The following is a 115,343-nucleotide window of genomic DNA, read 5'->3' on the forward strand; positions in this document are numbered from 1 at the left end:
CCTGGGCGGTGGTGCGCCCGCTGCTGCCCTGATCCGCCCGGCCGGGGCCGCTCAGGTGGCGACGACGGCCGAATCGTCCTCCACCCGGGCTCCGGGCAGTCGATGGCGGGCCGCGATCAGTGCGGCGTCCACATCACGGGTGCCGGTGGAGACGCAGAGGGTGTAGGCGATGTCGTCCATCCGCTGCCGCACATCGCTGCCGCCTTGTTCGGCGTGCAGCATCCGGAGGGTCTCGTACTGCCCGATGAGCCGGTGGAGCACGACGGGGTGGGCCATCAGCACGGAAGTGGTCCTTCCTGTCGACAGGGGTGGTGCGTTCGGTACGGGGGCGGTGCGGGAGCCCGTGTGCCGGGCGCCGCCCTTCCTCGCCACGGCTCGCGTACCCCGGTGGGGAGTCGGTATGCCGGGCTGATCACCGAGCTGCTCATGACCCCTGCGGTTCCGGCCATCCGGCCTCGCCGCTCTTGACTCGTGATTATGCCCGGCACCATAGTTACTCACTGGTAGATGCGGAAACGCCACGAAGGGACAGGGGCCGGCTGATGACGGAGTACGACGCGGACAACGCACCCGTGGTGACGGAGGAGTTGCGCGGCCATGTCCTGCTGATAGGACTGAACCGCCCGGACAAGCGCAACGCGTGCAACCTGGAGATGCTCCAGGCCCTGGCCCGCGCCTACCAGCGGCTCGAGGACGACCCGGAGGCATGGGTCGGTGTGCTCTTCGCCCACGGTGACCACTTCACCGCCGGACTGGACCTGGCGGACGTGGCGCCCCGGATCGCCGAAGGCGCCGAGTTCCTCACGGACGGCGACGGGGTCGACCCGTGGGGGCTGGTCGGCCGGGACCGCACCAAGCCGGTGGTCGCGGCCGTCCAGGGGCGCTGCCTCACCCTCGGGATCGAACTGCTGCTGGCGTCCGACATCCGGATCGCCGCCGCGGACACCCGCTTCTCCCAACTCGAGGTGCAGCGCGGCATCTACCCGTTCGGCGGGGCCACCATCCGCTTCCCGCAGGACGCCGGATGGGGCAACGCGATGCGCTGGCTGCTGACCGGGGACGAGTTCGACGCCGCGGAGGCACTGCGGATCGGACTGGTCCAGGAGGTCGTGGACCCCGGTGCCCAGCGGGACCGCGCGGTGGAGCTGGCCGAGCACATCGCCCGCCGCGCCGCCCCGCTGGCCGTGCGGGCGACGCTGGCCTCGGCCCGCCGGGCCCGGGTCGAGGGCCATCGGCCCGCCGCCGAGCGGCTCACCAAGGATGTGGTCGACCTGTTCCGCACCGCGGACGCCGCCGAGGGGGTCGCGTCGTTCCTGGAGCGCAGGCAGGCGGAGTTCCAGGGACGTTGACCGTGGGCGCCGCCGGGAGCCGTTCCCGGCGGCACCTGTGGGTCCCCACGCGGGCGGTCAGCGCACCAGCACCCCCGGGTTGAGCACACCGCGGGGGTCGAGGGCGCGTTTGGCCGCGTCGAGGGCGAGCGCGAACGGCTCGGGCCGCTGGCGGTCGTAACCCGGGCGGTGGTCACGCCCGACGGCGTGGTGATGGGTGATGGTGGCGCCATGGGCGTCCAGCACCTCGCAGGCCACCTGTTTGATGTCGTCCCACATCGCCACTTCCGAACCGGGGCGCCCCGCCGCGATCACCGTGATGTAGGGGGCGGGTCCATCGGGATAGACGTGGGTGAACCGGCAGGTGATCCTGGCGGGTGTACCGGTGACCTTCGCCACCGCGGCACCGACCTCACGGTGGATCGCCTCGTACAGCTCCGGCGCCCGGTCCCAGGTGCACGCGGTCTCGAACGTCTCCACGATCGCGCCCATCCGCGCCAGCCCGTCCCGGATGTAGGGCATCCGCAGGAAGGCCGACCGCCACGCCGCCACCGAGTCATCGGCGCCGCCCTCGCTCCGCCGGGCGGTGCCGCCGTGCGCGCGGGCCGTCTCCAGGGCTGTCTCCAGAGGGCCGTCCACGGGGTGGTGCGCCGATTCGAAGCCGAGGACGAGCACACTGCGTCCGCCCGGATCCGCTCCGGACAGCTCGGCCTCCCCCGGATCCAGCAGCCGGCAGTTGGCGGGGTGCAGTCCGGACTGGGCCAACTGCCGTACGCATTCCATGGCTCGGCCGAAGTCCTCGAAGGTGACGGACGCGGACGCCTTGTGGCGCGGCGGGGCCTGGAGGCGCATCCACGCCTCGGTGATGACGCCGAGGGTGCCCTCGGAGCCGAGGAAGAGCCCGTCCGGCGAGGGGCCGGCGCCCGATCCCGGGAGCCGCCGTGAGGTGCTGATACCGACGGGGGTGACCACCCGCAGCGACTCGGTGAAGTCGTCGATGCGGGTGTGCAGGGTGGCGTAGTGTCCACCGGCGCGGGTGGCCAGCCAGCCGCCGAGGGTGGAGAACTCGAAGCTCTGCGGATAGTGCCGCAGCGTCAGGTCATGGGCGCGCAGCTGCTCTTCGAGGACCGGCCCGAGGGCGCCCGCCTGGATGCGCGCCGCGCGGCTGACCGGGTCGACCTCCAGGACCCGGTTCATCCGGGTCAGGTCCAGGGACAGCACGGCGGGGTGGTCCTCGCCCCGGTACTCCACCCCGCCGACGACGGAGCTTCCGCCGCCGAAGGGGATGACCGCGATCCTTTCCCCGCAGGCCCAGTCGAGGAGGTCGGCCACATCCCCTTCCGCCTCGGGGAACGCCACCAGGTCGGGTGCCCGGCCCGGCCGGCCGCGCAGCGCCCGGACGACATCGCGGTACGCCTTGCCCATGGTGTGCGCCACGCGGTCGGCGGGGTCGGCGGACACGATCCCGGCGAGCGCGGCGGGGGCGGTGAGCCGGGGTGCGGGCGGTGCCACATCGGCGAGGGCGGGTACCGGGAGCGGCACCGCCGAGGTGCCGGGCACCAGCGCACCGAGGTCCATGCATTCGGCGTCGGTGAGGGCCTCCTGCTCCCAGCCCCAGCCCCACCATGATCTGGTCTTCATGGACGCGCCTCCCAGGAATTTACCCATCGGTATATTACCTCAAGGTAAGATCGGGCCATGGCGAGCACAAGAGGGCGGCCGGCGCGGGGATCGACGGCGGAGGGCACGGCCCCCGCCAAGGCGGGTTCCAAGGGCGTGCCCCGGCACCGGCGGGAGGAGCAGATCCTCGCCGCCGCGATCGAGGAGTTCGGTACCCGTGGCTACGCACAGGTCTCGATGGCGGACCTCGCCGGTGTCATCGGGGTGACCAAACCCCTGCTCTACCAGTACTTCGGCTCCAAGGACGGTCTCTATCTGGCCGCCCTGCGGCGTATCGGCGACCGGCTGAGCACGGCCATCGCGGAGGCGATGGACGGTGCCACCACCCCGGACACCCCGGTGGCGGTGCTGCGCGCCGTCTTCGAGGCCCTGGAGGGGCAGCGCCAGGGGTGGTTCCTGCTGTACGACCCCACGCTCCCGGACACCGGGGAACCGGCGGAGACCGCGCACCGTTACCGCGCGGCCATCGACGGTATGGCGGCGCGCGGTACGGAGGACCTGCTGAACACCCGGGGGTTCGACGACCCCCGGGACGCGGCCGCCCTCAAGCACGTGTGGACCGGGGTGGTCAGCTCCCTGGTGGTCTGGTGGACCCGTCACCCCGGTGAATCGGCCCGGGACATGGCGGAGCGGTGCGAGCGGCTGTTCCTGGCGGCGCTCGGCGCGGGCCGCGCGGCGGAGCGGAACTCCTAGGGTGTGTCCGCCGCGCCGTCCGCGGACCCCGGCAGCCGCACCCGGAAGACCGTGTGGCCCGGGTGGCTGACGAGGTCCACCCGGCCACCGTGGGCGGTGGTCACGGCATGGGTGATGGCCAGGCCCAGACCGGTGCCGCCGCCGGTGCGGGCCCGCCCGTCACCGGCCCGTACGAAACGGTCGAAGACGGTGGCCTGCTGGGCGGGCGGCACACCGGGGCCGTCGTCCTCCACCACGAACTCCACCCCGTCGTCCCGGTACACCAGACGTACGGTCACCGTGGTGCCCGCCGGGGTGTGAGTGCGGGCGTTGGCCAGCAGATTGGTCAGTACCTGCTGGAGTCCGCGGCCGTCCCCGCTCACCACCACGGGCTCCTCGGGGAGTTCGAGCACCCAGCGGTGGTCCGGTCCGGCGGCTCGGGCGTCGCTGACCGCGTCCAGCACCAGCCGGGTCAGATCCACCGGTTCCGCGGCGAGCGGGCGGCCCGCGTCAAGACGGGCGAGCAGCAGCAGGTCATCGACCAGCTCGCCCATCCGCACCGATTCGCAGCGGACCCGGTCCAGCGCGTGGCGCACCTTGTCCGGCATGGGATCGGGGTGGCGCAGGGCCAGTTCGGCATGGCCGCGGATGGAGGCCACCGGGGTGCGGAGCTCATGGCTGGCGTCCGCGGCGAACCGGCGCAGCCGTTCCTCGCTGGCGTGTCGGCGGGCGAGGGCGTCCTCCACGTGCTGGAGCATCCGGTTGAACGCCGAGCCGACCTTGCCGACCTCGGTGCGCGGATCGGTGTCCGGTACCCGCTGGGTCACCGCCACCTCACCGCCCGCCAGCGGCAGCCGGGCCACCCCGGAGGCGGTGGCCGCCACCCGGCGCAGCGGGCGGAGCGAGAGCCGGACGCCCACGGCGCCGGCCACCCCGGTGGCCAGCAGTGCGGCGCCGAACACCACGGCCTCGACCAGGCGCAGCCGGTCGACGGTGTCCTCCACCGGCGCCAGCGGCAGTCCGGTGATCAGCACATCGCCCCTGCCGTGGGTCGCCATCACCCGGTATTCGCGCAGGGAGGACAGGGTGACGCTGTGGCCGCGCCCGTCCACCGGTACGCCGGCCAGGGTGCGCCGGTCGGTGCCGGTGAGCGGTACGGAGGTCTCGGTGCGTTCGCGGACGACGGCGGCCTGGGTCACCGTTCCGTTCAGGACGCAGGCGCCGAAGGTGCCCGCGGCCTGGCCGCGGGTGTCCGGGCCGGCGGGGTCGTCGGAGCCGGAGCGGCCGGAACCGGAACGGTCCGGGGTGAGATCGCTCCGCGCCGCCACCGGGACGGGGTTCAGACTGGCGGGGAAGTGGCCGCCCACGGTGTTCAGCTGCTGGTCCAGGCGTTGCAGCAGAAACCCCTCGAGGGCGGCGGAGGTGGCGATCCCGACCGCGACGCACGCCACCGCCAGCAGGGCCACCACTCCCGCGGTGAGCCGGGCGCGCAGACTGCGCGGGACCAGGGCGGAGGGGACTCTCATCGCGGGTCCGGCCCGTGCTCGGGGCGGGCGTCGGACCGGGGATCCGGTTTGAGGACGTAGCCGACCCCGCGCACGGTGTGGATCAGCGGACTGCGACCGGCGTCGATCTTCTTGCGCAGATAGCTGATGTAGAGCTCGACCACATGTGCCTGGCCGCCGAAGTCATAGCTCCACACCCGGTCGAGGATCTGGGCCTTGCTGAGCACCCGCCGCGGGTTGCGCAGCAGGAACCGCAGCAGCTCGAACTCGGTGGGCGTCAGGTCCACCACCTGTCCGCCGCGCGACACCTCGCAGGCGTCCTCGTCCATCACCAGGTCCCCGAAGGTCAGCAGCTGCGCGGAGTGCGTGGCGCGGGTCATGCCCGCCCGGCGCAGCAGCCCGCGCAGCCGGGCGAGCACCTCTTCGAGGCTGAAGGGTTTGGTCACGTAGTCGTCGCCGCCCGCGGTGATCCCGGCGATCCGGTCCTCCACCGCGTCCCGAGCGGTCAGGAACAGCACACAGACACCGGGGGACTCGGCGCGCAGCCGCCGCAGCACCTGGAGGCCGTCGATGTCGGGGAGCATCACATCGAGCACCACCGCGTCGGGGCGGAAGTCACGAGCGGCGATGAGCGCGTCCTCGCCGCTGCCCGCGGTGCGCACCTGCCAGCCCTCGTAGCGCAGCACATCGGACAGGATGCCGGCCAGATCGGGTTCGTCGTCCACGACCAGCACCCGCACCGGGGTGCCGTCGGTGCGGTGCAGTCCGGCCGGTGCCGCCGAGGGGGTGTCGAGATTCTCCATGGTGCCCGCAGTCTCCCGTGCCAACCTCTGTGTTTCCTCTGAATCCGGCGTCCCGAGCATGCCAGGGCCCGTTCTCAGAGGAAACCCAGAGGAACGGTTGCCACGGTGTCCGCCACCGGTGGTGCCGCGGTCCGCAGCCGCGCCCCACCGGTGTCGTGTCCGCCCGTGGAGGGAGATCACCGTGACCGCCATCGAGCACACCGGCCGCAGCCGCCGGCTGCCGCGTTCCACACCGCCCCCGGTCAGCCGCGGGCTGCCCCCGGCAGTGGTGCTGGCCCTGATCCACGCGGGGGCCGCCGCCGTTCTCGTCCTGTGGTGGCGGAACACCCCCGCGGTCGTCGGTCTGGACGGCTGGCTGACCGGTGCGGGGCGGCTCACCGGACTGCTGGCCGGTTACGCGTGTGCCGTGCTGCTCGCGCTGATGGCGCGGATACCGGCACTGGACCGGGGGGTGGGCAGCGACCGGCTGGCGCGGTGGCACGCGATGGGCGGCCGGTACACGGTCTTCCTGGCCCTGGCGCACACCATGCTGATCATCTGGGGCTATGCGGTGGTGTCCCGCACGGACGTGCTCGACCAGACCACCACCCTGGTGTTCCACTACGAGGACATGCTGATGGCCACGGCCGGGATGGTGCTGCTGGTGGCCACCGGAGTGGTCTCCGCCCGTGCCGCGCGCCGCCGGCTGAGCTATGAGACCTGGCACTACCTGCACTTCTGCACCTATCTCGCGGTCTTCCTCGCCTTCTTCCACCAGTTGTCCAACGGTTCGGACTTCCTCGGCTCATCAGCGGCGCGCACCGCCTGGTACAGCCTCTACCTCGGGGTGGCCGCCCTGCTGCTGTGGTTCCGCTTCATCACCCCGGTCCGGCGGGCGCTGCGCCACCGGCTGCGGGTGGCCGAGATCCATCCGGAGGCCCCGGGCGTGGTGTCGGTGTACCTCACCGGTGAGCGGCTCGGCGCGCTGGGCGCGCGGCCCGGCCAGTTCTTCCGCTGGCGCTTCCTGGCGCGGGGCATGTGGTGGACGGCCAATCCCTTCTCCCTCTCCGCGCCGCCCGACTCCCGCCACTTGCGCATCACGGTCAAGGAGGCCGGGGGCCACTCCCGCGCGGTGGCCCGGCTGCGGCCCGGCACCCGGGTGTGGGCGGAGGGCCCCTACGGAGGGTTCACGGCCGCCCGGGCCCGTGGTGAGCGGACCCTGCTCCTGGCGGGCGGGGTGGGCATCACCCCGCTGCGCACCCTTTTCGAGACGCTGCCCGGCGAGGTGGTGCTCGTGTACTTCGCCCGCAGCCCCGAACACCTCGCGCTGCGCCGTGAGCTCGACGACATCGCCGCCGCGCGCGGTGCCCGGGTGCACTACGCCGTCGGCGCCCCCGGTGGCCAGGCGCCGCCGCTGACGACGGAGGCGCTGGCCGCGCTGGTGCCCCAACTGGCCTCCCACGACGCCTTCGTGTGCGGACCGCCGGGGATGACGGCGGCCGCCGTGCGGGCCCTGCGGGGCGCCGGGGTGCCCCGGCGCCGTATCCACCACGAGTCGTTCGCCTTCTGACCCGCGCCGCCCCACCGCCGTACCCGTACCCGAAGTCGAGGAGCCACTGCCATGAAGCGTCCCGTCCTGGTCACCGCCACCACCGTGCTGGGGCTGTTCCTGGTGCTGTACGCGAAGCCGCACCAGGAGCCCGATCGGCCCGCCCCCGCCGCCGCGCCCTCGTCGCGCCCGTCCGCCGACGGCTCCGCCGGCACCTCCACCGGTGCGTCACCGGACGCGGTGTCCGGCCGCTTCACCGGTGACGTCGTCGAGACCCGGCGGGGCCCGGTGCAGGTCCGGATCACCCTGGCGAAGTCCAGGCTCACCGAGGTGGACGTTCTGGAAGGCGTCCATGACGAGGGCCCCAGCGCCCAGGCCGTCCCGCAGCTCACCCAGCGGGCGCTGGACGCCCAGAGCGCGGACATCGACGCCGTCTCGGGGGCCACCTACACCAGCCAGGGCTATATCTCCTCCCTCCAGAGCGCCCTGGACCGGGCCGATGTCTGAACGCCACCGGCTGCGCCACGCCGAGGAGGTCATGGGGACGGTGTTCTCCTTCGACATCCGTGACCCGGCCACCCCCGCGATCGAGAGCGCCCTCGGTGACGCCGTGTGCTGGCTGCACCGGGTGGACGCGATCTTCTCCACGTACCGGCCCGGCAGCCAGATCAGCCGGCTGGCGAGGGGGGAGCTGACGGTCGCGGAGTGCGACGCCGAGGTGGCCGAGGTGCTGAGGCTGTGCCGCGGTGTCGGCCACCGCAGCGGCGGGGCGTTCACCGCTTCGCCGGGCGGACGGCTCGATCCGTCGGGGATGGTGAAGGGGTGGGCGACCGAGCGCGCCTCCCGGATCCTGTACGCGGCCGGGTCCCGCCACCATCTGGTCAACGGCGGCGGTGACATCCAGGCGCGCGGTGGTTCCGCCCCCGGCCGCCCCTGGCGGTGCGGGATCGCCGACCCGTGGCGTGGTGGTGAGGTGGCGGCCGTGGTGTCGGGCCGGGACCTGGCCGTCGCCACCTCCGGTACCGCCGAACGCGGTCACCACATCCTCGATCCCGCGACCGGCGAACCGCCCACCGCCCTGGTCTCGATCACCCTGGTCGGTCGTCATCTGACCGAGGTGGACGCCCTGGCCACCGCCGCGTTCGTCAAGGGGGAGCGGGCCCGTGACTGGGTGGCGTCCCTGCCGGGTGTCGAGGCGTTCGCACAGACCGCGGACGGCCGCACCTGGTGGACACCGGGATTCGCCGCGCTGTGCGGGACCGTCAGCGACCGGGCGGGGGCGGCTCGGTGAGCCGCCGGATCTCCTCGGCGTCGTAGCCGAGCGCGGAGAGCACCTCGTGGTTGTGCTCACCGAGCAGCGGTGGCGCGGTGCGCACCGGCGGCCGCACACCGCGGTAGCTCACCGGGAACCCCACCTGGTCCAGCGTCCCGACGACGGGGTGCGCCACCTGCTGGACGATGCCGAGCGCGGCGGTCTGCTCGGAGCCGTAGACCTCGTCGAGCGTCCGGATCGGGGTGACGGGGACACCGCCCGCCTTGAGGGTGGCGCACCAGTGCTCCACGGTCCCGCCGCGCAGGGTCGTCTCCAGCGCGGCGTTGAGCTCGGCGCGGTGGACCACCCGGTCCCGGTTGGTGCTGAACCGGGGGTCGTCCCCGAGGTCGGGGCGGTTGATCAGGGCGCAGAGGCGTTGCCACAGCGCGTCGTTGCCGACGGCGATGACGAAGTGGCCGTCCGACGCCGGATACGCCTGGTAGGGCACCAGGCTCGGATGCCCCGAACCCAGCCGGGTCGGGGTCTCCCCGGTGGCGAAGTAGCTGGTGGCCCAGTTGATGTGCAGGGCCAGCTGGGATTCGTACAGCGAGGTGGTGAGGTACTGGCCGTGGCCGGTCCGGGCGCGTTCGACGAGGGCCGAGACCACCCCGATGGTGCCGAACAGCGCGGCCCCCAGGTCGCCCATCGCGTATCCGGCCTTGACCGGTGGCCCCTGGGGTTCACCGGTCAGGGACATCAGCCCGGCGGCGGCCTGCGCGACCATGTCGTAGCCCGGTTCGGAGCGCAGCGGGCCGGTCTCGCCGAACGCGGAGATGTGCAGCACCACCAGCCGCGGATGGGCCTCGCTGAGCCGGTCGTAGCGGAACTCCTCCTGGAGGGTGCTCCCGGGGCGGAAGTTCTCCACGACGACATCGGCGTCGGCGATCAGCCGGTGGGCCGCCTCCTTCCCGGCCGGGGACTTCAGATCGAGCGTCACCGAGCGTTTGCCGCGGTTGGCGGCCAGGTAGTACGCCGCGTCGGGACCGTTGAAGGGCGGGCCCCACCGCCGGGTGGGATCGCCGCCGTCCGGGTGCTCGACCTTGATGACATCGGCACCGAGATCGGCCAGCGACATGGTCACGTACGGTCCGGCCAGGATCTTGGACAGGTCGACCACGCGGATTCCCGCGAGCGGGGCCGCGCCATGGGGTGCGGGGCTGGTCATGGGCCACCTTCGGTACGGGTCGGACACGGGCTGTCGGGTGCGGCAAGGGTACGAGCCCGGCGGCCCGTACGGCCTCCCTCCCGCCCCGGAAGCGCCATCAGCGGAACGTGACCGCCGGGGACCCTCCGTGCTCTCTTTCGGCATGTGGCGGAAGAGCGCAGACTGGATCGGGAGGGCCCCTCTTCGAGGGCGACCAGGTCACTGCGTTTCACGAGCGCGGAGGGACGACCGGTGCCAGCAGACCGGCAGAGCGACGAAGCGGGGCGAGGGCCGCTCTGGTCGGAGCCGGGCACCCTGCTGGAGCGGGTGGCGGTGGCCGTCTTCGCCGTGGATGAGTCCGACCGCGTCTGCTATTGGGGACCGGGCGCGCAGGACCTCTTCGGCTACCGCTCCCAGGAGGCGCTGTCGCAGCCCGGCGAGATGCTCTTCGCCGGTCCGTCCGACAGGGCGGCCGGATCGTGGACCCGGCTGGTGGAGCGGGGCCGTACCGAGGGTTACTGGCGCGGCCGGGTGCGCGCCCGCCATCGGGACGGCAGCTCCCTCGACGCCGCGTTCCGGGTCTTCCCGGTGGCCGGGGTGGGCGGCCGGGTGGTGGTCCTCGCCCTGGGCAGCAGGGGCGATGAACTGGACCGGGTGAAGACCAACCTGGCCTTCCTCGACGTGCTCTTCCAGAGCTGCCCCATCGGTCTGGTGATGTTCGACGAGGACCTGCGCTACGCCCATGTCAACCAGACCCTCGCCGATATGGACGGACTCCCCGTCGAAGCCCATCTGGGGCGCCATGTCGACGAGGTCGTGATCGCCTCGGACAACGGCGAGTACGCGGCCATGCTGAGCGCCGTGGCCGAGGTGGGACGGCCGATCGTGGGCACACTGGTGGGAGTGCGTACCAAAGGGCACCCGGACACCGACCAGGTGTGGTCGGTGTCCCTCTTCCCGCTCTCGCGCCCCGGCGGCATCCGTTTCTTCGGGGTGGGCGGGGTGATGGTCGATGTGACCGACCGGGAACAGGCCCTGGTCGAGGCGTCCGCCGCCCGTCAGCGGCTGGCCCTGCTGGACCGGGCGGCCGCCCGGATCGGCACCACCCTGGACACCAGGATCACCGGGCAGGAGGTCGTCGACGTCACCGTCCCGGACTTCTGCGACGGCGCGGTGGTGGAGGTGATGCGATCCCCGGAGGAAGGGCTGGACTTCGACCCGGACCGGCCCCTGGTCACCCGGCGGATCGCCGCCGAGACCATCCTGCCGCCGCCCGCCACCGAACTGGTCGGCGGGCTCGACGTGGTGACGTATCCGACCGGTTCGATCATCCACGAGGTGCTGCGCACGGGACGGCCGACGCTGGCCAGGGTGGACGACGACTTCCTGAACCGCACCGTGCTCACCGAGGAGCGGGCCCGGCTGCTGAACGACAGCGGTCTGTCCAGTCTGCTCTTCGCGCCCCTCATCGCCCGCAAGACCGTCCAGGGCATCGCCGTCTTCGGGCGGTCCTCGTCCCGGCCGGGCTTCACCGAGCAGGACCGCGGCCTGGCCGGGGAGCTGGCCTCGCGAGCCGCGCTGTGCCTGGACAACGCCCGGCTGTACAACCAGGAGCGCGATATCGCGCTCCGGCTCCAGCGCGCGCTGCTGCCCAACTCCCTGGCGAACAGCCCGTATGTGCACATCGCCCATCGCTATCTGCCCGGCGGGCGCATCACCGAGGTGGGCGGCGACTGGTACGACGTGATCGGGCTGCCCGCCCACCGCGTCGCCCTGGTGGTGGGCGACGTCATGGGGCACGGCATCCCCGCCGCCACCGCCATGGGGCGGCTGCGCATCACCGCCAGCGCACTGGCCCGCCACGATCCCGAACCCAGTGAACTCCTCGCCGAACTCGACCAGTTCGCCCGGGAGTCCAACATCGAACTGGCCACCTGTCTGTACGCCGTCTACGACCCCACCACCGGACATCTGCGCCTCGCCAGCGCAGGACACCCACCACCCCTGGTGCTGCGTCCTGACCACCGGGTCGACCTGCTGGACGAGGTGCTGGGCGTGCCGCTGGGCATCGGCGGCTGCCGCTTCCGCACCGCCGACGCCGAACTGCCCGCGGACTCCGTCTTCGTGCTGTACACCGACGGGCTGATCGAGGGCCGCACCCACGACGTCGGGAAGGGGCTCGACGCGCTCCGCTCCGAGGTGCACCTGGCCCCCGACGGGCTGGAGGCCGCCGCCGACCGCATCCTGGACCACATGGTGCCCGGGGACCCGGCCGACGACACCGTCCTGGTCCTGGCCCGGGTGCACCGGACGCCCCGGCGCGCGGACCCGATGGCCCGGCGCTGGCCGCGTTTGCGGACCCCGCACCGCCTGTCGCACCGCACCTCGCACTGAGCGCGGCTGCGGTACAGTGACAGCGTCCTGTTGTCTCCGATAGAGGTGGACGTTGCGCATCTGAGGTCCGCGATCACCGCGCGGTACGGCACCCGCCGTACGCCCGTCACCCCGCGGCCGGTTTCTCCGGCCCCGTGACCATCCGCGTGGATCCGACCTCGGTGCCCCAGCCGTCCCTCGACCTTCGCAGGGCAGCGCCCCTCCCACGGCTCGGCCGCCGCGTGGTGCTCGCACACCAAGCCCCCTTTCCGCGCTGACGACTGCGAGAACCACATGGCCCACACCACCGTGCCCGGCGCCTCCGTGACCTGCTCCGCACTGAGCTTCCAGTGGCCCGACGGCACCCCCGTCTTCGACGGACTCTCCCTGACCATCGGCCGTGGCCGCACCGGCCTGGCCGGCAGCAACGGCACCGGCAAATCCACCCTGCTGAGGCTGTTCGCCGGGCGGCTGCGTCCCGCCCGGGGGACGGTGACCGTCGGCGGCACCCTGGCGTACCTCCCGCAGAACCTCACCCTCGACACCGCGCTCCGGGTCGACCAGGCCCTCGGTATCGCCCGGCGGCGCGCCGCGCTGCGCGCCATCGAGGCCGGGGAGGTGGACGAGACACACTTCGACACCCTCGGCGACGACTGGGACGTCGAGGAACGCGCCCTCGCCACCCTGGGCTCCCTCGGGCTCGACGGCATCGGACTCGACCGTGCCGTCGGGGAGATGTCCGGCGGGGAGACCGTTCTGCTGCGCCTGGCCGCACTGCTGCTGGAGCGCCCCGATGTGCTGCTGCTCGACGAACCCACCAACAACCTCGACCTGTTCGCGCGCCGCCGCCTCTACGAGGCCGTGGACTCCTGGCGCTCCGGAGTGCTGGTCGTGGTCAGCCACGACCGCGAACTGCTGGAGCGGGTGGACCGGGTGGCCGAACTCCGCTCCGGCGCGGTGAGCTGGTACGGCGGCGGCTGGTCCGCCTACCAGGAGGCCGTGGCCACCCAGCAGGAGGCGGCCGCCCGCACCCTGCGGGCCGCCGAGGCCGACGTCCGACGCCAGAAGCGCGAACTGGAGGAGACCCACATCAAACTGGCCCGCCGGCAGCGTCAGAGCAAGAAGCTGGACGCCCAGCGCAGGGCACCGAGGATCGTCGCCGGAGAACGCAAGCGGTCCGCCCAGGAGTCCGGCGACAAGCTCCGCGGACTCCACGAGGGCCGGCTCGAGGAGGCGCGTGAACGCCGGGAGGAGGCCGCGGACGCCATCCGCGACGACGCCGAGATCCGGGTGTCCCTGCCGCACACCGCCGTACCCGCGGGGCGCACCGTGCTGAGCCTGGACGGACTGCGTCCCCGCCACGGCAGACTGCGTGAAGGCACCCTCCGGGTGCACGGCCCCGAGCGTATCGCGCTGGTCGGCCGCAACGGAGCGGGCAAGACCACCCTGCTGCGCACCCTGACCGGCGAACTCGCCCCGCTGTCCGGCGAGGCAAGGGCATGGGTGCCGCTGCGCTTCCTGCCCCAGCGCCTCGATGTGCTCGACGGGGAACTGAGCGTGGCGGCCAATGTGGCCCGGGCCGCGCCCGGGGTGACGGACCAGCACATCCGCGCGCAGCTGGCGCGGTTCCTGTTCAAGGGGGCGCGGGGGGAACAGCGGGCGGCCACCCTCTCCGGCGGGGAGCGCTTCCGCGCCGCCCTCGCGGCCACCATGCTCGCCGCCCCGGCCCCCCAGCTGCTGATGCTGGACGAACCCACCAACAACCTGGACACGTCCGCCGTCCACCAGCTGACCGGCGCGCTCGACTCCTATCAGGGCGCCCTGCTCATCGCCTCGCACGACCTGCCGTTCCTGCGCTCGATCGGCATCACCCGCTGGCTGCTCCTCGGGGAGGAACTCCAGGACACCAGCGCGGAGGAGGTGGAGGAACTGCTCGCGGCGCCGGGTACGGCCTAGGTCCGCCGGACGGCCACCACGGCGGCATCGTCGCCGAGGTGGCCGTCGATGTGGGCGGTGAGGTCCTCGCGCAGCCGGCGCACCACCGCGTCGGGACGGCGCTGGGCCCAGCCGGTGGCCCGTTCGGCCAGCGGGTAGAAGACGCCCTCGGCGTCGCGGGCCTCGACCACCCCGTCGGTGTAGAGCAGCAGTTGCTCACCGCGTTCGAAGGGGAACGTCTCGGTCTGGTAGTCGGACGTCCCATTGAGTCCGCCCAGCCCCAGCGGCAGGTGGTGGGCGCCGGGGTGGAGCGTGCTGACACCGCCCCGGCCGAGCCGCAGGGCCGGGGGATGGCCGCAGCTGATGATGTGGACGACCGGCTCCTCGTCGGGGATGTCCAGCAGCATGGCGGTGGCGAAGGACTCCTCGGTGTCGGTGTCGTCCCGGGTCCGCCACTGCGTGCTGTCCCAGCGCATCGCGCCGTCCAGGTGGACGGCGAGGTTGCGCAGGGTGGCCTGGCGGTGGGCGGCCGCGCGGAAGGCGCCCAGCAGCAGCGCGGCGTGGCTGATCGAGGCCAGTCCCTTGCCCCGGACGTCCGCGATCAGCAGCCGGGTGCTGTGCGAGGTGCGGGCCGCCGCGTACAGATCGCCGCCCATCTCGGCCTCCGCCTCGGCGGGCAGATAGAGGTGTGCGATCTCCAGCGGGCCGCTGCGGGTCGGCAGCGGGCGCAGCAGGACGTGCTGGGCGGCCTCCGCCACCGAGGTCATCCGGTGCAGTTTCCGCTCCCGGCGGTCCCGGACCAGGCAGAACCCCACGAGCAGGGCGGACACCAGGAGCAGCGCGCCGATCTGCGCCTGGATGTTGGCGGTGTCCAGCACCCCCCGCTCCACTCCGATCGCCACCTGGGTGACCACCGCGAGGGCCCCGATCAGGGCGGTCAGCCGGGCACCGGCGAAGGCCACGGTGATCGCGGGTGCCGCGACCAGCAGCGGGCCGAGGTGGATGTGGGACGGCGACAGGATGTCCACCACGAACACCACGGCGATCAGCCCGAGCGGCAGCACCACCGTCGTACAGCCCGGCTGCCAGGAACGGCGGAGGGAGGTCAGCGGCCGGAGGGGCATGACTCCAGCATGCCCGCCCGGCCCGCACCGCGTCGTACGGCTCGGCGACCGGGACCGTCAGCGCACCGGGAAGGTGAACCAGTGCAGCCCCACGAAGGGCGGGTGGCCGGTGGCGTCCGAGGAGAACCGGAGGTAGACGGTGTGCACCCCCGTGGTGCGGGTGATGTTCGTCGGGACCGTACGCCACGCGGTCCGGCCGCCGGTGGTGTCCACCGTGAAGGTGCCGATGGGGGTGCTGGAGGGGGTGTCGAGGTGGACGGCGACCAGCCCGCTCACCCCGTTCGCGGCGTCGGAGGCGACCCGGGCCCGGAACTGGCTCGACCCGTCGCCGAAGTCCACGTCGTCGTAGCGCAGATACGCGCCGTCGGCCAGCTGGGCGACCTGGCGGCCGCCTCCTCCGGAGCCGGTGTCCCCCGTGGCCGGGCCGACCTCCGCGTCGCCCAGGGAGGCCGCGTCGAAGGTGTCCGCCGCGATGACCGAGGTGGCGGAGACGGTGTCCGGTACGGGCCGGGCGGGGGCCGTGGTGTGCCGGGCGCGGGTCGCCGGGGCGGTGGGTCCGGACGTGGCGGAGCCCTCGGACGGTCCGGACGTCGGGATGGAGTCCCGGGCGGGCCCCGAGGGGGACACCTCGCCGGTGGCGGGCGGGGTGAGGGGCGCGGGGGTGTCCCGTCGCGCACCGGAGTCCGTAGTGGTGCCGGGGGACACCAGCAGCACGGCGACCGTGGCCACCACGGCGGAGGTCGTCAGGGTCGCGGCCAGCGCCCGTGTCACGGGGATCCGCCGGGCGGACACACCACCGAGACCGTCCCTGCCCCGCGGGGTGTCAGGGCCGGCCGGGGGAGTGGCGGGGCCGGTGCCGTCCCCCGTTCCGGGGGCGTCGGTGAGGCGCACGGTGGCCGGCCGGGCGGCGGGGACACCGGTGGCGGCTTCGGTGGCCTCCTGCCCGCCGGGGGCAGGACGGGAGGCGAGATAGGCGAGCCCGCCCCACGGCAGCAGTCCTTCGGCGAGCACCTGCGCCGGGCGCTCGCCCAGCCCGACCAGCACGTTCAGCACCCGGGAACACTGGGGGCAGCTGGCCAGATGGCCTTCCAGGTCGCCGCTGCGGTGCACCCCGGCGCGGCGCGCCGCCGCGTCCAGCAGACCGCAGAACCGCCCGCAGTCGTCCTCCGCCGCCTGGGCCGCGTAGGCCCAGAAGTACGCGTCGCGGTAGGACCGCAGCGCACGTCTGCGCAGGGAGGGCAGTCGTTCCGGCTCCACCCCCAGCAGCAGTGCCGTCGGCGCGCCGGTCTCCCCGTCGACGGCCGTGTGCCACAGGACGGCCTGGGTGCGGCCAGGGAGGTTGCGGAAACCGCGCAGCATCAGCGACCGGTTCTCCAGCAGCCGTGCGGTGGGCACCGGGTCGGACAAGGCCGCGAGCGAGGTGTCCAGCCAGGCCGCGAAGTCCGGTGCCACATCGGTGCGGCGACGGGTGGCGGCCCAGGCGGCGGCCGTGCGGTAGCCCAGGATCAGCAGGTGGTGGCGCCACGCCTCGCGCGGCTCCCGGGAGGTCCGCACGGTGTGCCGGGCCTGTTCGAAGACCTCGTCGCTCAGTTCCTCGGCTACGAGGCGGTCGCGGCAGCAGATGCGGGCGTAGGACCGGACGGCAGCGAGGTGGCGGCGCCGGAACTCCTCGGCCGCCTCCTCCTCCGCCGCCGCCGGTGCGAGGGAGGGCGGGGCATCGGGTGTGTCGGTGGTGTCCCCCGAGGGGCGGCCACCGGCGATCAGCCGTATGAGATCGGCGTCGGACCGGGGGCTGCCGGTGGGGCGTACCGATGGTTCACAAGCGTCGAGCTGCGACACGTCTCCGACTCCCTCGTCCGGGCGGGCCCGATTCCCCGGTGTACCGCACTCCGGGCCGCGCTGGCCTGGGGAAGTTAGCAGAGCGGATCGGTGGTCAAAAAGACTTCGGAACAGGCTTACGGCGCACGCGAGTTGGTGTGCGCCCCCTCGTGCGCCGTAGGTCTGGACCACACGAGGAACCGTGGTGGTGTCCGGTGGCGGTGCGGGGCGGTGTCAGTAGCCGCGGCGCACGTTGTCGGCGGTGGCGGCGTCGCGCCGCTCGGCCCGGCGCTGCCGTTCCACGGCCAGCTCGCCCAGCGCGTCGTCCACGGCCGTGAGCACGGTGGCCGTCGCCACGTCGTCCACCCGTGTCACGGTGGGCGAGCCGGGTCCGGCCGGGTCGTCGATCCCGACCGCCGCGGCGAGCGTCGCGAGGACGGGTTCGTCCGAGCGCAGCCGGTGCTCCGCGCGACGGCGGGCGGCGGAGTCGACGAGCACCAGCTCGTCGGTGTGGAAGAGCACCCATCGGCGGTGCCGCTCCCGGACCGCGTCCCCGTCCGCCTCCAGCGTGCCCAGATACGCCTCCGGCAGCCCGCGGCCCCTGCGCCACAGCCATGCGCCGACCGGTTCGTACGGCGGTTCCCGGGTGAGGGAGGCGGCGGCCTGGTCCAGCATCCGGTCCGCCAGGGGCAGCGGCGGGCCCGGCACGATGCGCTCGCCGTCCAGCCCGATGGCCCGGGCGTCCAGGAGATCGATGGCCTCGGCGCCCGCCAGCGCGAGCGACAGGTCGCCGCGGTCGACGGACTGGCTGGACGCCATGTCCATGGCCATGATCAGCAGGTCCCGTGGTGTGGTCATGGACGGCTCCCCGGCACCGGCCGCCCACCGCGGGGGGCGGCCGGACGGACGGTGGCGTGCGGACGCTCGGCCATGTGTCCAGCGTGCGACCGTGGCCGTGGCCGCGCAAACCACGGACCGGACACGGCCCGCTCGCCTCCTGGCCGCGCCGGTCAGACCAGGGCCTCGACCTCCAGGAAGCGCCGGCCGCGCGGCCCCCGGTACTCCAGTGCCTCCCAGCCCAGCCGCCCCAGGACCGCGGCGCACTCCCGCAGCGCCTCCTGCGCGGCGTACCCCGCGCCGCTGCCGGGCGGGCCCAGCCATGCGACCCGCACCACCCCCGGCCGGTCGGCCGCGCTCACCCGGTAGCCGGTCGCGACGCGGTGGCCGTCGGCGTCGACCGCCGACGGACGCACGCCGGCGGCCTCCAGGGCGAGCGACACCGCGCGCACCGGCTGGTTCCGCTCCCACACGGCAGGTACCGCTCCGGGCTCGGCGGAACCGGTGTTCATCAACCGCCGGATCTGCAGCAGCCCTTCGAACGCGGTCCGTACCGCAGCTTCCCGGCCGTCCTCGTCCCGGGCCCGTCCGTCGCCGGTGGCCACGTCGAAACCGTCGGACGGACGGCCGGTGTCGTCCACGCCTCCCACCCCGTCATCCTGTCAGAAGCGCGCCCCCGTGGCCGAGGGCCGTGACCGGCGCCCGAGGAGCGCATCTCCGGGGCACCATCGGCTGATTACCGATGGAACAGACGGATGTGGCCGTTATGCCCTCGGGGACTCCTGAATGTCGCTACTGTGAGCCGCATGGATGCCGGGAACGAGCACCCCGACGACGAATGGCCGCTCCCTCCTTCCTGGATGTGGGGCTGCGGGGAGTGCATCGAGCTGTACAAGGCGATGAAGCTGGCTCCCGAGGTCGTGGAGGCGGCGCTGGAGGAATTCGGGCCGGGGGTGGACTGCGATCCCAGCGACAGTGTGGTGACCACCCAGATCCGGCTGGCCCGGCATATCGCCGTGGAGCACGAGGAATTCCTCCCCGAAGCCGACGAGTCGTGTGAGAAGTGCATGTCCGACCTGCGACGGCGCCTTCCGGAGCTGCTGGTCCTCGAGCACCGGGCGCGCCATGTCTTCGCGCCACCACGCATCGTCGGCCTGCTCTGACACCCGTGGGGCGGTGCGGTGGCCCGCTGATGGGGCGTCATCGGCGGTGGACCCGGGCGACACGTCCACCGCCGTACCTCCGTACCGGCCGCGCATAGGGAACAGTGGAGCCGCGGTGCCGGGGGCGAGAGCCCCGGGGCGCCGTGGTCCAGGGCCCTTGTGCGCGGAAGGAGGCGCCGCCGTGCGGGACGGGGACATCGACGGGGACATCGTCATCGTGGGCGCGGGCGCGGCCGGGCTCTCGCTCGCGTACCGGCTGTGCGCGGAACCACGGGACACGCCTTCGCCCCAGGTCACCCTGGTCGACGCCCCGCCCGGTCCGCTGCGCCCGCCCGAGCGCACCTGGTGCTACTGGGAACCGCCCGGCGGTGAGTTCGACGAGGTGCTCACCGCGTCCTGGGAGCGGCTCCGGGTGCGTGGCCCCGGTGGCGAGACGGTGGAGGGACGGCCGGCCGGACTGCGCTACAAGATGCTCCGATCCGGTGACTTCGAGGCGTTCGTGGCCCGGCGCACCGAGCGGTGTGCCGGATTCCGGCGGGTGGCGGCCGCCGTGCACGCCGTCACCGACGCACCGGGCGGCGCCGAGGTACGGGGGGCGGGCCCCGAGGGCGAGCCCGTCGTACTGCGGGCCCGCTGGGCGTTCGACTCCCGGCCGCCCCGGCCGCTGCCACCGGCCCGCACCACACTCCTCCAGCACTTCCGCGGCTGGTTCGTCCGCACCCCGCTGCCCCGCTTCGACCCGGCGGTGGCGGACCTCATGGACTTCCGCACCCCACAGCCGCCGCGCGGACTGTCCTTCGGCTACGTCCTGCCGTTCGGCCCGTGCGAAGCGCTCGTGGAGTACACCGAGTTCTCCCCGGCCGTCCTCGGCGACACCGGGTACGACCGCGCGCTCACCCACTACGCACGGCAGGTGCTCGGCCTGGACCGCTTCGAGGTGACCGCCGTCGAGCAGGGGGTCATCCCGATGACCGACGCACGCTTCCCCCGGCGGGTCGGCGCAGCGGTGTTCCGCATCGGCACCGCCGGCGGCGCCACCCGTCCCTCCACCGGCTACACCTTCGCCACCGTGCAACGGCAGAGCCGGGCGGTTGCGGAGGCGTGGCGGCGCGGGCTGCCCCCGGTGCCGCCCCGGCCCCATCGTCCGCGGGCGCGGGCGATGGACGCGGTACTGCTGCGGGCCCTGGCGGCCGGACGGGTGGACGGCGCGGCGTTCTTCACCGGACTGTTCCGGCAGGTGCCGATGGAACGGCTGCTGCGCTTCCTCGACGGACGGACCCGGGCGGCCGAGGACTTCGCCATCGGGCTGCGCACACCCGTGCCCGCCATGCTGCGCACCGTCGCCGAACTGCCCTGGCTGCGACGCCACACCCCGGCCCCCGTGGAGGCGGTATGACACCACATCGCACACCGGTCCTGCTGCGCGACGCGGAACTGGCCGCCGCGTTCGACCGCGCGGCGTCCGGCTACGACCGGCTGGTCGCCCTCAATCCCGGCTACCACGGCCATCTGCGCCGCTCCGCCCGGCGCCTGGGACTGCCCGCGCACGGCGCCGGGCTGCGGCTGCTCGACCTCGGCTGCGGTACCGGGGCCTCCACCGCCGCACTGCTCAGGGCCGCGCCCGAGGCGGAGATCGTGGCCGTGGACGCCTCGGTGGGCATGCTGGAGCGGGCCACCGCCAAGCGCTGGCCGTCCCGGGTCCGCTTCGTGCACACCCCGGCCGAGCGGCTCTCCGCCACCTGGGGCACGGGGTCGTTCGACGCGGTCTTCGCCGCCTATCTGTTCCGCAACGTCACCGATCCGGACGCGCTGCTCGGCACCGTCCGCGCGCTGCTCGTGCCGCACGGTCGGCTGGCGGTGCACGACTACCTGCTCAGTGGCAACCCCCTGCACCGGGCGGTGTGGACCGCGGTGTGCCGCGCCATCGTCCAGCCCGCCGGAACCCTCACCGGGGACCGGGCCCTCTACCGCCACCTCCGCCGCAGCGTCGAGGAGTTCGACACCGCGGACGCCTTCCGTGAACGGATGCGGCGGGCCGGCTTCGACCAGGTCAGGGTGGTGCCGATGCCCGGCTGGCAGACCGGGGTGGTGCACACCGTCGTGGGCGGCGCGGCCACCGGCGTACCCGGCCACCGGACCACCTGGTGACCGCCGTGGGACGGCGCGGCGCGGTCGACGGCGCCGCACCGCGCCGGGGCCGCGACCGCCGCGCCCGGGTGCTGCCGCCGCCGGCGGGACGGCCCCGGATCACCGGGGACGCGCCGAGCGTGGCGGTGGCCGGTGGCGGTGTGGCCGGACTCGCCGCCGCCACCTGCCTGGCCGAACGCGGTGTCCGCGTCACGCTGTACGAGCGGGAGGCACACCTCGGCGGACGGCTCGCGGGCTGGCCGGTACGGCTGGACGACGGCTCACAGGTCACCATGAGCCGCGGCTTCCACGCCTTCTTCCGGCAGTACTACAACCTCCGCGGACTGCTGCGGCGGACCGACCCCGGACTGCGGACGCTCACCGGACTGCCGGACTACCCGCTGCGGCACAGCCGCGGGACGTACGACAGCTTCGCGAGGGTGCCCCGCACCCCACCGCTGAGCGCCCTGGGCTTCGTGGCGCTGAGCCCCAGCTTCGGTGTGCGGGACCTGCTGCGGATGCGTCCGGCCGCCGCGCTGCCGCTGCTGGACGTCCGTGTGCCGGAGGTGTACGAGCGGCTGGACGGCATCAGCGCACGGGACTTCCTGACCCGGATCCGCTTCCCCGAGGCCGCGCGGCATCTGGCGTTCGAGGTGTTCTCGCGCAGCTTCTTCGCCGATCCCGGTGAACTCTCCGCCGCCGAGCTGGCGTTGATGTTCCACATCTACTTCCTCGGCTCCGCGGAGGGACTGCTCTTCGATGTGCCCCGGGAGCCGTTCCCGCAGTCCCTGTGGGAACCGCTGGGCCGCTATCTGACCGGCCACGGCGTACGGCTGCGGACGGGGAGCCCGGTGGAGCGCCTGGAGCCGGAACCCGGCGGCGGGGTACGGCTCACCGCGGACGGCGTCACCCGGCACCATGACGCGGCCGTACTGGCACTGGACACCGACGGGCTGCGCCGGGTGGTGGCGGACTCACCGCGGCTGGGCACCGTACGGTGGCGGGCCGGGATCGAACGGCTGCGCACGGCACCGCCGTTCCTGGTGTCCCGGCTGTGGCTGGACCGTCCGGTGCGCGCCGACCGCCCCGGTTTCCTCGGCACCAGCGGCTACGGCGCGCTGGACAACGTCAGTGTGCTGGAGCGCTGGGAGGGCGAGGCGGCCCGGTGGGCCGCCCGCACCGGCGGTTCGGTGGTCGAACTGCACGCCTACGCCGTCGCCCCGGACCTCGACCGCGAGGCCGGACAGACGGCGCTGATCGCCCAGTTGCACCGGCTCTACCCGGAGACGCGGGAGGCGCGGATCGTCGCGCGGCGCCATGAGTGGCGGGCGGACTGCCCGCTGTTCCCGGTCGGCGGGTTCGGCGGCCGCCCCACGGTGCGCACCCCCGATCCCTCCGTCGTGCTGGCGGGGGATCTGGTGCGCACCGCCCTGCCGGTGGCGCTGATGGAACGCGCGGCGACCACCGGTTTCCTCGCCGCGAACGCGCTGCTGGAGCGGTGGGGCGTCCGGGGACAGACGCTGTGGACGGTGCCGCCGAAGGGCCGTTCGGCGGCGCTGCGCGCGCTGGCCGGGCTGGGCGGCGGCTGACGGGCGGAAGCGCGCCGGGTGATCAGCCCGGGAACCTGCCCGCGCTGCGCAGAGCCCAGCGCCGCTCCGCGTACGCCAGGTCGTCACGCCACAGCCGGGCGGCCGCCGCGCGGATCAGCGGGCGCAGCGCCGGGGCGGCGGCGCGCGCCATGCCGAACCCCGGCCGGTCCGACACCGCGACCACCGCCTCGATCACCGCCGTACGGGGCCGCCCCGCCGCGTCCGGGGTCAGGGGCGTGGCATGGGTTTCGACCACGGACCCCTTTCCCTCGCCCGCCACGATGCGCATCACGACGGTCCGCGGACCGGGCGCGGTGAACTCCGCCCGGACCGGGACGGTGGCCCGTCCCGCCACTTTGAACGCGACCTCCACCAGGAAGGCGTCGCCGTCCGGGGCCGCGGTGTCGTCCCCGGCGGGTGCCTTCACCACCGTCAGATCGACGAACGAGTACGGGTGGAGCCACGCGCCGTGCCATGGATCGAGCCGGTTGGCCACCACGTCCTGCGGTTCACAGCGGCCGACACCGGTGTACACGGCGCTCACCGCGCGGACCGGATCGGGCCGGACCGGGACGGCCGGCCGCTCCAGGGGGCGTTCACCACCGGCCCGGTCCAGCCGTACCCAGACCAGCACCCCGTCGTCGTACGCGGGGAAGGGCTCCCAGCCCGCGAACGGCCCGCCGTCCAGGGCGAGTCCGTGCCAGCGGCAGATCAGGGTGCCGCAGCGCACCGGGCTGTCCCTGAGCGGGGCGCCGAGGTGCGGACACGCCCCGGGCCCGGCACGAAGCGCCCCGTCGGTGCCCCGCCACACCACCACCTCGACACCCGCGACGGTGCGGCCGAACGGCCGCCCCGGCCGGACGTCCCGCGAGGCGGCCAGGACGAACCAGTTGCCGCCGGGCCGGGCCCGTGCGCGGGCCAGCGCGTCGGCGATGAGCGCGGGACGGGCCTCGCGCCAGGTGGGCGGCTGCCGTTCCCACGGCACGGAACCGCGGCGCAGCCGCAGGGCGTACCGGCCGCGCCGGGCATGGAGGAAGGTCATACGGCGCCCTCCCGCGCGAAGGCGCCGCGGTGTGCCCGTACGGGGCCGGACACCTCATCGGCTTCCGGTCCCCGGGCCCTGCCGGTGCGGGCCCGGAGCCGCGCGGCCGCGACCCGGCCCAGACCGTCCACCGCCACCGCGGCACGGCGGCGGCGCGGCACGGCCGAACGCCGGTGCACCACGCGGTAGTCGTCCGCCGCGATGGCGTCCAGGATGCCGCCGTAGAGCACACAGGCCGTACGGATGCACGGCCGGGACACCGGATCGAGTATGGCCAGCCCGGGCGCCGCCTCGCGGTACACCCCGAGGGTGAGCCCGGCCGCGGCCCGCAGTGCGGCCACGATCCGCCGGTCGTGGACCCCGGTGGCGCGGCTCCACTCCAGCAGCTCCCGGTCCACCCCGTGCGCCGCCAGAAGGTCACGGGGCAGATAGACCCGGCCGCGCTCCAGATCCTCGCCCACGTCCCGCAGGAAGTTGGTGAGCTGGAAGGCGACACCCAGGGCGGCGGCGTGCGGAGCGGCCTCCGCGCGCGGGACGACGGTGCCGAGCACGGGGAGCATCTGCAATCCGATGACGGCCGCGGAGCCGTGCATATAGGTACGCAGGTCGTCATAGGTGGCGTAGTCGGTGACCTCCAGATCGCTGCGCATGGAGGCCATGAAATCGGTGAAGTGGCCATGGTCGATGCCGTACACGGCGGCGGTGTGCGCCAGGGCCCGGACCACCGGATCGTCACTGGTGCCGGTGCGCAGCCCGGTGGTCAGCCGGGTCCGGAGCGCGTCGAGCGCCGCGCCGCGCTCGGCCGGACCGTCCCGGCTCACCAGGTCGTCCACGATGTCATCGGCCCAGCGGGCGAAACCGTACAGGGCGTGCACCGCGGGCCGGCGGGCCACCGGCAGCAGCCGGGTGGCCAGGAAGTACGTCTTGCCGTGGCGTGCGTTGAGCGCCCGGCAGCGGGTGTACGCGGCGCGCAGCGCCGGGTCGGTGACACCCGCCGCGTCCAGCTCCCGGGCGGTCATGCGCCGCCGCCTCTCCCGGCTGGGTCCGCCCCGGTCAGCGCGGGGGGCCGGGCGGTGGCGCGGGACGGCGGCCGTCCGGCGGCGGAGGGATGTCCGGTGATCCGCAGCGCGGCCAGCTTTCCGGAGAGCAGCACCGTCGGCACCCCGACACCGGGTGTGGTGCCACATCCGGCCAGGACCGCGTTCGCCACTCCGCGCACCAGGTTGCGCGGCCGGAACGGGCCGGTCTGCGCGAAGGTGTGCGCGGCGGAGAACGGAGTGCCCGCCGCATGCCCCTCGGCCGTCCAGTCGGCCGGGGTGACCAGGCACTCCTCCTCGATGGCTGCACCGATCCCGGTCAGCCCGCGGCGCTCCAGTTCGGTCAGCAGACCATCCCGGTAGCGGGGCGCCAGCTCCCGCCACGCCCGCGGACCGGGCCCGGTCTCGGTGTTGGGGCACGGCGCGAGGATGTAGTGCAGATGGCGGCCGGGCGGGGCGAGACCGGGATCGTGGGTGGTCGGGCGGGTGATCAGCAGGGACGGATCGGTCATCGTCCGCCCCGTGCGGGTGATTTCGTCGAAGGTGCCGCGCCACGCGGCACCGAAGGAGAGGGTGTGGTGCGCCAGATCGGGCCAGGTGCGGTCGGTGCCCGCGTGCAGCACCACCGCCGACGGGGCGTGGCGCAGCCGCAGCGGGCGGCGTGGCCGCCGCCCCAACAGCCCGTAGGACACCGGCAGATCGGGGGTGAGGACCACCGCGTCACAGGGGATGCGGCCCTGGTCGGTCAGGACGGCGGTCACGCGGTCCCCGGTGCGCTCCAGCCGGGTGACCCGGTGGTGGTAGCGCAGTTCGGCACCCGCGTCGGCGGCGGAGTCGGCCAGCGCGGTCGGCAGGGCGTGCACACCGCCGCGCGGGAAGTACACCCCGGCCACCGTGTCCATGTACGCGATGACCGCGTACGCGGCCAGTGCCCGCGCGGGCGGCACCCCGACGTAGAGCGCCTGGAAGCTGAACACCCGGCGCACCCGCTCGTCTTGGAGGAAGCGGCCGAGCCGCGCGTCGAGCCGTCCGAAACCGCCGAGGGCGGCGAGCCGGGCCAGATCGGGGTGGAGGAGCTGCCAGGGGGAGTCGTAGTTGGTGTCGATGAAACGGCGCATCTGGACCGCGTAGAGCCGCTCCAGCCACGTCCGCAGCCGCCGGTAGCCCCGTGCCTCGCGGGCGCCCGCGAACCGGCGGACCTCCGCCTCCATGGCGTCGGCGCCGGTGTGGACATCGAGGTGCTCACCGTCGGCGAAACGGGCGCGGTAGGCCGGGTGCAGCCCGATCAGCTCCAGCCGGTCGGCGAGCCGGTCGCCGACGGCGGCGAGCGCCTCCTCGATCAGGTGCGGCATGGTCAGCACGGTCGGGCCGGTGTCCATCCGGTAGCCGCCGCGTTCGGTGCGCCCGGCCCGTCCGCCGGGCAGGGCCGCCCGTTCCACCACGGTCACCCGGCGTCCGGCGCCCAGCAGATGGAGGGTGGCCGCGAGCCCCGACAGACCCGCACCGACCACCACGACGTGGTCGGTGCGTCCGCCGACGGTCCTCATCGGCCGCCGCCTCCGGGCGCGGCCACCTCCGCGTCCACGACGGTGGCCGGACTCCGTTCTCCCGCGCTGCGGCGCATGGCGCTTCCTCTCTGAGCGGCCCGGTGGCGGCAGCCGCCCCGGGCGGTCCGCCACATCCGACACCTCCGACGGGCGCACCGTCCGGCGCGCCGTCGCATCAGGAGGGGTGCCCGCTCAGCGGGTGTCCGTGTCGCCCCGGCACTCCTTCGGCCCAACCGGTGTGGTGTTCCGCCACGCCTGGGCGTAGGCCGCCGCGGCCGAACGGGGGTCCTCGGCCGCGCACACCCCGGAGACCACGGCGGCTCCCGCCGCCCCGGCGGTCCGCAGCCGCGGCAGGTCGGCGGGGGTGACTCCGCCGATGGCGACGGCGGGCAGCGGACCGAGCCGGACCAGCCGCGCGAAGCCGTCGTGGCCGAGGGCGGGCGGCGCGTCGGTCTTGGTACGGGTGGCGCGCAGGGCGCCGATGCCCAGGTGGTCGACGCGTGCGGGCTCCCCGGCCGCCGCCCGCACCTCCTCGGGTGTGGCCGTGCTCAGCCCGAGCACCGCCTCCTGGCCGATCAACTCCCGTACGGCGGCGACGGGCAGGTCCGACTGGCCCACGTGGACACCCGTCACCCGGGCCCCGGCGGCCCGTGCGGCCAGGAACACGTCCACGCGGTCGTTGACCATCAGCGCCACCGGCTCGGGGAGGACGGCCGCCACCTCCAGTACCGTGCGCAGGAAGTCCCCGCCGTCCGCGTCCTTCTCCCGTACCTGCACCGCGGTGACACCCCCGGCCACGGCACGGGCCACGGTGTCGGCCACGCTCCGGCCGCGGGCCGCGCACTGGGCGGTGTCGGTGACCAGATACACCGACAGATCCACCGGCGGCGCCCCGGCGGACGGCCCCGTCCCGGCGGACGGATTCCGGGAGGTACTCATGAGATCGCCGCCCGCGCGGTGAGCTCCGACGGCTCCAGCGCGGCCAGGGCGTCCAGGAACGCCACCGCGAAGCTCCCCGGGCCGGACGCCTCCGGGGCGGCACGCTCGGCGGCCACGGTGTACGCGGCCACCGCAGCCACGGTGGTGGCGAACCGGTCCCCGTCCACCGCCGCGAACGCCGCCATGACCGCGCCCAGCGCACAGCCGCCGCCGGTCACCCGGGTCAGCAGCGCGTCCCCGTTGGCGATCCGGGCGTGCCGGGTGCCGTCGGTGACCACGTCCACCGGACCGGACACCGCGACCACTCCACCGGTGGCGCGGGCCAGTTCCCCGGCGGCCCGCCGGGCGGCCTCCACCTCGTGCGCGGAGTCCACCCCGCGGCCGCCGTCACCGCCGTCCGCCAAGGCGATGATCTCGGAGGCGTTGCCCCGGATCACGGTGGGCCGCAGCTCCAGCAGCCGCCGCGCCAGTCCGGTGCGCACCGGCAGTGCGCCGACGGCCACCGGATCCAGCACCCACGGGGTCCCGGCCGCTCCGGCCGCCCGCGCCGCCTCGGTCATGGCGGTGCGCTGCTCGGCGTGCGGGGTACCCAGGTTGACCAGCACCCCCGAGGCGACCCCGGCGAACGGACCGGCCTCCCCGGGGATGTCCACCATGGCAGGGGAGGCACCGAGGGCCAGCAGCGCGTTCGCGGTGAAACCGGTGACGACCGCGTTGGTCAGACACTGCACCAGCGGGGTGGTCTCCCGCACCCGGGCGAGGGCGTGCGCGGCGAAGGCGGTGTGCTCGGGGACGGCGGAAGGGGCCATGGGGGAACGCTCCGGAAACGGGGTCGGGACGGGGCGGCGCAGGCTCACTCCGGTATCGGGCCGGGGTGGCGGGAGGCCGGGGCGGGCGCGTGGCGGCGCAGTCTGAGCGGTGCGTAGACCAGAAGTGCCGCGAGGAAGGCCGTGTAGTAGGCGAGGTCGGCGCCGTGCAGCGCCTCGGCCACCGGACCCGTGTACAGGGTGGTGTCCATGAACGGTACCGCCGCGGCGAAGGCGGCGGCGAAGGCCAGGACCGCGGGCCACCAGGGCTGCGGCCGGGCGTTCTCGGTGGCCAGGTCGACGGGGGTACCACCGCGGGTCCGCGCCCGGGCGAACCAGTCGACGCTCACCACGGCGACGAAGCCGGGGATCCAGTAGCCGACGAACAGCAGCACGTTCTGGAAGCGGGCGGTGGTGTCCGCGGCGTGCATCCACAGCACCAGCGGGAAGCCGAGTACGGCGGCGAGGGCGGCCGCGAGCGGACGCGGGATCCGCACCCCGACGGTCTGCAGGGCCAGTGAGCCGCTGTAGTCGTTCATGGCGTTGCTGCACAGCGCGGCCAGCGCCACGGCCAGCAGTCCGAGCGCGCCCGGTGTGCCACCGCCCAGCGCCTCGTCCACGCCCCGGGCCGTCTGGTCGGTGAGCACCGAGGCGCCCCACAGTCCCAGCGCCTGCACCGCCACGAAGGAGAGGGTGACGCCGAGGAGGGTGCACCAGAACATCCGCGCCCGTGAGGTGGCGCGCGGCAGATAGCGGCTGAAGTCACTGGCGTACGGCGCCCACGACAGTGCGAGACTCAGGGCGATCGTGCTGGTCAGGACGAACGCACCGGCGCGGTCGGCGCCCTGGGCGGCACCGGTGGTGGCCGGGTCCGCACTGTCCGCCAGCTTCACCGCGAGCGCGAGGAAGGCGGCGGCGAGCACGAACGTCATCACCGTCTGCATCCGGTGGATGGCCTCGTAGCCCAGCACCCCGAGCGCTCCCTGGGCGGCCATCATCACCAGCACACCCAGCCAGAACGGCCAGCCGCACAGCCGGGCCAGCGCGTCACCGCCGAACAGGCCGATGAGCGCGTCCCAGGCGACCGAGGAGAGCCACTGGAGGACACCGGGCACCGCGACGGCCCGGCCGAAGGCCAGCCGTGCCAGCGGCAGCTGTCCGGCCCCGGTCTGGCTCCCCCAGGTCCCCAGATACGCGGTGGGCAGGGCGCCCAGGAGCGTGCCCAGCACCACCGCGGTGAGCGCGGTGGCGAAGTCCAGGCCCAGGGCGATACCGACGGTGCCGGTGAACACACCGGTCATGGTCAGGTTCGGGGCGAACCACACGGTGAACAGGCGTCCCGGCCCGCCGTAGCGGTGGGTCTCGGGCACGGGCGCGATACCGCGGGCCTCGACCCGCAGATCGCCGGGTGCGGCGGGCATCCGTCCGTCGTGGACGGAGACGGGGCCGGATACGGCCGGCTCGCCGGGGGCATGCGGCAGTGACATGGGTGACATCCCTCCGCCAGTGCTAACTGGTTCAGGTTCGACGGGTGTGATCTCAGCCCCCGCAGGGGCACCCCGTGTCCGGTAAGGCGGGCCCAGCGGAACCCCTCACCCGGCGGCCCCCGTCCGGAGGCCGCACGTCAGCGGTCCGCCGCCGCCCGGTACGGCGGCGCGTCAGCCGCACTGCCAGGTGAACATCGCCCGGTCGAAACGGCCCGCGGCGAGGTCCTCGGGACGGATCAGCCAGTACAGGACACCGTCGTCGGCCCACATCATCCCGGTGTCCTCGTCGGAGTCGAACTGGGCCAGCAGCACCCATCGCGCCGCCTCCTCCTCGACGCGCGGATCGTCCCAGTCGACGTCGTCGCCCAGCACCGCCTTGGCCACCGTGATCTCCACGGCGCCCTGGACGCACTGGGCGTGCCCGCCGATCTGGTGCGCGGCGCCGCTCTGGTGGTCCCACAGCGCCTCCATGAAGGCGTCATCGCGCACCGGATGGCCGTAACGCTCCCTGACGGACAGCGCGCCGAGCCCGAACTCCCGGCTCAGTACGGTCGATTCGGAGTCCGGGGGGCTCGGCGCCACCCGGACGGTCAGGGGTACGGCCGGGTAAGGGGTGAGCCCCTCGGGAGCGGGCCGCTCGGGGAAACCGTCGGTCCCGGGCGGCAGATGCAGCAGCCGCGCACCCGCCCAGGTGTCCGGATCACAGGTGTCCACCACCGCCTCGCACTCCTCGTCCTCGAGGTAGAAGAAGGCCAGGCTGCCCTCGGGGCGCAGCGGAATGTCCAGTTCGTCCACGGGCAGCGCGGCACAGTCGACCACGGCCACGAACGACAGCGGACCGTAGCCTTCCCAGACGGGCCACTCGACGTCCTCGGGCAGCCGGGGCAGACCGCCGAGCCGGCCGACCACCGGATCGCCCGGACCGGCCGCCACCAGGTGTGCGGCGGGGCGCAGCAGTCCCGTCCAGCGGTCGGCCAGCTCCGGGGACAGATGGGTGCGGGCCAGCGTGCGCAGGGCGTCGGGCGCGGTGTTCTCCTGGGTGTCCATGCGCACCATGGTGACCGGGGACACCGACAGACCCGCACCGGCTCCTGGAAAAGATCTGCGAACCGCGCACCGGACTTGGTACGTTCTGGATCAGCGGGCGGCTCTCAGGTGTGCTTCCTTCTCACTCGATTACTACGACAACGAGCGCACCGAACTTCCGCCCGCTCCAAGGCTTCACGCCGCGCCCGCCCCGACCGGCGGGCGCGGCTGTTTTTCCGACGGCGGTGGCCGTCGGACAAGGGGGATCCAGCATGACCACCACCACCCGGACCACAGGTGCCCGGACCGGACTCCGCAGCGTCGCCGAGGTGCTGCTCACCCGGCGGGGCGCGGTGTACCTGCCCGCCCGCGACGGCTCCGGACCGGTGTCCCCGGACGTCCTCGCCGGCGTGACCCTGCTCGAGGCCGACCTCCTCGACCGCGGCTATGTGCTGTCCGCGCCGCTGCGCGAGGCCCTGACCGCGGGCGGACCGACGGCGATGGCCGTCACCGGACGCACCCTGCTCGCCGATATCGACCGGGCGCTGGGGGCCGACCGCGAGCACACCCCGCTCTTCCGGAAGTTCCCCGACTCCACGCCGTACGACACCACGGTGTTCTACGTGGAGCGGGTGCTGGCCCTGCTGACACAGCACCCGCGGCAGCCGTGCGTCCTGTGCGAAGGCGAGGGCACCGTCCACGCCGTCTCGCCGTGTGCGCATCTGGTGTGCCGCCGGTGCTTCGACGGATCGGACTTCGCCGCCTGCCCGATCTGCCACCGCGCCCTCTCCGCCGACGATCCGTTCCTGCTCCCGGCCCCGCCGCGGGCCGAAGCCGGACGCCACCGCGCGCTGCCCGAGCGGCTGCGCGTCCTGGCCCTCGGCGGCGATCTGGCGGACCGCCGGCGCGCCGTCCGCGAGGAGACCGGCCGGCTGCTGGGCCGTACCGCCGCGCTGTCCCCGCAGGACGCCGATGACCTGGAGGCGCTGCTCGAGGTCTGCGGCCGGGCGGACCTGGACTGGCTGCCCGCCGCGCTGCCCGGACGCGAGACCAAGGCGCGGGTCCTGGCGTGGCTGCTGCGCGCGCCCGGGACGCGCGCAGCGGTGCTGCCCGAGGTGGCGGCCCGGCTGGACACCGCCACCGACATCCTGCGGCTGCTCATCGTGTGGTCCGGCGGTGACCCGGGTCTGGTGGAGGTGCCGCGGCTGGCGCCGGTGCCGCGGCCGGTGCGCCGGGCCCTGCTGGGCGCGCTGGACGCGCTCGACCCCGCCCTCGCCGTGGCCGATATGCGGCGCCACCGCGCGCTGTGGATCCCCGCGGCCCACGCGCTGCACCCCTTCGAGTACGCGGGCCGCTTCCCGCGCGCCGCGCTCGCGGTGGCGGCCCTGCGGAACACCCGGCTGTCCGACGACCGGTTCGGCGACGCCCTGCGTACCGCCGCCGAGCCCCTGACCGCGGTCGACACCGGCGGCGACCGGCCGCGGGTGCGCACCTGGGGCGGGCGGGTGGAGACCGCGCTCGCCGAGGGTGACCACCGCCGTGCCACCGCACTGCTCACCCAGCGCCCCGGCGAACTGCTGCGCCGTCTGGACCACCTGCTGCGGCTGGCCGGTGAGGACACCGGACCGGTGCTGTCCGCGCTGCCCACGGCGGCCACCCGGGTGTCGCCCGCGGTGCTGCTGTCCGCGCTCGGCGCGCTGCGCTCCCGGCGGCAGCCCACCGGCGAGCGGGTGTTCTTCCCCAAGGGTCCCCAGGCCAAGGCGTATCTGGCCGACGACGAGCGGGACATACCGGCCGGCCACGCGGTCGAGGCGGCCATCACCGCGCTGACCGAGGAGGTGCTGCGCCGCGCCGCCGCCCTCGGCCCGCTCGACGTGGCCGTGGTCGACGCCGATCTGGACGGCATCGTGGCGCCGTTCGCGGAGCGGACCGCCTCGCGGGCCCTGGTGACCCTGCCGCGCGGCAGCGAGCGTCCCCTCACCCCCGGCCGCACGCTGCGGCTGTTCCTGCACTGGATGGAGAGCGAGGAGTCCGGCCGGACCGATCTGGACCTGTCGCTCGCGCTGTTCAACGGGGCGTGGGAGCACGTCGGCACCTGCGACTACACCCGACTCCGCCACAGCGGTGCCGTCCACTCCGGGGACCGCACCAGCGCCCCGGCCCCGGACGGCGCCTCGGAGTTCCTCGACCTGGATCTGGACGAGCTGGAGCGGGCGGGTGTGCGCTACGCCGTCGCCGCGGTGTTCTCCTACAACGCCGTGCCGTTCGACGAACTGCCCGAGGCGTTCGCCGGTTTCATGGTGCGCGACGAGCCGGGCGACAAGGGGCCGGTCTTCGACCCCCGCGCCGTCGAGCAGCGCTTCGACCTGACGTCCCCCGCCGGCAGTTCGGTACCGCTGGTGCTGGACATCCCCGGGCGCACGATGCGGTGGCTCGACGTGGTCCAGGGCCTGTCCGGCACCGGTCACGCCGTCCACCGGCACGTCCAGGTGCTGGCCGCCCTCGGCAGGAGCCTGACCGGTCTGTTCACCTCGGGTGCCCGGGTCGAGCTCGGTGAACTCGCCGTCTGGCAGACCGCGGCCCGTGCCACCACCGTGCTGCTGCGCCACACCGACGGTTCGGTCACTCCGTACCGCCGCCGTGCGGGTGAGGACGTCCTCGCCTTCGCGGGACGTATCGGCGCACCGGACCACGACCCGTCGGCCGGTGACATCGGTCAGGATCCCTCCAGGATCGGCGCGGCGTTCCTCGTCCGCGGGGACGTCCCGCTGCCCGCCGGCTGCCCGGTGTACGCACTGCACCCGGCGGGGCTGGACGCGGCGGCGGTGCGCCTGCTCACCGCCTCCGATGTGGTCAACTCCCTTGCGCACAGCGGCCCGACGGCCGACTGAGCGCCGGCGGCCCCGGGCGGGGCGCGTCGCCGCGCCCCGCCCGAAGTCATGAGCTTCGTCGTACTCATGCGCCCTATGTCCATTCCGGGGGAATTCCCGGCCTTTCGGTGGGGCAACGGCCCGAGGGTGCAGTTGTCATAACGCACACCGATCGGCGGGATGGGCGGAATTCAGTCGCGATATCGGCTCCCCGTCGCACATGTCGCATTCCCGATCTGTGCGGGATGAGGAATTCGAGTACAGGTCGTCCAGTCTTCAAGCGATCGGCACACCTATTCCACAGATGGCCTGAGCACCGCCTGTGCCGGGTCGTGGATCCGGGGCCCGGATGGGGGCTTCGCCCGTGATCGCGGGGATGTCCGGCGAGGTCAGCCCGGGTGTGCAGGGCGAGCGTGACGACGGTGTGAAGAAAGGCCGGTCACCGCGTGGGCGGATGTGTGTTCCCCGTGATCGGAACGTGGCGGAATGCACGGTTCCGCGCGATGTCTGATTCGCAGCCCACTGTGCGGGCGTGGTTACATCCTTTCGCGCTGAGGCGTTCTCAGGATCCCGGACCCCGGAATCCTGTGGTTGTTCTGCGGGGGCCGAGTCATTCGGCAACCGCGGGCCGCTGAAAGCTCATTTCGAGATTATTTATCCAAGGGAGACGCAATAATGAACAACGCACCCAAGGTCGCGACCCAGGAGATCTCCGACGCTGAGCTGGACAACGTGGCCGGCGGGCTGGGTGCCACGGTCACCGACACCCTCGGCACCGTCGACGCCGTCACCGCCCCGGTCACCGGCGTGGTCGGCACCGCCACCGGCACGGTGGACGGCCTCACCGGCCTGAACACCACCGGCATCGTCGGCACCGTCGGTGCCCTCTGAGGCGACCCTCACCCCCTGAGGCGATCTCACCTCTGAGGCGACCTCACCTCGCCTCACGGTGCCGCCGAGCGCGGCACCTCCGGTCGGACGGCGCCGCCGTACGACCGGCCCCGTGCCCCGGGCCCGCCTGGTCCGGGGCATTCGGCGGTCCACCGGTGCCCTGCCGGCGGACCGCCGCGGCGCCACCACGCGAAGCCGCGCACTCCATCCGTTCCCGCGGTTGAGGACAGACTCTCGTGCAGTTCCGCCAGCAGGCCCTTTCCAAAGCGCAGTCGGCAGAGGACATCGATCTGCCGGTGCGCTACGCCCGCCCGCAAGGGTGGCTCGCCCTGGCGGTCACACTCGTCGTCATGGCCGCGGCCGCCGTCTGGTCCGTGACCGGCACGGTGTCCAGCACCCTGGCCGCGCCCGGCATCCTCACCCATGGACAGGGCAGTTACATCCTCCAGAGCCCGGTGGCCGGACAGGTCACCGCCGTGCTCGCCAAGGAGGGCAGCACCCTGCGCGCGGGCGCTCCGCTGCTGAAGATCCGCACCCCGCGCGGCGACAGCGTGGTGCGCACCCTCGCCGCGGGACGGCTCACCACCCTGGTGGTCTCGATCGGCTCCGTCCTCACCACCGGAGCCGACGTCGCCTCCGTCGAACGGGTCCGCCGCTCCGGCGACCCGCTGACCGCCACCCTCTACGTACCGGCGGAACGCGCCGCGTCGGTGCCGGTCGGCGCGGCCGTCGACCTCGGGGTGCAGTCGGTGCCGACCCAGACCTACGGCGTGCTGCGCGGCCATGTCCGGGCCGTCGGCCGCACCGCCCAGTCACGTCAGCAGATCGGTTCGCACCTCGGCAGCGAACAACTCGGCGAGGAGTTCTCCCGGCACGGCCCGCCGGTCGCGGTGCTGGTCCGGCTGGACCGCTCGGCCACCACCCGTTCCGGCTACCGCTGGTCCTCCCCGAAGGGCCCGCCCTTCACCCCCGACTCCATGACCCTGGCCACCGGTACGGTCCACCTCGCCGACCGGCACCCGATCGAATGGCTGCTCCCGTGACCCCCACCCACGACGGCGGGCCGCCCCGCCCGGCACCCGCCGGAAGCAGCGGACGCCGCCGCCCCGAGCCCGCCCGGGGGCGGCGGCGCGCCCCACGGCGCGCGGCCGGGCCCGCGCGGCCCCGGCGCCGTACGGTACGCACCCCCACCGTGCTCCAGATGGAGGCGCTGGAGTGCGGGGCCGCCTCGCTCGCCATGGTGCTCGCACACTACGGACGCCATGTACCGCTGGAGGAGCTGCGGATCGCCTGCGGTGTCTCCCGGGACGGCTCGCGCGCGAGCAATCTGCTGCGGGCCGCGCGCAGTTACGGGCTGAGCGCCAAGGGCATGCAGATGGAACCGGAGAGCCTGGCCGAGGTGCGGGCACCGGCCATCCTCTTCTGGGAGTTCAACCACTACGTCGTCTACGACGGCACGGGGCGCCGGTTCGGCAAGCGCGGGGTGTACATCAACGACCCCGACAAGGGACGCCGGTTCGTCCCCACCGAGGAGTTCGACACCAGCTTCACCGGCGTGGTCCTGGTCCTCGAACCCGAGGCGTCCTTCCGCCGCGGCGGCCGCCGCCCCGGAGTGCTGGGCGCCCTGCCCGCCCGGATGCGGGGCACCACCGGAACCCTGCTGGCCTCCCTGCTCGCCAGTCTGCTGCTGGTCGTGGTGGGCGCCGCCGTCCCCGCGCTCAGCCGCACCTTCATCGACACCTTCCTGATCGGCGGCGAGACCTCCGCCCTGGGGCCGCTGTTCACCTCCATGGCCGTCGCGGTACTGCTGACCGCCGTGCTCACCGGAGTGCAACAGGCCAATCTGCTGCGCGGCCGGATCATCTCCTCCACCCTCAGCAGCGCCCGGTTCCTGCGCCATCTGCTGCGGCTGCCCGTCACGTTCTTCGCCCAGCGCAGTCCCGCCGACCTCGTCCAGCGGCTGCGCTCCAACGACACCGTGGCGGAAACACTCGCCCGTGACCTGGCCGCCGCCGCGGTCGACGGGATCGTCGTGGTGCTCTACGCGCTGCTGCTGTGGACCTACGACCCCCAGCTCACCCTGGTCGGCGTGGGACTGGCGCTGCTCAACGTGGTCGCCATGCGCGTCGTGATCCGGCTGCGCGCCACCCGCACCCAGAAACTGCGGGCCGACACCGCCCGGCTGACCACCACCTCCTACACCGGCCTCCAGCTCATCGAGACGATGAAGGCCACCGGCGGTGAGAACGGATACTTCCGCCGCTGGGCCGGCCAGCACGCCATCACCCTCGAGGAACAGCAGCGGCTGGGCGTACCGAGTGCCGTCCTGGCCGTGGTGGCGCCCACCCTCGCCACCCTCAACAGCGCGCTCATCCTGTGGATCGGCGGACTGCGCGCCGTCGAGGGTCATGTGTCGGTCGGTCTGCTGGTGGCCTTCCAGGCGCTGGTGGCCCGTTTCACCGCACCCATCACCCGGCTCAACGGTGTGGCCGGGCGCATCCAGGACTTCTCCGCGGACGTGGCCCGGCTGAAGGACGTCGAGAACTTCCCGCTGGACAGCCTCTACACACGTGACCAGCCGGAGCCCGACACCCGCCGGCTCACCGGCCATGTCACGCTGGAGGACGTCACCTTCGGCTACAACCCGCTGGACGAACCCCTGCTGCGCGGTATCTCCCTGTCGGTCGGACCCGGTCGCCAGGTGGCGCTGGTCGGCGGCTCCGGCAGCGGTAAGTCCACCGTCTCCCGGCTGGTCTCCGGCCTCTACAGCCCGTGGGAGGGGAGCATCCGCATCGACGGGCAGCGGCTGGAGGACATCCCCCGCGGCGCGCTCGCCGCCTCGGTGTCCTTCGTCGACCAGGACGTGTTCCTCTTCGAGGGAACCGTGCGTGACAACGTGGCGCTGTGGGACCCCTCCATACCGGACGAGGCGGTGGTGGCGGCCCTGAAGGACGCCGCGCTCTGGGACGATGTCGTCGCCCGCCGCCCCGAGGGCATCCACGGCCGGGTGGAGCAGGACGGCCGCAACTTCTCCGGTGGCCAGCGGCAGCGTCTCGAGATCGCCCGCGCCCTGGTCCGCCGCCCCAGTGTGCTGGTGCTGGACGAGGTCACCAGCGCCCTGGACGCGCGCACCGAACGCACCGTCATGGACAGTCTGCGCCGCCGCGGCTGTGCGTGCGTGGTGATCGCCCACCGGCTCAGCACCGTGCGCGACAGCGACGAGATCCTCGTCCTGGACCGGGGCACCGTCGTCGAACGCGGCCGCCACGAGGACCTCGCCGCGGCGCAGGGGCCGTACGCGCGGCTGATGAAGGAGCACTGAGATGACCTCCGCCCATCCGGCCGCCGCCGTGGCCGCGGACGGCGGCGACGCGGTGGTCCAGGCGCTGGGCGCGCTCGGCACCCCCGTCGACCGCACCGGACTGCGCAGCCTCCCGCTGGAGGGACCGCAGGTGCTCTGGCTCGTCACCGGCGGTGCCCTGGACCTGTTCGCGGTCGACGCCGCCGAGGAGGGACACTGGCACTTCCTCGGACGGCTGGAGCCGGGCGCGGCGCTCCCGGGCCCGGTCGAGGGCCCGCGCCACACCCTGGTCGGCAGGCCCTCGCAGGACTGCGCCGTGCGCCGGATCCCGCTGCGCGAGCTGTACCGGCCGGAGAGTTACGACGCGTACGCCACCGGCTGGACGGACGAACCGTACGGCGATGTCCCGCCCACCCCGCTGGAACACGCGGTGGCGCTCGGGGTCAGCCGCAGCCTGGGTGTGCTGTTCCAGGCCCCGCTGGACGGTGGTGGCCCCGCGGGCGAGGGCGAGGCGGCCGACGAGGACCTGCTCTGGCTCCCGGTACCCCCCGGCAGCGTCCGCTACGGCGCCGAGTACAGCGCCCAGGCCGCCGGGGACCTGCTGGTCGACGGTGCGCTGTGGCAGCGGATGGTCAATCAGCAGTACCGTCTCGGCACCGCCGTGGACCGCTGGATCGAGGCGCTGGAGCGGACCCACGCCGATCGCACGGCAGCCGGGATCCGGGCCGGTGAGGCGGTCCGCTCCCGCGCCGACCAGGCGCTGATCGCCTCCATCGGAAGTCCGCGGCAGGCGGCGAGGGCGGCGGAGGACACCAGCGACGACACCGTCCACGCGGTGTGCCGCACGGTGGCCGGGGCCGCCGGGATCACCCTGGCCGACCGGCCGCGGGGCGCCACCGCCGAGGACGACCGCACCAGCCCGGTGGAGCGTATCGCCGTGGCCTCCCGGATCCGCACCCGCGCCGTCCGGCTGGAGGGCGCGTGGTGGCGTGAGGACGCCGGACCGCTCGTGGGCTACCGCGCGCTGTCCGGCGCCCCGGTGGCACTGCTGTGGCGCCGGGGCCGCTACGAGGCGGTCAACCCGGCCTCGGGGCTGCGGCTGCGGATCGGCGAGGGCAACGCCGATGAGTTCGAACCGCGCGCCGTGATGTTCTACCGCCCGCTGCCCGACCGTCCGATGACGGCGTGGCGGCTGCTGCGGTTCACCGCCCGCGGGGTGGCGCCCGATCTGCGCAACCTCGTGGTCGGCGGACTGGTGACGGTGGTGCTGGGCGCCCTGGTGCCGGTGGCCACCGGCCAGGTGCTCGGCGGTTTCGTCCCCCGGGCGGAGAAGAGCCCCATCGTCCAGATCTCCCTGGCGCTGATGGTGGCGAGCGTGGTCTCGGCCGCCTTCATGCTGCTCCAGAACCTGACCCTGCTGCGTCTGGAGGGGCGGCTGGAGAGCACGCTCCAGCCCGCGGTGTGGGACCGGCTGCTGCGGCTGCCGACCCGGTTCTTCGCCCAACGCTCCACGGGGGAACTGGCCAGCGCGGCGATGGGCATCAGCGCCATGCGCAGGGTGCTGTCCGGTACGGCGCCGGTGGTCCTCCAGGCGGGCACCGTCGGAGCCGTGAACCTCGGCCTGCTGATGTACTTCAGCGCCGATCTGGCGCTCGCCGTGCTGGCCATGCTGGTGGTCATCTCCGCGGTGTTCCTCGGTATGGGCCTGTGGCAGGTGCGCTGGCAGCGGCGACTGGTGGAGAGCGAGAACAAGCTCAACAACCAGGCGTTCCAGACCCTGCGCGGACTGCCCAAACTACGGGTGGCCGCGGCGGAGAACTTCGCGTACGCGGCCTGGGCCCGCGGATTCGCCCACTCCCGCGAACTCCACCAGCGCACCGGCCGGATCAAGAACCTCACCCAGGTGCTCGACGCGGTCTACCTCCCGCTGTGTGCGCTCATCGTGTTCATGCTGCTGGCCGGACCGGCGCGGGGGAGCATGTCGGCGGGGGCGTTCCTGACCTTCAACACCTCGGTCACCATGCTGCTCACCTCGGTCACCCAGCTGACCAACGCCCTGGTCTCGGTGGTGGCCGTGCTGCCGATGTTCGAGCAGGTCAAACCGATCCTGGACGAGCCGCCCGAGGTACGCGGCGGAAGCGCCCAGCCGGGGACGCTCACCGGGGACCTGCGCGCCCGCAACCTCACCTTCCGCTACGCCGACGACGGTCCGCTGGTCCTCGACGATGTCTCGCTGGAGATCCGGCCCGGGGAGTTCGTGGCCGTCGTCGGCCCCAGCGGATGCGGCAAGTCCACCTTGCTGCGACTGCTCATCGGCTTCGAACGGCCGGTGTCCGGCAGCGTGCTCTACGACGGTCAGGACCTCGCCGCCCTGGACCAGGCCGCCGTACGCCGCCAGTGCGGGGTGGTCCTCCAGAACGCCCAGCCCCTCAACGGCACCGTGCTCGACTGCATCCGCGGCGCCGAGCCGTACACCCCCGAGGAGGCGATGGCCGCCGCCGAGCTGGCGGGTCTGGCCGAGGACATCCGCCGGATGCCCATGGGGCTGCACACCATGATCTCCGGCAGCGGCGCCATCTCCGGTGGCCAGCGGCAGCGGTTGATGATCGCCCAGGCGCTGATCCGCCGTCCACGCGTCCTCTTCTTCGACGAGGCCACCAGCGCCCTGGACAACGAGACCCAGCGCGTGGTCATCGACAGCACCCGCGCTCTCCGGGCCAGCCGCCTGGTCATCGCACACCGGCTGTCGACCGTCATGGACGCCGACCGGGTGCTGGTGATGGAGGACGGGCGGATCGTCGAACAGGGCGCCCCCGCCGAGCTGATGGCGACCCCGGGCGGCAAACTGTACGAGCTGGTGCGGCGGCAGATGAGCTGACCGACACCTCAGCCGTACGCCGCGGAACACAACTGCCGCAGCGCCTCCTGTGTCACCGGGTCGTCGGGCACATGGGCCATGACCTGGTGGTCCGCCGCGCCGACCACCGCCAGGGTCACCGGCCGCAGCCGCAGATCACCGACGACCGGGTGGTGGTAGTGGCGCAGCGGGGGCGGCGGAGCGATGGCCTCCAGGCGCCCGTACCAGTGGGCCGCATGCGGATCGGCCATCAACTCGCGCAGCAGCGCGACGATCCTGGGGTCGCCGGGACCGGCCGCGGCCCGCTCCTGGAACGCGGCCAGCAGGGCGCGGGCCTCCCGCTCCCAATCGGCCATCAGGAGCCGGGAGGGCGGCCACCGGAACAACAGCCAGAGCAGATTGCGCTGTTCCGGCAGCAGCCACGCGGGGTCGGTGAACAGCGCCGCGTAGCCGTCGTTCCACGCCAGCAGGTCCCAGTGCCGGTCCACCACGGCGGCCGGATGCGGTGCCATCGCCCTCACCAGGGTCAACAGCTCGCGCGATGCCCAGCCGGGCGCGGGGCCGGGCGTCACGCACTCGTCCACACCACGACAGTACGAGCGTGATCCACGAGCCGTTCAGTGTCGTGCGGGGGTTGTCCGGAACGCCGTGCGGCGGAGGCCGAACGGCGCTGTCGTGGCGTCAGGCGCGAGGCTGTTGCTGGGTGGCGCAGTGGATGCCGCCACCGCCCTCGGCCACCGCCGGGATGTCCACCTGTACCACCTTCCGTCCCGGGTGGAGGTCCCCGATGACGGAGGCGGCCCGGCGGTCGGCCCCGCGGTCGCCGAACCGGGGCACGATCACCCCGCCGTTGACGACGTAGTAGTTGGCGTAGCAGCCGAGGAAGTCCCTGCCGCGCCGGCCGATCACGGTCCGGTCCGGTTCGGGCAGGTCGACCACCTCCAGCCGACGGCCGCGGGCGTCGGTGGACTCCTCCAGCACACTCCGGGCCTGGTCGTACACCCGGCTCCACACGCTCGGCCCGTCGTCCGTCCGCGGACGGCTGAGCAGCACCACTCCGTCCCCGGCGAACCGCGCCAGGGCGTCGACGTGGCAGTCGGTGATGTCCTTCCCCTTCACTCCCTTGAACCAGATGACCTTGCTGACGCCCAGCAGTTCCTTCAGCCGTGCCTCGATCCGGTCCCGGCTCAGACCGGGGTTGCGGTTGTCGTTGACCAGGGAGCTCTCGGTGGCCATCAGGGTGCCGTGGCCGTCCACCTCCAGCGCGCCGCCCTCCCCGGTCAGCCGGGCATCGAGGCGGGCGCCCCCGGCGTGGGCGGAGACGGAACGGGCGACCCGGGCGTCCCGCGGATGCCGCTGTTTGCCGCCCCAGCCGTTGAAGCGCAGATCGATGCCCTCCAGCCCCTTCCGTCCGGTGACGAAGGTGGGGCCGCTGTCGCGTATCCACAGGTCGTCCACGGGGACCGGGATCACCTCCACGCCCGCCCCGCACGCCCGGCGGGCCGCCTTCGCCTCCCCGGGCGCGGCGAGCAGGGTGACCGGCTCGAACCCGGCGACCGCCCGCGCGATCCCGGCGATGTCGCGCTGGACGTCCTCGGCCATGTCCGCCCAGTCCGAGTCCAGCGGTGGCCAGGCCAGGTAGGTGCGGCGGTGCCGCGCGGTCTCGGCAGGCATCCGCCGTCCGGCAGGTGTCCGCGCGGGGTCCGTCGCGGACACGTCCGCACGTCCCCCGGTCGTGGCGGGCTTGCCCGAGCCCTGTGAGCAGGCGGCCGCCGCGGCACCGGCCAGCACCGCCGCGGCTCCGCCGCGCAGCACGGTCCGGCGCTTCGATCCGCTCATGGTCTGCCTCCGCGTTCGTCCGGTTCGAATTCCTGACTGAAATTTCAGTCAGGATGCGACGGTAACATGGGCACGCGAGAGAGCACCGAGAGAGCACCCGAGAGAGAGTGAGCGACCATGGCCGGCCGCCGCACCGCCATCCTGGAAGCCGCCGCCCGATCCATCGCCCAGCGCGGGATCCGGGGGCTGCGCGTCGAGGAGCTGGCCGAGGAGGCCGGAGTGTCGACCTCGCTGATCTACTACCACTTCCAGGACCGCTCGGGCCTGCTGGCCAGCACCCTGGAGTTCATCAACACCCGGGCCGAGCGCTACACCGACCCCGCCGCCGATCCGGACACCGACCCCCGCGGCCACCTGGAGCAGATGCTGCTGCTCGAGCTCCAGGACGAACCGGTGGTCGTCGAGAACAGCACCGCCTGGGGCGAGTTGCGCGCCACCGCCGTGTTCCAGCCCGAACTGCGCCGACAGCTGCGCACCAGCACCGACCGCTGGACGGACTACGCGAGCGATCTCATCCAGAGCTGCCAGCGGCGGGGCACGGTTCCGCCCGAGGTGTCCGCCCAGGACGCGGCCGACCGCCTCACCGCGCTGGTCGAGGGGCTCAGCAAGCGGTGGCTCAGCGGCTCGCTGACCCTGGAGCGCGCCCGCGATCTGCTGCGCGGCGCCATCGCGGTGGAACTCGGCCCCTGACCCCGGCTCCGCGGCCGTCCGCTCCATACCGGAATGACGGTCCCTGCCGCTATGTTGAGCGCCATGCAGCCACCACAGTCCGACCCCGTGCCCGTTGCGACGACCGTGCCGGTGTCACCGCCCCGCCGCCCCCTCGGGCCCCTGCTCGCCGCGGTCGTGGCCGGGCTGGTACTCGGCGGCGGGGGAGTGGGCGCCGTCTGGGCCCTCTCCGGCGGTGACGGGGACACCGCCGGCCGCGGTCCGGCGGCCGACGCCCGGGACGCCTGCGCGGCGCTCGACGGATTCGACGAGACGGAGTACGGCACCAAGGGCAAGAAGGGCGAGGTCGCCATCAACCGCTACTACGCCGCGAACACCCTCGCCACCGCGGCCGCCGCGGGGGACAAGCGCTACAAGCCGCTCGCCGACGCGATACGCGACTCGCAGTACCGCCTCGCCGACGAGCTCGACTTCACCGCCACGGTGATGAAGGAACTCAACAAGGCCCGTGGTCTCTGCGACGACCTGTAGCCGTACCGCCCGCGCCGCCCGCCCCGGCCGTCACGGCTTCCGGCCGACCCCGCCGAACATCGCCACCTCGTCGGGCTCCTCCCCGGAGGTGTCCTCCAGCCGCCACCGCGAGCACGAGACCACGCCCGGTTCCAGCAGCTCCGTACCGTCGAAGAACCGGGCGACCCGGTCCGGGGTGCGCTGGGTCAGCTTCGGGATGCCGTTCTCGTTCCAGAACGCCACCGCCTCGTCCACATCCGGCATCGAGGGGCTGGAGATGGTGTGGGACAGCACCAGATGGCTGCCGGAGGGCAGGGCGTCCACCAGGCGGCGGACGAGGGCGTAGGGATCCTCCTCGTCACCGATGAAGATCACCACACCGAGCAGCATCAACGCGATCGGCTGGTCGAAGTCCAGGGTCTTCCGGGCGCGTTCGAGGATGGTGTCGACGTCCCGCAGATCGGCGTCGAGATAGTCGGTGACTCCCGCGGGGGTGCTGGTCAGCAGGGTGCGCGCATGGGCCAGCACCAGCGGGTCGTTGTCCACGTAGACGACCCGGGAGTCCGGTGCGATCCGCTGCGCGACCTGATGGGTGTTGTCGGCGGTGGGCAAACCGGTGCCGATGTCCAGGAACTGACGGATCCCCCGCTCGGCGGTCAGATGACGCACCGCGCGGCCCAGGAAGGCCCGGTCGGCCAGGGCGTAGTCACCGATCCCCGGGTGCAGCCGCCGGATCTGATCGCCCGCCTGCTGGTCGACGACGTAGTAGTCCTTCCCGCCCAGCCAGTAGTTCCAGATCCTGGCGGTGTGCGGTTTGGTGGTGTCGATCCGGCCGGACACCCGTGCGGCGGAGTCGTAGGTAGCCTCGTAGTCGGTCACGCCCGCGCCTCTCTCAAAAAGCGTCGCTGATACAGCCGTTGCGCCCCCGCACTGTGCACAATCTAGACGATCCGCCGTGATCAGTCCGTGGGAAGGGCCTGTTCGCACCAGATGACCTTGCCGGTCGCGGTGTGCCGGGTGCCCCAGCGCTGGGTGAGCCGCGCGACCAGCAGCAGACCCCGGCCGCCCTCGTCGAGCACCTGCGCCCGGCGGGCGTGCGGGGCGGTGCTGCTGGCGTCGGACACCTCGCAGATCAGCTCGCGATCCAGGATCAGACGCAGCCGGATGGGCGGGGCGCCGTACCGGAGGGCATTGGTGACCAGCTCGCTGACGACCAGTTCGGTGATCACCGCCGTCTCCGTCAGCTCCCGTTCGGTCAGCCAGCGCACCGCGTCCGCACGCACCTCGGCCACCGCGGCCGGATCGGGGGAGACGTCCCAGACCCCGACCCGGTCCGGGTCCAGCCTCCGCAACCGGGCCAGCAGCAGCGCCGCGTCATCGCCGTGGCGGTCCGGGAGCAGCGTGCCGACGACCCGGTCGCACAGCGCGTCCAGCCCCTCGGCGGGCAGCGTGAGGGCGTGGCGGAGCGCGTCCAGCCCGCCGTCCGTACCGCCGCCGCGCACCAGCCCGTCGGTGTAGAACGCGAGCAGGCTCCCCCGCGGCAGTTCCACGTCCAGCGACTCGAACGGCAGCCCGCCCAGCCCCAGCGGTGGCCCGGCGGGCAGATCGAGGAAGGTCGCCGGGCCGTCCGGCGGAACCACCGCGGGGGCCGGATGACCCGCGCGCGCCAGGCTGCACCGGCCCGACACCGGGTCGTAGACGGCGTAGAGACAGGTGGCGCCGAAATCACCCGGTGTGGCCTCGTCCGACTCCAGCTCCGTCTCGTCGTCCCCCCGCGCCACCAGGTCGTCCAGCTGGGTCAGCAACTCCTCCGGTGTCAGATCGACTTCGGCGAGGGTGCGCAGCGCGGTGCGCAGCCGGCCCATCGTCGCCGAGGCCTTGAGCCCGTGGCCGACCACATCGCCCACCACCAGCGCCACCCGCGCCCCGGACAGCGGGATCACATCGAACCAGTCGCCGCCGATCCCGGACCGGGCCGCCGCCGGGAGGTAGCGGCTGGCCACCTCGGCCGCGGACTGCTCCGGGAGCCCCTGCGGCAGCAGACTGCGCTGCAACTCCAGGGCCGAGGCGCGCTCGTGGGTGTAGCGGCGGGCGTTGTCCAGGCACACCGCCGCCCGGGCCACCAGTTCCTCGGCCAGGGAGAGATCCTCGGTGTCGAACGCCTCGGGGGTGACGGAGCGGACGAAGTCCACCACGCCCAGCGTGGTGCCGCGGGCGATCACCGGGACCACCAGCCATGAGTGGAACCCGTACTCGACCGCCTTGGCGAACCGTTCGGGATCCTCCTGCGTCGCCCACGAGCGCAATTCCTCGTCCATCATCCGGTGCAGCTCCGAGCGCCCGGCCGCCAGCGCCCGGGCATGCGGGGAGTGCACGGAGTAGAACGCCACCTCACCCACCTCGCTCACCGCCTCCGGCGCGCCCTCGCGCACGGACTCGTTCGCCACCCGCCGCAGCACCGCCCCGGTGACCGGCCCCGGCGGCGGCTCCTCACCCCTGAGCAACGACTCCACCAGGTTGACGCTGACGAAATCGGCGAGCCGCGGGACCGCCAGCTCGGCCAGCTCCTGTCCGGTGCGCATCACATCGAGGGTGCTGCCGATCCGCGTACTGGCCTCGTTCAGCAGCGCCAGCCGTTCCCGGCTGCGATGCTGCTCGGTGACATCGCGCGAGGTGGCGCACAGACCCACGATCCGGCCCTCACGGTCGCGGAGCGGGGAGGCGGAGACGGCGAAGAAGTGGTCGTGCTCCGGATCGGCCCGGGTGCGCCCCTGGAACAGGTAGTCCTCCTCCGCGCGTCCCGTCTCCAGCGCCCGGCGCATCCGCGCCTCCCACTCCGCGCTGCCGGGCCCGGTCACCGCGGCCGAGAGCCCGCGTCCGCGCCGCTGCTCGGCCCGGACCCCGACGATGCGCTCCATGGCCGGGTTCTGCCGGACGAACCGCAGATCAGTGTCGTAGACGGCCAGGGCGACCGGGGAACTGGTCAGCATCCAGTCCGACAGCGCCTCGTCACCGGGCTCCGCCGGCCCCCCGGCCGAGGGATCCTCCGTCACCAGCCACAACGGTCCGTGACCGCCCCCCGCCGACAGCCGGTGCGCGTGGACACCGACCGTCAGCCGATGGCCCTCGCGGTGGCGGAGCACGACCTCACCACGCCACCGAGAGCCCGCGTCCCGCCACGGCGGAGCCGTGTCCAGCAGCTCGGTCACCGGGCGCCCGACGGCCTGCGCGGGGTCATGGCCGAGCAGCCGGGTGGCGGCCTCGCCCCAGGCCGTCACCTCGCCCTGTGCGTCGATCGTCATCAGCGGGCCGCCCGGGTCCGCACCGGGCCGTCCGGCCCCACCGCTGGGAGGGGCGCCCCGCGTGTCCATACCCTCCAGCGTGGTCCCGGAGCCGGACATACTCAAACACGCGGCCGTCCGTCACCCCGGAGGCCCTCGCACCGGGCGGTCAGCGCAGCCGCGCGGTGAAGCTGCGTCCGTAGGCGTGGCGGGTGCTGACGTCGATCCGGGTGCCACCGCGCACCCGGCTCACCCGGACCCCCTCGTCCGCCGAGACCGCCCGCATCCGGCGGCCCCGGACCAGCACCGAGACCGTCTCCCGCCGGGTGGTCGGATCCGCCACGGCGAGCGACACCGTGCCCTCCCGCGGCGCGCCGCCGGATGCCGTGCGCAGGATCACCGACCCGGGTCCGTCGAGCGACAGCGGTCCGGCGCGGTGAGTGCCACGGGCGAACGCGTTGAGGGCGACGATCCCCAGCCCCCGGTGGCGGACGGCCTGTGCCCGGGTGGTGTTCACCAGGACCGACAGCGGCCCGTCCGCGTACCCCCGCAGCCGCTCCGCCGTGGCGTGCGGCACCAGGGCGTAGGCCATCGCGCGGTGCGGCACACCGGCCCGCTGCTCCACCGAGACCGAGAAGACCCGGGTGGTGACCGGGGTGTCGGGATTGGTCAGCCGTACCGCGCGCCGGCTGCGGGTGACGGTGTCGAGGGCGACGGTGGGCCGCGGGGTGTCCAGGAAGACGTAGCCGACGGCGGCGGACCGGGTGGCGTTGCCGTAGCGCAGCCATGCCAGCGGCACCGTGCCGGTGCCCGACCACGCGGTGCCGTCGCGGAGCTCCCCGGCGACGGTGACGGTGTCCGAGGGCGGTGCGATCCGGGTGTCCACGGTGGTGGACACCGCGCGCCCGGCGGAGTCGCCCACCCCCGCGGCGAGGACGACGATCTCGTCGTCGAACATGAACCACGACTTGGTGGCGTCCGCGTTGCGGTACACCACGAAGTCCTCCGGCAGCTCGCCGTTCCGCTTCGCCGCGTAGGCCACGTCGTCCGACTGCACCCATCCGGCCGCGCCGTACGCGCCGAGGGCCGCGCCACCGGAGAACGCGTGGGTGCCGCGCGGGAAGTACACATAGGTGTTCTGCGCCTCGGACGAGGCGGTGAACCCGCGCGCGGGGTTGTCGTACCACTGCGTGCCGTACAGCTCGGGGACGCTGCGCCGGGTCTCCGCCGGTGCGGTGACACCCGCGAGGCGGTCCGGCGGGACCGTGGTGAAGTAGTCCACGCCGAAGGCCCGTGTCTGGTCCTGGCCGGAGAGATAGAGGTAGTGCGCGCCGTCGCCCTGGAACCACGGCATCAGGTTCTCGCCGCTCATGTACTCGTACTTGCTGATCCTCGCCGAGCTCCGGGCCAGGGCGAAGGCATAACCGGGGCGCCGGTGGACCGTCTTGTCCATGGCGTTGAACGCGGTGTGGTGCGCGGCCGGGGTGAGGTCCCCGGGCGGGGCCGACGGGTCCGCGAGGATGTCGGCGTAGCGGGCGATGCTCACCGGGGAGACGAACGCCGAGGGATCGAGCGGGGCCTTGGCGGTCTCGTGGATGAACGCCGCATAGCCCTTGAGGGCCGTGGCCTCGGCACCGGTGGCATGGCCGGACAGATCGACGACGGCCTCGACGACCTGGGTGACATCGGTGTATCCGGTGGTGGTCCGGGACACCCCGCGGCCCTTGACGATCTCCATCATCCAGCCTTCGAAGATCAGCGGGGCGAAACCGTCCACGACCCAGCGGTGGGCGGTGCGCACGAGCTCCGCCCCGCTCACGTACCCGGTGCCGTCCAGCATCTTGACGGTCTGCACCACCCGGGTGAGCAGCCCCTTGCCGTAGGAGCCGGTGTACGCGACCGAGGCGTGCTGGATGAAGGAGCCGTCCGCGTAGAAACCGTCGGTGACGCCGTGCCGCGGCCGGTAGGGGTCGACCGTGGCCAGCACGGTCAGCTGGTCGGCGACCGCCTTGCTCACCCGGGCGTCGTCCGCCAGCAGCGCGCCCTGCAGCATCCGGTTGGTGGTGATGTCCGCGAGATTGGCACCGGTGTGGAAACGGGAGTCCAGATCGACGTCCCCGTCCTTCCCGTTGCGCAGATAGGCGTCCATGGAGGCGACGTAGGTGGCGATGAGGTCCGGGCGGTGGAGCGCGACCTCGTCGCGCAGCAGCGCGAGCGTCCTGCTGACATGGGAGGAGATACCGATCTCCCAGGTGAACCAGTTGCCGTAGTAACCCTTCGACTGGTCGCCGTAGTAACGGTCGTGGAGCCACACCAGACCGTCGATGACCCGCCGCTGGACGGCCGTGTCGCCGTGGAGGCCGGACGGCGGGCCGCCGGGGACCCGGGTGGCCAGGGCGATCTCGTAGAGGTACTGGTACGAGGTCATCAGATACGGGTCGCTGGAGCCCAGGGGAAGCCCTTGGAAGAGCTCACCGTCCCCGGTGCCGTCCATCGCGGTGAGCCGGGAGCGGGCGGTCGTGGCGATGGCCGTGAGCTTGGCGGCCACTTCGGGCCGTGCGTTGGAGTCCGGGGTACCTGCGAGCACGGCCACCGTGTTGTCGATCAGCGCGGTGTGATCGGCGGCGGCCTCACCGGCGGTGGGCGCCGGATGTCCCGCCGCCCGGGCGCGCGGTGGCCGGGCGAGCGCCGCCAGGGACACGGCGGGGGCCAGGGACAGCAGATCACGACGGGAGAGAGCCACGGCATACGCTCCAACGCTCACGAGGGTTCGGATGGAAAGCGCTTGCTGCATTGAACCAACAGCCGCGTGCACTGTCACTAGGGTCCGTCTTCAAAGGGGGCGTCCGGCCGCGACCGGCGTCTGGTGCGGTGGCTCGCAAGGCGGAGGATCGCCCTCGTACTGGGCGTACTTGGGCGAGTCCGACAACGCAGCGAGGTGCCGTGCCAGGCGTCGGGAGCAGGGCGGCCCCTTTGAAGACGGGCCCTAGCGGTCGCTGAGACCGGATGTGCCGTCCCCATGCCGTCCAGTGTCCCCCGGCCGGCGCCGCCACTGCTCCGAAGTGCGCAACTCCTGATCACTTTCTGATGGCGGGCCATGGACGCCCGGGACGCCGGGTTAGCGTCTGTCGGTATGCGCAGGGCGGGTGTCATCGACGGTACGACCCGGGCCGTCACCGGACGGCGACCGGACCGGCCGCGGGTACCGGACCGGTTCCGGACGGGAGCCGTGCTCCGGACGCTGCGACGGCACCGGCGGACGCTGTTCGTCCTCGCCGTGGTGGCGCTGCTCGTCCAGATGGCGGCCGCGATGGTCACCACGGCCGCCGAGCAGACCCCGACCATCGACGAGCCGGTGTACGTGGGCGCGGCGGTGGTCGACGTCCATGAGCACAGCCTGCGGTACAACCCCGAACACCCGCCGCTGGGCAAGCTGGTCATCGGGGCCGGAACGCTGTTCACCGACGTCCGTACGGCCCCCGGCTTCACCGGTGACCAGACGGAGCTGGGGCGCCACCTGCTGTACGAGTCGGGCAACGACCCCTGGCGGCTGATGCTCTGGGCGCGGCTGCCGGTGATCGCGCTGACGCTGCTGTTCGGCCTGGTCGTGCTGGCGTTCACCCGCGATCTCGTCGGTCCCGCGGGCGCGTTGGCCGCGCTCGCCCTGTACACCTTCTCGCCCGATGTGATCGCCCACGGCTCCCTGGCCACGCTCGACGTCCCCACGGCGGGCTTCCTGCTGACCTCGGTCTGGCTGCTGTGGCGGGCCCGACGGCGTCCGCTGGTCCACCTCCCGATGGCCGGGGTGGCGCTGGGCGCCGCGGTGGCCACCAAGATGAGCGCGCTGGCGGCGGTACCCGTACTGCTGTCCCTGGCCGTCCTGTCGTTCTGGCGTGCCCACCGGGCCCGGAACCCCGGACCGCTCGACCTCCGCGGAGTGACGCGTCCGCTGGTGCGCGGGGCCGCGGCGGCCGCCGGGATGGGAGTCGTGGCGCTGGCCGTGGTCTGGGCGAGCTATCTCGCGGTGGACCCGCGGCTGCGCTGGACCACCCCGCCGCAGGTGCCCGAGCTCCGGGGCCTGCGCGAACTCGCCGTCCAGTGGATGCCGTTCCCCGAGCCGTTCCGGGACGGCATGCGGATCCAGTTCGGCTTCGAGTACCACCGGTACCACGGCTTTCTCCTCGGCCGCCGGTACTTCGGCTCGCTCTGGTACTACCTGCCCGTGGCGCTGCTGGTGAAGACACCGCTGGGAACGCTGGCGCTGTGGGCGGCCGGTACCGTGACACTGGTGGCGGTACGCCGTCTGCGGCCCGCCGTGCCGTACCTCCTCGTGCCCCCGGCCGTGCTGATGCTCGCGGCGATGGACGGTGCCCGTGACTTCGGGGTGCGCTACGTGGTCTTCCTGCCGCTGTTCCTCGCGGTCGCGGCGGGCTGTGTGACGGCCGTGCGCGGGCGCTGGAGTCTTATCGCGACGGCGCTGCTGGTGGTCTGGGTCGCGATCAGCTCACTGCGGACGTACCCCTTCTACCTGCCGTACGCCAACGAGGCATTCGGCGGACCGGCGCGGACCCATCGATATCTGCACGACTCCAACGTCGACTGGGGACAGGATCTGGGGCGGCTGGCCGACCGGCTGCGCACCCGCTACCCGGGGGAGCGGGTCTGGCTCGTCTACAAGGGCGGCGGGGAGCCGTCCGCCTACGGCATCGAGGCGTCCGACCCGCGGACCGTGGCCCCCGGACGGGTCCACGGTCTGCTCGTGGTGTCGGACTCCTCCGCCGCCCTGGCCCGCGGACGGCTGGCCGACATCCTCGACGGCAGTACACCGGTCGAGGAGGTCGGCCACTCCATCACGCTCTACCGCCGGTGATCCGGCGGCGTCTCCGTGACCGGTCCGCTAGGAGCCCGCCACCGACGCGGGGCACAGCCGCCGCGGCGCGCTGTCGTCGCGGAGCCCGGCGTCCACACAGCCACCGGGCAGACCCTTGTACGGGGTGCTGCCGAAGTTGGCGGTGACGGTGAGGGTGCCGTCGCCGAAGACCGTGCGCTGGACCGTGCGGTCGGCCGTCAGCGACCGGAAGCCGGTCAGGGGCTCGGTGCCGGCCGCCTTGTGCAGCGGTGCGAAGTACTTCTGGAGCGCGGCGAGTTCACCGCCGTTCTTCTTCAGCGAATCACCGGTGAGCACGAAGTTCAGCGGGGTGTTGTAGAGCATGGCGAGCAGTGCGCGGTCGGTCTTCTGCCGCGGCAGCTTGTCGTACGACAGCTCCCAGCGCTCGGTGTTCACCAGTGAGTCGTGCAGCGCGGTCTCGTACAGCGGCACCCGGTAGACCGGGTCGTACATCGCCTTCGCCACGTCGGCGGGCAGTTCCGCGGGCTTGAAGAAGATGTCCGGCGCGTTCGCGGGTGCGTACCCGCCCCAGGTCTCCCGGTCGCGCTGGGCCTTCCACAGTCCGTCCGTCACCGGGGTACCCGAGCCGTGGTCGAAGGCGAGTTCCCGGTTGGCCCAGGCTCCGGCGGACTCCGAGCCGAGGACGAGGCCCCGGTCGGCCAGCCGCTTCATCCGGGCCAGCCGGTTGGCACGGTCCTTCGCCTTGGTCATGGGGTGGGCGGTGCTGTGGTCGCGGAACAGCTCACCGGCCGCGTCCACGTCGAGGAAGTAGCTGTCGGCGCCCGCCCCGGTCATCCGGCGGGTGCGGTCGGCGAGGTAGTGGTGGCGCGGCTCGGCCTTCTCGAACGCCTCGGAGCTGAGGTAGCAGCCGCGGTCGTGGAAACCGGGAACGGGCTTGTCGTCGGCGTCCCGCACGCAGAAGTCCGGGTACACCGTCCCCGGCCAGGTGGACGTCGGCGCGTCGGAGGTGGCGGGATCCTGGCCGTTGGCGAACGAGTCGTACGGGCCGACGAGGTAGCCCGCCTCCTTCGCGGCCGAGGTGGCCGCGGCGTCCATGGGCCGGTCGTCCGCGTCGTAGCCGAGCCACATGCGGTCCACACCGAGGCCGCGCAGTTCGCGTGTGAACCCGGCCTTGCGGGCGTCGCCCCACAGATAGGCGTGGAAGGCGCCGAGCAGTTTCCGGGTGGCCGGGGTCTCCTCGATCTTCTTCCGCAGACTCTTCAGCTGCCCGTGCTCGACCAGCCAGGCGCGGTAGTCACGGGCGGAGGCCACCGGGGAGCCGTCGGTGAGGGAGAAGGCGACGGTGTACCGCGTGGTGCCGTCCGCGCGCGAGAACCGATGGGTGGCGGCGGTGCGCAGCCTGCCCCCGTCGGAGGTGACGCGCAGCGCGGTGCCGATGTCACTGGGCACCAGATAGCTCACACCCTGCCGGTCACCGAGGGTGTATCCCCACAGCGGCATCGACAGGGATGACTCCATGGCCATCTCGGAGTCGACGAGACCCGCCCGGGAGGAGTTCCAGAAGCGGTCCGCCACCGGCAGCGAGAGCCCCTCGCCGCGCGGCAGCTGGACGGCGGAGGCACGCCGGTCGGTGCCGGTGACCGGCCACGACAGTTCGCGGGCGGCCTTCTCGGTGGCCTTGCCGGTGGAGGTGACCGACAGCACCAGCCGGCCGTTGTCCCCGGCGCGCGCGATGACGGCCAGACCGGTGTCCGGATAGCTCCAGCGGGCGGTGCCCGGCGAGGTGGTGACCGAACCGGGCTTCCCCGGGGCGGTGGCGGCGGGCGCGGACAGCTCCACGGTGCCCCGGGCGGTACGGGCGGTGACCCGCAGCGAGGCGGTGTCCACGGTGGCCGTGCCACCGCGCACCGGGACCTCCACCCGATGGCCGCCGACCACGACCGGCCGTGGCGCGTCCCGCTTCCCGGAGTGGGTGGTGGACGCGAGGGTGGTCGAGGCGAGGGCGAGGCAGGACATGGCGCCGGCCAGTGACACCGCGGCGATCACCCGCGGCCGGGTGACGTGTTTGCGTTTCATACGACGTTGATATCGAGCCTGCATAAGAAGCCTTCTAAGAACGCCCTCCGCATGCCCTCCACGGCTTGGGAGCGGGCCCTGGCTCACCCTTTCCGGGGCGGACGTCCGGCCCGGTTGCGGGGGACGCGCAGCCGGAACAGCGCGCCACCGCCCTCGGCCGCCTCCGCGGTCAGCGCGGCGCCGTGCGCGCGGGCGATCTGCCGGGCCATGGCCAGCCCCAGCCCCGAACCGGGCAGTGCGCGGGCCTGCCGGGAACGGTAGAAGCGGTCGAAGACGTACGGCAGGTCCTCGGCGGCGATACCGGGCCCGTGGTCACGGACGGTGAGGTCGATGGCGTGCTCGCCGGAGGTGAGCCGGACCTCCACCTCGGTACCGGACGGGCTGAACTTGGCGGCGTTGTCCAGCAGATTGGTCAGCAGCCGCGCCAGCCGCGCGGGCACCCCGTCCACGGTGACGTCGGCCAGCTCCGCGGTGAAGGTGGTGTGCGCCCAGTGCGAACGCGCCTCCTCCACACACCGCGCGGCCAGCAGATCCAGCCGGACCGGCTCCACCAGCGGCTGTGGCTCCTCGTCCCGCGCCAGTTCGATCAGATCGTTGACCAGACCGGTCACCTCGCGCAGCTGACCGCCGAGTGCCGAGGCGGCCCGGTCCCGCTGGGCGGGGGAGAGCCGTTCGGCGCGGGCCAGCAGCTCGGCGTTGGTGCGCAGGGCGGTCAGCGGGGTGCGCAGCTCATGCGAGGCGTCGGCCACCAGCCGGCGCTGGGCGGCCACCGACTCCTCGAGCTCGCCGAGCATGGTGTTGAAGCTCCCGGCCAGCCGGGAGATCTCGTCCCCGCGGCGTCCTTCCTGCGGCGACAGCTCGATGCGATGGGCCGGGTCACGGGTGGCGGCGATCCGTTCGGCGGTGGCGGTGAGCCGGGTGACGGGCGCCAGCGCCCGTCGTGAGGCGAGATAGCCGAGTCCGGCGGCGAGCAGTGCCCCCGCCGCCCCGATGGCGGCGAGCAGCTGAGCGGCCTGCCGTTCGCCCTGCTCGACGGTGTCGGAGCGCAGGGCGAGCTGGAGCGCCCGATCGCCGCTCAGCGGGGTGGTCAGCGTCCGCATCCGGTGTCCGTGCACGGTGATCTCGCTGTAGTACGCGCCGCGGGAGCCCGCGGCCACCTGGCGGGTGGCACCGGTCACCGGGATCACCAGCTCCGCACCGGCCGGGTGTCCCGGCGTACCGGTCTTCGGGGTGACGACCTGTGCGCAGGCCGGGGCGGACAGCCAGCGGCACTCGCCGTACAGGGTCCCGGTGTCCTCGTCCCGCCCGTCCTGGGCGAGCAGGGTGGCCTGCTGGGTGAGCTGGAGGTCGAGCTGCCGCACCAGTTCGTAGCGGATGACGACGTACGCCGCCGCGCACACCCCCACCGTGACGAGCGCCACCGCCACGGAGGTGATCAGGGCCATCCGGGTGCGCAGCCGCAGACGGCCCGTCAGACGGCCGAGGCGCCCCTGGTCCCGGATCCGGTCGGCGGCGCTCATCGCTCGGCCAGTTCGTAACCGGTGCCGTGCACCGTGTGGACCAGTCGCGGGGCGTCGTCCGCCTCCAGCTTGCGGCGCAGATAGCCGATGTACACCGCCAGCGAGTTGGAGTCCGAGGCGAACTCGGTGCCCCACACCAGCTCCTGGATCAGCTCCCGCGGCAACACCTGGCCCGGATGGCGCAGGAACACCTCCAGCAGCGCGAACTCGGTGCGGGTGAACTCCATCCGCCGTCCGCCGCGCACCCCGGTACGGGTCTCCGGATCGACGGTCAGATCGGCGAACGACAGCGTGCCGGAGACCTGCTCGTCCACCGCCCCGGCGGGCGCGGCGCGGCGCAACAGGGCCCGCAGCCGGGCCAGCAGCTCATCCAGCGCGAACGGTTTGACCAAGTAGTCGTCGGCGCCGGCGTCCAGCCCCGCCACCCGCTCGCTGATCTGGTCCCGGGCGGTGAGCACGAGGACCGGCGTACGGTCGCCGAGTCCGCGCAGCCGGCGGCACACCGCGAGACCGTCCATCACCGGCATGGCCAGGTCCAGCACGATGGCGTCCGGCGGCTCGGCGGCCACCGCGCTCAGCGCCGCCAGACCGTCCCCGGCCACCCGCACCTGGTAACCCTCCACGGCCAGCCCGTCCACGAGGGCGGCGCGCACCTCCGGATCGTCGTCCACCACCAGCACGGCCGCCGTCCGGGGATCGGTGGGGTTTCCCCGGCCGGACGGGGAGGGGGTGGCAGCGGACATCGCGGGGCCTTTCGGATGGGCACAGGTCAGTCCCCACCCTGGCAGAACGGGCCCTTAGAAGGCTCTTAATCCGCCCTGGTGAGGCGGATGAGCGGGCTGCGGCGGCACCGGGCCGCGACGAGGCCCTCAGCCGGTCCCGGGGAGGATGAGGCAGGTCGTGGTGGCGTGGGCCACGAGCTTGCCCCGGGAGTCGACGACCCTGCCTTCCGCGGTGGCCGTCCGCCGCCCGGCGTGGACCACGGTGCCCTCGCCGGTCAGCACCTCCCCGTCGGTCCCGACGGACCGGATGTAGTTGACCTTGAGTTCGAGGGTGGTGTACCCGACTCCGGCGGGCAGCGTGGTGTGCACGGCGGAACCGAGAGCGGAGTCGAGCAGCGCAGCGGCGATGCCGCCGTGGACCGTGACGAGCGGATTGGCGAAGTCGGGACGGGTGTCGAGGGAGAGCACGACATGGCCGCGCTCCACGGTCTCCATACGCATGCCGAGCAGACGGCCGATCGACGGGATGTGATCGGGGCGCTCGGTCTTCACCCAGCGCAGCAGGTCCAGGCCGGACATACCGGCGACGTCGACGGGGAGCACGGTGGTGGTTCTCCTGGGGGGTTCGGAAACGGTCGGGACGGAAGGCGTCACGGGTACGAAGTGGAGCGACTCAGATGCCCCGGAACACCGGGGGCCTGCGTTCGATCAGGGAGGAGACACCCTCCACGGCGTCGGCCGTGGCGAAGAGCCGCGGGCCCACGTCGTCCCGCAGGGAGGCTGCCGACCTCTCGATGTGCGCGGCGAGAACGGTGCGGGCGTCGGCCAGGGTGGCCTGTACCGCCAGCGGTGCCTGGGCGGCGATCCGGTGCGCCAGTTCCATGGCCCGGTCCAGTTGCTCCCCGGCGGGCACCACCTCCTGCACCAGTCCGATGCGCCAGGCCTCCCGTGCGTCGAAGCTGTCGCCGGTGAGGAGGTAGCGCATCGCGTTGCCCCAGCCGACCCGCTCGGGGAGCCGTATCGTCGCCCCGCCGAGCGCGACGATGCCCCGGGTCACCTCCTGCTGCCCGAAGACCGTGTCCTCGGCCGCGACGCACACTTCGCTGTTGAGGACGAGCTCCAGTCCGGCGGTGAAGCACCGCCCGTGCACCGCCGTGACGACGGGCTTACCGGCCGGTGCGCGGTAGAGCCCCCAGGGATCGCGTCCGTGCTCGGGGAGGATGGTGTCGTCACCCGTCGCCAGCCGCGGCGCGAGGGAGGCGAGGTCGAGTCCGCCGGTGAAGTGCTTGCCGTTGCCGTGGATCACCGCGACGCGCAGCCCGGGATCGTCGGAGAGCCGGGCCAGGGCACGGGACAGTTGTCCGATCATGTCCGCGTCCAGGGCGTTGGCCTTGTCCGGCCGGTTGAGCGCCACGCGCAGTACCGGACCGTCCTGTTCGACGGCCACCTTCGCGGGCGGCCTGCTCGCGTCGGCGGTTGCCGACCGTGTGGATGCCATGGCCTCACCGTAGGAAGGGCGGTGACGCCAGAAGCGACATGCACCGGGGATTCTGCGACAACCGCGCGCTTCCTCGTGCGGAGGGATCGCGGCCTCCTGCGCACACCGTTAGTCCAACACCCTCCGCGCACTTGTCCATGGGCGGCCGCCCCGCCGCCGCCCCAGGGTGGAGCACTGTTCCCACCAGCGAGGCGGAGGAGCCGGCGCGTTGACCCACACACAGGAGAGGCAGCCAGAGGAAGGGCGTCCCGGCCGCAGAGCGGTCGTGGTCACCACCACACTGGCCGGAATCGGAACGGCCATCGGGGCGGGCGGCACCGCCCACGCCCGTGACACCGCACCCGCCCGCGCGGCCGAGCGCACCCTGCGGTCGAAGCGGCTGGAGGTCCGGGTGGACGCGGACTTCCCGCGCGTCATCGCGTACACCGACCGCGAGACCGGCGCGGTGCTGCACGGACAGCGGGAGCCGGTGCGTTCGGTGCTGATCGACGGCACCGAACGCACCCCCCGCACCACCGCCGTGACCAGCGGCGCGGACCACATCACCTACACCCTCGCCTTCGGCGCGGAGGGCTCCGGCGGGGCCACCGCCCGTCCGGCGGCCGAGATCGACGTCCGGATCCGGGTCAGCGGATGGCAGACCGACTGGCGGGTCACCCGGATCGCCGACACCGACACCCTGCGCGTGGGTACCCTGCGCATCCCCGGCCTGGCGTTCCTCAGCGTCCGCGCCGACCAGCCGGGCGCGGCGCTGCTGGCCGCCCGGATCGACCTCGACAAGGCCAGGAGCGGCGACACCCTGGTCCGCCCCGCCGCCGACACCCCCACCGACGCCGAACCGATCGGCTGCGCCTACGCCGTCGTCCACACCGACCGGCTCGCCGCCGCCGTCGAGACCAACACCGTATGGGACAAGCCCACCTCCGCCGCGGGCACCACCTGGGAGAACGGCAGGCTGCGGCGGCAGACGGTACGGGAGGACGGTCAGATCACCGCCCGGCTCACCTGCGGCGAGTGGACCCACCGGGCCGCCACCGCCCCCGTCGGCGCCACCGAACCGCTGCCCTGGGCCACCGTGGTCCTCACCCGGGACCGCAACGGTGACGGTGTGGTCGACTGGCAGGACGCCGCCATCGCCTTCCGCGACATCATGGTGAACCCGCTCGGCGCCGACGAGCAGCATCTGCGGGTCGTCCCGCACATCCCGTTCAACTTCGCCAGCCAGGCCACCAACCCCTTCCTGGACACCCTCGACAACGTCAAACGCATCGCCCTGGCCACCGACGGGCTGCGGCAGTACACCCTGCTCAAGGGCTACCAGTCGGAGGGCCATGACTCCGCCCACCCCGACTACGCGGGCAACTACAACACCCGCGCCGGGGGTCTGGCCGACCTCAACACCCTGCTGCGGGCCGGACGCGACTGGAACAGCGACTTCGCGGTGCACGTCAACGCCACCGAGTCCTATCCGGTGGCCAACGCCTTCTCCGAGACCCTCGTCGACAAGCACGACAAGCAGTGGGACTGGCTCGATCAGTCCTACCGCATCGACCCCCGTCGCGACCTCGTCTCCGGTGACATCATCCAGCGCTTCCAGGAGCTGCGGAACGACACCGACCCGGCCCTGGTCGCCCTCTACATCGACGTCTTCCGCGAGTCCGGCTGGAACTCCGACCGGCTCCAGCGGGCCCTGCGCGACCAGGGCTGGCACATCACCACCGAATGGGGCCACGGACTGGAACGCTCCGCGGTGTGGTCGCACTGGGCCACCGAGACCGACTACGGCCCGGACAGCTCGCGTGGTATCAACTCCCGGCTCATCCGGTTCGTCCGCAACCACCAGAAGGACGTCTTCGCCGACAAGTGGCCCACCCTGCTCGGCATCCCCCGGATGGGCAACTTCGAGGGCTGGACCGGCAAGACCGACTGGACCGCCTTCCACCGGCTCATCTGGACCCACAGCCTGCCCGCCAAGTACCTCCAGGCGTACCCCATCCGCACCTGGGGCGATCACGAGATCACCTTCGAGGGGCCCGGTGCCACCTCGGTCACCGACACCGGGGGCGTCCGCCGCATCACCACCGACGGACGGCTGGTCTACGACGGCGGCACCTATCTGCTGCCCTGGGAACCGCGCGAGGCCACCGACCCCGCCAAGCTCTACCACTACAACCCGGACGGCGGCACCACCCGCTGGCGGCTGCCGCACGGCTGGTCCGGCCGCGCTTCGGTGGTGCTGTACCGGCTGACCGACCAGGGGCGCGCCGAGCCCGTCACCCTCCCGGTGAGCGGTGGCACCGTCACCATCACCGCCGACGCCGACACCCCCTATGTGGTGCTGCGCTCCCGCGCCCGGGCCCGGCCGGCGCCGGGCTGGGGCGAGGGCACCCCGCTGTACGACCCGGGCTTCCACTCCGGATCGCTGCGCGGCTGGCGGACCAGCGGCCCGGCGACCGTCGAACGCAGTGAGCTGGGCGACTACGAACTGGTCGTCGGCGAGGGCGCGGCCGCCACCGTCGGCCAGCGGCTCGGCCGCCTCGCCCCCGGCGGCTACGTGGCCTCCGTACAGGTGGAGGTCGGGGCGAAGGCCGGCGAACGGCGGCGGGCCGCGCTGCGGGTGCGCACCGCCGACGGCGTCACCGCGGAGAACTGGACCGAGACCTCGACGGCCGCCAACCACATGGCCGCCGACCGCAAACACGGCACCCGTTTCCAGCGGATGTTCACCTACTTCACCGTCCCCGAGAGCGGTGGACCGGTGACCCTCACCCTCGCCGTGGCCGAGGGGCGGGCCCGGGTCCGCTTCGACCGGCTCCGGGTGGTGCGCGCCCGGCCCACCACGAAGCCCGGCACCCTGGTGTACGAGGACTTCGAGCGGGTGCCGCAGGGCTGGGGCCCGTTCGTCAAGGGCGACGCGGGCGGTGTCACCGACCCCCGGACCCATATCGCCCAGCGCCACGCCCCGTTCACCCAGGCCGGGTGGAACGGCAAGGTCGTCGACGATGTCCTCGAGGGCGGTCAGTCGCTGAAGTCACGCGGCGAGAACGCGGGCCTGGTCTACCGGACCGTGCCGCACACCGCCCGCTTCCGCCCCGGGCGGCGCTACCGGGTGAGCCTGACCTACGCCAACGAGGCGGCCGGCCAGTACGCGTGGGTCACCGCCGTGGACGAGCCCGACGCGCGGGAGCTGGAGCGCACCGCGCTGCCCGCCGCCACCGGACGCGCCACGCACCGCTACACCGTCACCGCGCCCGCGGACGGTGAGATGTGGGTGGGGCTGCGCAAGACCGGTGACAGCGGCACCGCGGAGTTCACCCTCGACTCCTTCACCGTGGAGGAACTGGACTGAGCGGGCCGCGGCGCCGGCCCGGTCAGCGCAGCCGCAGTTCCCGCTCACCGGCGTCCTCCAGTTCCAGCACCAGCACCGTGTTGTCCCCGGCCCGCAGCAGTGGGCCGGGGACGTACAGTGTCCGCTGCGGGCCCACCGACCAGTAGCGGCCCAGGCAGTGTCCGTTGACCCAGACGAAACCACGGGTCCAGCCGGGCAGTTCGAGGGTCGCGTCACCCACGGCGGACACGGTGAACCACCCCCGGTACAGCCCCTCACCCGGGCCCTCCGGCCCCTCCTCCCCGGGCCCCCGGAACGGCACGCGGGCCACCGCGTCCACATCCGCCACCGCGGTGAGCCGCAGCGCCCGCGCCCGTACGCCGTGCACATACTGGCGTTCATGGAGCACCCCGCCGGTGATGCCCTTCGGTTCGGTCAGCCGGGGCCCGTAGCCGACCCGGCCCAGCGACTCCACCCACAGCTCCACCGCGGCGGGCCCCCGCACCCCCTCGACCACCGCGTCCGTCTCGTCCAGCACCCCGCGCCGCTGCCCGTCCACCGAGCACACCGCGCGGTCGCGCAGTCCGGTCACCCGCAGCGGGTACGGGCCGCGCGGCCCGGGCACGTCCAGGCGATAGCGGACCACCCCCCGGTCCAGGTCCAGTTCCTCGAAGGTCGGTGGCATCGGCGCGACCACTTCCTCATCGCCCAGCGCCGCGATCACATCGCCCAGCGGTGCCCACTGCGGCAGGGCGATCCGCACCGGCCGATCGAGGACGGGCGGCGGGGGCGGCACCTCCGGCAGCGGCCGGTCCGCGTAGTCCGCCAGCACCTCCCGGAACCGCCAGAACTTCTCGGTGGGAAGGCCCCGTTCGTCCACCGGGGCGTCGTAGTCGTACGAGGTCACCACCGGCAGCAGCGCGCCGAGATGGTCCTCCCCGGCGCGGTTCGCGCCCGCCCAGCCGCCGGTGTTCGTCCCGCCGTGCGCCATGTAGAGGTTGACCGACGCACCGCACTCCAGGATCTCGCGCAGCGCGGCGGCGGCGTCCGCCGCCTCCCGGACCGGGCTCTCCACCCCCCAGTGGCCGAACCAGCCGCACCAGAACTCCATGCACATCAGCGGCCCCGAGGGCCGGTGGCGGCGCAGGGCCCCGAAGGCGTTCCGGGCTCCGGACCCGAAGTTGACCGTGGCGAGGATCCCGGGCACCGAACCACCGGTGAGCATATGGTCCTCCGGGCCGTCGGAGGTGAACAGCGGCACCGTCACCCCCAGCCGCCGCAACAGGGCCGCGAGCCGCCGCAGATACCCCTGGTCCGACCCGTAGGAGCCGTACTCGTTCTCCACCTGCACCATGAGTACCGGACCGCCCCCGGCTCCGGGGCCCGGGCCCGCGGGGGCGTTGATCTGACGCGGTACGACCTCGGCCATCAGCCGCTCGAACCACGCCTCCACGGCTGCCAGGTACTCCGGGTCCACGGTGCGCACCCGACGGCCCACCAGCCCGGTCAGCCAGTGCGGCAGTCCCCCGTTCTCCCACTCCGCGCAGATGTACGGCCCGGGGCGCACGATCGCCCGGAGCCCGGCGTCCCGCACCGCGTCCAGGAACCGTCCGAGCGCCGCCACGTCCTCGAAGCGGCCGGGTGAGGGCTCGTGCAGATTCCACGGCACATAGGTCTCCACACAGTTCAGCCCCATCGCGCGCAGCATGGCCAGCCGGTGTTCCCAGTGGCCCTCGGCCACCCGGAAGTAGTGCAACGCGCCCGACAGCAGCCGGACCGGCCGTCCGTCCAGCGTGAAATCCTCAGCCCCCACCACGAACTCCGGCACAGCCCGGCCCGCCTCTCGTGCGCCCGCCCTCGTCCATCCGCTCCGACCGGATCACCCTTTCCCCCTGGCGGGCGGGCGGTCCATGGACAAAGATCGGCGATTGATTGGACGCAGCTGACCGGTCGCGGGGGTGCTACGGCGCCACCGTCCCGGACACACCACCGGCGGACACCACCACCGGCAGGAGGGAGCGCGGATGTATCACACCTGGATGCGGTACTTCACGCCCAGCCCGGCTCATCACCGGCTCGGTCTGGTGTGTCTGGGCGTCGGCCTCCAGCACGGCACCCTGCCCGTCGTCGGCCCGCGGGTGCTCGACCACCACGTGGCGGTGGTCATCAGCGCCGGGCGCGGATGGTTCCGCGGCGCCGACGGCAGACGCCGTACCGTCACCGCGCCCGCGCTGCTCTGGCTCATCCCCGGTGTCACCCACCACTACGCCCCGGACCCGGACACCGGATGGGACGAGGCGTTCGTCGACTTCACCGGACCGGCCACCGCCGCCTACACCGAACTGGGCTACGTCGACCCGGACGAGCCGGTGGTCGCGCTCACCGACACCGCCACCGCCCGCACGGCCATCGGCCGGATCGTGCGCGCGGCCCGCCACGGCAACCCGTTCCTGGAGGTCGAGTCCGCCGCGGCCGTCCACGAACTCCTCGTCGCCCTGCGCCGCGTCCGCGCCGACACCGGTGCCGACGGCCATCCGGTGCTCCAGGCGCTGGCCCGGGACGCGTTCCGGCCGCTGTCGGTGGCCGAGCACGCCGCCCGGCACGGTATGACACCCGCCGAACTGCGCACCGCGGTACGGCGGAGCGCGGGGTGCAGTCCCAAGGACTACCTTCTCGGGATCCGGCTGGGCCGTGCCAAGGAACTCCTGGTCGGCACCGAACTCCCGGTGGCCGCCGTCGCCCGCCGCGTCGGCTATGACGATCCCGCCTACTTCAGCAGGCTGTTCGCCCGCCGGGTGGGCACGGCTCCGGTCCGCTTCCGCGAGCGGCAGGGCCGTTCGGTGCCCGGTGGCTTCACCCACCGGGTCCCCGACCCGTCCCGTCCGCCGACCATCCCGACGTCCGCGCCCGCGAACGAGGAGCGGCACGGCGACATCTGACCGGACGCCGGTCCTCGGCGGCCGGGCGGGGGAGGGGCCCGGTGCCCCGCGGTCCGGGGTGATCGATAGTGTCTCCTTCGCACGTGCGGGGGCGTGTGCTGGAGGAGTGCTGTCTTCCTGCTGTTCTGCGCCCGCTCATCGGACGCCGATATCGAGGAGGAGAGCCATGTCGTACCCAGGGCCACCCGGCCATCCGGGCAACGCCGGACCGTACGGCCGGCAGCCGCAGGGGGGTTGGCAGCAGGGCGGGCCACAGGGCCTGGGCCCGGCCGCCGCACCACCGCCCATGCCGCCACCGCCACCAGCGCCACCGTCCCAGGCACCGCAGGGCTGGCAGGGCTGGCAGGGAGCACCCGGCCAGCCGGGCCCGACGGGGCAACAGCCCGGCCCCATGGGGCAGCCGGGTCAGCCGCCCGCCGGTCCATGGGCGCCGGGACCGCAGCCCGGCCCCCTGTCCGTACCGCATCAGCCACCGGGCACCCAGAAGGGCGGGGGACGCACCTGCCTCGGCGTCGGCCTCGGCATCGTCGGGGCGCTGGCGCTCATCGGCGGTGGCGCGCTGACCGCCCACGCGTACAGCAACCACAGCCAGACCACCTCCAACCGGTCCGAGTACGGCCCGGCGATGTGGCGCAACGCGCCGGTGACCACCCTCCTCCCGGAGACCCTCGCGTACCGCGAGAACGTCCAGTCCAAGTCGACCGACCGCAGCCGGGCCCAGTGGCACCGGCTCGGCATCTCCGCGCAGACCGGCTGTGACGAGGGGCTGCGGGGCGCCACCGCGACCGAGGCCGGGAAGCTGGGCTGCAAGGCGGTGCTGCGTGCCACCTATGTCGATCCGACCGGCAACACCGTGGCCACCGTCGCCGTGGTGGTCTTCCCCGGGAGCGACACCGCCAAGACGGCGATGAACACGTTCTTCGACGGCGAGAGCGAAAAGCGCGAGCCCTCGGCAGGAGTCACGGCGTACGCGGTGCCGGGCACCCTCGCGGCGCGCTGGAGCGATGACCGCAGTAACGGTTCTGCAGGAAAGTCGGTCACCGAAATGAGCCTTCCCTACGCCGTCGTGGCCTCCGCCGGAGCGGTCGACGGCCGAAAGGCGGGTCCGCTCCCCGGTGAATGGGGCGGTTCCGATATCGACGCCAAGGAGGACCGCTCTCCCTGGAGAGGCGCCGCCGGCAATCTGGCGGACGCGATCGACCAGCACCTCGGTGCGCTGGTGATGGAGGAGACCACATGAGTGTCCGGAGAATCGCCACGGCGGTGACCGCGGCCGCGCTCGGTGCCGTGCTGGCCACGCTGCCCGCGACGCCCGCGTCCGCCGCTCCCGTGCCCACTCCGACCAGTTGGGAGTCCCAGGCGCTCGGCCTGCCCGCGGCACAGCGGATCGCCCAGGGCGAGGGCATCAAGGTCGCCGTGCTGGACAGCGGGGTGATGACGGACCATCCGGCGCTCCGCGGCAAGGTGACCACCGGCCCCGACTTCTACCGGGACGGCCTCAAGCCGGGCGATCCGCGCTGGGGGCGGCACGGTACGGCGATGGCCTCCGATGTGCTCAAGGTCGCCCCGGAAGCCGACATCCTGTCGGTCCGGGTGCTCGACGACAAGCATGAGCACGACTTCGACGAGGGACCGTCCGGGCCCAGTCCGGTCGGGCAGGGCATCGACTACGCGGTCGATCACGGCGCCGATGTCATCTCGATGTCGCTCGGCGGTGAGATGTGGGGCTCCCGTTATGACGACACCGAGGTCAACGCCCTGGCCCGGGCGGCGCAGAAGGGCATTCCGGTCGTCGCCTCCGCCGGCAACGAGGGGGATTCCTTCAACGAGGCTTCCTATCCGGCGGGTTATCCGGGGGTGATCGCCGTCGCCGCACTCCAGAAGGGCGAAACCCGTGCCGACTTCTCCACGGTGCGGAGCTACAACGCGGTGGCCGCACCGGGTGTGGAGATCGTGAGCGCGAAGCACACCGGTGGCTGGGCGGTGAGCAGCGGCACCTCGCCCGCCGCGGCGCTGACCTCCGGTGTGGTGGCCCTGATGCTCTCCCGCAACGGCAAGCTGACACCGGCGCAGGTGCGGGCGGTCCTGACCAGGACGGCCACCCATCCGCCCGGTGGACGCAACGCCCTGGTCGGATACGGCCCGATCGACGCCGCCGCGGCGGTGCGGGCCTCGGCGAAGCCGCCCGCCGATGGAACCGCTCCGGTGAAGTACCGGGGTAAGGAATTCTTCGCGGAGCCGGACGGAACACCGAAGACCACGCATCCGCCGTTGGAGACGGATCTGGTGACGATCGGTCTCGGCGCCGCCGGTGCGGGGCTGCTGATGCTCGCCGGTGCGGTGCTGATCACCCGGGCGGGCCGCCGCCGCGCGGCCGCCCAGGGCTGACCACGCCGGAAAGCCCACCCCGCGGATAAAGAGAAACACCCCGGTCGCCTTGACGACCGGGGTGTTTCTCTGCGTATATTGGGGATTTCCATGTTCTGATGAATTCAGGGCATGGAGAAGCTTGATGCAAGTGATATTACCCGGCGGGAGTCGAATTGTCAAATGAGGAATTGCGCCGAGAGCAAGATTTTCTTGACATGCTCCACGGCCGCCTCGCCGAATTGCGGGACGAAGCGGAGAAAGGCGTCTCCGAAGCCCTGACGATGGGCGGCAGCACCTTCCAGGGGCGGCTGGAGCGGGATGTGCTGGTCTCCGAGCGGTCCGGTCTCCTCGCCGCGTTCAACGCGGGGGAGCGCGGACTGTGCTTCGGGCGGCTGATGTTCGCCGACGGCCGCGACCACCACATCGGGCGTATCGGCATGCGGCGCGACGACGCCGAGCGCACCCCGCTGGTCGTCGACTGGCGGGCCGATGTGGCGCGCCCGTTCTACCTGGCCACCGGGCATACGCCCATGGGGCTGCGCCGCAGACGGCACATCACCGCCGAAGGCCGGCGGATCACCGCCCTCCACGACGAGATCCTGGACCTGTCCGACACCATACGGACCGGCCATGAGGGCACTGACGCGGATGCCGTACTGCTCGCGGCGCTGGACACCGCCCGCACCGGCCGGATGCACGACATCGTGCAGACCATCCAGGCCGAACAGGACCGGATCATCCGCGCCCCGCACACCGGAGTGCTGGTCGTCGAGGGCGGCCCCGGCACCGGGAAGACCGCCGTCGCGCTGCACCGTGCCGCCTATCTGCTCTTCGCCCAGCGGGAGTTGCTGGCCCGCCGCGCGGTGCTGATCGTCGGCCCCAACCCGGCGTTCCTCGGCTACATCGGCGAGGTGCTGCCCTCGCTCGGCGAGACCGGTGTCATGCTCGCCACGCTCGGCGAGCTCTACCCGGGGGTGACGGCCACCGGGACCGACACCCCGGCCGCCGCCGAGGCCAAGGGACGCGCCACGATGGCCGAGGCGCTTGCCCGGTTCGTCCGGGACCGGCAGGCCCTGCCCGATCCGGCGATCGTCATCCCCCACGCGGACGGTGATTTGGTGCTGGATGCGGACATCGCGTCCGACGCCCGCTGGCGGGCGCGTGGCACACAGCTGCCGCACAACCTCGCCCGTCCGCACTTCGCGTTCTCCGTCATCGACTCCCTGACCGAGCAGTTGACCGACCGGATCGGAGCCGACCCGTACGGCGGACCCAATCTGCTCGGCACCGATGACATCGCCCAGCTCGGCAAGGCCATCGCCACCAGCCCCGAGGTGCACGCCGCCATCGAGGAGCTGTGGCCCCGGCTGTCCCCTCGCCGGCTCGTCGCGGACTTCCTCAGCGAGCCGGTCCACCTCCCCGAGGCCGACGCCGAGGCGATCCGCCGCACCGGTGGCGCCTGGACACCCGCCGATGTCCCCCTGCTCGACGAGGCCGCGGAACTCCTGGGCGAGGACGACTCCGCCGCCCGCGCCGCCGCCGAGGGCGAGCGGCAGGAGCGCATCGCCTACGCGCAGGGTGTGCTCGACCTCTCCTACGGCTCCCGCACCCAGGAATTCGAGGACCGTGACGACGAGGAGTCGGAGGTGCTGGGCGCCCATGACCTGATCGACGCGGAGCGGCTCGCGGAGCGGAACGAGGAGGCCGACCACCGCAGCGCCGCCGAGCGCGCCGCCGCCGACCGCACCTGGGCCTTCGGCCACATCATCGTGGACGAGGCGCAGGAGCTGTCCGCCATGGCGTGGCGGCTGCTGATGCGGCGTTCTCCCACCCGTTCGATGACCCTGGTGGGGGACCCCGCGCAGACGGCCGAACCGGGCGGCTGCGGTTCCTGGTCCCACATCCTCGCCCCGTACGTCGAGGACCGCTACGAGCACACTCGCCTCGGGGTCAACTACCGCACCCCCGCGGAGATCATGGACATCGCGGCGGAGGTGGCGCGGTCGGCGGATCCCGCGTTCGAACCGCCCCGTTCGGTGCGGTCCACCGGGGTCCGCCCGTGGGTCCGGCACACCGCCGATCTGCCGGGCGCGGTGGCGGAGGCGGTGGCCCGGGAGACGCGGGAGGAGGGCCGGATCGCGGTGATCGCTCCGGCCGGCCGTCTCGACGCCCTCTCCGTGGCGCTGCCGGACGCCTCGGCCGGACGCGCCCCGGACCTGACCCGCCCGGTGGTCCTGCTCGACCCGCGCCAGGCCAAGGGGCTGGAGTTCGACACCGTGATCGTGGCCGAACCGGCGGAGTTCGGGACGAGCGACCTCTATGTGGCGCTCACCCGTGCCACCCAGCGGCTCGCGGTGGTGCACACCGGACCGCTGCCGGCCGGCCTGGAAGGTCTCACGGAGGAGTCAGCGCTCACGGAGGAGTGAGGAAGCCGGTGACCGGGCGCTCCTGGCGTTCACCGTCGACCGTGATGTCGACCGCCTCGTTGTAGAACGCCACCCGGTCCCTGATGACGTCCACGGCCGGGAGCGGGTCGGGGTAGCTCCAGGCGATTCCGGGCGGCACCTCGCCGGCGCCCGCCCAGGACCAGTACGCGGTGGCCACCCCCTTGTACGGGCAGCGGGTGGTCAGCCCGGCCGGGGCGAGCAGATCCAGCCGTACGTCCTCGCGCGGGAGGTAGTAGCGGACGGGCAGATGGGTCTCGAAGAGCAGGACCGGGGAGTGCGAGTCGGCCACCACCGTCCCCTGGACCGAGACCTGGACATGGCGGGTGCTCGGCAGCGCGTCCACGCGTTTGTGGGGGTCACGGGGGTGGACGAAGATCTCCTCTTCCTCCTCGTACCAATGGTCGAGCACCTCCCGGCCGAACCAGGCGAAGGAGAGGTACCCGGCCAACTCCTCGCCGGGGTAGGTCCATGCCGCGTCCGGGACGGTCGCCCCGCCGGTGTCCAGGTCGTAGTGGGACGCCCCCGGGTACCGCACGCCGGCGGGCGGCGCGGTCTCGCGCAGCAGGTCCGTCCGGACGTCCTCGCGCGGGAACGCGTACAGCGGGACCGGGCTCCCCGGCTCCCACACCAGGAGCGGCCGGCGGCTGTCCACCACCGTGATCCCGCCCTTGGTGCCCCGCACCCAGCGCTCGCTGGGCTCCCACACCAGGTCCGGGCCGGGTGCGGGGTCCCGCCGCCGTACGGGAACGGCCTCCGCTCCGCCGCCGCTGTCCGCCACGAACGCCACCTCGCCCCTGATTCCGGTCCGGACCCCGCCGGTACGGCGTGCGCCGTACCGGCGGTCGACCTCCACCATGCCCGGTCACCGGGGATTCCGCAGCTCCGCCGCGGGAGGCGGTCAGGGGCCGCGCCGGTCAGTTCCTCCGACGGCGCCCCTGGCCGTAGGGGCCACCGCGGTCATGCGCGCGCCACTCCTCTTCCACCGGATCGCGCTCATCGGAACCGCCCCGGTCCCCGGCCGCGGCGATGCGCTCACCCCTGCGGATCTTCTCCAGGTTGGTGGTGTTCGGATCCGGCGGTCCTTCGCCGCGCCGTGACACGCCGTCGCTCCCGCCCAGCGGCCCCGGCCCCGGAGGCACCAGAGCGACCTGTTTCACCTTGGGACGCTCCGGTCCAGGGTCCCGCCCCGGTCCGGAACGCGATACATCACTCATGCTGAGGCCCCCGCCCTATCGAGAACACGTCCTGCGTCCCGCCCCAACATCCTCCCCCCGAAGGGATGTTGGGAAACCATGGGAGAGGCGGCTCATATCCCGGCTGACCTCGGTTTTCGACCTCGGCGCGGGTCAGCGCACCGCGATCCGCGCGGCCACGCAGGGGTCCTCGTCGCGGTAGCCGAGACGGTTGTACAGCCGGTCCGCGGGCGCGTTGTCCGCGAGCTGCCACAGGGTGCAGAACCCATGGCTGCGCACCGCGTAGCGGGTCAGCCATGAGGTCAGCGCCGCGCCCAGACCCTGTCCGCGCATCCGGGCGTCGGTCGCCACCGACGCCATCAGCGGCGCCCCGCTGTCCCGCAGACTGCTCAGGGCGCCGCACGCCACCAGCCGTCCGTCGTCGTCCCGGATCCCGGCCCACACACTGACACCGGCGGAACCCGGGCCGGTGGAGTGGGCCGGGCTGTGCTCGTTGAGGAACGCCAGCAGTTCGTCGTGGTGGCGCTCGCCGAGTTCGACCACCCGCTCCTCGCCGCGCTGCGCCGGTGGTTCCTCGACCGTCCAGCGGAAGATCCACTCGACCACATCGGTCATCGGCAGATGGCGGGCCACCAGGGTGTCGGTGCCCCGCGGCCCGGTGAACTCGCGCACCCGGTCGGGATGGCCCTGCGCCGCGCGCAGTACGAGGGCGGCGGCGGCCACCGGCTCACCGACGCTCCACACATGACCACGGGTGTCGTCCAGCCAGGCCGCGGCGCCGTCGCCGGACCAGCTGATCCGGTCGGCGGGTCGTTGCCGCGCGGCGCCGAAACGCAGCAGGGCCGAACCCGGGCGCTGTTCCAGGCCCTGGTCGAAGAGGTCCGCGGGGCGGGGGAGGACAGTCGTTGCCTGCATCGCTACTCACACAATGACATGAGGAAGGACAAGGAAGGACGGCTGAGGAGCCACGGGGGGAGGGAAGGGCGAGGGGACACGGGGACAGAGGGCGGGGGAGGGGAAGGCGGCCGTCCACTTTGGCACACGGTCCCTGGTCCGGGGCAAATTCACGGTGGCCGGTCGTCGGACCCCCGTCGACGCCATCGTGAATTGACCCATGATTTTGCCACCGAAGTGACCGATGTCGTGGGTCGATCATCCGCCTAGGGTCATAGCCATGACGACGAAGAACACCACGGACCAGGCGAAGAACACCACGGAGCGGGCGGAGAACACCACGATGAACGAGCAGACCGGCGCGATGCGGCACACCACCTTCACCCCCGTCCACACCCGAGCCGCCGAAGCCGAGACGGCGGCCGATCCGAGCAGTGTGATCACGCTGCTCGCGGACGCCGGGGACACCGGGGGTCTGCTGACGTGCTACCGGTCGACCTTCGCCCGGGGTGCGGTCGGTGCGCCCCCGCACTTCCACACCGCCGCGGCCGAGATGTTCCATGTGATCGGCGGGTCGCTGCAGGTGCTGGTGGGGGAGGAGATCCGGGTTCTGGACGAGGGCGACTTCCTGCTGGTGCCACCGCGCACCCCGCACGCCTTCGCCGCCGCCCCCGGCGCCACCGCCGATGTGCTGTTCACCTTCACCCCGGGGCTGCCGCGCTTCGACTACCTCCGGCTCCTGGGGCGTGTCATGCGCGGTGAGGCCGACCCGCGGGAGATCGCGGAGTCCTCCGAGCGCTACGACAACCACTACGTCGACAGCCCGGTGTGGCGCGAGGCGCTGGCCACGGACCGCTGAGCCGTGCGACACCTCGCCGGGCCATGAGATCTGTCACATCGGTGCCACGGCTCAAAAGGTACGCGGTGGGCGATACCTCCTAGCGGACATAAGAGGTTTTTTCCGCTCTGGTGGACATGCGTACTCCGCCCCGCCGCACCGTAAGAGCCGTGGTGCCGTCGTGCGCACTCGCTCCCGGGTCAGGTGTTCTGACGGTGTGACAGCGCTGTGGTGAACCTGTGAAGCCGGACCAGCACGCATCGCCGTGCGGCGCAAGCCATGTGTGCCACTACGAAGCTCCCTAGGACCGAACACTTGTTGCCCCGTGCGTCCGGCGGCTCTAAGAATGGCGGCCCGCAAGGCGCCCCGGCGGCCCGTGCGCGACAGCGCGCGGAACCCGCCGGACCAGGGGGGAGGGCGTGCCGCGAACACCGAGTGAGGTCATGTATGAGCAAGCACCGCAGCAAGAAGTCGCACCGCCGGAAGATAGCCATCGCGGCCGTGGCCGTCGCCGCCGTGGGTGTGCCTTCGGTCGCCATGGCCTGTCTGGACGGGGGGCAGGACGACAAGCGGTCCGAGGCCCGTGGCGAGTGGACCACGACCACCGGCCACCGCGGCACCCCCGGCGCGGACAAGGACGGCCAGCGGTGGAAGCACCGCGCCGACCGGTCCAAGGCCACCCCCAGCGCATCGCGGTCGGCCTCGCCGCGTAACGCCACGTCCGCCCCCGCCTCCTCCGCGGCACCGACCTCGGCCAAGCCCACTCGCACCGCCCCGGCCAGGACGACCACCAAGGCCACCACCAAGGCCGCCTCGCCCTCCTCCGCGGCGCCCGCGTCGACCACCGCCACCACGAGCTCCGGTTCCTCCGACCTCCAGGACCAGATCGTCGCGCTGGTCAACAAGGAGCGCGCCAAGGTCGGCTGCAAGCCGGTGACCGTCGACGCCAAGCTGACCAAGGCCGCCCAGACCCACAGCGAGGACATGGCGGAGCACAGCAACATGTCGCACACCGGCTCCGACGGTTCCTCCCCCGACGACCGTATCGAGCGCGCCGGATACTCCTGGAGCACCTACGGCGAGAACGTGGCCTACGGCTACAGCTCGCCCGAGAGCGTCATGGACGGCTGGATGAACAGCTCCGGCCACAAGGCCAACATCCTGAACTGCGACTTCAAGGAGATCGGCGTCGGCCACGCCCAGCCCGGCCACTACTGGACCCAGGACTTCGGCACCGCCCGCTGACCTCACTCGAGCGCAACTCAAGCGCACCGGCCGGGGCCGACACTCAGCCGTCGGACCCGGCCGCCCTCGCCCTCGCCCGTGCCTCACCCGGCGGCCGGATGAACTGCAGCTCCAGCGTGGCCGGCGGCTCGGCCACCCCCGGCCCGCCCGCGAGCGCCCAGGTGAGCAGATCGTCGGTGGTCTCGTCGTCCAGGGCCCAGCCGATCCACGTCGGCCGTCCACCGTCCCGGCGCCCACCCGCCGACGGCTGGACCACCACCACATTGGCCTGGCCGCAGGGGCCCAGACAGTCGGTCGTCCGCACCGCCACCCGGCCCGGCGCCGTGTCCGCCGCCGCCCGCAGCCGGTCCAACTGGCCCTGGTGATCGGTACGGGGGTGCTTCGCCGCGTCGCCGCAGCAGCAGCCCCGGCAGACGACGAGGGTGCACGGGCGTTCCGGTACGCCGCGCTGCGGCCGTCTCTGCATCGGAGCATTGTGGCACGGCGGTTCGGCGCCACCGGGTACGCACCGGGGCGTACGGCCCGGTACGACGGGCGAGTTCACCTGGGCTCCTCGGCGCGGCGGCGACCGGGACACGAGCCAGCTACGCTCGCGGCATGACGACGCACAAGGCCGTTCCCGTGAATGTGGACGCGATGATCGACGACCTCAGGACCCTGGTCGAAGTCGAGTCCCCGTCACGTGACATCGACGCCCTGAAGGCATCGGCCGAGACGGTCGCCGCCGTCATCGAGAGCCGCCTCGGCGGCCGGGCGGAGCTGGTGGAGACCGAAGGCGGAACCCATGTCCACTGGTCGGGCGGTGGCGAACCCCGGGTCCTGATCCTCGGCCACCACGACACCGTCTTCCCGCTCGGCACCCTGGAGCGCCGCCCGTTCACGGTCCAGGACGGCCGCGCCACCGGCCCCGGGGTCTTCGACATGCTCGGCGGTGTGGTCCAGGCCGTGCACGGCCTGGCGTCGCTCGAGGACCGGTCGGGGGTGGAGATCCTGGTGACCGCCGACGAGGAGGTCGGCTCCCGCTCCTCCCGGGCCCTCCTGGAGGACCGGGCCCGCGCGTGCGGTGCCGTCCTGGTACTCGAGGGCGCCGCCGACGGTGGCGGGCTGAAGACCGGCCGCAAGGGCTGCGGCACCTTCGAGGTCTCCGTCGCGGGCCGGGCCTCGCACGCGGGCCTCGAACCGGAGGCCGGGGTCAACGCCCTGGTCGAGGCGGCACACCAGGTGCTGGACATCGCGGCGCTCAGCCGTCCCGGGATCGGCACCACGGTCACCCCGACCGTCGCCACCGCGGGCACCCTGGACAACGTGGTCCCCGCGGAGGCCACCGTCACCGTCGACGTCCGGGTCGAGACGCCCGCGGAGAAGGAACGGGTCGAAGCCGCCTTCGCCGCGCTGACACCCCATCTCGACGGGGCCGCGATCACCGTTCAGGGGTCCGTCGGCCGTCCGCCGATGCCCGAGTCGGCCTCGGCCGGGCTCTTCGCGCTGGCGCGCCGGCTGCTCCCCGGTATCGACGGTGTGGCGGTCGGCGGCGGCAGCGACGGCAACCTCACGGCCGCGCTGGGGGTGCCCACCCTCGACGGTCTGGGAGCGGTCGGCGGCGGTGCCCATGCCGACCACGAGTATCTGCTGGTCGACGCCATGGCCGAGCGGGCGGACCTGGTGGCCGGACTGGTGAACGCGGTCCGGGGCCCCGAGCGCCCCGTATGACCGTGCGGGAGGCCGCGGCCGGACGGTGGAAGCCCTCCGCGCACCCGTTGTCGGGGCAGTCGTCCGGCTCCTCGTCGGTGCCCTCCCCGTAGTCGTCGGTCCAGCCGTCGTGGCCGTGCCGTGGATCCGTGACGGACATGGAGCCCCCTGGATGCGGGAGAGGTCGGCCAACCGTCCCCACTGCGGGGGGAGTTGGTCGGCGGAGCTCACGACAGGACCCTGGCATTGTGCAACAGATCTCCGGCCGGACCGGGAATCAAGTGATCTTCGACCGCGGGTGACTGACAAGGGTCCGCGCGGTACGGCGCCCCCTCGGCCGAGGGGGCGCCGTGACGGGGACACCGCTCACTGGGCGCTGGCCGCCGGGCGCACCACGAGCTCATTGACGTCCACCTCGGCCGGGCTGTGCACGGCGAAGGCGATGGCGTCCGCGATGGCCGACGCCGGGATGGCCACCGAGCGGTAGCTCTTCATGTCCTCACGCGCCCGGGGGTCGGAGATGGAGTCCGCGAGCTCCGACTCGGTCACCCCCGGGGACACCACGGTCACCCGGACGTCCCCCGCCGACTCCTGGCGCAGCCCCTCCGACAGCGCGCGCACCGCGTACTTCGTGGCGCAGTACACCGCGGCGGTGGGCACCACCTCGTACGCGCCCACCGACGCGATGTTGACGATGTGTCCGCCGCCCTGCTCCCGCATCACCGGCAGAACCGCGGCGATACCGTACAGCACCCCCCGCACATTCACATCGATCATGCGGTCCCACTCGTGGACCTTCAGCTCCGCCAGCGGGGACAGCGGCATCACCCCCGCGTTGTTCACCATCACGTCCACCCGTCCGAACCGCTCCCGCGCGGCGGCCACGAACTCCCGTACGTCCGCGGCGTCGGTGACGTCCAGCCGCTGGAACCCGACCCTGTCACCGCCGTCCGCCACTTCCCCGGCCAGTGCGGCCAGCCGTTCGGTGCGCCGCGCTCCCAGGAAGACCCGGTGGCCGTCGGCGGCCAGCCTGCGCGCCGTCGCCTCACCGATCCCACTGCTGGCCCCGGTGATCAGAACGACCTTCTCGGTGCGTGTCATCGCCGTCCGTCCTCTCGATCGTGGAGCGGATCCCGCCCCGGCACCGAGTCTGAGGAGAACGTCGCAGGTCAACCAGGTGGCGCAGAGCCTGGGTGCGGCACACCCAGGCAGCGATCCGCACGGTTGCCTAGCCTTGGGTCCATGCCCGACAACGCACTCGGAGACTTCCTGCGCGCCCGCCGCGCCGGCCTGCGGCCAGGGGACGTCGGCATGGCGTACCACGGGGTCCGCCGGGTCCCCGGACTCCGCCGCGAGGAGGTGGCCGTGCTCGCCGGGGTCAACGCCGACTACTACACACGGCTGGAACAGGGACGGGAACGCCATCCCTCACCCCAGGTGCTCGACGCCCTCAGCCGCGCCCTGCACCTGGACCCCGACGCCCGCGCCCATCTGTACCGGCTCACCGGCACCGCACCCGACGACCGCCACCTGACCGCCCCGGACACCGTCAGCGCCGAGCTGCGCGGGCTCATGGACGGTTACGCCCACACCCCCGCCTTCGTCGTCAGCCGCACCCTGGACCTCCTGGCCGCCAACCCCCTCGCCCAGGCGCTGTACTCGCCCTTCCGGCCCGCTGACAACCTCGCCCGGATGGTCTTCCTCGATCCCGCGGCCCGCCCCTTCTTCACCCGCTGGGACTGGACCGCCCAGGCCACCGTGGCCAATCTGCGCCAGGCGGAGGGCTATCCCGCCGACGGCCCCCGGCTGACCGCCCTCGTCGAGACCCTCACCCGGCACAGCGCCGAGTTCGCCGCCCTGTGGAACACCCACGCGGTGCGCGGCAAGACACGGGACGCCAAACACCTCCACCACCCCGACGTCGGCGCGCTGAGCCTCACCTACCAGTCGTTCGACGTCCGGGCCGCCCCCGGTCAGCAACTGGTCATCTACCGGGCGGAACCCGGCAGCCCCAGCGCGCAGGCGCTGGGGCTGCTCGGAACCCTCGACGCCACCCTGCGGCGGACCGCAGGGGAGCGCGGTGGCCAGGATCAGCCCACGCAGGCACCGGCGCCGCGGTAGATCCGCGGCACCCGGTCGCCGACCCGGGTGACGATCTCGTACGCGATGGTGTCCGCGGCCCGCGCCCAGTCCTCGGCACCGGGCTCCCCCCGGTCGCCGGGGCCGAACAGCACCACCTCGTCGCCGACCGCCGCCCGGCCGTCCCCGAGGTCGACGACGAACTGGTCCATGCACACCGTGCCCGCCACCGTGTGCCGTTCCCCCGCGGCCAGCACCGGCCCGGTGCCGGACGCGTGCCGGGGCACCCCGTCGGCGTAGCCCAGGGGCACCACACCGAGGGTGGTCGGGCGGGACGTGCGGTAGCGCGGGCCGTAGGACACGCCCTGTCCGGCGGGGACGCGTTTGACGGAGACCAGCCGGGCCGAGAGCGTCATCGCGGGGCGCAGCCCCAGGGCGGCGGCGTCGGCGGACTCCGGCACCGGGCTCAGTCCGAACACCGCGATCCCGGGGCGCACCAGGTCGAAGTGGGTCTGCGGCAGCCGCAGCGTGGCGGCCGAGTTGGCCAGGTGCAGCACCTCGGGGCGCAGCCCCTCCTTCCGGGCCATGTCCACCGCGGTCCGGAAGTTCTCCACCTGTGCGTCGGTGGCCGGATGGCCGGGGGTGTCGGCGTCGGCGAGGTGGGACCAGATCCCCACCACCCGGATGTGTCCGGACGCCTCGGCACGCGCGGCGGCCTCCAGCAGCGCGGGCCAGTCGGCCGGCGTGGCGCCGCCGCGGCCCATACCGGTGTCCGCCTTCAGATGCAGCAGACAGGGACGGCCCGCCGTCCGCGCCGCCTCCTCCGCCGCCTCGACCGCCCAGATCGCCCCGGCCGACAGCTCGATGTCCGCGGCCACGGCGGCGGCCCAGTCGTCGCCCGGGGCCAGCAGCCAGGCCATCACGCGGATCCGGGGGGTGATACCGGAGGCGCGCAGGGTCAGCGCCTCATGGATCCGCGCGGCGCCGAGCCAGGTGGCGCCACCGGCCAGCGCCGCGCGGGCGCTGGGGACGATGCCGTGGCCGTAGCCGTCGGCCTTCACCACGGCCATGGTCTCCGCGGAACCGGCGGCCTCCCGCAGCCGCGCCACATTGGCGCTGATGGCCGCGAGGTCGATCCGTGCCTGTGCGAGAGGCGCGTCCTCGCAGGTCCCGTCCGTGCGGTCGCTGACCTCGTGGGAGCTGCCGATCGCCACACCGTCGTCCTTCCGTGGAGACTCCACCGGGCCCGGGGCGGGCCGCGGGTGAAGCCATGGTGGCGCCGGGGACGACGCTCCGTCATCGTGCAAACGCCACTGTCGTACGGCGCCGCGGAGTGCGGAGGGAACAACGTACCGGGCGCCTGGCCACGTACCGGGCGCGGGGGAGCGGCCGCCGCCGTCAGTCCGGCTCGTGCACCGCGGTCCGCGGTGCGGCCCGCGGGACCGCCGCGCCGTCGGCGCCGTAACGGCGGGTGGTGAGCTGGAACAGCAGCGCCGCGCGCACCTCGGCGCTCTCCAGCCGCAGGTCCACCACCTCGCGCAGCCGGCGCATCCGGTGGCGGAGTGTGTTGGGGTGGATGCACAGCCGGGCGGCGGCCGCCTTCGCGTCGCCCATCTCCTCCAGCCAGGTGTACAGCGTCACCACATGGCTGGTGTGGTGCTCGCGGTCGTGCTCCAGCAGCTCTCGCAGCGGCCCGATGGCCGCGATGCGGGCGCCGCTCGCGGCCCGGGCGGTGCGGCGGAGCACCACCGTGGCCCACACCTCGTCGTGGACGGCCGCGCCCCCGGGGACGAGACCGGCGGTGAGCAGTCCGAGTGTGTCATCGGCCTGCTCCCGGGAGTCGGCCAGTCCGGGGACGGTGGTGGCGAGACCGCCCATGGCCACCAGCGGCGTGGTGGTGTCCCCGGCGGGCCCGGCGAGTTCGCCCAGCCAGTCCGCGCGCGCCTCGGCCGCGGAGTTCACCGCGTCGGCGTGCACGATGCCGTAGACCACGTCACCGATCACCGCGGCCGGGGAGCGCAGCCGGGTGCCCGGGAACCGGCACAGCCGCTCCCGCACCGTCAGCCGCTGCCGCTCCGCCTCGTCGGCGTCCTCACTGGGCACCCCCACGGCGATCACCCGCCAGGGGCCGCTGGTCAGGCCGAGGAGACGCGCGGCGTCAGCCGCACCCTCCTGCCCGTGCAGCACCTTCGCCACCATGTCCGCCAGCGCCAGCCGCTGCCGGTCCGCCTCCGCGCGGCGGCGCAGCAGGTGCAGCGCGGCCGCGTCCGCGGCGTCGGCGAACGCGGCGGCCCGCTCGGGCTCGACCGGCCCCGGCACGATCGCCCAGATCGAGCCGAGCACATCGCCTCCCGCGTGCACCGGCACCACCAGTCGCGGTTTGGTCCCCTCCACGACCGCCGGAACGTAGATGGGCGTGGTGGCCTGGGCGATCCTGCGGAACACACCCTGCCGCCGGAAGTGCGCGTTGACGTCCTCGGGTACGTGGCGGCCCATGATGGTGGCCACCCGCGCCTCGTCGCCGCGCTCCTGGCGGGTGGAGTACGCCAGCACCCGTGAGCTGCGGTCCTCGATGGTCACCGGGGCGTCGATGATCCGGGCGATGGCGTCCGCCACCCCGAACAGGTCCCCGGCCTCCGCCACCCCGAGCCCCGCGGCGGACGCGGCCAGCCCCTCGCTGTCGAGCGCCGCGCGCAGCAGGGAGAGCACCTGGGCCCAGCCCGCCCCGGCGGACACCCGCAGCAGCGCCACCCCCGCCTCGTCCGCCGCCGCGGCCACCCGCTCGTCGGCCGCCAAGGGCGCCTTGAGCAGGACGGCGGCGGCCGCCCTCCGGCCGCACAGGGCCAGCAGCCGCAGCGCGGCGTCACGGTCGGTGAGGTTCACTCCGAGCACGATGTCCCCCGCCCGGGGCTGGAGCTCCCCGTCCGGTTCGGCTATCACCGCGTCGCCGACCGTGACGGACAGCCGCTCCGGGGCACACGGGCCCGACAGCACCGCTGGTCCTACGGCGTCGAGAAGCCGCTGCAGACTGATCATGGCCCACCACCCGCTCACCGATCGCCCACCATCCTGCCCCACGGCCCGGTCGGCGAGGAGTGGCGTCCGGGATACGAGCGGGTCACAGGGCGGTCAGGAATCCGTACGCGGTGTCCGGGCGGCCTACGCGGACATGTCCGGGTGTGCCGCGTCCCGGTCGCGGTCAGCGGTGGTCAGCCGTCGCCGAAGCCTCCGCCGAACCCGCCCCCGAAGTCGCCCCCGCCGAATCCGCCACCGTCGCCGTAGTCGCCGCCGTCCCCGAAACCGCCGTAGTCACCGCCGTCCCCGAACGCGCCCGCCTCGTCGTAGCCGGGGCTCAGCGAACCGCCCAGCATCGTGCCGACCAGCAGGGCGGGGAGCAGCGCGGCGCCGTAACCGCCGAAGTACCCGCCCGCCCACGGGGCGTACGCCGGGCCCGCCTCCCAGTACGGGCGGCGTCCGCCGCCCACGGGGACGGTACGGGTCTCCGGGTCGAGTCCGTCCTCGATCCGGGTGGCATCCGCGGCGCACGCGGGCACCGACCGTTGCGCGCCACCCGCCGGGGCCCAGTCGACATCGCGCACCGACGGCCCGTGGCGGGGATCGAAGAAGCACGGCGGCCGCCGCTCGGGGAGGCGCGCTCCCTCGCGGCGGGCCTCCAGCGTCGCCAGCGAGAACCGGCCGTCCTCCAGCGCCTCGGTCACCGCCCGTACGTCCTCCGGGCGCCGTGCGGCCTCCGACTTCGCCTTGGCCTCCTCGTAGGCGTCCAGCGCGCGGCCGTAGTCCGCCACCATCTCCGGGGTGGCCGCCGGATCGGACGGGGTGAAGCCGAGGCCGCTCAGCTTCTCGCCGTACGCGGTGATGTCCTCCTGGACCGCGCCGCGCACCTGCTCCAGTCCGGCCCGCTCCCGCTCGCGGCGGCGCTTGCGGGTGCGCCCCATGGCGAACAGGGCGCTTCCGGCCAGCGCCACCAGGATGACCAGCAGGAACAGGGCGCCGCCCGCCGACACCCCGCCGGGCTCCTGGTCGCCCGGTGCCGCGTCGCCGTGGGTGGCCGCGGCCACGTCCGTCACGAAGCCGTCCAGCACCTTCGGGAGGTCATCGGGGTGGCGGCGCAGATTCTGCTCCGCCAGTGCCTGGGAGGTGCTGCCCGGCAGCACCGAGGTGTCGGACGCGGCGCCGAAGGAGGTGCCGAGTGCCACCGCGTACACACCGGGGCGGTCGACGGCCTCGCGCAGCCGCGAGAAGACGCGCTTCCCGCCGTACGCGCGGTCGTCCGGCAGCACGGCGACGTAGACGGGCACGTCCGCCGCGCGGATGCGGTCGGCGAGGGCACGCGCCCGGTCGGCGCTCAGGGCGTCCGAGGCGGCGGGATCGACGTACACGGGGCTGGTGCGCAGCGCCTGGCCGATCCGGTCCACGTCCGTGGCGGCAGAGGCGCCCTGGGCGGCGAACAACGTCGTCACCAGGGCAACCAGGAGGGCCAGCAGCAGTGTGGCCCGTCGCCGTGTCTTGCGGGGCACATGGATCTCTTACCCACTCATATGGGCTGTCGCACGCATTTCGGGGATTTGCCCAGAAGTGTGGGCGCAACGGCTTCCGTCACGGTCGGCCGCCGTCGGCCGCCCTCAGCCGCCGTACAGCCAGCTGTCGTAGTCGGCGCCGTCGACCAGGTGGTAGAGACCGAGCGCCCCGGGGAAGAGCACCAGCGCCAGCACACCGAGCCGTACCAGGACCGGCGCCGCCACCGAGGCGCTGTCCCCCTGGCCCGTGATGGTGCGCCAGTCGCGGCAGCGCCGGATATCGCCGCCGCAGGCGGCCCAGAGCAAGAGCCCGAACACGGTGAACACGCCCCCGCCGATCATGGCGAAACCGCCGGTGACCGCCAGGAACGTCATGCGGTCGTGGTGGTCGCTCACCCCGAGCGAGGCGACGCCCACGAGGGGTGTCGCGGCGAGTCCGTAGAGCAGTGCCCGCGGCACCACGTCCCGGAATCGCAGGCGTGGCTGGTGTATCCCGTCCTCCCCTGTCATGCGCGCACGATATCCCAGGGCCTCCGCCGTTCTACGCTGGGGAAGAGGTGTGCGCGAGGCCTACCGGGCCCGGACGCCCCGGATGTCCGCCGCCACGCATGTCCGGTGCCACGGATGTCCGGCAGAACCACTCGATGCTCTTCAACGATGCCCGTCGCGAGGGTGAAGACCATGGATGGAGTGCGCAGACGTACGGTGCTCGGGGCCATCGGCGGCACCGTCGCCGCGGGCGGCGCCGTCGGACGCCTGCGGCGCGGGGAGCCCCCGCCCGGTCCACCGGACGGGGTTCGGGAGGACCGCCCCCGCCCGTACGAGCCCCGGGTCCAGGCACTGCTCGGACGGATGACGGTGGAGGAGAAGCTGGGGCAGTTGCGGCAGCTCGCCTGGAGCGCCGACACCGGTCCCGGCAGCGGGCAGAACGCCGAGGCGGTCGGGGCGGCCCGCAGGGGCAGGCTCGGCTCGGTGCTCAACCTCTACGGCGCCCGGAAGACCAATGCGTTGCAGCGGATCGCGGTGGAGGAATCCCGTCTGGGCATCCCTCTGGTGTTCGGGCTCGACGTGATCCACGGTCTGTGGACCACCTTTCCGATCCCGCTGGCCCAGGCGGCCAGCTTCGATCCGGCGGTGGCCGGGCGCGACGCCGAGGTGTCCGCCAAGGAGGCGCGGTCCAACGGGGTGCACTGGGCGTTCTCCCCGATGATGGACGTCACCCGCGAACCGCGCTGGGGACGCATCGCCGAGGGCAACGGCGAAGACCCCTTCCTCACCGCGGCGTTGGCGGCGGCCAAGGTGCGCGGCTACCAGGGGGACGACCTCGCCGACGACGACCGGGTGGCGGCCTGCGCCAAACACCTGGCCGCCTACGGGGGTGCCGAGGGCGGGCGCGACTACAACGCCGTGGATGTGTCCGAGGCACGGCTGCGCAACCTCTACCTCGGCCCTTTCGCGGCGGCCGTGGAGGCCGAAGTGGCCACCGTGATGGCCGCCTTCAACACCGTGAGCGGTATTCCGGCCCACGCCAACCGGCATCTGCTCACCGAGATCCTCAAGGAGCAGTGGCGGTTCGACGGTGTGGTGGTCAGCGACTACATCGCCGTCCGGGAACTCACCGTCCACGGTTTCGCGGCCGACGGCGCCGACGCGGCCCGGCTGGCGTTCAACGCCGGTGTGGACATGGAGATGGTCAGCACCCTCCTCGTGGACCACGGCAAACGGCTGCTCAGGAGCGGCCGGATCACCATGGCCCGGCTGGATGACGCGGTGGCGCGGATCCTGCGGCTGAAGTTCCGGCTCGGCCTCTTCCGCCACCCCTATACCGACGAGGCCGCCGCCATCACCGAACCCACCGGGGCCGCGCGGTCGGCGGCGCGGGAGACCGCCGCGCGCTCCATGGTGCTGCTGCGGAACGAGAGGTCCGCGCTGCCGTTGAGCACCTCGTCCCGTTCCCTCGCGGTGGTCGGCCCGTTCGCCGATTCGGCGGACCTCAAGGGCTCCTGGGCCGGGCCCTGGGCGGACACCCCCCGACCGGTCACGGTGGCCGATGCCATCAGGGCCGCCGTCCCGAAGGCGAAGGTGACGTCCGTGCGGGGCGTGGACGCCGGGGGCCGGGACACCGACGACATCCCCAAGGCGGTCTCGGCGGCCAGGGCGGCCGAGGCGACCGTCGTGGTCGTCGGAGAGGGCGCCGAGCTCAGCGGTGAGGCGCGCGTGCGCGGCGACATCGGTCTGCCCGGCAGACAGGAGCGGCTGATCGAGGCCATCGCCGACTCCGGTGCACCCTTCGTGGTGGTGCTCCTCAACGGGCGTCCGCTGACCATCGGTGGCTGGCTGGAGTCGGCGCCCGCCGTGCTGGAGGCGTGGCACCCGGGGCTGGAGGGCGGGCACGCGATCGCGGACGTGCTGTTCGGGAAGGTCAACCCCGGTGGGAAGCTCCCGGTCTCCTTCCCTCGCTCGGTGGGTCAGATCCCGGTCTACTACAACCACGAGAACACCGGCCGCCCCTACGATCCGCACAACCCCTACACCTCCCGCTATCTGGATGTGCGGGACGGTCCGCAGTTCGCGTTCGGCCACGGGCTGAGCTACACCACCTTCGACATCGGGGAGCCCTCGCTGCCGGTGCGCCGGATCACGGCCGAGGCGCTGCGCCGGGGCGACACCGTCGAGGTGGCGGTGACCGTGCGCAACACCGGGCGGCGGAGCGGGGACGAGGTCGTCCAGCTCTATCTGCGCGACCCGGTGGCCGGCATCGTCCAGCCGGTGCGCAGACTGTGCGGCTTCCGCCGGATCACCCTCGGCGCGGGGAAGTCCACCACCGTGCGCTTCCGCCTCGGCGCCGCGGAGCTGGGTTTCTGGACCCATGACCGGGACGGTGAGTTCGTGGTGGAGAAGGGCGAGATCCGGCTCTACGCGGGCGACAGCTCCCTGGCCCGGGGCGAACGCACCCTCACCATCACCTAGGACGAGACGACCTGGCGCACGGGACGGTGCGGCGCGGTGCGTGACACCGCGTCGCACCGTGCGGATGTCATCCGCGCCGTGCGCGCCACTCGGGCGCCAGCACCGACCACACCTCCGTGTCCACACGTACGCCCCGGTGCGCGTGGTCCTCGCGCAGAACACCGTCCCGCACCATGCCGAGCCGCCGCGCCACCTTGATGCTCGCGGTGTTGGTGGAGGAGGCCAGCCACTCCACCCGGTGGATCCCGCGCACCTCGACCGCCCAGTCGATGAGCGTCCGGATGGCCCGGGTGACCAGTCCGCGCCCGGCGAACGCCTCCTCCAGCCAGCAGCCCACCTCACAGGTGGCGGCCTGGGCGTCGAAGGCACGGAAGAGCACCCCGCCGATGAGCGTTCCGTCGACCCAGATGCCGTACATCCGTCCGCTGTCGGCGGCCGCCTTGTCCGCGTACAGCTGGAGGAAGGCGGTGGCCGACGGGAGGTCGGTGGCCCGGTCCCCCAGCGCGATATGCGTTCCGACGTAGTCCCGGCAGCGGTCGATGTGGGCGAGGTACTCCTCGGCGTTCCACGGCTCCAGCGGGCGCAGTTCCGCACCGTCGTCACCCAGCGATGTCGCGAACACATTGCTCCTTCACCGATAGCGAAAGGACCAGTTTCCCCGCTACCGGACCGGCGGGTGCCCGCGGGGGGATCAGACGGGCTCGCCGCCGGACTCGGCGGACCGCGCGGTGTCCGGGCCGTGGGTGACCCGGATCTTCGACTGACCGTGCGGCAGCGCCTCCCAGTCGTCCATGAACCGTGCCTCCAGACCGTGCTTCGCGGCCAGAGCCACGAGTGTCCCGGTGCGGTAGTAGAAGTCTTCGCGCAGCACTTGGTGCTCGGCGCCCTCGGTGCGGTCGAAGGTGAAGTCGAACCAGCCTCCGGGCGCCAACACCCGGCCGACGTTGGCCAGGCACTCCTCGATGACCGGCAGCGGGGAGTGCGAGAAGACGCTGTGCGCGTGGATGACGTCGAACCGTGCCTCGGGCAGGAACCGCAGGGTGAGATCGCGGACCGGGGTCAGATGCGGCAGCCGCTCCTGGAGTCCCGACTGCACCAGGGTGTCCTGCGCGGCGGCGAGGATGTCGGGCGAGATGTCGATGCCGTAGTAGTGACCGGGTTCCAGGTGCCGGATGAACCGCCAGCCCGCCCGGAGGTTGCCGCAGCCGATCTCCAGCATCCGGTGTTCGGGCCGCAGCCCGTGACCGACGAGGTAGTCGAACTGCATCGCGCCCAGGGCGAGCCACCGCTCACGGGTCGCGCTGCCCACCGCGGCGTCCGGGCTGGTCCGGGTGTCGGAGCGCATCACGGCGCGGTAGTAGGCGACGTGGTCCGGCCAGCGGTGACGCAGCCAGGCGTCCCGGGCGGCGCGGCTCAGATAGCGCGGCACCCGGTCGGGGTGGCGCAGCGCGTAGCCGATGCGGTGGCCGAGCGACGCGCGGTTGACGGTGACGTTCCTGGCGGGCATGGGCGGTCGGTCCTCTCGTGGCGGTGCGGTGGTGCGTGCCTCGATCCCAGCGTCGGTGTCCCGGCGGCACTCCGGCGTCGGTGGGACGGCCCCCGTGCGCACGCGGTCCGGCGGACCCCGGTATCAACCGATCGGATGATGCGTACCCGCGGCGGGCGCGTTAGGACTGGCTGGAGAGGTGGCGTCGCGGTGGCCCTACGGTGGCCGGGTGACACGAGAAGACGAGGAGAGGGAGGAGGCGGGGATGACGACGGCGGTCGACCCACCATCCGTGACCGACCCCATGGACCCCACCGACCCCACCGGTGGCACCGTCCCCACCGACCCGGACGGGCGGTGGCTCAGGGTGGTCATGGACTCCGCCTTCCTCCTGCTGCTGGGCTCCTCGCTGGTCCGCTTCCTCAGCCGTGACCAGGGCCAGCCGCGTACGGCGTGGGTGGTCACCCTGTTCCTCGTCTTCGGCGCGCTCTACGTCCTCGGCAGACTGCTCGCCCCCGCGCCGCGCCCCGGTACCCGGCCCACCACCCGCCATCTGGTCTGGCTGGGGGCGGTGTCCACGGTGTGGGCCGGACTGCTGGTGCTGGCCCCGAGCGCCACCTGGTGTGCGATGCCGCTGCTCTTCACCGGTTTGCAGAGCCTGCCCGCGCGCACCGCGGTACCGCTGGCCGCCGCGCTCACCCTGCTGGTGGTGGTCTCCGAACTGCGGGTGGCGCGGGGCGGACACGGTGGCCACGGCGCGTTCAACCCCAATGTGGTGGTGGCGCCGCTCGCCATCGCCGCGGTCGCCACCGCCGTCCTGGTCCATCTGCGGCGCCAGGCCGCCCGGCAGCGCGTCCTCATCGACGATCTGATGCGCACCCGGCGGGAACTGGCGGCCACCGAACGGCGGGCGGGGGTGCTGGCGGAGCGACAGCGGCTGTCGACGGAGATCCATGACACCCTGGCCCAGGGGCTGTCCAGCCAGCGGATGCTGTTGCAGGCCGCCGACCGCGTCTGGTCGGCGGAGCCGGACACCGCCCGCCGCCATATGCGGGACGCGGCCGAGATCACCTCCCGCAGCCTCGTCGAGGCCCGCCGGTTCGTCCACGATCTGGCCCCGGCCGAGCTCGCCGGAGGCAGTCTCCCGCAGGCGCTGCGCACCCTCGCCGAGCGCGCGTCGGGCGCCGGCCTGTCCGTGGACTTCCGGCTGGACGGCACACCGGGGCCGCTGCCGGAACGCGCGGAGGCGGCGCTGCTGCGCATCGCCCAGGGCGCCCTGGCCAATGTGCGCGAACACGCCTGGGCCACCCGGGCCGCACTCACCCTGACCTGTCTGGACGACCAGCTCTCCCTGGACATCGCCGACAACGGCCGTGGTTTCGACATCGACCGCCGCCCGCCGCCCGGCGCGGAGCGGGGGCACGGGCTGCCCGCCATGCGGGTGCGGGCACGGCAGTCCGGCGGCACCCTCACCGTGGAATCCACACCGGGCGAGGGCACCGTCGTCTCGGCGTCCGTCCCCCTGAACCCCGCCCCCTGAGCCTCGTCCCTGATCCCCTCACCCCTGCGAAAGGCCCGTCGTTGCGATCACGTCCGACCGAACCCACCCCACCCGTGAGGCTGCTGCTGTGCGATGACCACGCCGTGGTCCGGGCCGGGCTGCGCGCCCTGCTCGCCAGTACCGACGGTATCGAGGTGGTCGGCGAGGCGGGCAGCGGTGAGGAGGCCCTCGCCGTGGCGGCCCGGGTCCGGCCCGATGTGGTGCTGATGGATCTGCAACTCGGCGACGGCATGGACGGTGTGGCGGCGACCCGTAGGCTGACCACCCCACCCGATGACGATGGCGACGACGCCGAAGACGCCACCACCACCCCACGTGTCCTGGTGCTCACCATGTTCGACACCGACGCCGATATCGCCCGTGCCATCGAAGCGGGCGCCACCGGCTATCTGCTCAAGGCCGAACGGCCGGACGAGCTGTTCGCGGCGATCCACGACGCCGCGTCCGGTCGCACCGCGCTCTCACCGCCGGTCGCCGACCGGGTGATGGCCCGTATGCGCAGTCCGCGGCCCACCCTGTCCGCACGCGAACGCGACATTCTGCGCCAGCTCGCCCGAGGCCTGGGCAACCGGGAGATAGCCCGCGCACTGTTCATCAGCGAGGCCACCGTCAAGACCCATCTGGGCCGGATCTACGGCAAGTTGGGCGTGGAGACCCGGGCGGGAGCCGTGGCCGTCGCCACCGAGCGACGGCTGCTGTCCTGAGGAGGGCGCTCCGCCGGGACCGGCCGATCCGGCGTACTCGCCCCGGGTGACCGGCGCACACACACTGTAGTGATGGCCGTGGTGCGGCCCCGTCCAGGAGCCGTCCCACGGATGCGCCCCGACCTGCCCGCACCCGGTACAGAACGTGGAGTGACCGTGACCATCACGCCCCAGGAAGCGCCCGACATCCTCTCGCCCGCCTTCGCCGCCGACCCCTATCCGGTCTACCGGCGCCTCCGCGACGAGGCACCGCTGCTCTGGCACGCCCCCACCCGCAGCTATCTGCTCTCGCGGTACGAGGACGTCCGCCGTGCCTTCAAGGACCCGGCCTTCACCAGCGAGAACTACGCCTGGCAGCTGGAACCCGTGCACGGCAGGACCTTCGTCCAGATGAGCGGTCACGAACACACCGTCCGCCGCGCCCTGGTGGCCCCCGTCTTCCGCGGTACGTCCTTACAGGAGAGGCTGCTGCCGGTGATCGAGCGCAATGCCGGGGAACTCATCGACGGCTTCCGTCACACCGGCCGGGTCGAGCTGGTCTCGCAGTTCGCGGGCCGCTTCCCCGTCCACGTCATCGTCGACATGATGGGCCTGGACAGGGGTGACCACGACACCTTCCAGCGCTGGTACCGATCGGTCGTCGCGTTCCTCGGCAATCTCTCGCGGGATCCGGAGGTGGCCGCCGAGGGACTGCGCACCCGGGAGGAGTTCGCCGCCTATCTGCTTCCGGTCATCCGGCGTCGGCGCGCCGCGCTCGGCGACGATCTGCTCTCGAGTCTGTGTACGGCGGAGGTCGACGGCACGGCCATGAGTGACGAGGAGATCCGGGCCTTCTGCAGTCTGCTGCTGTCGGCCGGGGCCGAGACCACCGACAAGGCGGTGTCCGCGGTGATGCGGAACCTGCTGCTGCACCCCGGGCAGTTGGCCGCGGTCACAGCGGACCGCGAGCTCATCCCACGAGCGTTCATCGAGACCCTGCGTCATACGCCCCCGGTGCAAATGATCATGCGTCAGGTGGCCGGTGACGTGGAGGTGAGCGGTGGGGTGATCCCCGACGGCTCCACCGTGATCTGTCTGATCGGCTCGGCGGGCCGGGATGAACGCCGGTACGCGGACCCGGACTCCTTCGACGTCTTCCGGACCGACCTGACAGCCAGAACCGCGTTCTCCGCCGCGGCCGACCATCTCTCCTTCGCCCTCGGACGGCACTTCTGTGTGGGCGCCCTGCTGGCGAAGGCCGAGATCGAGGTGGCCGTCGGGCAACTCCTGGACGCGATGCCGGACGTCCGTCTGGAACCCGGGTTCACCCCGCGGGACCAGGGCACCTTCACCCGCGGACCAGCCGCCCTGCCGCTGCGGTTCACCCCGGTCCGCGGCAGGGCCTAGCGACCGGCGGTCCCGCCCTCGCCGCGGGCGGGGGCGGCACCGGGAGCCGGGCGGTGTCAGGACAGCGGCTTGCGGGCCACGCCCACCCAGAAGGACACCTCTTCGTCGGTGACGTCGCCGGTGACCACCTGGGGCCCGGCGGTCAGGTCGGGGCGCCAGCGGTGCGGCACCTCGATACCGGGCTCCACCAGTTCCAGACCGGTGAAGAACTCCGTCACCTCCGCCTTGCTGCGGATCTGCCCCTTGATCCCACCGCTGTGGTAGACGTCCACCGTCCGCTGGGTCGCCACCGGGTCGAAGTCCGGGGTGATGTGGCTCAGGACGAGATACGAACCCGGCGCCAGTGCGTCGACCAGCCGCCGCACGATCGTGTAGGGCTCCCACTCGTCCGGGACGAAGTGCAGCAGGGCACACAGGCTCAGCGCCACCGGCTGGGAGAGGTCCAGCACCTCGCCGAGCTCCGGCGAGTCGAGGATGGTGCCGGGGTCGGCCACATTGGCGTCGACGTAGGCGGTGCGGCCCTCGGGGTGGCTGGTGAGCAGGGTCTGCGCGTGGGCCAGCACGATCGGGTCGTTGTCGACGTAGACGATCCGCGCATCCGCCGCGACCGACTGGGCGACCTCGTGCAGGTTCGGGCTGGTGGGAATGCCGGTCCCGATGTCGAGGAACTGCCGGATACCGCAGTCGGCGGCCAGATACCGGGTCGCGCGCTGCATGAAGGCGCGGTTGGTGCGAGCGGCGATCATGACGCCCGGCCACAGGGTGAGCACCTTCGCCGCGGCCTGCCGGTCCGCGACGTAATTGTCCTTGCCGCCCAGGAAGTAGTCGTACATCCGGGCGCTGTGCGGACGCCCCTGGTTGATGGGGCTGTTCGGCGGCTCCGGCCCGCTCGCCGTCTGGGATGCTACCCCGTGACCGGTCACGTCGTGTTCTCCTCCACTACAGGGCGCGATCGTTGTATCGCGGCGGCCCACCACAGGATCGTAAGCCGCCCCGCCCCCGCCCCCACCCATGGGTCGGGGGAACTGGGGCACTTTCAGGAGGCGTTGAGCGCCACGGTGGGGTGGAGACGTGAGGCACGGATGGCGGGATAGAGGCCCGCGAGCATGCCGATGACCAGCGTGGCACCGAAACCACCCGCCGCCGCCCAGGCCGGGATCACCGTCGTCCAGCCCTGGGCCAGGGCGAACGCCCATGTCGCCAGTGAGCCCAGCACCACCCCCGCCAGTCCGCCCAGGGCCGACAACAGCAGTGACTCGGTCAGGAATTGCAGCCGGATGGCGTTGCGGGTGGCCCCGATCGCCCGTCGCAGACCGATCTCCTGACGGCGTTCCAGCACTGAGATGACCATGGTGTTGGCCACGCCGACCCCGCCCACCAGGAGCGCCACCGCCCCGAGCCCGAGCATCAGCGCCGTCAGCCCCTCGTCCGTGGTCGCCTTCGCCGCCAGCGCGTCGGAGGGGCGCGAGACCTTGACGGTGCCCTCGTGGCCGGGGTTGACGCTCCGGGCCAGCACCGCGGCCACGTCCTCCACCGACGCGTCCGTGGAGCGCTCGAAGACGGTGGTGGGGTGGCCGTCGAAACCGAAGTACCGTTCGGCTGCCGGGAATCCGATCATCGCCACCCGGTCCAGCGTGGGCACCAGTTCGACTGGCCGGAGGATGCCCACGACCACCACATAGCGGTCATTGACCACGATCTTCTCACCCGCACCGGTGACCCCGAGCCGTTGGGCGGCGATGGACCCGAGCACCGTCACCGGCAGTCGCTCGCTGGCCCGGTTCAGCCAGACGCCCCGGTCCACCTCGGCGCCCAGCGCCTCCAGCAGATCGGTCCGGGCGGCCTGCGTGGTGACCCCCGCCGTGCGCTCCTCCGGCACCACATCGCTGCGCCGGATCCGGGTGTCCACCTCGGCGGTCGCCGTGGCGTGCCGCACCGGGCCGATGCGTTCGACCATCGCCACGGCGCTCTTGGGCAGGGTCACATCGTTCCCCAGGGCATCCTGACCGGCCTCGGCCGTGAGCAGATTGGTGCCCAATCGGTCCAGCCGGGCCAGCAGATCGGCACGGCTGGAGGTGGACAGTCCCACCACCGCCACCATCGTGGCGATGCCGATCGCGATACCGAGGGCGGACAGCACCACCCGGGTCCGGCGGGCGCGCAGTCCGACGGCACCCGTGGCGAGGATGTCCCGGACGGCCAGCCGGGACGGCTTCAGCCCGCCACCCCCGGACGTCGCACGGGAGGTCTTCCGGTCGGTCATGATCCCACCTCGCGTGTCGTCGGTCATGACCGCACCTCGCGCGTCACGGGGCCGGGTTCCCGGGAGTCGTCGACGATCTCGCCGTCGCGGAAGCGCACCCGCCGTGGCAGCGCCTCGGCGATCTCGTGGTCATGGGTGATGACACAGACCGTGGTGCCCGCCGCGTTCAGCTCCCGCAGCAGCTCCATCACGATCCGTCCCGACGCCGAGTCCAGGGCGCCGGTCGGCTCGTCCGCGAGCAGCAGATCGGGCTCACCGACGAGTGCCCGGGCGATGGCCACCCGCTGCTTCTCCCCGCCGGACAGCTCATGCGGCCGGTGGTCCAGCCGGTGGCCCAGACGCACTCGCTCCAGCGCGGTGCGCGCCAGCGCCCGGCGTTCGCGCGCGCCCACTCCCGCGTACAGCAGTCCGTCCGCCACATTGTCCACCGCGTCCCGGCCGGGGGAGAGGTGGAAATGCTGGAACACGAAGCCGATGTGACGGGCGCGCAAGGCGGAGAGCTGGGAGTCGGAGAGCGCGTTCACATCGTGGCCGGCCACCCGCACCGTCCCCGTGGTGGGCCGGTCCAGAGTGCCGATGACATTCAGTACGGTCGACTTGCCGGAGCCGGACGGGCCCACGATCGCCAGGAGTTCGCCCGAGGCGACGGTCAGGTCCACCCCGCGCAGGGCGTGGACCCCGCCCGGATAGGTCTTGGCGGCGCCCACCAGCTCGATCACGGCCGCCGGGCGGTGCGGTGCGGTGGCGATCACTGCTCGGCCACTCCCACCGTCATACCCTCGCGCAGTCCCGCGCCGCTGACCTCGATCGTGCCGTCGGCCGTCATCCCGGTCTCCACCCGCACCATACGGGTGGAGCGGCCCTCCACGATCTCCAGCCCGTAGCCGCCGTGTTCACCGCGCAGCGCCACGACCGCCTCCACCGGGACGGCCAGCACGTTCTTGCGGCTCTCGCTGACGAACATCACGTTCACCGTCGCCCTGGTGTCCTCGCCGGACACCGCCGAACGGCCACCGTCCAGGGTCACTTCCACCGTGATGCCGTCCTCGCTCCCCTCCGACGGGTCGTCACCGGATGCCTCCGGGCGGACCGTGCCCGCCACCGAGCCCGGTGCGGTGCGCCCGCTGGCCAGGGTCACCTTCACCGTGGTGCCCTCGGAGGTGAGCGACACATCCCCCTCGTCGAGCCGTGCCCGGACCACCGGTTTCGTGGAGGCGACGGTGAGTACCTTCGTGTCCGGACCCACCTGCTCCGCGGCCCCGGCGTCCGCCGAGACCACCCGCACCCGGTCGGGCTGGAAGACCACATCGCCCTTGCCGACCTTGCCGGTGGGCGTGCGGTTGAGCGACTTCTGCCAGCTCTTGACGGCCGCCGCGGTCGCCGCGTCATAGCGCGGATCGACATACAGTCCGGCGCCGTAGCCCAGGTCGCGCAGGTTGCGCTCCAGTTGGAGGACGTCGGAGCCGCGGTCCCCGGGCTTCATCTCGCGGAACATCGGGATCTGCCCGTAGAGCAGGGTGACGGGCTTGTCGTCCAGCTCGTACAGCGCCTGCCCCCGGGTCACGGTGGCGCCCGCGTCGGCCGCGACGGTCACGGTGCCCTCGACGGCGGAGGACACCCCGCGCCGCTGGGCGTAGTCGAGCCGTCCGTCGACGGTCTTGCTCTGGACCAGATCGGTACGGACGACCTTGGCCGTGGAGGGCGGCCGGTCCCCCTCCCCGGACGAGTCGTCCGCCCCGGAGCCGCCGCCGAGGACCAGGGCCGCGGCGGCGGACGCCGCGGCGGCCGCCACGGCCCCGCCCGCGATCCACGCGGTGCTCCGCCTCACTGCATACCGTCCAGACCGTCGAGCAGCTTGCCCTTGCAGGTCTCACGGGCCTGCTTGTACACCGTGGACTCGGTGTCGATACGGGGGTTCGCCGGGTCCGGGTCACCGCCGGGCAGCGCGTTCCCGGCGGACATCGTCGGGTTCTGGAACTCCGAGACGCCCTCGTCCCGCATACACGTGGCGTGCGCGAGCAGGGACTCGTAGTCCTTCTGCGCGTCCCGCTCGGGCTCCAGCCGCATCGCCTTCTGCATCTCGGGGCCGCAGACCTTGTCCTTGCCGCCCTTCGTCACCTCGCCGGTGCCGGTCGGGTCATCGAGCTTCTCGATCTTCGTCCAGTCCAGATGGCCGCTGAGCTTGGGGTCGGGGAAGTCCTTGACCCCGGCCTTGCCGCGCATACAGCGCACATAGTCCATCTGCGCGTCGTAGAAAGCGCTCTTGCCCTTGCCGGAGCCGCCGCGGGGCTCCTTCGCCGGGCCGCCCGGGGCGTCGGCCCTCTCACCCGGGACGGAGGCGACGCCCTCGTCCTTGGCGCCGGATTCATCGCCACCGCCGCAGCCCACCGCGAGGGCCAGGACGGGCAGCGCCGCGAGGGCGGCCAGGGTGCGCCGGAAGGTGGCGCGAGACATGGTGTGGTGTGTCATGCCGACCACCCTCAGGCGCCCATATGATGGCCGGTCCATGACCACATGATGGCTGTGTAACAAAGCCCGCCCGCCGTTGATGCACTGGCCTGACCAGCGGATTCCGGCGATCGGCTGGGTCATAATCGACCGCATGCCGCATGTACTGCTGATCGAGGACGACGCCTCCGTACGCGATGGCATGGAGCTCGTCCTGCGCCGCCACGGCTACCAGGTGTCGGTCGCCGCCACCGGTGAGGAGGCCCTCGCGCTGCTCGACGCCCCCGCGGAGACGGCCGTCGAGCTCGCGGTGCTCGACCTGATGCTGCCCGGTATGGACGGCTTCGAGGTCTGCCGCCGGATCCGGGCCCGCTCCACCATGCCGGTGATCATGCTGACCGCACGCGGCGACGACCCGGACATCGTCGGCGGCCTGGAGGCCGGAGCCGATGACTACGTGGTCAAACCGGTCACCGCGCCCGTTCTGGAGGCGCGGATCAAGGCGGCGCTGCGGCGCGCCGACCCCGTACCCCGGCAGCCCGGTGAGGCGCACGCGGGGCTGGTCATCGACCGGGCGGGGCTGACCGTCAGCCGTGACGGCACCCCCGTCCCGCTGCCGCCCACCGAACTGCGGCTGCTGCTGGAGCTGTCCGCGTCCCCCGGCCGGGTCTTCAGCCGTGAGCAGCTGCTCGCCTCGGTCTGGGACCACTCCTTCCTCGGCGACTCACGGCTGGTCGACGCCGCGGTCGGGCGGCTGCGCGCGAAGATCGAGGACGTACCCGCCCGGCCCCGCTACATCCAGACCGTGCGCGGTTTCGGCTACCGGTTCGGTCCGATATGAAACTCCGCCGACCGCGGATGGGCGGACTGCGTACCCGACTCGTCATCGCCTTTGTCGTCGTCGCGCTGATCAGCACGGTCACCGCCACCGCGCTCGCCTACCGCGAGTCCCGCACCGCCGTACTCGAGCGCACCCAGGACGCCTTCCAGACCGATGTCCGGGACCGTGTCGACAGCATCGCGCCCGACGTCGACATGCCACCGGACGTCCGCACCCTGACCACGTTCGCCGACTCCGTCTCCTCCGGGCTCTCCGGCGCCCCGCTCGTCGTCACCCGCTACCGCGACCTGGTCGCCGCCTCCGACGGGCTGGCCGACCGCGGCCGGATCACCCCGGAGCTGCGCGCCGAGGTCCGTTCCTCCGGCCGTACCCGCTTCCAGCGCGTGGAGTACCGGGGGAAGCCGTATCTGGTGGTCGGCACCCCCGTCCGGTACGAGGACGGCCGGGACTCCGGGCTCGAGGTGTTCGCGGTGACCTCCCTGCTGGCGGAGGAGGAGCACACCGCGGCCCTGCTGGACTCGGTGCGCGGTGGTCTCCTCCCGGTACTGGGCCTGGCCGCGGTCCTCGCCCTGCTCGCCGCCGGGACCGTGCTGCGGCCGGTGCGCGAGCTGGGGCGGGCCACCCGTCGGCTGGCCGAAGGAGACCTCGGCTCCCGGGTCGAGGTCAGGGGCCGCGATGAACTCGCCCGGCTGGCCGCGGACTTCAACACCACGGCCGACGCGTTGCAGACGTCCGTGAACGAGCTGCGGGATCAGGAGGCCAGGGCCCGGCGGTTCGTCGCCGATGTGTCGCACGAACTGCGCACCCCGCTGACCGCGATGACGATGGTGACGACCGTGCTGGACGAGGACGCGGCGCAGCTGCCGTCGGACGCGGCCCGCGCCGCCCGTACCGTCAGCGATGAAACCGCGCGGCTGGCCCGGCTGGTGGAGGACCTGATGGAGATGTCCCGCTTCGACTCGGGCGTGGCCCGGCTGGACGCCACCGAGAGCGATCTCGCCGGGACCATCCGCGGCACGCTGGAGCTGCGCGGCTGGGGTGATCAGGTGGTGGCCCGGCTCCCGGAAGGAGTACGGGCGGTGGTGGACCGCCGGCGGGTGGACGTGGCCGTGGCCAATCTGGTGGGCAACGCGCTCCGGCACGGCGAACCCCCGGTGACGGTGACCCTGTCCGCCGACCCGGACCAGGTGACGGTCGAGGTCAGCGACCGGGGGCCGGGCCTGCCGCCCGACGCCCTGTCCCAGGTCTTCGACCGCTTCTACAAGGCCGACAGCGCCCGGGCCCGCTCGGAGGGCAGCGGTCTGGGCACCGCCATCGCGCTGGAGAACGTCCGGCTGCACGGTGGCACGATCGAGGCGGCCAACCGGCCCGCGGAGCGGGGCGGCGGCGCCGTGTTCACCCTGCGGCTGCCCCGCCACCGGCCCGACCCGGACCCGCGGTCACCGGATGGACTGGCCTCCGGTGGCCCGGGCACGGCGACAGATGGAGGGACGCGATGACCCGCCTCCGTACGGCGACCGGGGCCCTGGCCCTCGCCCTGGCCGCGACGGCCGGGTGCGGTGTCCAGCCCACCGGGGTGGTGGACGGCGGTGAGCCCGCGAGCGGGCTCACCAAGGACCTGCGGATCTACTACGTCCGCGGCTCCGGACTCCAGGGCGTCACCCGCCCGGACGTCTCCATCGAGGAGCTGGGCGCGGTCCTCAAGCTGCTGGCTCAGGAGCCGACCCGCGCCGAGGAGGAGCGCGGGCTGACCAACCTCGTCCGGCTCGGCTCGTACCGGATCACCGGTGGCGGCCACCGGATCACCCTGCACGCGCCCGGTGCCTCCTTCACCAGCGAACGCGACCGGCTGCCCAATGGCCAGTTGGTGTGCAGCCTCGCCCGCGCCCAGTCCTATCTGCACCGGAAGGAGGCCATCCGGCCCGATGACGTCCGGGTCTCCCTGGACGACGGTGAGCGGACCTCCGGCCCCTACCAGTGCTCGCAGTTCCTCGGCTGAGCCCCGAACGACACGGCCTAGATGACCCCGTGCGCGTCCATGGCCTCCGCCACCCGCAGGAAGCCCGCCACATTGGCGCCCAGGACGTAGTCGTCGGGGGAGCCGAACCGCGCCGCGGTGTTCCGGCACAGCTCGTGCACCTCGGTCATGACCGACCCCAGCCGGGCCGCGGTCTGGTCGAAGGTCCAGCGGTCGCGTGAGGCGTTCTGCTGCATCTCCAGCGCGGAGGTGGCCACTCCGCCCGCGTTGGCCGCCTTGCCGGGGCCGAACAGCACATCGGCCTCGCGCAGGATGTCCAACGCCGCCGGGGTGCAGGGCATGTTCGCGCCCTCGGCCACTGCCAGCACCCCGTTCTTCACCAGGGCCACCGCCTGCGGTTGGCCCAGTTCGTTCTGGGTGGCGCAGGGCAGCGCCACATCGCAGGGCACGTCGAAGACCGAACCCCGCTCGGAGTGCGTGGCGCCCGGCCGGACCTCCGCGTAGGCGGACAGCCGGGCCCGGCGGGCCTCCTTGATCTCCTTGAGGAGTTCCAGGTCGATACCGTCCTCGTCGACCACATAGCCGGAGGAGTCCGAGCAGGCCACCACCCGTCCGCCGAGGGAGTGCACCTTCTCGATGGCGTAGACGGCCACGTTGCCGGAACCCGAGACGACGACCCGCCGCCCGTCGAAGTCCTGGCCCCGGGTGCGCAGCATCTCCTCGGCGAAGTGGACGGTGCCGTACCCGGTGGCCTCGGTGCGGGCGTAGGAACCGCCCCAGCCGGTGTGCTTCCCGGTCAGCACCCCCGCCTCGAAGCGGTTGGTCAGCCGCTTGTACTGGCCGAAGAGATAGCCGATCTCCCGGCCGCCCACCCCGATGTCCCCGGCGGGTACGTCGGTGTGCTCCCCGAGGTGGCGGTGGAGCTCGGTCATGAACGACTGGCAGAACCGCATCACCTCCGCCGAGGAACGCCCCTTGGGGTCGAAGTCCGCGCCGCCCTTGCCACCGCCGATCGACAGCCCGGTCAGGGCGTTCTTGAAGATCTGCTCGAAGCCGAGGAACTTCACGATGCCCAGGTTGACGCTGGGGTGGAAGCGCAGACCCCCCTTGTACGGGCCGAGAGCGCTGTTGAACTCCACCCGGAAACCACGGTTGACCTGGACATCTCCCCGGTCGTCCACCCAGGGCACCCGGAAGATGATCTGACGCTCCGGCTCGCACAGCCGCTCGAGGATCCGTGCGTCGAGGTATTCCGGGTGCGCGGTGAGCACGGGTCCGAGGCTCTGTACCACCTCACGCGCCGCCTGGTGGAACTCCGGCTCCCCGGCGTTACGCTCCACGACCTGCGCGTACACGGCCTCGATACGAGTGCTGACGTCCATGAATGGCCCTTTCTGCCGACCCGTCGGCGCGTCAGTCTGTCAGCCCCCGGTCGCCCGCGGTGGCAAAACCGCCGGAGATGTGGTGGACGGCGCGTCGCGGCGGACCGGAACGGGGTGGATCACTCATCGGTGTGCCGCCGGCCGCCATCGGACCGGTGGTCATCGGAGGTTGACGACCGATTTGCGTCCGCCCGTGGCCGGAGGGACGGTGGAGAAGGGGGTGGTGCACAAGTACCCGGCCGTGCCCTCCGGGAGCACGGCCCGTACACAGGCGGGGTACGCGCGTACGCGGGTGCGCGCACGCGCGATCACGCACATACGCGATTGACGACGCGCCGGTACACGGCGGAACCGCACTCCCGCCAGAACCGCACGACTGTCCTGGCCCACTGATCACTCCGCGCATCGGCGCGTCCCCTCCGAGCGGGGGAAGCGCACAGGAAGCGGAGACAGCCATGACCAACGGACCCATGGACAGGCGCCCCTTCGGCGGCGAACCGCCGGGGTGGGCCGAGTCCCCCTTGATGAAGCAGAACGCCGAGTACACCGGCCGGTACGTGGTCCTGCTCGACCAGCGGGAAACCCAGCGCGGTATCGACGCCCTCCGGACCTCGGCGGGCATCGCGTCCGTCGAACGGGTCCGCGGGGCCGAGGCCGAGGGCGCCACCGAACTGCTCCAACGCCCCGACACCTCGGTGCTCTTCGACGAACTCGCCACGGCCGTCGTCGAGGTACCCCCCGACCAGCGCCACGCACTGGTCACCACCGCCGAGGCGGAACCCACGATCATCGCGGCCGAGCCGGAGCGGATGGTCTACGCCACGGTGATCACCGAACCCCAGCGGACGCTCACCGGCTTCTTCCCCACCTACCGCAGCGACGAGGACGAGGTGAGCCGGCACACCCGCGCCGAACTCGCCGCCTCGCTCGGCCCGGCCTGGGACGAACAGAACACCACCTGGGGGCTCCAGGCGATCCGGGCCAACTGGTCCACCCTGACCGGGCAGGCGGTGAAGGTCGCCGTCCTGGACACCGGGGTGGACACCGACCACCAGGACCTGACCGGCTGCATCGAGGCCACCGCCTCCTTCGTCCCCGGGGAGACCGTGGAGGACGGCAACGGCCACGGCACCCACTGCATCGGCAGCGTGGCCGGACCGGTCAAACCCGACCACGCGCCCCGCTACGGTGTGGCGGGCGAGGCCCGGATCCTGGCCGGCAAGGTGCTCAGCGACCGGGGCGTGGGCACCGACGGCCAGATCCTCGCGGGCATGGCCTGGGCGGTCTCCCAGGGCGCACGGGTGGTCTCCATGTCGCTGGGTGCCGCGGTGGAACCGGGTGAACTCTTTCCGCAGACCTACGAGAACGTGGCGCTGCGCGCGCTCGAACGCGGCACGGTGATCGTGGCGGCGGCGGGCAACGAGAGCCGCCGCCCCCGGTTCGTCGCGCCCGTGGGCCGCCCGGCCAACTGCCCGTCCATCCTCGCGGTGGCCGCGCTCGGCAAGGACCTGGCCACCGCCTGGTTCTCCTGCGGGGCCATCAACGGCGCGGGCGGCGAGGTCAACATCGCCGCTCCGGGAGTGGACATCTTCTCGGCGGCGCCGGACGGTACGTACCAGACGCTGAACGGCACCAGCATGGCCACACCGCACGTGGCCGGGGCACTGGCGCTGATGGCGCAGGCCCATCCCGAGGCCACCGCGGCCGACCTCCACGCCCGGCTGCTCTCCGGGGCGTACCCGCTGCCGCAGCCCGTCGCGGACATCGGCTCCGGTCTGCTCCAGGCACCGTGACCGGCACGTCCCCGTCCGGCCCGGTCGGGGTGATCCTCTCGGTCGATCCGGACCGGTTCGCCGAGGTGCTGGCCGCCGTGCGCCGGGCCGGACTGACCGTCACCGGGGAACAGGAGGTGCTGGGTTCGCTCTCCGGGACCATCGCGGAGGACCGGATCCCGGCCCTGGAAACCGTGGACGGAGTGGACTCCGTCGACCGGGACCGTACCGTCCGGCTGCCCCCGCCGGACGCGCCGGTCCAGTGACCGGCCGGGGTCACCCCCGGCCGGTCGGACCTCACCCCGTTCGGCCGGCCGTCATCCCGGGCGGTTGCAGAAGACACAACCGTCCCAGAACGGCAGGGCGTTCAGCACCCGGTGCCGCACACAGCAGGCCACGGCCGCCTCCCGCGCGGCGGGGAAACCGCCGTCGGCGGGCGGACCGCCGGCCGCCGGGGCGTACGACGCCACCATGGCCCGGAACCGGCGCAGGGACGCCTCGGCGGACACCGGTTCGTACCCCAGCTCCTCCCAGCGGTGCCGGGTCAGGGCGAGATCGACTACGCGCAGGACGAACTCCCGGGCGTGCGCCCGCTGCTGGGGCGTGGCGCCCCAGTCCACATCGGCCAGGTCGAAGCCGACGGCGCCCCGGCCCATCACGTTCTGGTCCTGGAGCGTCAGCAGCGCGACGAAGCGGAAGTGCCACGGCCGTTCGGCGAGGGCGCTCACCGCCGGCGTCAGCACCTCGACGAACACCTCCGTACCGCCGTTGGACAGATCCAGCGCCCGGCCGTCCGAGCCCCCGAAGACATTGCCCATCGGGCCAACCTACGCCGGGCGGTGGCGGTGGGGCATCATGGCGCCATGGACGTCGCGCATGCCGACCGGATCACCGTCGCGGAGTACGGGAACCTCCCGGGCCGCCCCACCCCGATGGCGGCCGTCCGCGGTTGACTGCGGGAGCGCGGTATCGACTGGATGCCGTTCGCGGCCGAGGAGATCTGCTGGGACCACGCCTGCGGTATCGGCCCCGACGGCCACTGGTTCGGCTGGTTCCGGGTCCGGGTCGACGCCGCCGCCCTGTGGCGGCTCGGCCTCCACCCCGGCCAGCCCACCGCCCGGGTCACCGGGCCCTCCCCGCCCGCCTGGTGGCATGCCGAGGCCGAACGCCTGGCCCGCCACCGGCCCGGCCGGACGGTCTGAGCGCCACCCGGCCACCCCGGCGCCCGCCCCGCCGTGGAGCGCCGCGCCACCAGGTCGCCTACGGTGGAATCCCGAGGGGCACAGGAGGTGCCCGTGACCAACGAGCACATCGTCTTCATCCCGGGAGTCGGTGGCCGGGAGTGGCTGTGGCGCCACCAGCAGGACGCCCTCGCCGACATCGCGACCAGCGAGGTCATGGTCCTGGACCGGCAGGCCACCCGGGCCGAGATGGCCGAGCACGTCCTCGCGCACGCCCCCGAGGTGTTCTCCGCGGCCGGTCATTCGCTGGGCGGATGGGTCGCCCAGGAGATCGCCGCGCGGGCGCCGGACCGGGTCTCCCGGCTCTTCCCGTGCGGCACCTGGACGCGGATGGCCCCCGGCACCATCGCCTACCTCGACCACTACGCGGCCCATCTCGTCCGTGACGCAGACGGGGCGCTGGACGCCCACTTCGACCAGCTGCTGCACCACGCCCGCTACGCGGACAAGGGGTTCTGCGCGCGGCTCAGGGCGTGGCAGCGCGAGACGGCGCCCGACGCCTACGTCCGCCAGCTGCGGGCGCTGGCCCATGACTACGCGACCGAGCGGCTGCTGCCGAGGATCACCGCGGACACCCTGGTGATCCACGGCCGCCAGGACCGCGTCGTCACCGAGGAGGAGGCGCGCTGCCTCACCGGCGGCATCGCGGGCGCCTCACTGGCCCTGATCGAGGAGTCCGGTCACTGCACCCCCGTCGAGCAGCCCCAGGCGTTCTCCGCGGTGATGCGGCTGTGGCTGTCCAGGGCCGGGGAGACGGCACCGGCGGGGCGGGTGACGGAGTCCCTGGCACTGGGTACCCGGCGACGAGCCGTCTGAGGGCCGGACGCCCGCCGGGGCCCGGCCAGGAAAGGAGCCGCCGTCGTGTTCGCCGTGGACACCCTGGCCATCGAGGGCCTGGGCAACCGCAGTTATCTGGCGGGCGGGAAGCACCACGCGGTGGTGGTGGACCCACCGCGGGACATCGACCGGGTGATCGCCGCCGCGGCCCGGCGCGGGGTGCGGATCGCCTACGTGGCGGAGACCCATGTGCACAACGACTACGTCAGCGGTGGTCTCGAACTCGCCCGGGTCACCGGCGCGGGATATCTGGTGCCGGCCCGCGCCTCGGTCTCCTTCGACCGCACCCCGGTCGCCGACGGCGACACCCTCGCCCTCGACGACGGACTGGTGCTGCGGGCGCTGGCCACTCCCGGCCACACCCCGCACCACACCTCGTACGTGGTCGAGGACGACGGCCGTCCCGCCGCCGCGTTCACCGGCGGATCGCTGCTGATCGGCACCGTCGGACGGCCGGACCTCGTCGAGCCCCGGCTCACCGAGCCGCTGGCCCGCGCCCAGTACGCCTCGGCCCACCGGCTCGCGGACGAACTCGACGACGCGGTGCCGGTGCTGCCCACCCACGGCTTCGGCAGCTTCTGCTCCTCCTCCCAGGCCGGTGGCGAGTCCACCACCATCGGCCGGGAACGGGTGCGCAACCACGCCCTGACCGAGGATGTGGACACCTTCGTCGCCGAAACCCTCGCCGGACTGGACGACGTCCCCCAGTACTACGCGCACATGGGCCCGGCCAACGCCGCCGGACCCGCCCCGGTCGACCTCACCCCGCCGCACCGGGCCGGGCCGGACGAGATCGCGGCCCGGCTGGCGGCGGGGGAGTGGGTGGTGGACCTGCGCGACCGGGTCGCCTTCGCCGACGGGCACCTGGCCGGATCGTTCAACTTCGAGGCGGACGGCAACCCCGCCACCTATCTGGCCTGGCTGATCCCCTGGGGCAAACCGGTCACCCTGCTCGGGCGGAGTCCCGAACAGATCGCCGCCGCCCAGCGCGAACTGGTCCGGGTGGGCATCGACCATCCGGCCGCCGCGGCCAGCGGCGGTCCCGGCGCCTGGGTCCGGGCGGGCGAGAAGACCCGTTCCTTCCCCCGGGCCACCTTCGCCGCCCTGGCCACGGCCCGGCGGCGCGGCGCGGAACCGGTCGTCCTCGATGTCCGCCGGGACTCCGAACGCTCCCGCGGCTTCCTCGCGGGCTCGTACCACCTCCCCGTCCACCAGCTGCACGACGGGATGGACCGGGTGCCGCCCGGCACGGTGTGGGTGCACTGCGCCGGCGGGATGCGCGCGGCCATCGCCGCCTCCCTCCTGGACGCCGCCGGACGCGCCGTGGTCGCCGTCGACGACGACTTCGAGGCGGCGGTCCGGGCCGGACTGGAGGTCGTCCGGTCCCGCTGACCGCCCGTCGGCCGGAAACCGCCGCGAACCGGACGAAGAAGTGAACGGGGTCACATCCGAGCGCCCGCGACGCGCCGGTATCGCGTCAACACCCCACCGAATCCCGTCAGCGTCGCGTCAGGGACGGCGTCGCTTCCCGGACCCGGGGAATGAGCAGCCCGACGGGCCCCGGCCGTCCCGGCCGGTGGCCGCGCACCGTTGCCCACCACTCCTCAGGGGAGGACCGCCATGACCGAGCTGCGGTACGGAGACGACGCCGAACCCTCGGAACGGGTCCCGGCCGGACCGCTCTACGTCCCCGTCCGGCCGGGACACGACAGCTGTGCGGTGCGGGTGTTCCGCACCCCGCTCGGCGGACGGGCCGCCGTCGGCTTCTCCACCCAGCTGCGTCTGACGGAGGTGCTCGGGGCCCGTCAGCAGTGGATCAGGCTTTCCGCGCCGATGCTGCGCGCCCTCACCGAACCGCTGGGCGTCACCGACCTCATCGTCGATCCCAAGGTGGCGGGCGGTCGCGGACAGGCGCCGTCCCGGTCGCTGGAACGCCGCATCCGGCGCCCCCGGGACCCCGAGGGCGTCACCCTCGCCGCACTGCTCTCCGGACGCAGGACCGGAACCCTCGGCACCGGTATCGGCTGAGGGGACGGCAGGCCGTGGTCACACCACTGCTGCCGGACACCGGGCATCCGGCACCGGGGCCCGATGACGGGCTGGCGCTCTGGCCCGCCTCGGCCTCCCGGCTCGCCCACGGTGATCTGGCGGTGGGCGGGGTGCCGCTCACCGAGGTCGCCGACCGCTTCGGCACCCCGGTCCAGCTGCTCGACGAGGCCGAGGTACGGGCCCGCTGCCGCGCCTACCAGCGGGCCTTCCCGGGCGTCGGCGTCCTCTACGCGGCCACGGCGTTCCTGTGCCGCGCCATGGCCCACTGGGTGGAGGACGAGGGGCTGGGGCTGGCCGTCCGCTCGGCCGGGGAGCTGGAGCCCGTGTTCAGCAGCGGTTTCCCGCCGGACCGGATCGTGCTGCACGGCACCGCCGAGAGTCCGCGGGACCTGGCGGTCGCGCTGCGCCTCGGCGTCGGCCGCATCGTGATCGACAGCCCTTCGGAAATCGCCCGGCTGGCCGCCGCGGTACCCGCGGGCAGCCGCCAGAAGGTGATGGTGCGGGTGGCGCCGGGGATCGTCGCGGGCGGCCGCGCCACGATCCGCACCGGAGCCGGGGACCGGAAGGCCGGTCTGTCGCTCACCGACGGCTCCGCGCACCACGCCATCGCGCGGATCCTGGACCAGCCGCGGCTCGAACTGGTCGGTCTGCACTGCCACCTGGGGTCCCGGATCACCTCCGGCAAGCCCTACACGGCGGCGGTGCGGCGCCTGGTCGGTCTGATGGCCCGGGTCCGGGAGCTGTACCGGGTGGTCCTCCCCGAACTGGACCTGGGCGGCGGCCACGCCATCGCCCACCGGCCGGGTGAACCCACGCTGGACATCGCGGCTCTGGCCGGGCGGGTGCGGGCGGAGCTGACCGGGGGCTGCGCCGCGGCGGGGCTGCCGGTCCCGCGGCTGCTGATCGAACCGGGGCGCGCGGTGGTGGGACCGGCCGGGGTGGCGCTCCACCGGGTGGTGACCGTCGAGCGCACCGGGGAGCACACCTCCGTCGTCGTGGACGGCGGGACGAGCGACAGCATGCGGCCCGCGCCGTACGGGGTGCGCACCGCGCCCCGGCTGGTCGGCCGCCGCTCCTCGGCCCCGCCGGCCCCGGTGACGGTGGCCGGACGCCACCGCGGGGCCGGTGACGTCCTCGGGGGCGGCACCGAGCTGCCCGCCGACGTCCATCCCGGTGATCTCCTGGCGGTGCCGGTGGCCGGCGCGTACCACCCGGCCATGGCCCCCGGCGACCACCTGGCCGGCCGTCCGCCGGTGGTGGCCGTGGCCGACGGCCACGCCCGGCTGCTGGTGCGGCGCGAATGGCCGGCGGACTTCCGCGGCCGCGACATCGGACCGTAGGCGCGGCGGAGGGACGGCGGACGGGGCCGCCCCGCCGCGCGGCGGTCTACGGTCGGACCGTGCCCGGTCCCGTCCGGGCACGGTCCGGCCCGCCGCCCGGCCCGGCGGCCCGCCCGTCCCTCCGTCCGTCCGAGAGAGAGTCCGCACCGTGCTCGTCGCCCGCTCCGTCGCCCTGTTCGTGGTCGCCGCCCTCTTCGAGATCGGTGGCGCCTGGCTGGTCTGGCAGGGGGTGCGGGAACAGCGGGGCTGGATCTGGATCGGTGCCGGGGTGATCGCCCTCGGGCTCTACGGCTGCGTGGCCACCCTCCAGCCGGACGCCGAGTTCGGGCGGATCCTCGCCGCGTACGGCGGGGTCTTCGTCGCCGGATCGCTGGCCTGGGGCATGGTCGCCGACGGTTACCGCCCCGACCGGTTCGATGTGCTCGGCGCGCTGGTCTGCCTCGCGGGAGTGGCCGTGATCATGTACGCCCCGCGCGGCCACTGACGGTGCCGCCGGTCCGTGTGCCCGGCTCCCCGGGAAAGCCATGGGAAAATTTCAATCTCCCCATATCGGACACCGCTTCGATTCCCGTATACCCCTCCAGGGCAACGCATACCTTTCTTTCAGTTGTCCGAAACGCGGATCTGGTTTGCGCGGTGGGGGTCGGCGACCCAGAATGCTGATGTATTCAAGGTTGGCTCACTACGAGTTATCCCGCTGAGTGCGGAAATAGCAGGATTTAGCCTTCCGGGCATGGTTCAACTCCACACGCCGATTCGGCCCCGGAGCGCGGAACACAGCGCGGAACAGGGCACGGCCCGCTCCGAGGGCGTCACGGCCAAGGGCCTCAGCGGCAACTCCGTCGGACTGCTCGGCAGCGCCGTGATCGGACTGTCCACCGTCGCCCCGGTGTACTGCCTCACCAGCACGCTCGGCCCCACCGCGGGCGAGGTGGGCCTCCAGATGCCCGCCGTCTTCCTCGCGGGCTTCCTGCCGATGCTGCTGGTCGCCTTCGCCTACCGGGAGCTGAACCGGGCGATGCCCGACTGCGGGACGTCCTTCACCTGGACGGTGAAGGCGTTCGGACCGCGGATCGGGTGGATGTGCGGATGGGGTCTGGTGATCGCCACGATCATCGTGCTCTCGAACCTGGCGGGCGTCGCCACCTCGTTCCTCTATCTGCTCCTCGGCGACATCACGGGAAGCGAACGGGTCGCCGCCATCGGCGACGAGACGGTGCCCCACGTACTGACCGTCCTCGCCCTGGTCGCCGTCGCCACCGCCGTGAGCTACCGCGGCATCACCACCACCAAGTGGTTCCAGTACGCCCTGGTCGGCCTCCAGATGGCCGTCCTCGTGGGCTTCGTCGTCATGGCGTTCGCCAAGGCCGGGGACGTCAGCGGCGCCGCGCACTTCTCCTGGACCTGGATGGACCCGTTCTCGGTGACCTCCTTCGCCGCCTTCACCGCGGGACTGTCCCTGTCGATCTTCATGTACTGGGGCTGGGACGCCTGTCTCACGGTGAACGAGGAGACCCGCGGCAGCGACCGGACCCCCGGGCGGGCCGCGCTGATCTCGATGGTCGTCCTGGTCGGCTCCTATCTGGTGACCGCCGTGGCCGCCCAGATGTACGCGGGCGTCGGCGACCGGGGTGTCGGCCTCGGCAATCCCGAGACCAACGACAACGTCTTCGCCGCCCTCGCCGAGCCGGTCATGGGCCCGTTCGGGGTGCTGCTGTTCGTCGCCGTCCTGGCCAGCGCCGCGGCCAGCCTCCAGACCACCTTCCTGCCGGTGGCGCGCACCGTGCTGGCGATGAGCACCTACGGGGCCATGCCCGCCTCCTTCGCCCGGGTGCACCCCCGCTTCCGCACCCCGGGGCGGGCCACCGTCGCCGCGGGCGTGGCGACGGGCGTCTTCTACACGGTGATGACACTGCTCAGCAAGAACGTCCTGGTGGACACCATCTACGCGCTGGGCCTCATGATCTGCTTCTACTACGCGCTCACCGCCTTCGCCTGCGCCTGGTACTTCCGCCGCGACCTCCTCCGTGACGTCCGGGGCTTCGTGTACAAGGGGCTGCTCCCGGTGCTGGGCGGCGGGCTGCTGACGGCCGTCTTCGCCAAGACCCTCATCGACATGTGGAACCCGGCCTACGGCTCCGGCAGCGCCGTGTTCGGCATCGGCAGCGTCTTCCTGATCGGAGTGGGGCTGCTGCTGCTCGGCGCGGTCCTCATGGTCCTGATGAACCGCCGCAGCCCGGCCTTCTTCCGCGGTGACGTCCTCACCCGGGAGACCCCGGCGCTCGTCGTGGAGGAGTGAGCCCGGGCCCTGCGGTGGCGGGTCCGGCCGGGGCGGGGGACGGTGGTGGAGGGGGACGTCCCGGGGCGGCGCGGACAGCGGCGTCACCGGCGTCACCGGGGGAGCGGGGGCTCGGGGAACCGACCACAGGCCGTCGGCGACAGGTGGCCCACCATGGCAGGCGACATCGTCCGCATCGCCGTCCACCCCGCGACCGCCTCGCCACCGGTCAGGCCCTCCGACGGCATTGGGCGGTGACCACCCGTCATCTGGTCCACCGCGCCGCCGGTCACCCCCTCGCCCCCGACGCGGTGCCACGACGGGCGCCCGCTCACAGCGCCCATCTGGAGCCGGTGTGCGGCGACGGCTGGATCGCGGCGGGCGACGCGGCCGTCGCCTTCGACCCGCTCTCCTCCCAAGGAGTGCTCACCGCGCTGTGCACGGGGCTGCGCGCCGGTCAGGCCGTCGACGCCCGGCTGCGCGGTGACCGCGGGGCGCTACGGGACTACGCCGCGCGGCTCCGGTGGATCCGCGCCGTCTACGCGCACCATCTCGACGACGCCTACCGCGCCGAGCGGCGTTGGCCCGCCCAGCCGTTCTGGCGGCGGCGGCACGCACCGGACGCGGGGATGACCGGGCCCGGGTGGGACGAGGGAAATCCCCAGGGAGAACTCCGGATCCAGCAGACGTAAACCGCGCACCCCTGGGTACCCGCGTCGCAAGCTGTCGACGGAGCCCCCGGGGGAACGCGATAGCCAGGCTCTTCCGGTCCAGAATGCGGGCCGGTGGAGCCGCCCTGATCGGCGGGGACGGGCCACAGGAGCCACCCGGCCCGGCGGATCAGCGCTCACCGGCCCGGTCCTTCCTCACCGAGAGGCCGGCCCGGTGCGTGAACACCGGTGCGCCGGGCGGCGGTCGCCCTCAGGACCGCGTCCACCCCAGCGAACGTTCCACCGCCCGCCGCCAGTTCTCGTACTCCGCCTCCCGGCGCGCGGGATCCATCGTGGGCATCCACTGACCGGCCCGGTGCCAGTTGCGGCGGAGACCCTCCAGGTCCGGCCAGTAGCCGACGGCCAGCCCCGCGGCGTAGGCCGCGCCCAGGGAGACCGTCTCGGAGACCATGGGCCGCACCACCGGCACATCGAGCACATCGGCCACGAACTGCATCAGCAGGTTGTTGGCCGTCATCCCGCCGTCGACCTTCAGGGCCTTCAGCGGTTCCGGCGAGTCGGCGTTCATGGCGTCGATGACCTCACGGGTCTGCCAGCCGGTGGCCTCCAGCACCGCGCGGGCCAGATGTCCCTTGGTGATGTACGAGGTGAGGCCGACGACGACCCCGCGGGCGTCGCTGCGCCAGTGCGGTGCGAAGAGTCCGGAGAACGCGGGCACGATGTAGCAGCCGCCGTTGTCCTCGACGGTGCGGGCGAGGGTCTCGATCTCCGGGGCGCTGTGGATCAGCCCCAGCCGGTCCCGGAACCACTGCACCAGCGAACCGGTCACCGCGATCGGCCCCTCCAGGGCGTAGACGGTCGGCTCGTCCCCGATCTTGTAGCCCACGGTGGTGAGCAGCCCGTGCCGGGAGCGCACCGGATCGGTGCCGGTGTTCATCAGCAGGAAGCTGCCGGTTCCGTAGGTGCACTTCGCCTCCCCCATGGCGAAGCAGGTCTGTCCGAAGAGCGCCGCCTGCTGGTCGCCGAGGGCGGCCCCGATGCGCACGTCCGGCAGCAGCGCCCGCGCCACGCCGTAGCGCTCGGCGGACGGGCGGATCTCCGGCAGCATCGCGCGCGGCACCCCGAAGTAGTCCAGCAGCTCCTCGTCCCAGCTCAGCGTGCGGATGTTCATCAGCATGGTGCGGCTGGCGTTGGTGGCGTCGGTGATGTGCAGTCCACCGTCCGGTCCGCCGGTGAGGTTCCAGATCAGCCAGCTCTCCACGGTGCCGAACAGCACCTCACCGCGTTCCGCGCGCTCGCGCAGACCGTCGACGTGGTCGAACAGCCAGCGGATCCGCGGGGCGGAGAAGTAGGTGGTGGGCGACAGCCCGCAGCGGTCGAGGAAGAAATCGTCCCCCATGGTGCGGCGCAACTCGTCCACCAGGGCGTCGGTACGGGTGTCCTGCCAGGTGATGGCGTTGCCGATGGGGACGCCCGTACGGCGGTCCCAGACGACTGTGGTCTCGCGCTGGTTCGCGATGCCGATCGCCGCCACCTGGCCGGGGCCGACCCCGGCGTTCTCGAGCGCCCGGGGGACGATCCGGCCCAGATTGGCCCAGATCTCGGTGGCGTCGTGTTCCACCCAGCCCGGCTGGGTGAAGTACTGCTGGTGCTCCCTCTGGGCGACGGACACCAGACGTCCCTGGTGGTCGAAGAGGATGCACCGGGTGGAGGTGGTGCCCTGGTCGATGGAGAGCACATAGCGTTCAACCATGGCCTGGCCTGCCTTCGCGCGGTTTCGAGCAGGGCATGGCGGTCACCAGCGGGCCGCGCCCAGGTCCCGTGAGACGGCCCGTGCGGCGTCCCGCACCAGGCCGACGAGCGGGGGGCCGGGCCGCCCCCGGCTGTCGCAGAGTCGCTCCACGGAGCCGGAGACGCCGATGGCACCGACCACCAGACCGCCCTGGCCGCGGATCGGCGCCGCGATATCCGCCTCACCCATGATCATTTCTTGGACCGCGGCCGCCCATCCGGCCTCCCGGATCTCGCCGAGCGCTCTGCCCAGCTGCTGGTGGGAGGTGAGGGTGTGCCGGGTGTAGCCCTCTGGTTCTGCTTCCATGACCGGCTCCAGGGGTGTCGCCCCGAACGCCAGCAGGACCTTGCCCAGGGCGCTGGCGTGCAGGGGCAGCAGGGATCCCACGTCCAGGGTCTGAAATGTGTCATCGGGACGGAAGACGTGGTGGACGATGAGTACCTTGCCCTCGAGGGGCACGCCGAGCCGGACCGCCTCACCGCTGCGCGCGGCGAGGGCGTCGGCCCAGTTGATGGAGCGCGAGCGCAGCTCGTTGATGTCGAGGTAGCTGGTCCCCAGGTGCAGCAGCGCGGCGCCGAGCTGGTACTTGCCGGTCTCCTTGTCCTGCTCGACGAAGTCCACGCTCTGGAGGGTCCGCAGTATGCCGTGCGCGGTGCCCTTCGCCAGGCCCAGCGCTGCCGACACCTCGCCCAGGCCGAGCCGTCCCGAGCCCTGGGCGAGCAGCCGCAGGATCGCCGCCGCCCGCTCGATCGACTGCACCGGGCCGGCCATGTCGCGATCGTAGCTCCATGTCCCCTCATCCAGCTTGTTGACCAGCGATATCCCTTTAGGAATTAATAGCTCGTTGATGCCCTTAACTGCATGTTTTCGCGTTTGTTCAGCGTTGTACGAGAACGTTCGGTAATGCCGACCCGGATTCGTTGACCGCGTCCTCGTACGCCCATAGCGTCCGTATCAGGACAGCTCCGGCATCCGGGGCAGTCGTCCCGGCCACCATTCGGCCGGGGATCGACAGGCAGACCCACTGGGCGCTCGACGGGGCGTTGCCCGGCAGAGCACCTGGAGGAGGAGAAGTGGCGGACCAGCTGAATCTTCCGACCGTCGGCGACGCACCGTCGACTGATCCCCACGTGGGAGCGATTCCCCAGGTGGGCGCGGGCGACCGGAGCGTCCCCGCGGCGTTCGGCTTCGTGGGGCCCACCGCCCACACCGGGCCCGAGCCGTTCATCGGACCCCAGGCGCGCGGGGTGGGCACCGCGGGCGGCACGGTGCCGGGCGGTGACCGGACCGTCCCTGGCGAGGGCACGCCGATCGGCCATGTCGACCACCGTGCAGACCACCACCTTCCGGTACCGCACCTCCACGAGGCCGTCGCCACCGTACGGCGCCGGGCGCGGCTGCTGCTGGACCAGTGGGACCTGCCCGACGCCTGCCTCGACGACGCGCTCATGGTGATCTCCGAGCTGATCACCAACGCGGTGCTGCACGCCCTTCCCCCGGCCGTGCTGCGGCTGCGCTCGGGCGAGGCCGACGGATACCGCGTCCTGCACATCGAGGTCACCGACGGCGGTCCGGTGCCCCGGGACGAGCGGACCGACGAGGAGGTCGAGCCGGATGAGCACGGTCGTGGCATCGGCATCGTCGCCGCGCTGTCGTCCTGCCACGGCACCCGGGTCGGCTGCTCCGGTGTGACCCGCTGGGCGGAGCTGCCGGTGGCCGTCTGACGGGCGGCCGGGACCGTGACCGCGGGGGTCAGAGCCGTCCGTGCGGGGAGAGGGCGAGAACGGCGACATCGTCGTGGAGCTTGCGCGCATGGCACGGCAGATCGGTGTTGAGGAAGTTGATCACATCGAGGGGGTCCGGGGCCGGGCGGCCCGTGAACCGGTCGCGGAGCCGGTCCAGCAGGGGGTAGAAGTTGCCTTCCGCGTCCCGGGCCTCGATCAGCCCGTCGGTGCACATCAGCAGCACATCGCCGCGCAGCAGCCGGTACTCGGCGGCGACGGGCGGCTCATCGGCCAGGGTGCCGAGTCCCAGGGGGAGACACGGGGTGCCGGTCAGGGTGGTCACCTCACCACCGGAGATCAGGACCGGCTCGATATGGCCGAAGTTCACGATCGTCAGCCGGTGGGCCACCGGCTCGTACTCGATCAGCGCCGCCGTGACGAACAGCTCGTCGTCGGGGATGTCCGCGGCCTCGCCCGCCATCCGGCGCTCCAGCCGGTTGGCCACCTCGAGCAGGTCCCCGGGGTCGTAGACGGCCTGGCGGAAGCTGCCCAGTACATCGGCCACGGTGCGCACCGCCTGGAGCCCCTTGCCGCGCACATCGCCGATGATGGCCCGTTCACCGTGCCGGGTGGCGCGGATGTCGAAGAGGTCCCCACCGACCATGGTGCCCGCCTCGGCGGGGCAGTAGAGCGCCGCCGCCAGGACGTGGCCCACCTCATGGGGCAGGGGACGCAGCAGGGTGCGCATCAGCGCCTCGGCCACCGAGCTGGCGTGCAGCAGATGGGCCTCCTGGCGCTTCCGGTGTGCCGCGAGCGCCGTACCGAGGGCTCCCACCAGGGCGGTGGCGATGTAGATGGCCACGTAGTGGCGGTCCCAGATGTAGCCCACACTGCGGCCCGCGCAGCACGGGGTGCCCGCGAGGACCCCCACGAAGCACACGGCGAACACGGTGATACCGGCCACGCTCAGCGGACCGTGGCTGAACGCCGCCACCACGGGCAGCGCGATGAGCAGGAAGCTCACCGGCCACTCCACGGGGGTGATGGGCTCGACCGCCAGGATGACCGCGACGTAGATGAGCGGCAGCCAGCGCATCCAGGCCGAGGGAGAGGGGATCCCCAGACCACTGTCGCTCAGCCGGGGGGCCTGTCGGTGTCCGCCGTGCCCGGCCCCGCCGCGGCCCGGCCGCCTCACGGCCCGCTCCGTGCCGGTGGTGCCTCAGCCGACCCCGGTGCGCACGGGCTCCTGATACGGCCGTGATCCACAGTCCCAGCCTGTACCGGCCGGCGGCACCCGGCGACCGCTGCTGCGCCATCGGCGGCATGTCATCCGGCCGACGGCACCACCGGGGTGTCCGCCGCCGGGCCCGCCGGCCGGACCGTCGGCAGATCGCGCGCCCACCGGACCGGGGAGCGCCACAGGATCAGCCCGGCCAGCGGGATCCCCGCCGTGGTGATCCACATCGCGGCCCGGACGCCGAACGCGGTGCCGAGGGCACCGCCGAGCAGCGCACCGAGCGGGATCGTGCCGTAGCTGATGAACGCCGTGCTCGCGGTCAGCCGGCCGAGCAGCTCCGGCGGGCAGTAGAGCTGCTGGAAGCCGGCCTTGATCACATTGCCCGCCACCACACCCATCGAGACGCAGAAGCCGCCCGTCACGAAGAACAGGACCCCGGGTCCGGCGACGGCCAGCGGAATGAGCAGCGCACACACGGCCAGGCCCAGTTCGAACACCAGGGTGGCGCGTGCGGTGCCGGCCCGGGCGGCGACCCGGCGCGCCACCATCGCTCCGACGACGCCGCCTGCGCTCACGGCGGCGATGAGCGCGCCCACCGTGCCCGGGGCCAGTCCCACGGTCCTGACCAGGAAGACCACCCGTATCGACTGGTACCCCATGAGTGCGAGGTTGGAGACGGCGGAGAACAGCGCGAAGGTCCGGAACCACGGATCACGGACGATCAGCCGCAGCCCCTCGCCGATCTCCTGGACCAGCGCCCGGCGCGGACGCGCCGTGGTCGCGGCGGCCGGTTCGCGGTGGCGGATGGCGGACAGACAGAAGAACGTGGCGAGGACGGCGGCGGCGTTGGTGAACATGCCGTTCACCGCGCCCGCCCACTGGGCGATCACACCAGCCGAACCCTGCCCGGCGATCTGTGCGGCGGAGGCGCTGCCGTGCAGTGCGGCATTGCCCTCGGCCTGGTCGTCGGGGTCCAGCAGACCGGGGAGGTAGGCGCGGTAGGCGGTCTGGAAGAACACCATCGCCGTGCCCGCGAGCAGCGCCACGGTCAGCAGCAGACCGAAAGTCAGCAGACCGCGCCAGGCGGCCACCGGAACGCTCGCGTAGAGGACCACTGAGACGGCGGACGCCGTGAGCATGATCGGTCTGCGTGGCAGCCGGTCCACCCAGACACCCACCGGCAACCCGATGACCAGCCAGGGTATCCAGGAGGCGGCGGTCAGCAGACCGGTCTCGAAGGGACCGGCGCGCAGGGTGGACACGGCGATCAGCGGCATGGCCACCGCGGTGAGGGACGAGCCGAACGTACCCGCCGTCTCACCGCACCACAGCAGCCGGAAGTCGCGGTGGCGGCGCAGCAGGCCACCGCGTGCGGGACGGCTCACGCGCTGCCACGTTCCCTGCGGGGGAAGGACTGGAGCTGCACCGTCACCGGCAGTGCCTCCGCGGCGGGCTCGGTGTCCGGGGCGGGCGTATGACGGGCGATCACCTCCATCAACTCGGCGTTCAGCGCCCTGAGCTGACCGGCAGACAGACGCAGGTCGCGCCAGTCGGAGACGGTGCCCGCGTTCCGCCACCGCTCGTCCCAGTCCTCCCCGACGTAGGTCATGACCCGGTCGAAGGACTGGTGCACCAGCTCGCGCAGGAAGACCGACAGCGCGCCGTGGGCCTCGGGGTCGTCCCGGAAATCGGCGATCCGCAGGTCATTGACCGGCCCCGCCTTCCGCCACCACCGCTCCCGTCTGGTGCCCCGGGCGGTGTCCTCCTCGATGAAGCCGTGCTCGGCCAGATGGCGCAGATGCCAGCTGACGGTGCCGGTGTTCTCGCCGAGCTGCCGGGCGAGCAGGGTGGCGGTCGCCGGGCCGTCGAGGGTGAGCAGTTCGTACAGGCGCATCCGCAGCGGATGGGCCAGGCCCCGCAGGCTCGTGGCGTCCAGGCGCCTGGTGGGGCCGGGCAGCGGGGGCGGCGGTATGGGGTCGGGAGCGTCAGGCACCCTCGTATCCTAGATTGCAGAGGATCCTCTGCAAAGAGTTCTCTGCCTGTCGCTCCCCACTGGACACTTGATGCCAAGCTCCCCTGCCCGGTGCGCCCTTGACGTCCGGTCGGCGACCCGATGGG

Annotated in this window: 97 protein-coding genes and 1 riboswitch (1 of these 98 running past the window's edge); of the genes, 47 read left to right on the forward strand and 50 right to left on the reverse strand. The window is 73.0% G+C overall.

Annotated elements, in window-relative coordinates; all coding sequences use genetic code 11:
- Nucleotides 1-32 carry the 3' portion of a DUF6194 family protein gene (locus tag AC07FT_RS07390; RefSeq protein ID WP_479174722.1) on the forward strand. Its footprint begins 931 nt before the window's first position, so 32 of the gene's 963 nt are visible here — the last part of the coding sequence; its start codon lies beyond the left edge, outside the window; its stop codon occupies nt 30-32.
- A gap of 19 nt (nt 33-51) precedes the next feature.
- Here AC07FT_RS07390 and AC07FT_RS07395 read toward each other — a convergent pair whose 3' ends face one another.
- The gene (locus AC07FT_RS07395) at nt 52-282 is read right to left on the reverse strand and encodes a DUF5133 domain-containing protein (RefSeq protein WP_471200435.1); all 231 of its coding nucleotides are present in this window, start codon (nt 280-282) and stop codon (nt 52-54) included.
- A 260-nt stretch (nt 283-542) separates the two neighbouring features.
- Here AC07FT_RS07395 and AC07FT_RS07400 point away from each other — a divergent pair, with 260 nt between their 5' ends.
- Complete coding sequence (locus tag AC07FT_RS07400; protein ID WP_479174724.1) at nt 543-1,349, forward strand: crotonase/enoyl-CoA hydratase family protein; 807 nt, start codon at nt 543-545, stop codon at nt 1,347-1,349.
- A gap of 57 nt (nt 1,350-1,406) precedes the next feature.
- Here AC07FT_RS07400 and AC07FT_RS07405 read toward each other — a convergent pair whose 3' ends face one another.
- Complete coding sequence (locus tag AC07FT_RS07405) at nt 1,407-2,969, reverse strand: FAD-binding oxidoreductase (protein ID WP_479174726.1); 1,563 nt, start codon at nt 2,967-2,969, stop codon at nt 1,407-1,409.
- Nucleotides 2,970-3,026: 57 nt separating this feature from the next.
- Between AC07FT_RS07405 and AC07FT_RS07410 the strand changes: the two genes are divergently transcribed.
- Complete coding sequence (locus AC07FT_RS07410; protein ID WP_479174728.1) at nt 3,027-3,701, forward strand: TetR/AcrR family transcriptional regulator; 675 nt, start codon at nt 3,027-3,029, stop codon at nt 3,699-3,701.
- Here the strand turns inward: AC07FT_RS07410 and AC07FT_RS07415 are convergent.
- Together AC07FT_RS07415 and AC07FT_RS07420 are read right to left on the reverse strand one after the other, a co-directional pair.
- Nucleotides 3,698-5,206 carry a sensor histidine kinase gene (locus AC07FT_RS07415; protein ID WP_479174730.1) on the reverse strand — a complete coding sequence of 503 codons (1,509 nt, stop codon included), beginning with the start codon at nt 5,204-5,206 and terminating at the stop codon, nt 3,698-3,700. The genes AC07FT_RS07410 and AC07FT_RS07415 overlap by 4 nt on opposite strands.
- Entirely contained in the window at nt 5,203-5,988 is a 786-nt protein-coding gene (locus AC07FT_RS07420; protein WP_479175195.1) for a response regulator transcription factor, read from the reverse strand. The genes AC07FT_RS07415 and AC07FT_RS07420 overlap by 4 nt, the downstream gene beginning before the upstream one ends.
- Nucleotides 5,989-6,178: 190 nt before the next feature.
- Between AC07FT_RS07420 and AC07FT_RS07425 the strand changes: the two genes are divergently transcribed.
- From AC07FT_RS07425 to AC07FT_RS07435, 3 genes are read left to right on the forward strand one after another with little or no spacing between them, the layout of a single operon-like run.
- Nucleotides 6,179-7,537: a ferredoxin reductase family protein gene (locus AC07FT_RS07425; protein ID WP_479175197.1), complete on the forward strand. Its 1,359-nt coding sequence runs from the start codon at nt 6,179-6,181 to the stop codon at nt 7,535-7,537.
- A gap of 51 nt (nt 7,538-7,588) precedes the next feature.
- Entirely contained in the window at nt 7,589-8,023 is a 435-nt protein-coding gene (locus AC07FT_RS07430) for an FMN-binding protein (RefSeq protein ID WP_479174732.1), read from the forward strand.
- Complete coding sequence (locus AC07FT_RS07435; protein WP_479174734.1) at nt 8,016-8,807, forward strand: FAD:protein FMN transferase; 792 nt, start codon at nt 8,016-8,018, stop codon at nt 8,805-8,807. The genes AC07FT_RS07430 and AC07FT_RS07435 overlap by 8 nt, the downstream gene beginning before the upstream one ends.
- On the opposite strand, the gene AC07FT_RS07440 is transcribed toward AC07FT_RS07435, so the two are convergent.
- A complete protein-coding gene (locus AC07FT_RS07440) occupies nt 8,779-9,993 on the reverse strand; it encodes a CaiB/BaiF CoA transferase family protein (RefSeq protein ID WP_471200414.1) in 1,215 nt (404 codons plus the stop codon). The two genes, AC07FT_RS07435 and AC07FT_RS07440, sit on opposite strands and share 29 nt — an antisense overlap.
- Nucleotides 9,994-10,224: 231 nt before the next feature.
- On the opposite strand from AC07FT_RS07440, the gene AC07FT_RS07445 reads away from it, so the two are divergent.
- Nucleotides 10,225-12,366, forward strand: coding sequence for a SpoIIE family protein phosphatase (locus AC07FT_RS07445; RefSeq protein WP_479174736.1), 2,142 nt, complete (start codon nt 10,225-10,227; stop codon nt 12,364-12,366).
- Between the two features lie 273 nt (nt 12,367-12,639).
- Nucleotides 12,640-14,301, forward strand: coding sequence for an ABC-F family ATP-binding cassette domain-containing protein (locus tag AC07FT_RS07450; RefSeq protein ID WP_479174738.1), 1,662 nt, complete (start codon nt 12,640-12,642; stop codon nt 14,299-14,301).
- Here the strand turns inward: AC07FT_RS07450 and AC07FT_RS07455 are convergent.
- From AC07FT_RS07455 to AC07FT_RS07470, 4 genes are all read right to left on the reverse strand, one after another.
- Nucleotides 14,298-15,404, reverse strand: coding sequence for a PP2C family protein-serine/threonine phosphatase (locus tag AC07FT_RS07455; protein ID WP_479174740.1), 1,107 nt, complete (start codon nt 15,402-15,404; stop codon nt 14,298-14,300). The genes AC07FT_RS07450 and AC07FT_RS07455 overlap by 4 nt on opposite strands.
- Before the next feature lie 57 nt (nt 15,405-15,461).
- Nucleotides 15,462-17,243, reverse strand: a complete 1,782-nt coding sequence (locus AC07FT_RS07460; protein WP_479174742.1) for a carbohydrate-binding protein — start codon at nt 17,241-17,243, stop codon at nt 15,462-15,464.
- A gap of 213 nt (nt 17,244-17,456) precedes the next feature.
- A complete protein-coding gene (locus tag AC07FT_RS07465) occupies nt 17,457-18,080 on the reverse strand; it encodes a GOLPH3/VPS74 family protein (protein ID WP_479174744.1) in 624 nt (207 codons plus the stop codon).
- 152 nt (nt 18,081-18,232) lie between these two features.
- Nucleotides 18,233-18,709 carry a hypothetical protein gene (locus tag AC07FT_RS07470; protein ID WP_471200398.1) on the reverse strand — a complete coding sequence of 159 codons (477 nt, stop codon included), beginning with the start codon at nt 18,707-18,709 and terminating at the stop codon, nt 18,233-18,235.
- A gap of 156 nt (nt 18,710-18,865) precedes the next feature.
- Between AC07FT_RS07470 and AC07FT_RS07475 the strand changes: the two genes are divergently transcribed.
- The 4 genes from AC07FT_RS07475 to AC07FT_RS07490 all read left to right on the forward strand — a co-directional run bounded on the left by AC07FT_RS07475 (nt 18,866) and on the right by AC07FT_RS07490 (nt 22,938).
- Nucleotides 18,866-19,222: a hypothetical protein gene (locus AC07FT_RS07475; protein ID WP_432009886.1), complete on the forward strand. Its 357-nt coding sequence runs from the start codon at nt 18,866-18,868 to the stop codon at nt 19,220-19,222.
- A 181-nt stretch (nt 19,223-19,403) separates the two neighbouring features.
- Nucleotides 19,404-20,618, forward strand: a complete 1,215-nt coding sequence (locus AC07FT_RS07480; protein WP_479174746.1) for a lycopene cyclase family protein — start codon at nt 19,404-19,406, stop codon at nt 20,616-20,618.
- The gene (locus tag AC07FT_RS07485) at nt 20,615-21,370 is read left to right on the forward strand and encodes a class I SAM-dependent methyltransferase (RefSeq protein ID WP_479174748.1); all 756 of its coding nucleotides are present in this window, start codon (nt 20,615-20,617) and stop codon (nt 21,368-21,370) included. Before AC07FT_RS07480 ends, AC07FT_RS07485 begins: the two co-directional genes overlap by 4 nt.
- Nucleotides 21,367-22,938, forward strand: coding sequence for an FAD-dependent oxidoreductase (locus AC07FT_RS07490; protein WP_479174750.1), 1,572 nt, complete (start codon nt 21,367-21,369; stop codon nt 22,936-22,938). The genes AC07FT_RS07485 and AC07FT_RS07490 overlap by 4 nt, the downstream gene beginning before the upstream one ends.
- A gap of 22 nt (nt 22,939-22,960) precedes the next feature.
- Here the strand turns inward: AC07FT_RS07490 and AC07FT_RS07495 are convergent, their stop codons facing one another.
- The 7 genes from AC07FT_RS07495 to AC07FT_RS07525 form a co-directional block, all read right to left on the reverse strand.
- Nucleotides 22,961-23,980 carry a DUF5914 domain-containing protein gene (locus AC07FT_RS07495; RefSeq protein ID WP_471200385.1) on the reverse strand — a complete coding sequence of 340 codons (1,020 nt, stop codon included), beginning with the start codon at nt 23,978-23,980 and terminating at the stop codon, nt 22,961-22,963.
- Nucleotides 23,977-24,999, reverse strand: coding sequence for a phytoene/squalene synthase family protein (locus tag AC07FT_RS07500; protein ID WP_479174752.1), 1,023 nt, complete (start codon nt 24,997-24,999; stop codon nt 23,977-23,979). Before AC07FT_RS07500 ends, AC07FT_RS07495 begins: the two co-directional genes overlap by 4 nt.
- Complete coding sequence (gene crtI, locus AC07FT_RS07505) at nt 24,996-26,564, reverse strand: phytoene desaturase family protein (protein WP_479174754.1); 1,569 nt, start codon at nt 26,562-26,564, stop codon at nt 24,996-24,998. The genes AC07FT_RS07500 and crtI overlap by 4 nt, the downstream gene beginning before the upstream one ends.
- A gap of 192 nt (nt 26,565-26,756) precedes the next feature.
- Nucleotides 26,757-27,503 carry a thiamine phosphate synthase gene (gene thiE / locus AC07FT_RS07510; RefSeq protein WP_479174756.1) on the reverse strand — a complete coding sequence of 249 codons (747 nt, stop codon included), beginning with the start codon at nt 27,501-27,503 and terminating at the stop codon, nt 26,757-26,759.
- A complete protein-coding gene (thiM, locus tag AC07FT_RS07515) occupies nt 27,500-28,312 on the reverse strand; it encodes a hydroxyethylthiazole kinase (protein ID WP_479174758.1) in 813 nt (270 codons plus the stop codon). The genes thiE and thiM overlap by 4 nt, the downstream gene beginning before the upstream one ends.
- 44 nt (nt 28,313-28,356) lie before the next feature.
- Nucleotides 28,357-29,796, reverse strand: a complete 1,440-nt coding sequence (locus AC07FT_RS07520; RefSeq protein WP_479174759.1) for a purine-cytosine permease family protein — start codon at nt 29,794-29,796, stop codon at nt 28,357-28,359.
- Nucleotides 29,788-29,881, reverse strand: a riboswitch (TPP riboswitch). Its footprint overlaps the gene before it by 9 nt.
- An 86-nt stretch (nt 29,882-29,967) precedes the next feature.
- The gene (locus AC07FT_RS07525) at nt 29,968-30,843 is read right to left on the reverse strand and encodes a YwqG family protein (protein WP_479174761.1); all 876 of its coding nucleotides are present in this window, start codon (nt 30,841-30,843) and stop codon (nt 29,968-29,970) included.
- Nucleotides 30,844-31,094: 251 nt separating this feature from the next.
- On the opposite strand from AC07FT_RS07525, the gene AC07FT_RS07530 reads away from it, so the two are divergent.
- The 5 genes from AC07FT_RS07530 (at nt 31,095) to AC07FT_RS07550 (ending at nt 40,762) form a co-directional block, all read left to right on the forward strand.
- Nucleotides 31,095-33,713, forward strand: coding sequence for an MXAN_6230/SCO0854 family RING domain-containing protein (locus AC07FT_RS07530; protein WP_479174763.1), 2,619 nt, complete (start codon nt 31,095-31,097; stop codon nt 33,711-33,713).
- A 654-nt stretch (nt 33,714-34,367) separates the two neighbouring features.
- Entirely contained in the window at nt 34,368-34,583 is a 216-nt protein-coding gene (locus tag AC07FT_RS07535; protein WP_254748018.1) for a type A2 lanthipeptide, read from the forward strand.
- Between the two features lie 236 nt (nt 34,584-34,819).
- Nucleotides 34,820-35,626 carry a hypothetical protein gene (locus tag AC07FT_RS07540; RefSeq protein ID WP_471200361.1) on the forward strand — a complete coding sequence of 269 codons (807 nt, stop codon included), beginning with the start codon at nt 34,820-34,822 and terminating at the stop codon, nt 35,624-35,626.
- A complete protein-coding gene (locus AC07FT_RS07545) occupies nt 35,611-37,905 on the forward strand; it encodes an NHLP family bacteriocin export ABC transporter peptidase/permease/ATPase subunit (protein ID WP_479174765.1) in 2,295 nt (764 codons plus the stop codon). The genes AC07FT_RS07540 and AC07FT_RS07545 overlap by 16 nt, the downstream gene beginning before the upstream one ends.
- Nucleotide 37,906: 1 nt before the next feature.
- The gene (locus AC07FT_RS07550) at nt 37,907-40,762 is read left to right on the forward strand and encodes an NHLP bacteriocin export ABC transporter permease/ATPase subunit (RefSeq protein WP_479174767.1); all 2,856 of its coding nucleotides are present in this window, start codon (nt 37,907-37,909) and stop codon (nt 40,760-40,762) included.
- A gap of 8 nt (nt 40,763-40,770) precedes the next feature.
- Here AC07FT_RS07550 and AC07FT_RS07555 read toward each other — a convergent pair whose 3' ends face one another.
- Complete coding sequence (locus AC07FT_RS07555; RefSeq protein ID WP_471200352.1) at nt 40,771-41,325, reverse strand: MmyB family transcriptional regulator; 555 nt, start codon at nt 41,323-41,325, stop codon at nt 40,771-40,773.
- Between the two features lie 97 nt (nt 41,326-41,422).
- A complete protein-coding gene (locus tag AC07FT_RS07560) occupies nt 41,423-42,580 on the reverse strand; it encodes an agmatine deiminase family protein (protein WP_479174770.1) in 1,158 nt (385 codons plus the stop codon).
- Between the two features lie 117 nt (nt 42,581-42,697).
- Here AC07FT_RS07560 and AC07FT_RS07565 point away from each other — a divergent pair, with 117 nt between their 5' ends.
- Entirely contained in the window at nt 42,698-43,270 is a 573-nt protein-coding gene (locus tag AC07FT_RS07565) for a TetR/AcrR family transcriptional regulator (RefSeq protein WP_479174771.1), read from the forward strand.
- An 87-nt stretch (nt 43,271-43,357) separates the two neighbouring features.
- On the forward strand, nt 43,358-43,780 hold the full coding sequence (locus AC07FT_RS07570) for a hypothetical protein (protein ID WP_479174773.1): 423 nt from the start codon (nt 43,358-43,360) through the stop codon (nt 43,778-43,780).
- Nucleotides 43,781-43,810: 30 nt separating this feature from the next.
- Here AC07FT_RS07570 and AC07FT_RS07575 read toward each other — a convergent pair whose 3' ends face one another.
- From AC07FT_RS07575 to AC07FT_RS07585, 3 genes are all read right to left on the reverse strand, one after another.
- Nucleotides 43,811-44,638, reverse strand: a complete 828-nt coding sequence (locus AC07FT_RS07575) for an SAM-dependent methyltransferase (protein ID WP_479174775.1) — start codon at nt 44,636-44,638, stop codon at nt 43,811-43,813.
- An 80-nt stretch (nt 44,639-44,718) separates the two neighbouring features.
- Entirely contained in the window at nt 44,719-47,130 is a 2,412-nt protein-coding gene (locus AC07FT_RS07580) for a SpoIIE family protein phosphatase (RefSeq protein ID WP_479174777.1), read from the reverse strand.
- A 79-nt stretch (nt 47,131-47,209) separates the two neighbouring features.
- Complete coding sequence (locus tag AC07FT_RS07585; RefSeq protein WP_479174779.1) at nt 47,210-49,783, reverse strand: polysaccharide lyase family 8 super-sandwich domain-containing protein; 2,574 nt, start codon at nt 49,781-49,783, stop codon at nt 47,210-47,212.
- A 390-nt stretch (nt 49,784-50,173) separates the two neighbouring features.
- On the opposite strand from AC07FT_RS07585, the gene AC07FT_RS07590 reads away from it, so the two are divergent.
- The gene (locus AC07FT_RS07590) at nt 50,174-51,910 is read left to right on the forward strand and encodes a phospholipid carrier-dependent glycosyltransferase (protein ID WP_479174781.1); all 1,737 of its coding nucleotides are present in this window, start codon (nt 50,174-50,176) and stop codon (nt 51,908-51,910) included.
- A gap of 27 nt (nt 51,911-51,937) precedes the next feature.
- Here the strand turns inward: AC07FT_RS07590 and AC07FT_RS07595 are convergent, their stop codons facing one another.
- The 5 genes from AC07FT_RS07595 to AC07FT_RS07615 form a co-directional block, all read right to left on the reverse strand.
- Entirely contained in the window at nt 51,938-53,965 is a 2,028-nt protein-coding gene (locus AC07FT_RS07595; protein ID WP_479174783.1) for a glycoside hydrolase, read from the reverse strand.
- 83 nt (nt 53,966-54,048) lie between these two features.
- Nucleotides 54,049-55,485 (reverse strand): sensor histidine kinase, encoded by a 1,437-nt coding sequence (locus AC07FT_RS07600; RefSeq protein ID WP_479174785.1) that lies wholly within the window; start codon nt 55,483-55,485, stop codon nt 54,049-54,051.
- The gene (locus AC07FT_RS07605) at nt 55,482-56,228 is read right to left on the reverse strand and encodes a response regulator transcription factor (protein WP_479174786.1); all 747 of its coding nucleotides are present in this window, start codon (nt 56,226-56,228) and stop codon (nt 55,482-55,484) included. The genes AC07FT_RS07600 and AC07FT_RS07605 overlap by 4 nt, the downstream gene beginning before the upstream one ends.
- A gap of 126 nt (nt 56,229-56,354) precedes the next feature.
- A complete protein-coding gene (locus AC07FT_RS07610) occupies nt 56,355-56,786 on the reverse strand; it encodes a PaaI family thioesterase (protein ID WP_479175199.1) in 432 nt (143 codons plus the stop codon).
- Between the two features lie 94 nt (nt 56,787-56,880).
- Nucleotides 56,881-57,705, reverse strand: a complete 825-nt coding sequence (locus AC07FT_RS07615; protein WP_479174788.1) for a crotonase/enoyl-CoA hydratase family protein — start codon at nt 57,703-57,705, stop codon at nt 56,881-56,883.
- Between the two features lie 208 nt (nt 57,706-57,913).
- On the opposite strand from AC07FT_RS07615, the gene AC07FT_RS07620 reads away from it, so the two are divergent.
- Complete coding sequence (locus AC07FT_RS07620; protein ID WP_479174790.1) at nt 57,914-61,054, forward strand: endo-alpha-N-acetylgalactosaminidase family protein; 3,141 nt, start codon at nt 57,914-57,916, stop codon at nt 61,052-61,054.
- A 22-nt stretch (nt 61,055-61,076) separates the two neighbouring features.
- On the opposite strand, the gene AC07FT_RS07625 is transcribed toward AC07FT_RS07620, so the two are convergent.
- Nucleotides 61,077-62,861 carry a glycoside hydrolase family 35 protein gene (locus AC07FT_RS07625; protein ID WP_479174791.1) on the reverse strand — a complete coding sequence of 595 codons (1,785 nt, stop codon included), beginning with the start codon at nt 62,859-62,861 and terminating at the stop codon, nt 61,077-61,079.
- 196 nt (nt 62,862-63,057) lie between these two features.
- Between AC07FT_RS07625 and AC07FT_RS07630 the strand changes: the two genes are divergently transcribed.
- From AC07FT_RS07630 to AC07FT_RS07645, 4 genes are all read left to right on the forward strand, one after another.
- Complete coding sequence (locus tag AC07FT_RS07630; RefSeq protein ID WP_479174792.1) at nt 63,058-63,972, forward strand: helix-turn-helix domain-containing protein; 915 nt, start codon at nt 63,058-63,060, stop codon at nt 63,970-63,972.
- A 166-nt stretch (nt 63,973-64,138) separates the two neighbouring features.
- On the forward strand, nt 64,139-65,212 hold the full coding sequence (locus AC07FT_RS07635; RefSeq protein WP_479174794.1) for a hypothetical protein: 1,074 nt from the start codon (nt 64,139-64,141) through the stop codon (nt 65,210-65,212).
- Nucleotides 65,209-66,360, forward strand: coding sequence for a S8 family peptidase (locus AC07FT_RS07640; RefSeq protein WP_479174796.1), 1,152 nt, complete (start codon nt 65,209-65,211; stop codon nt 66,358-66,360). Before AC07FT_RS07635 ends, AC07FT_RS07640 begins: the two co-directional genes overlap by 4 nt.
- 197 nt (nt 66,361-66,557) lie before the next feature.
- Nucleotides 66,558-68,768 carry a HelD family protein gene (locus AC07FT_RS07645; protein WP_479174798.1) on the forward strand — a complete coding sequence of 737 codons (2,211 nt, stop codon included), beginning with the start codon at nt 66,558-66,560 and terminating at the stop codon, nt 68,766-68,768.
- Here the strand turns inward: AC07FT_RS07645 and AC07FT_RS07650 are convergent.
- The 3 genes from AC07FT_RS07650 to AC07FT_RS07660 all read right to left on the reverse strand — a co-directional run bounded on the left by AC07FT_RS07650 (nt 68,755) and on the right by AC07FT_RS07660 (nt 70,897).
- A complete protein-coding gene (locus tag AC07FT_RS07650) occupies nt 68,755-69,645 on the reverse strand; it encodes a DUF427 domain-containing protein (RefSeq protein WP_479174800.1) in 891 nt (296 codons plus the stop codon). The genes AC07FT_RS07645 and AC07FT_RS07650 overlap by 14 nt on opposite strands.
- 58 nt (nt 69,646-69,703) lie before the next feature.
- Complete coding sequence (locus AC07FT_RS07655; RefSeq protein ID WP_471200294.1) at nt 69,704-69,946, reverse strand: hypothetical protein; 243 nt, start codon at nt 69,944-69,946, stop codon at nt 69,704-69,706.
- Nucleotides 69,947-70,135: 189 nt separating this feature from the next.
- Entirely contained in the window at nt 70,136-70,897 is a 762-nt protein-coding gene (locus AC07FT_RS07660) for a GNAT family N-acetyltransferase (RefSeq protein ID WP_479174802.1), read from the reverse strand.
- Between the two features lie 322 nt (nt 70,898-71,219).
- Between AC07FT_RS07660 and AC07FT_RS07665 the strand changes: the two genes are divergently transcribed.
- Entirely contained in the window at nt 71,220-71,735 is a 516-nt protein-coding gene (locus tag AC07FT_RS07665) for a cupin domain-containing protein (protein WP_479175201.1), read from the forward strand.
- A 426-nt stretch (nt 71,736-72,161) separates the two neighbouring features.
- Nucleotides 72,162-72,959: a CAP domain-containing protein gene (locus AC07FT_RS07670; RefSeq protein ID WP_479174804.1), complete on the forward strand. Its 798-nt coding sequence runs from the start codon at nt 72,162-72,164 to the stop codon at nt 72,957-72,959.
- A gap of 43 nt (nt 72,960-73,002) precedes the next feature.
- Here AC07FT_RS07670 and AC07FT_RS07675 read toward each other — a convergent pair whose 3' ends face one another.
- Entirely contained in the window at nt 73,003-73,425 is a 423-nt protein-coding gene (locus AC07FT_RS07675) for a thioredoxin domain-containing protein (RefSeq protein WP_479174806.1), read from the reverse strand.
- Between the two features lie 131 nt (nt 73,426-73,556).
- Here AC07FT_RS07675 and AC07FT_RS07680 point away from each other — a divergent pair, with 131 nt between their 5' ends.
- Nucleotides 73,557-74,669 carry a M20 family metallopeptidase gene (locus AC07FT_RS07680; RefSeq protein ID WP_479174808.1) on the forward strand — a complete coding sequence of 371 codons (1,113 nt, stop codon included), beginning with the start codon at nt 73,557-73,559 and terminating at the stop codon, nt 74,667-74,669.
- Between the two features lie 345 nt (nt 74,670-75,014).
- Here the strand turns inward: AC07FT_RS07680 and AC07FT_RS07685 are convergent, their stop codons facing one another.
- A complete protein-coding gene (locus AC07FT_RS07685) occupies nt 75,015-75,749 on the reverse strand; it encodes an SDR family oxidoreductase (RefSeq protein WP_479174809.1) in 735 nt (244 codons plus the stop codon).
- A gap of 141 nt (nt 75,750-75,890) precedes the next feature.
- Here AC07FT_RS07685 and AC07FT_RS07690 point away from each other — a divergent pair, with 141 nt between their 5' ends.
- Nucleotides 75,891-76,769, forward strand: a complete 879-nt coding sequence (locus tag AC07FT_RS07690) for a helix-turn-helix transcriptional regulator (protein ID WP_479174811.1) — start codon at nt 75,891-75,893, stop codon at nt 76,767-76,769.
- Here the strand turns inward: AC07FT_RS07690 and alr are convergent.
- The 4 genes from alr to AC07FT_RS07710 form a co-directional block, all read right to left on the reverse strand.
- Nucleotides 76,739-77,935: an alanine racemase gene (alr, locus tag AC07FT_RS07695; protein ID WP_479175203.1), complete on the reverse strand. Its 1,197-nt coding sequence runs from the start codon at nt 77,933-77,935 to the stop codon at nt 76,739-76,741. The genes AC07FT_RS07690 and alr overlap by 31 nt on opposite strands.
- Nucleotides 77,936-78,125: 190 nt before the next feature.
- On the reverse strand, nt 78,126-79,763 hold the full coding sequence (locus tag AC07FT_RS07700) for a PucR family transcriptional regulator (RefSeq protein ID WP_479174812.1): 1,638 nt from the start codon (nt 79,761-79,763) through the stop codon (nt 78,126-78,128).
- A gap of 173 nt (nt 79,764-79,936) precedes the next feature.
- The gene (locus AC07FT_RS07705; protein ID WP_479174814.1) at nt 79,937-81,265 is read right to left on the reverse strand and encodes a hypothetical protein; all 1,329 of its coding nucleotides are present in this window, start codon (nt 81,263-81,265) and stop codon (nt 79,937-79,939) included.
- Nucleotides 81,266-81,370: 105 nt separating this feature from the next.
- A complete protein-coding gene (locus tag AC07FT_RS07710; protein ID WP_471200267.1) occupies nt 81,371-81,775 on the reverse strand; it encodes a DUF6336 family protein in 405 nt (134 codons plus the stop codon).
- 171 nt (nt 81,776-81,946) lie between these two features.
- Between AC07FT_RS07710 and AC07FT_RS07715 the strand changes: the two genes are divergently transcribed.
- Nucleotides 81,947-84,235, forward strand: coding sequence for a glycoside hydrolase family 3 N-terminal domain-containing protein (locus tag AC07FT_RS07715; protein WP_479175205.1), 2,289 nt, complete (start codon nt 81,947-81,949; stop codon nt 84,233-84,235).
- 67 nt (nt 84,236-84,302) lie between these two features.
- On the opposite strand, the gene AC07FT_RS07720 is transcribed toward AC07FT_RS07715, so the two are convergent.
- The gene (locus AC07FT_RS07720; RefSeq protein ID WP_479174816.1) at nt 84,303-84,857 is read right to left on the reverse strand and encodes a GNAT family N-acetyltransferase; all 555 of its coding nucleotides are present in this window, start codon (nt 84,855-84,857) and stop codon (nt 84,303-84,305) included.
- 69 nt (nt 84,858-84,926) lie between these two features.
- Nucleotides 84,927-85,742, reverse strand: a complete 816-nt coding sequence (locus tag AC07FT_RS07725; RefSeq protein WP_479174817.1) for a class I SAM-dependent methyltransferase — start codon at nt 85,740-85,742, stop codon at nt 84,927-84,929.
- Nucleotides 85,743-86,094: 352 nt separating this feature from the next.
- Here AC07FT_RS07725 and AC07FT_RS07730 point away from each other — a divergent pair, with 352 nt between their 5' ends.
- The 3 genes from AC07FT_RS07730 to AC07FT_RS07740 all read left to right on the forward strand — a co-directional run bounded on the left by AC07FT_RS07730 (nt 86,095) and on the right by AC07FT_RS07740 (nt 89,372).
- Nucleotides 86,095-87,261: a sensor histidine kinase gene (locus AC07FT_RS07730; RefSeq protein WP_479175207.1), complete on the forward strand. Its 1,167-nt coding sequence runs from the start codon at nt 86,095-86,097 to the stop codon at nt 87,259-87,261.
- A 74-nt stretch (nt 87,262-87,335) separates the two neighbouring features.
- Nucleotides 87,336-87,986 (forward strand): response regulator, encoded by a 651-nt coding sequence (locus AC07FT_RS07735; protein WP_479174819.1) that lies wholly within the window; start codon nt 87,336-87,338, stop codon nt 87,984-87,986.
- Between the two features lie 162 nt (nt 87,987-88,148).
- Nucleotides 88,149-89,372 carry a cytochrome P450 gene (locus tag AC07FT_RS07740; RefSeq protein ID WP_479175209.1) on the forward strand — a complete coding sequence of 408 codons (1,224 nt, stop codon included), beginning with the start codon at nt 88,149-88,151 and terminating at the stop codon, nt 89,370-89,372.
- A gap of 56 nt (nt 89,373-89,428) precedes the next feature.
- Here AC07FT_RS07740 and AC07FT_RS07745 read toward each other — a convergent pair whose 3' ends face one another.
- From AC07FT_RS07745 to AC07FT_RS07765, 5 genes are all read right to left on the reverse strand, one after another.
- The gene (locus tag AC07FT_RS07745) at nt 89,429-90,295 is read right to left on the reverse strand and encodes an SAM-dependent methyltransferase (protein ID WP_479174821.1); all 867 of its coding nucleotides are present in this window, start codon (nt 90,293-90,295) and stop codon (nt 89,429-89,431) included.
- A 113-nt stretch (nt 90,296-90,408) separates the two neighbouring features.
- Entirely contained in the window at nt 90,409-91,635 is a 1,227-nt protein-coding gene (locus tag AC07FT_RS07750) for an ABC transporter permease (RefSeq protein WP_471200253.1), read from the reverse strand.
- Nucleotides 91,636-91,658: 23 nt separating this feature from the next.
- Complete coding sequence (locus AC07FT_RS07755) at nt 91,659-92,387, reverse strand: ABC transporter ATP-binding protein (RefSeq protein ID WP_479174823.1); 729 nt, start codon at nt 92,385-92,387, stop codon at nt 91,659-91,661.
- Complete coding sequence (locus AC07FT_RS07760; RefSeq protein WP_479174825.1) at nt 92,384-93,463, reverse strand: efflux RND transporter periplasmic adaptor subunit; 1,080 nt, start codon at nt 93,461-93,463, stop codon at nt 92,384-92,386. The genes AC07FT_RS07755 and AC07FT_RS07760 overlap by 4 nt, the downstream gene beginning before the upstream one ends.
- Entirely contained in the window at nt 93,460-94,104 is a 645-nt protein-coding gene (locus AC07FT_RS07765; RefSeq protein WP_479174827.1) for a hypothetical protein, read from the reverse strand. The genes AC07FT_RS07760 and AC07FT_RS07765 overlap by 4 nt, the downstream gene beginning before the upstream one ends.
- A 133-nt stretch (nt 94,105-94,237) precedes the next feature.
- Between AC07FT_RS07765 and AC07FT_RS07770 the strand changes: the two genes are divergently transcribed.
- The 3 genes from AC07FT_RS07770 to AC07FT_RS07780 are packed head-to-tail and all read left to right on the forward strand — an operon-like array spanning nt 94,238 to nt 96,923.
- A complete protein-coding gene (locus tag AC07FT_RS07770; protein WP_479174829.1) occupies nt 94,238-94,924 on the forward strand; it encodes a response regulator in 687 nt (228 codons plus the stop codon).
- Nucleotides 94,921-96,423 (forward strand): ATP-binding protein, encoded by a 1,503-nt coding sequence (locus tag AC07FT_RS07775; RefSeq protein ID WP_479174831.1) that lies wholly within the window; start codon nt 94,921-94,923, stop codon nt 96,421-96,423. Before AC07FT_RS07770 ends, AC07FT_RS07775 begins: the two co-directional genes overlap by 4 nt.
- Entirely contained in the window at nt 96,420-96,923 is a 504-nt protein-coding gene (locus AC07FT_RS07780) for a GerMN domain-containing protein (RefSeq protein ID WP_471200235.1), read from the forward strand. The genes AC07FT_RS07775 and AC07FT_RS07780 overlap by 4 nt, the downstream gene beginning before the upstream one ends.
- Before the next feature lie 17 nt (nt 96,924-96,940).
- Here AC07FT_RS07780 and gdhA read toward each other — a convergent pair whose 3' ends face one another.
- Complete coding sequence (gdhA, locus tag AC07FT_RS07785) at nt 96,941-98,284, reverse strand: NADP-specific glutamate dehydrogenase (RefSeq protein ID WP_479174833.1); 1,344 nt, start codon at nt 98,282-98,284, stop codon at nt 96,941-96,943.
- 455 nt (nt 98,285-98,739) lie between these two features.
- On the opposite strand from gdhA, the gene AC07FT_RS07790 reads away from it, so the two are divergent.
- Nucleotides 98,740-100,077: a S8 family peptidase gene (locus tag AC07FT_RS07790; RefSeq protein ID WP_479174835.1), complete on the forward strand. Its 1,338-nt coding sequence runs from the start codon at nt 98,740-98,742 to the stop codon at nt 100,075-100,077.
- Complete coding sequence (locus tag AC07FT_RS07795; RefSeq protein WP_479174837.1) at nt 100,074-100,322, forward strand: hypothetical protein; 249 nt, start codon at nt 100,074-100,076, stop codon at nt 100,320-100,322. The genes AC07FT_RS07790 and AC07FT_RS07795 overlap by 4 nt, the downstream gene beginning before the upstream one ends.
- Before the next feature lie 51 nt (nt 100,323-100,373).
- Here the strand turns inward: AC07FT_RS07795 and AC07FT_RS07800 are convergent, their stop codons facing one another.
- Nucleotides 100,374-100,874, reverse strand: a complete 501-nt coding sequence (locus tag AC07FT_RS07800; RefSeq protein WP_479174839.1) for a hypothetical protein — start codon at nt 100,872-100,874, stop codon at nt 100,374-100,376.
- A gap of 159 nt (nt 100,875-101,033) precedes the next feature.
- On the opposite strand from AC07FT_RS07800, the gene AC07FT_RS07805 reads away from it, so the two are divergent.
- The 8 genes from AC07FT_RS07805 to AC07FT_RS07840 all read left to right on the forward strand — a co-directional run bounded on the left by AC07FT_RS07805 (nt 101,034) and on the right by AC07FT_RS07840 (nt 108,493).
- The gene (locus tag AC07FT_RS07805) at nt 101,034-101,258 is read left to right on the forward strand and encodes a hypothetical protein (protein WP_432589787.1); all 225 of its coding nucleotides are present in this window, start codon (nt 101,034-101,036) and stop codon (nt 101,256-101,258) included.
- 93 nt (nt 101,259-101,351) lie between these two features.
- A complete protein-coding gene (locus AC07FT_RS07810; RefSeq protein ID WP_479174841.1) occupies nt 101,352-102,113 on the forward strand; it encodes an alpha/beta fold hydrolase in 762 nt (253 codons plus the stop codon).
- A gap of 45 nt (nt 102,114-102,158) precedes the next feature.
- Nucleotides 102,159-103,526 carry a rhodanese-like domain-containing protein gene (locus AC07FT_RS07815; protein WP_479174843.1) on the forward strand — a complete coding sequence of 456 codons (1,368 nt, stop codon included), beginning with the start codon at nt 102,159-102,161 and terminating at the stop codon, nt 103,524-103,526.
- A 228-nt stretch (nt 103,527-103,754) separates the two neighbouring features.
- Nucleotides 103,755-104,162 carry an SAV_915 family protein gene (locus AC07FT_RS07820; protein ID WP_479174845.1) on the forward strand — a complete coding sequence of 136 codons (408 nt, stop codon included), beginning with the start codon at nt 103,755-103,757 and terminating at the stop codon, nt 104,160-104,162.
- A gap of 14 nt (nt 104,163-104,176) precedes the next feature.
- Complete coding sequence (lysA, locus tag AC07FT_RS07825) at nt 104,177-105,523, forward strand: diaminopimelate decarboxylase (protein WP_479174847.1); 1,347 nt, start codon at nt 104,177-104,179, stop codon at nt 105,521-105,523.
- Nucleotides 105,524-105,671: 148 nt separating this feature from the next.
- Complete coding sequence (locus AC07FT_RS07830; protein ID WP_479174849.1) at nt 105,672-106,007, forward strand: YnfA family protein; 336 nt, start codon at nt 105,672-105,674, stop codon at nt 106,005-106,007.
- A 249-nt stretch (nt 106,008-106,256) separates the two neighbouring features.
- The gene (locus AC07FT_RS07835; RefSeq protein WP_479174851.1) at nt 106,257-107,822 is read left to right on the forward strand and encodes an APC family permease; all 1,566 of its coding nucleotides are present in this window, start codon (nt 106,257-106,259) and stop codon (nt 107,820-107,822) included.
- Nucleotides 107,823-108,055: 233 nt separating this feature from the next.
- Nucleotides 108,056-108,493, forward strand: coding sequence for a hypothetical protein (locus tag AC07FT_RS07840; RefSeq protein WP_479174853.1), 438 nt, complete (start codon nt 108,056-108,058; stop codon nt 108,491-108,493).
- Between the two features lie 229 nt (nt 108,494-108,722).
- On the opposite strand, the gene glpK is transcribed toward AC07FT_RS07840, so the two are convergent.
- Nucleotides 108,723-110,225: a glycerol kinase GlpK gene (glpK, locus tag AC07FT_RS07845; protein ID WP_471200199.1), complete on the reverse strand. Its 1,503-nt coding sequence runs from the start codon at nt 110,223-110,225 to the stop codon at nt 108,723-108,725.
- A gap of 42 nt (nt 110,226-110,267) precedes the next feature.
- Entirely contained in the window at nt 110,268-111,035 is a 768-nt protein-coding gene (locus AC07FT_RS07850) for an IclR family transcriptional regulator (RefSeq protein ID WP_479174855.1), read from the reverse strand.
- Nucleotides 111,036-111,337: 302 nt separating this feature from the next.
- Here AC07FT_RS07850 and AC07FT_RS07855 point away from each other — a divergent pair, with 302 nt between their 5' ends.
- Entirely contained in the window at nt 111,338-111,988 is a 651-nt protein-coding gene (locus tag AC07FT_RS07855; protein WP_479174857.1) for an ATP-binding protein, read from the forward strand.
- A 28-nt stretch (nt 111,989-112,016) separates the two neighbouring features.
- Here AC07FT_RS07855 and AC07FT_RS07860 read toward each other — a convergent pair whose 3' ends face one another.
- From AC07FT_RS07860 to AC07FT_RS07870, 3 genes are all read right to left on the reverse strand, one after another.
- Complete coding sequence (locus AC07FT_RS07860; protein ID WP_479174859.1) at nt 112,017-113,183, reverse strand: PP2C family protein-serine/threonine phosphatase; 1,167 nt, start codon at nt 113,181-113,183, stop codon at nt 112,017-112,019.
- 131 nt (nt 113,184-113,314) lie between these two features.
- On the reverse strand, nt 113,315-114,610 hold the full coding sequence (locus AC07FT_RS07865) for an MFS transporter (RefSeq protein ID WP_479174861.1): 1,296 nt from the start codon (nt 114,608-114,610) through the stop codon (nt 113,315-113,317).
- A complete protein-coding gene (locus AC07FT_RS07870; protein WP_479174863.1) occupies nt 114,607-115,218 on the reverse strand; it encodes a helix-turn-helix domain-containing protein in 612 nt (203 codons plus the stop codon). The genes AC07FT_RS07865 and AC07FT_RS07870 overlap by 4 nt, the downstream gene beginning before the upstream one ends.
- Nucleotides 115,219-115,343: the final 125 nt, after the last annotated feature.

Source organism: Streptomyces sp. NPDC045899, assembly GCF_056431485.1.

Excerpts from the sequence above, each read along its gene's own strand:
- AC07FT_RS07485 (WP_479174748.1), top strand. The coding sequence starts at position 20,615 with ATGACACCACATCGCACACCGGTCCTGCTGCGCGACGCGGAACTGGCC.
- AC07FT_RS07435 (WP_479174734.1), top strand. The coding sequence starts at position 8,016 with ATGTCTGAACGCCACCGGCTGCGCCACGCCGAGGAGGTCATGGGGACG.
- AC07FT_RS07780 (WP_471200235.1), top strand. The coding sequence starts at position 96,420 with ATGACCCGCCTCCGTACGGCGACCGGGGCCCTGGCCCTCGCCCTGGCC.
- AC07FT_RS07500 (WP_479174752.1), bottom strand. The coding sequence starts at position 24,999 with ATGACCGCCCGGGAGCTGGACGCGGCGGGTGTCACCGACCCGGCGCTG.
- AC07FT_RS07545 (WP_479174765.1), top strand. The coding sequence starts at position 35,611 with ATGGCTGCTCCCGTGACCCCCACCCACGACGGCGGGCCGCCCCGCCCG.
- gdhA (WP_479174833.1), bottom strand. The coding sequence starts at position 98,284 with ATGGACGTCAGCACTCGTATCGAGGCCGTGTACGCGCAGGTCGTGGAG.
- AC07FT_RS07715 (WP_479175205.1), top strand. The coding sequence starts at position 81,947 with ATGGATGGAGTGCGCAGACGTACGGTGCTCGGGGCCATCGGCGGCACC.
- AC07FT_RS07700 (WP_479174812.1), bottom strand. The coding sequence starts at position 79,763 with ATGATCAGTCTGCAGCGGCTTCTCGACGCCGTAGGACCAGCGGTGCTG.
- AC07FT_RS07615 (WP_479174788.1), bottom strand. The coding sequence starts at position 57,705 with ATGGCATCCACACGGTCGGCAACCGCCGACGCGAGCAGGCCGCCCGCG.
- AC07FT_RS07630 (WP_479174792.1), top strand. The coding sequence starts at position 63,058 with ATGTATCACACCTGGATGCGGTACTTCACGCCCAGCCCGGCTCATCAC.
- AC07FT_RS07685 (WP_479174809.1), bottom strand. The coding sequence starts at position 75,749 with ATGACACGCACCGAGAAGGTCGTTCTGATCACCGGGGCCAGCAGTGGG.
- AC07FT_RS07530 (WP_479174763.1), top strand. The coding sequence starts at position 31,095 with ATGACCACCACCACCCGGACCACAGGTGCCCGGACCGGACTCCGCAGC.
- AC07FT_RS07665 (WP_479175201.1), top strand. The coding sequence starts at position 71,220 with ATGAACGAGCAGACCGGCGCGATGCGGCACACCACCTTCACCCCCGTC.
- AC07FT_RS07475 (WP_432009886.1), top strand. The coding sequence starts at position 18,866 with ATGGATGCCGGGAACGAGCACCCCGACGACGAATGGCCGCTCCCTCCT.
- AC07FT_RS07725 (WP_479174817.1), bottom strand. The coding sequence starts at position 85,742 with ATGCCCGCCAGGAACGTCACCGTCAACCGCGCGTCGCTCGGCCACCGC.
- crtI (WP_479174754.1), bottom strand. The coding sequence starts at position 26,564 with ATGAGGACCGTCGGCGGACGCACCGACCACGTCGTGGTGGTCGGTGCG.
- AC07FT_RS07415 (WP_479174730.1), bottom strand. The coding sequence starts at position 5,206 with ATGAGAGTCCCCTCCGCCCTGGTCCCGCGCAGTCTGCGCGCCCGGCTC.
- AC07FT_RS07650 (WP_479174800.1), bottom strand. The coding sequence starts at position 69,645 with ATGGTGGAGGTCGACCGCCGGTACGGCGCACGCCGTACCGGCGGGGTC.
- AC07FT_RS07645 (WP_479174798.1), top strand. The coding sequence starts at position 66,558 with ATGCTCCACGGCCGCCTCGCCGAATTGCGGGACGAAGCGGAGAAAGGC.
- AC07FT_RS07420 (WP_479175195.1), bottom strand. The coding sequence starts at position 5,988 with ATGGAGAATCTCGACACCCCCTCGGCGGCACCGGCCGGACTGCACCGC.
- AC07FT_RS07580 (WP_479174777.1), bottom strand. The coding sequence starts at position 47,130 with ATGGACACGCGGGGCGCCCCTCCCAGCGGTGGGGCCGGACGGCCCGGT.
- AC07FT_RS07660 (WP_479174802.1), bottom strand. The coding sequence starts at position 70,897 with ATGCAGGCAACGACTGTCCTCCCCCGCCCCGCGGACCTCTTCGACCAG.
- glpK (WP_471200199.1), bottom strand. The coding sequence starts at position 110,225 with ATGGTTGAACGCTATGTGCTCTCCATCGACCAGGGCACCACCTCCACC.
- AC07FT_RS07560 (WP_479174770.1), bottom strand. The coding sequence starts at position 42,580 with ATGAGCGGATCGAAGCGCCGGACCGTGCTGCGCGGCGGAGCCGCGGCG.
- AC07FT_RS07535 (WP_254748018.1), top strand. The coding sequence starts at position 34,368 with ATGAACAACGCACCCAAGGTCGCGACCCAGGAGATCTCCGACGCTGAG.
- AC07FT_RS07605 (WP_479174786.1), bottom strand. The coding sequence starts at position 56,228 with ATGTCCGCTGCCACCCCCTCCCCGTCCGGCCGGGGAAACCCCACCGAT.
- AC07FT_RS07730 (WP_479175207.1), top strand. The coding sequence starts at position 86,095 with ATGGACTCCGCCTTCCTCCTGCTGCTGGGCTCCTCGCTGGTCCGCTTC.
- AC07FT_RS07440 (WP_471200414.1), bottom strand. The coding sequence starts at position 9,993 with ATGACCAGCCCCGCACCCCATGGCGCGGCCCCGCTCGCGGGAATCCGC.
- thiM (WP_479174758.1), bottom strand. The coding sequence starts at position 28,312 with ATGGCCCCTTCCGCCGTCCCCGAGCACACCGCCTTCGCCGCGCACGCC.
- AC07FT_RS07520 (WP_479174759.1), bottom strand. The coding sequence starts at position 29,796 with ATGTCACTGCCGCATGCCCCCGGCGAGCCGGCCGTATCCGGCCCCGTC.
- AC07FT_RS07680 (WP_479174808.1), top strand. The coding sequence starts at position 73,557 with ATGACGACGCACAAGGCCGTTCCCGTGAATGTGGACGCGATGATCGAC.
- AC07FT_RS07805 (WP_432589787.1), top strand. The coding sequence starts at position 101,034 with ATGCCGTTCGCGGCCGAGGAGATCTGCTGGGACCACGCCTGCGGTATC.
- AC07FT_RS07410 (WP_479174728.1), top strand. The coding sequence starts at position 3,027 with ATGGCGAGCACAAGAGGGCGGCCGGCGCGGGGATCGACGGCGGAGGGC.
- AC07FT_RS07450 (WP_479174738.1), top strand. The coding sequence starts at position 12,640 with ATGGCCCACACCACCGTGCCCGGCGCCTCCGTGACCTGCTCCGCACTG.
- AC07FT_RS07640 (WP_479174796.1), top strand. The coding sequence starts at position 65,209 with ATGAGTGTCCGGAGAATCGCCACGGCGGTGACCGCGGCCGCGCTCGGT.
- AC07FT_RS07690 (WP_479174811.1), top strand. The coding sequence starts at position 75,891 with ATGCCCGACAACGCACTCGGAGACTTCCTGCGCGCCCGCCGCGCCGGC.
- AC07FT_RS07670 (WP_479174804.1), top strand. The coding sequence starts at position 72,162 with ATGAGCAAGCACCGCAGCAAGAAGTCGCACCGCCGGAAGATAGCCATC.
- AC07FT_RS07800 (WP_479174839.1), bottom strand. The coding sequence starts at position 100,874 with ATGGGCAATGTCTTCGGGGGCTCGGACGGCCGGGCGCTGGATCTGTCC.
- AC07FT_RS07850 (WP_479174855.1), bottom strand. The coding sequence starts at position 111,035 with ATGGCCGGCCCGGTGCAGTCGATCGAGCGGGCGGCGGCGATCCTGCGG.
- AC07FT_RS07465 (WP_479174744.1), bottom strand. The coding sequence starts at position 18,080 with ATGACCACACCACGGGACCTGCTGATCATGGCCATGGACATGGCGTCC.
- AC07FT_RS07455 (WP_479174740.1), bottom strand. The coding sequence starts at position 15,404 with ATGCCCCTCCGGCCGCTGACCTCCCTCCGCCGTTCCTGGCAGCCGGGC.
- AC07FT_RS07710 (WP_471200267.1), bottom strand. The coding sequence starts at position 81,775 with ATGACAGGGGAGGACGGGATACACCAGCCACGCCTGCGATTCCGGGAC.
- AC07FT_RS07775 (WP_479174831.1), top strand. The coding sequence starts at position 94,921 with ATGAAACTCCGCCGACCGCGGATGGGCGGACTGCGTACCCGACTCGTC.
- AC07FT_RS07790 (WP_479174835.1), top strand. The coding sequence starts at position 98,740 with ATGACCAACGGACCCATGGACAGGCGCCCCTTCGGCGGCGAACCGCCG.
- AC07FT_RS07820 (WP_479174845.1), top strand. The coding sequence starts at position 103,755 with ATGACCGAGCTGCGGTACGGAGACGACGCCGAACCCTCGGAACGGGTC.
- AC07FT_RS07750 (WP_471200253.1), bottom strand. The coding sequence starts at position 91,635 with ATGACCGACCGGAAGACCTCCCGTGCGACGTCCGGGGGTGGCGGGCTG.
- AC07FT_RS07675 (WP_479174806.1), bottom strand. The coding sequence starts at position 73,425 with ATGCAGAGACGGCCGCAGCGCGGCGTACCGGAACGCCCGTGCACCCTC.
- AC07FT_RS07600 (WP_479174785.1), bottom strand. The coding sequence starts at position 55,485 with ATGAGCGCCGCCGACCGGATCCGGGACCAGGGGCGCCTCGGCCGTCTG.
- AC07FT_RS07525 (WP_479174761.1), bottom strand. The coding sequence starts at position 30,843 with ATGGACACCCAGGAGAACACCGCGCCCGACGCCCTGCGCACGCTGGCC.
- AC07FT_RS07590 (WP_479174781.1), top strand. The coding sequence starts at position 50,174 with ATGCGCAGGGCGGGTGTCATCGACGGTACGACCCGGGCCGTCACCGGA.
- AC07FT_RS07550 (WP_479174767.1), top strand. The coding sequence starts at position 37,907 with ATGACCTCCGCCCATCCGGCCGCCGCCGTGGCCGCGGACGGCGGCGAC.
- AC07FT_RS07405 (WP_479174726.1), bottom strand. The coding sequence starts at position 2,969 with ATGAAGACCAGATCATGGTGGGGCTGGGGCTGGGAGCAGGAGGCCCTC.
- AC07FT_RS07400 (WP_479174724.1), top strand. The coding sequence starts at position 543 with ATGACGGAGTACGACGCGGACAACGCACCCGTGGTGACGGAGGAGTTG.
- AC07FT_RS07565 (WP_479174771.1), top strand. The coding sequence starts at position 42,698 with ATGGCCGGCCGCCGCACCGCCATCCTGGAAGCCGCCGCCCGATCCATC.
- AC07FT_RS07595 (WP_479174783.1), bottom strand. The coding sequence starts at position 53,965 with ATGAAACGCAAACACGTCACCCGGCCGCGGGTGATCGCCGCGGTGTCA.
- AC07FT_RS07430 (WP_479174732.1), top strand. The coding sequence starts at position 7,589 with ATGAAGCGTCCCGTCCTGGTCACCGCCACCACCGTGCTGGGGCTGTTC.
- AC07FT_RS07635 (WP_479174794.1), top strand. The coding sequence starts at position 64,139 with ATGTCGTACCCAGGGCCACCCGGCCATCCGGGCAACGCCGGACCGTAC.
- AC07FT_RS07495 (WP_471200385.1), bottom strand. The coding sequence starts at position 23,980 with ATGACCTTCCTCCATGCCCGGCGCGGCCGGTACGCCCTGCGGCTGCGC.
- thiE (WP_479174756.1), bottom strand. The coding sequence starts at position 27,503 with ATGAGTACCTCCCGGAATCCGTCCGCCGGGACGGGGCCGTCCGCCGGG.
- AC07FT_RS07835 (WP_479174851.1), top strand. The coding sequence starts at position 106,257 with ATGGTTCAACTCCACACGCCGATTCGGCCCCGGAGCGCGGAACACAGC.
- AC07FT_RS07610 (WP_479175199.1), bottom strand. The coding sequence starts at position 56,786 with ATGTCCGGCCTGGACCTGCTGCGCTGGGTGAAGACCGAGCGCCCCGAT.
- AC07FT_RS07770 (WP_479174829.1), top strand. The coding sequence starts at position 94,238 with ATGCCGCATGTACTGCTGATCGAGGACGACGCCTCCGTACGCGATGGC.
- AC07FT_RS07765 (WP_479174827.1), bottom strand. The coding sequence starts at position 94,104 with ATGACACACCACACCATGTCTCGCGCCACCTTCCGGCGCACCCTGGCC.